Raw genomic sequence first — 99309 nt, forward strand, 5'->3', positions numbered from 1 at the left:
GTTGCCGTCGTGGGTTGCGCCGATGCGGTACTGTCCGTATCGGTCGCCGGTAATACCTCATTGCGTCCTCTCAACCTTGCTTCGGCAAGGGCTTTCTCCAGTTCCGCGAGAGCTTCTTGCTCGCGTGTCTTGGCATCGGCAATTTGCGCTGCCGCAGCCTTTTCCTGCTGTTGCTCATCGAGCAAGGCGATGTCGTCCACCGTGTATTGCGATTCATATTCTTCCTTGTTGTCATCGGGTTCATCTCGTTCTATGTTATCCACTGCGGAATAATCCTGTATCTTACCCCATGATTTGGCCATGTTCTCGTACTTGCTGCCTATGCCGTCACCGCCTTTAAGCCGGGCATCCGGCAAATCGGGGTTCAAAAACTCCGTTGTCTGCAGCGTCTTGTCCGGAATCTCCGCCGTTTCGGTATGAAACAGGTCGAAGATGAAGTACGATGCAACCAGAAGCGGGATATACAGGACAGCCGGAAGCATATACTTCGGCTCCCTGAAATTGATTTTATCAAATATCTTCATCATACATCTTTTAATTGAGTTGTACATACTTGCCTTCAATGCTGCAGTTTTTCAGCACTTCTGCGTTTTCCACTCCGAATGCGATCAGGATGCTGCCGCAACCGGGAGAATCGCCGCGTGTTCCGTCCGGGCGGTAAAACCGGATGCGGTGGCGCAGGAATTTCATGCCCGTCGCTTTCTCGAAAATGACGTCCTGAAACATTTTGGAATCGCAACGGTTGAACAACAGCGCGATTCCGTTGCCGTGTTCCGCCAGCTTTCGGACAAACTGTTCGATAAGGGGACGCGAGTACGGAGGATTGAGCCATACACGCCCTTCCCATTTCAGGGACAATCCGTTCATGTTCCGGTCATACATGACTTCGGCGGTCGGCCACAACGGACGGACAGGGGCGCAAGGGTCAAGGTCGAACCTGCCTAACGCTTTCAACACTTCCTTCGGGGTGTACCATTCGTCCGACGAGCGGACTGATTTTTCAAATCGTGTATTCATAAGCACTCCTTTATTGCGGTTCATATTTCTTGTTCTCGTTCCGATTTTCCCTTATTTCACCCCCTTGCAGCCTCTTGTGTCTTTCCCGTAGCACCGAATCCTGCATTTCCGTCGCCGTGCGTGTCGGCCGGCTGTTGCGGTATGCCATTGTAATGCGATAGATGTTCCAAGTGAACCCTCCGATAGCGAAACCAAAGACGATGACCAGAAAAAGTATCCGGTGTGCGTTGGCGAATCCCTGCACCTTGGCGGCAGCCTTGTCAATGCGTGTCGCTTGGGCGAACTTTCGTCCAGCGGACACCTCCCGCTCGTAACGGTCTTTGTATTTCGGATCGTTCTTGTCCGGCATCTTTTCACCGAAGAGCATCCGCCTGAATCCCTTGATATTCATAAACTCCGTTGTTTAGTAGTTGATCTTCGTTTTCTGTTCGATGTCCTTGTTCAGCAGGGTTCGCCAGTTCACGATAAGCAATCCGTGCGGGTTGTTTTCTGTTCGGGGCACACGCTTAAGTTGCCCCGCCGTGACCAGTTCCCGCATGAGGATGTTGCTCCGCCGCTCAATGCGTTGCCGTCCGTAGTAAGTGAACTCCATCTTCTCCTTGTTGAAAGCCACGCTGTCACAATAGATGGAGAACACCGAACTCGTACCCAAAATGTTGGAGTAGAAACCCTTTTCCTTGAGCGTGTTGTATTGTGCCAACCCCGTCTCATCCACCAGATACATCGCTTTTTCCATCGTATAGCGGATGTATTTGTCATCTGGCGGTAACGTGAAAAAATAATGGTGGAACATTTCCACATGGCTTTTAGCTTCCATGTCAAGCGTTTCGTCCATTGTCGTGCGGTTCACGAGGATAGGCACGTTGCCGTCCAGCACATACACCTTCTTCTGCGCATCCGAGACCATCGTCCGGGCTGTCCAGATACTTGACAAGCTGATGATGACACATCCCACGAGAAAAGCGGTACAGATGATGCCCACCAGTCTTATTTTGTTTTCCAAATTCTTGATGACCATCGGTTATTCCCTTTTACCGTTCAACATCTGTACATATTCCGTGTGCAGCATGGGTATGACCGCATCCCGAAGTTCCGTCAAAAGATTCTCGAACTCCGCCGAGAATATCTCCACGTAATAGCCCTGCATCTCCACGTGGACAAGCACCCACCAGATTCCTCTTTTGCGCTTACCTGCGTTCCGCTGCAGCAGGGCAAGACGCAGCTTGTACGTCAGGTACGTCACCAAGGGGGCGATGTACCGGTCGTCGTACTCGAAGGCTTCGTCCAGTTCTTCATACTGCGGGTCGATGCGGTGGTTTTCCGTCACCTCGCAAACCTCTTTTCTCGCTCGTTCCTGTGCAAAGGACATGAATTTCTCATCCTTGCACCAACTTTTGATTTTCTCTTGCAATTTCATGTTGTTATGATTTTTATTGGGTTTATATTATCTTTTGCGGATTATCTCATGATGCCGCCCAACCCTCCGGTTGCCGTCATCTTCGCCTGCTGTGCCACGCCCTCGCCGAAGTTTCGGGTAGAGAATGCCGTGTCGCCCTCCGGTATCATCCATGCCGCCAAGTCCGGAACAAGGTTCAGGCACTTGAGGGCTACAATCGAAGCCGCCATCAGGTAGCCTGCCGAGAAGAACGAGTTTTGCAGGTAGGCAGCCATCGTCTGCTCGCTGGCGGTTATCGCCGTCAGGTTCTCGATTTGGATGCACAATACAATGTCAAAGAGCAGCAGCACATAGAAGCCCACGAAGTAGAGCATCGCCCCGTAGAAATGCACCGTCAGATAGCGTGTCAGCCACTTCGCCCAAGCACCTTCCCATTTCGGCAGGATGCTGAACGCCCACTGTATCGGTCCGAAAATCGTCAGCATTCCCAACAGGATTTGTTGGCAGTAAATCGTTGCCCACCAACCGATTCGGAACACCACGAGAGCAATCAACATGATGATTTTGTCTATCCCCACGATGACTCCTGCCGTCAAAGACGTGAACCACAACTTCGCCGCATCCTTTTCCATGCTCGTCACTTCGTCCACGCCGGTCTGCTCCATTGTCGCCTCTATCAGGTTGGGATCGGATGTGCCCGTGTGGGCGACATCCGCCTGCGCCTGCAGGTTCGTGTACATCGTGTCACGCACATGGATGAGCTGTTGAACTTCCTCGAACCTGTCCGATATCTGTGAAGCTTCAGCTTCGTACAGGTCATGGGTGTACGACCCGATGCAATTCGGGATGTAGGACAGAAAGTCCAGAAAACACCAGTTGTTCCGGCTCCCCGCCATACCCGTGTCCGCAGGCGGATACCACCAGCAGATGATAATCGACACGGCAAGCGGCCTAAACAGCTTCATAACGTCCAACGGCTCGTGCTTTACCATCATCTTGTAGGCGATACCTGCCGCCATGACGATGGAGAACAGTGCCGCGAGTGCCATGCACATCTGCAATATCCACCAAAAAGGACCCTGCGCACCGGTAAAAGTCGCGTCCGTCAGAAACTCGTTGGTCTGAAAGATGACATCATCTATTTCCTCCTCCAACAGGTTGATGCCGAAATCCGAAAGTATATCTCCGTTTGCCATAGCCCTGTCTTTTTATTTCCCTCTGTTTACACTCTCGTTGTCATCTTCGCCGTTTCCGTTGCCGCCCGATTGCGAGCCACGCACCGCAAGGCGTGATTCCTGCCACCGGCTCATGGCATTGCGGACAATGCCGCCCTTATGCAGGGTACGGTTGTCCGTTGCGTTCAGCAGTGTGCTTGTTGCCGTTGCGTTCTGACGCTTGGCGAGGTAGCTCACTAAAATCTCGTTCTGCCGTGCCACATCCTCGTAGATGCGCAGATACTCCTTCTTTCGCTGGGCGTTTGGCATATAGGCGTCTTTCGTGGCGTTGATGGCGCACTGATAGACGTGGTAGTATTCCGTCCACCGTTCCTTGTCGGCCGGAGTACCGCCGGACAGGAGAATACGGTCGATGTTGCGCCGGAACCGGTCCATCTGTCTGCTGACCTTATCGCCCTCGGCAAGCCACGCGATGTCCGCCTGCCGGTCGGCAACGTTCAACGCCTCGACCTTCGCCCGCTTGACCAAAGCCGAATCAATGGCTTCCGCTTCGTCCACCTGGTTGTAGAGATTGATACCGGCAAGTGTGCGGAACGAGAGCTTGTTTTTGGCCGCCGCCGACTTCTTGTATTTGTTGTGCAGCACGGAATAATAGAGGTCGGGCGAGAGTGCGCCCGTACCGGTTTCCATGACCGTTACCTGATTCTGCTTCGGCGAATCATGGTTGTACGTTACATACTGTGCGTGTACGGCTGTCGTTACGGTGACCGCCACTGCCATGAGTAATAGTTTTCTGTTCATATTCTTCTCTTTTTGTCGTTAATAATCCAGTCTTCCGGCTCCGCGCCAACGCCCGAAGGCGTCATCGAGAATCTCCCGCATGGTGCGGGAGCGATATACCTTTGCTTTCCAATAGCCGATGCGCACTTGAATGTACCGCCATGTCTCGAAATAGGCCCGGTTCAGATGCCGCTCGATGTTGTCCAATGAGCGGTTGATGGCCTCCAACACCATCAGCAGGTCGGAGGTCGAGCAGGCTGCCGCTCCGGTGGCATACAGCACGAGGTCGCTCACGGACTTGTAGAGCTGTTCCCCCTCACGGGCAATCGCCCTCAGCCCCCTCGCATTGATGGAGATAATCAGGGTATCTGCGGATTCGATGCGTCCACGTTTCAAGATCTTCGCATTGAAATCCTCCAACAACGATTTATAGTCGCCGATACGGTCGCTGACCGATGTATAGGTATTCTTGACGTTCAACACCGTGCGCAACGACTGGTACATGACGTCGATGGCATCGAACGCACGGGTGTATTTGTCAAGGTCAATATTCAACTCTTTATAGTCCCCAATTTCTTTACAGCTGTACTCGTGCAACAGCTTGTTGCTGTACTCCAAGGTGCTACGAGCCAACAGCAGGCTGCGCTGCTTCTTGTGGTCGTTGATGTAGGCTTCGACGGAGACTATATCGAAAGTCCACTGCGCCTTGGCGATACCGGGCAGCAGGGCGAACAGCACGACGGCAATCTGTATGGTACGTTTCATGGCCGTACCTCCTTTCTGCTATTCCTGCTGTTGCCGCTCCGAAGCGTCCGTGCATTCTCCACCCAGCGGTCATGGCATTCCTCCACGAGTGTCAGCCTACGGCCTTCGTCCGTGTCCAGTCCGAGCTGCACATCCTTCATCACGTCAAGGATGCTCCGCTTGTAGTGCATCATCTTTTCCAGCGATACCAAGTCGGCATATATCTTGGTGATTCTGCTGTCCACCTCTCGCGCTATCTCAAGGCGGTCGCTTGACCACAGCAGATGGTACACGTCGCCTGATGGCGTTTCTTCCGTCGGTGCGCTGCGGGCGTATTCCGTCGTGATTTTACAGGACGGATGTTCACGGGCGATTTCGGCTATCCGGTCGTTTACCAGTTTAGCCTTTTCCGCATCCGAAAGTCCCGGATCAAGGGTCAGCACGTCAGCGACGTGTGTGTCCGTATATTCCGAAGTGAGTTCCCACTTGATTTGGATAATGGTACGGTGTATTTTTATGCCGAGAAAATATTTCGGCTTGCGGGCAATGGAGACCGTAGCCCTGAATGTGATGATACCGTTGATATTCGGCATGGTCGCCTTGCGTACATACGAGTAGCCGTTCCATGCTCCGCCGTCCTGCCAAGTAAGACCGTATGCCGCCTTGCAGTCCTGCATGATGGCAGGGATGCGGTAATAGTCATCCGTCGCCACGCTGTTGTCGTCTGCGGCATCCGACTTTGCTTGGGCATAGTCGGACTGTTTCTTCTTCCATTCCGCGAGTTCTCCTTTCAGACGGTCTATCCGTGTCTTGTTCGCGTTGTACTGCTGCCGGTAATTCGCCGCATCCTCAATGCTCGCCGTACTGATTTTCTTCAGCAGGACAGCGTTCTCGTTTTCCAATGCCCCGATTTGCGCTTCAATATTGGCCGCTTGGCTGTTCGCCTCGTTCAATAGCGCGTCCAGTTCCGAAAGGTCGAGGTCGTTTTCCGTCACCGAGGTCTGCATGGCGCACTCCTTGGTGTGGGCATTCAACGAGCTGCCGCACTTGCGGCACTTGTACTGTGTCGAGCCTTGTCCGAGCGTAACCCCGTCGGAACAGGTCACGCTGATGGTCACGCTCTCGCATCCCTTCAATTTGGCTGCGTCCGTTGCTTGGTAATAGTTCCGCGCACCGGAAGATATATAATAGGTGTAGCCGTCCTCGTTCTCGTTGAACTCCGCAAGCCGGACATTCAGTTGCGCCCGAAACGTGTTCAAGTCCATCGAGTAGGAATCGAAGACTTCCTCATAGACGACCTCTTCTTTGTTCCAGTTTTTGCTCACATGGATTTCGTATGCGTATGCCTTTTTGGTCTGCTTGTTTTTCTTGCTGATGATATAGGCACTCATCCAATAGTTGATGCTGTAGCTGAACCCGTCGTTCTGGTTGTTCAACTGCTGCACGCGGTTTCTTGACCAACCGGCATATCCTTCCGAGTTGGCAAGTACCTGTTCCCGTTGCGAGGCATCAGGATAGAAATTCGGGTCGCTCGTGTTGAACCGCACCCATGCGCCCCCGTTCAGGATGCTGTTGTCGTCCGTCGGAGGATAGTAGTCGCACAGCGATACGCTCCCTTGGTCACGCCGGGCAATGTACCACCGCTGCGTGTAATAGTTCCCCATCGCTTCGTCCAGGTAGTCGGTCATCCATGCCGTGAGGTTGTAGTTGCTGAAGTTGAACAGACCGGCCACGTTGTCCGGACCACCCACCATGTCAATCAGCAAGCCGCTGATGTCATGTTCCGCCTGCTCGAATAGACTCCCGTAGTGTTCATACAGGTTGCCGATTTCTTCAACCTTTCCACCCAGCAGGTCATGGAACGAGCTGCTTTGCAACAGGGCGTCACCAAGATTGGCAATGCCTGCCGTTGCAAGGCCGACCCCCGTGTTATAAAGGTTGTCGAGGTCGCTTTTCAGGTTCTCGTGGGTGAAGTTGCCCGGTATGCGGGCGAAGTTGTCCATCATCCGCTGCCAGTCGATGTTTCCCGTTTCGGAGAGTTTCAGCAAGGGGGCAATTTCCGGATTGATTTCGAGAAAGGCGATGTCCGAAAAGGTCAGCGTGCTGTTGGTCACCACGCTCTCGAACTGCATACACAGACTTTTGGTATCATCGCAGACTTTCATCAGGTAACTGCCCCAATAGATAGCCGTTTGCGGCGAATGGAGCATCTGCTTCGCCACCACCCATATCTTGGGCATGATTTTCTCCGCCACCATCCGGTAGATGCGCCGGTAGTAGTAGTTTTCCGTACGGCTGTTCCAGATGCCGAGGTCGCTCAGGGCTTTATGCTCCAAGAACTTGGCCGCGAATATCCCGGCGGTAGCGACCTCCGCTGCCGTGTAGTGCTTGAGGACGTCATCGACCTGCTCCCGGTAGTACCCTTCGGCGACCGCTTCCGTACCGAAGGCAGCCACCATCGCCGCAACGGTACGGGTGTCGTAGTTCACGCTGTAATACTGGGCGTGAACCGTCTGGCAGAGTGTGACCGAGGCGATGGTCAGGATAAGGAGTAGTCGTTTCATGGCTGCAATGTTTATTTGGATTCATGCACGGGACGGAGGTTGAGCACACGCCCCGTCTCGTTTACTTTTTGTGCAAAAGGCAGGGCCTTCCCGATACCGCTGGCATCCCAGTCCCGGCAATATGCCTCGATAGCTTCCTGATGGCTGCACCGAAGTTCCTTCTTGTAAAGCTTCAGTGCCTCCTTTTCCGCCCGTTCGGTCGTGTAGGTCATGTAGCACTCGTGCGGCTCTTCCACGCCGTACACGCCGCTGGTCGTCCCCCGACGGATAAACACTTCGCGGAAGAAGCTGCGCCCATCCTTGTTCTCCAAGCGGTTGATGGTAAATATCTTCTTGCAATCCACCTCGGTCAGACCAAGAATCTTTCGGATTTCGTCAAAGCGTTCCTTGAACTTGCTCTGGTCAAGCAGCATCACCACGTCCGAGTTGTTGATGATGGCCTCCTTCACGATTTCGCTGCCGATGATGTCCTGTATCTCCTGCGTCACCACGCCGACAGAAGCCCAAAACTTACGGGCGGTCTTGTACATGAACTTGATGTATTCCGCCATGAGCGGGCTGGCAATGGCCTTCCACGCCTCTTCGATGACAAGGACTTTACGGGTCTTCTTGATGCGCATTTTCTGCAGGAACACGTCCATGATAATCAGTGTGACAATGGGAAACAGTTTCTTGTTTTCCTTGATTGCATCCACTTCAAAGACGATGAATGTCTCGTCAAACAGTGCCGAATCCACATTCTCATTGAGAATCTTCTCATATGCGCCTCCCTTGTAGAACGGCTGCAGCATGGTCGAATAGGTCGAGTAGCTGATTGTCGTGATGTCATTTTCGGTGCAGATCTGCTCCAGACGGTCGAATGAGTAGTCAAAGAATGAGTTGAAGTTCAGTTCCGACACTTTGAGAGCCGCCCGCCGTGCCTCAAGCACCTCTATCTGTTTGCGCACCATCTCATCCACCTCTCTGGGTGGTTTGTTTGGGTTCTTTCGGCTGGCCGCCGCAAACAGGTTTTTCAGCAGTACCTCCCGTTGCTCGTCGGTGTATCTTGTAAATCCGTTGAAATAGGCATCATAGTAGTCTATGATTATCTGCTCGACAATGCGGAACTCGATTTCGGGAATCTGGCTGTCCGCCCCTTTCCAAATCATCAGGATAAGGTTCTTGAGGAAGTCTATCTTCTCGATGTTGTATTCCTCCCGGTTGATGCGAAACGGATTCATCGTGATAGGCCGTTCCTCGGTATAGGAGATATACTTGCCGCCCAGATACTCGCACAGTCCCTCGTATGAGTTTCCCGTATCGACCATGACCACATCCGTTCCCTGCTCATGGAGCTGGCGCACGACCGAGTTGATATGAAAGCTCTTGCCACTACCCGATGGCCCCAAACAGAAAAAATTGGAATTATCAGTCAGTTTATTCTTTCCCTCTTTTCCCGTGATGTCGATAGCCACCGGCACGCCCTGACGGTCGGTGTAGTAAATCTTCAGCGGTGTTTCCTCACTGTGCAGCACACGCTCCTTGTACATCAGGCACATCGCCGCATCGGAAAGGGTCAGGAAACGGTCGTATTCCTCATTGAGCGTGTAGCAGTTGCCCGGAAACGAACCGACGAACAGCTCCAGTTGGTTGTACGCCCGCTTGCTGATATGGATGCCCATGCGTCCGAATGCGTTTTCCAGATGGTTCGTACACTTTTGCAGGTCTGCACCGGCAGACACGGCCACCACCATGTTGAAGTGTGTATATACCAGTTGCTTGCTCTCACGGGCGATGACTTCTTGTACACGCTTGATGTCCTCGACAGCCATCTGGTTGTTCGGATTGGGAATGCTCGCGTGGCGGTTCTTCTTTTTGTCGAGCAGCGACAACTCACGCTTCTGGTTGGGCAGGAAGATGATTTGGTTATAGACTACCGTCTCGGCGTTCGGGATGCTGTCCACCACCGACACCAAATCGACAGGCATTTCCGTGTTGTTGACCTCGATATTCGTGTACGGACGTACCAGTGAGGGCAGTGCTGCACAGTCCACGTCCACGAGGCTATACACCTTGCAGCGTTTGTCGCCCATCGACACGGTTTCATCGTCCGCCTTGAAGTTCGTCATCGACACGGTGCGGTCTTTGAAGTTCATGGCGAAGTAACGATCGACGTACTCGCTCGCTTCGGCTTTGTTCAGGAATCTGGCCTGTACGCCGCCGTCACGCAACTGGTCGTGTACTTTGCGGATTTTCACAAGGAAGTCGCGCCACTTTTTGCTATCGAACGAGAACAGACGGCTTTTCTTCGCCTCTTGCGTGATGGTCAGGTAGCAAAGGCTGTCCGTGTAGGGACGTCCCTTGAAATAACGGAAATAGGATGAAGACAGGAACTCCTGTCCGTCAGCCGGTTCGCTTGCAAACTGTTTCCGGACGAAGATGTCTTGCTTGTGGATGGCGTACCCTTCGCCCAACGTCTGCGCAAGGGCGGTGAACAGGTGCGTGAAGTCGTAGTAACTGTCAATGTCCGCCGAATATTTCTGTACCGGATTCTCTATCTTAAGTACGGCGGAGTATTCGCCGGTCTTGGTATACAGCACACCCACACCGTCCGTTTCCTCCGCCGAGAAATAGATGTCCTGAAAGATTCTCTTGCGCTTGCCGCCCGTACCGAACGCATAAACCGACAAGGCCATACCAGCGCACAAAGCGACAAAACATAAAATGATGTATAGGGTCATTTCGATATACGTGTAATTAAATAGGGGCAGGTTCGCCTTGCTTCAAGACAAACCCGCCCGCGTTCAACAATCAATAAAGCCATGCACATTGCCGTGATGGTTTTTCTTTCGTCAGATCTTGCGCGAGTGGGCATACACATACACACCCGGAGCGACCTTCTTGCTATGCAGTCCTTTCCGCTGTTTGAGGAGGATGAGCACGATACCAACTGCTACGGTGGCTGCCAGCACGACAAGCCCGGCAATGAAACCGAGTAGGCAGTAGGCGGCGACAAAGCCGACAATGGCTCCGCACGTCGTCACCGCCGCCCAATATATATACCGGCCTTGGATGCCCAAAAACTCAAGAGGCCGTTGCAGTCCCTTGAACAGCGGGTAGTCCGGATAGCGTTCGTCCTTGCCTTTCATACTTATCCTTGATGTTTAAGCGGCAATACCGAAGAACAGAGGCAACGCCTTGGCCGCCGCAATGAGGAAGATACAGGCTCCCACGACCATCATGATCTTCTTCTTGACGTCCTGCTCCTCGTTGTTCATGGCGATATATACCGAGATTGCACCCACGATGGCCACAACGCCGGCAATGGCGTAGCACAATTTCACCATAATAGGCACATACTTGGCAATCTCCTCCGCGACAGTGGATAATGCGCTCGTACCGGCGGAATAGTCGCCTGCGGAGTTCTGCGCTTTCGCCACCATGCCGGACAGCAGCATGAAGGAGAACATCATTACTTTGGTAGGGATTCCGTTGACGAATCCGAATGCCTTGCGGCACAGTTGTTTGGTTTTCTGAAACATACGTTTACTTTTTTAGTGAATACTTTATTTGTCTGCGACCTGATACAAGTAAGGTTATATGCGGTAGCCGAAGAAAACCGGGAAAACATAGAATGCCCCGATCAGGAACAGGCACGCACCTACAAGCGTCATTATCGACTTGGTGATGCCGTCCTCGCCCGTGTTCATCTTGATGTATATCTGACAGACGGACACGATGACGTAAACTCCGGCGATAGCGCAACAGATATACTGGACATAGAGCATCATCGTCACCACGAAGTCGTGCATCGTGGCCAACGCATCCGCTCCCCAGCTATAGTTCACGCTGCCGCTTTTGGCAAAAGTCGTGTAGGGGAACGGGAGGCACAGCGCACATAGAATCTTTTTAGCTTTCGACATCTCACAACCGGTCTTGAATTGGGTTCCACTTTATTTCCGGTCGGTTGTCTAACCGTCCCTTGGAAATCATAGCCTTGTACATCTCCTCCGACGTGCGTGCGTCCGACAGGTAAGGCGTGGTCTCTTCCATCTGTTCCTCCGCCTCGGCCTTCAGCCGTTCCAGTTTCTCCTGCGCCGTTCCCGGTTTGTCCTTGACATCCTCAAGGGATGTTTCGGAAGAGGTAGCCGTACTTTCCGTCTCGTAGTTCTCGCTACCGATACTGAAGCCGGTCTCGCTTTCCGTGACAGCCACACTCTCTTCCTCTTCCGGTGCGCCGAGGTCGAAAACTTCCTCGTTCGGTTTGTCCGTCCCCTTTTTCCCGTAGATGTCATGCGCTATGATGACGGCGTAGTAAATGATGTAGGCAACCGTCAGGACGATGGCAAAAATGAAATATGAGTTCATGTATTTAGTATGAATATTAAAATTTGTATTAGTATGATTTTGCAAAGAAACGCACGAAATATAAAACCATAAAATAATTGAGCATTAAACATCTATTTCGTTAATGAGATTTATGTAATTTCCAAAAATCGAACTATTAAATCGTACTATATTGCAGTCTCTATGGAGGGAAATGGAGAAATCGGGGCATAAAAAAAGCTCTCGTGGTGGAGAGCTTTAGGTGGCAAAGGAGAACACAGAATATCAGCGTTTCTTTCCGCGCAGGTAATCGTTCAGGTCTTTGTATTCCGCATAGTGGCAGGATTCATCGCTGACACGTCCATCATACATCCCGGCAATGGTCTCTGTGGTTCTCTGCCCGGCAAGGTCATTGTCGAGATAACAGTGGATGACCGAATATTCCTGTAAACGTGCCAGCGTCTTTTTCAAGTTGTTTACCGAGTTCATCACGAGGTAGTCGCATGGTATGGCAAGACAGACCGTCCGGTCGCCTGCCAGTTTCAGTGTCATATAGGAAAGGAAATCCATGAAGCCCTCGAAAACACAGACATTTTCCTGTGTCTCTTCTGTCAGATGTCTTATCAATGAGATGTCCTTGTTGTTCAGGCATCCCTTGTAATAGGCGTTGCGCACCTCGTAACCACCGGATATATTGCCGAATGCGAGAGCGAAGTAATGACGGCCTCGCAGCTCATAATGCACCTCCTTGCAATACATACGGCCGATGTCCGCGTCGATAAGCCGGGATTGGAGGTAAGAGAACAGGGCGTGATGGCGGAGTGGAATCACGATCACGTCTTTCATTTCAGCCTCCACCGGTCGGGGTGGAGCGGTCGGCATACGGGTTCTCGGTAGAGATGCGCCATTCACAAGCCTCTCGATATACGCCAATGCCTCGCTCACGCTGTCCGTCCGGCAAATGTTTTTTGTCAGTTCCACCAAGTCGCCACCGGTCGCCTCGCCGAAATCGTACCATTCATTGATTCGGTCATTTACCTTGAACGACGGGGTACGCTCGTTCCGTAACGGTGAGAAGTACCAGTATTGTTCCGATTTTATATGCTGTGCATGGTGGCCGAGCTGTGCCAGAAAATCCACGATGCGTACTTGTTTTGCTTCTGCTATGGTCATCTATTTTTCTTTCTCTTGATTTCAAAAAAAGGTTTAGTTTAGTTTTTCCCCTATATATATAAATACTAAAGTAAACTAAATGATATAAGCCCGCGCACGACTTCATTCTTCATTAAAAAGCATGGCCTCGGTAGGCGTCATGTCGTAATAGAACAACTTGTCCCGTTTGATGATGAGCTTGAGGTTGTCTATCAGGTATTGCATCAGTTTTATCATGACACTCCGGCCGCGTTTGAACCCGATTGCCTCGTAGGAGACCATCAGGCTCTGCAGCAGGTTGTCGAATCCCCGGATGGGCTTTTCCCCGAATGCGGCGGAGAGAGCTTCGCGGTGCTGTTCGATGCTCAGCTCCGTAAACCCCGTTCTTGCTTTGGGCTTCGGGGGCTCGCCAAACGAGTGTACTTCCGCAATGACGGGCAGTCCTGTTTCATTGATGGTAAATGCAAACGGCTTGAACTCTTTTTCCCGGATATGGAGCGCATGGACTTCGCTGATGCCGGGATTCTCGTTGCTCTTGCTGATGACCAGCACGGTCTCCGCCTTGTTGCTCATTTCCGTTCCGATATGTCCGCGCACGTTGTTGTCCCCTTTGTTCAAATGAAGCACACAGTGGATGTGCAGGTCGTATTTCGAAGACCATTCCATCATCCGGTTGATGACTTCCACCGATTCACCGGCATTATTGATGTCGAGCATCAGGTCGCGAATGCCGTCGATGATGACCAGTCCGTAGCCTTTCTGTTGGCGCAGCGCATAGTCGATGACCTCGATACGCACTGACGGCGAATATTCACGCAGGCAGAAAAAATCGAGATTCTCCGGATCGGTCGTCGTGGGCAACCCGGCCAGCCGCAATATACGCTCCAATACCGAGCGGCAATGGAAACGGCTCTGTTCCGTATCGACGTACAGAATACGCTGTTTGCCTTCGGGCAGATGTGCACGGTAATTCAATACTTGTTTCCCCGCCAATGATGCGGCGACAAGCGCAGAGACGTTGAACGTCTTTTTCGATTTCGCCTTGCCGGTCGATGCACTGAAATTGCCGAGCGTGGCAATCGTTGAGTTATCTATCCAGATGATTTGCGGAGGGGTCTCATAAATGTCCGTCGCCTTGATTTGCGAGGCATGGAGGATGTCCGACAGGCGGTGTTCATCCATCCCCATGCTGGTTGTGCGGTCAATCCTTCTTTCGTTTTCCATAGCGTCTCTTGTTAAGGAACGGTTCTGTGGCAGCGGCTTCCGTCACCCTGCGCACAGCCTCGTTCATGGTAGGTTCATAATTCTGCAACAGCCATTCGTCCAATTCCTCCTTGGCGAAATAGACCATTTTACCGCGCGGTTTGTAGTGCGGTATCTCCTTGCTCGATGTGAGCTTGTACAGCATACTTTCAGAAACCCCGATATACATGCAGGCTTCCTGAAATGTGAAAACTCTCTTGGTCGTGAAGATGGTATTTTCCAGCAGCGTAATACGCTCCAAGAGACTTTCGACCGGTTCCAATTTCTTCAGTACCGATTCAATGGCGGCGAGCCGTCCGCTCATCCGCTCCATGAATGTCATTCTATTCGGCATAATAACACAGTTTGATTTTTGACAATGGAGATGAAACCTCCGTTATGCAGCGCGCTAACGGAGGTCAAAGGTATGTCCTGTAAACGAAGATGTCGTGATTTGGGGAATGATACTATGCACGTGTCATTGTAACTCTCATGCTTTTACCTTTCACATACTTCGCTTCTTGTCACTTTCTGTCATTCTTTCAGCCGATCAATGACCTTTCGGATGCTGTATGCGACCGATGTCATGTTGTTCTTGATGGATGACAGCGCGGAAGACAGGGTTGACACCGAAACGGAGCGTGTCCCGTCCTTGGACTGCAGGAATGCACCCTTGCCGAGAACATTCTGCCACCGAGATTGGATGAACGAGTTTTCAAGAAGCGCATCGAACAGGATTACCACACGGCGGATATTGTTCACGCGGATGGAAAAACCCTTCTTGCAGGCGAAGAGAGCCTCCATGTCTTCAATGCGTACAGAAACACAGAACAGATGATAAGTATTGGCGCAAGCCACTATACCTTCCATCTGTTCCGGGGTAAAATCACAACCAAAAGAAAGAGAGAGAGCCGCAGGTCGGTTGATACGGGGTGGACCAAGCGGAGACAACGATTCCGAGGTGTCATACATCCGTTTCAACTTCATGCACTCATTAAACGTGAAATCCGGTGCGGCAAAGCAGGGCTGGACGGAACTGGCGCACTCGGTCAGCAGCCCCTTGACAATGTGGATGTTCATTTCGTGGCAGTTCCGGCAGGCCGCATGGTCACAGTCTATGTACCGGTGTCCGTTTACGAAATCGTCCACATAGCGGTGGTACTGTTTACCACCCAACACAACATCGTGGAGATAAACTGTTTTTGCTTCGGTAAGCAGGGCGAAAAGTTCATTCGCCACATCCTTGTCCGCAGCGAAGTGCTGCAGGTGTTGGCTTCCTCCAAAAAGAGAGAAGGCCGTCTTCAGGTCTTTTCATGTCGATTTACCTTTTTGAGTTTATAATATGTGATGAAAGCATTAACTTCGGTTGCATTTACAACCGAAGAAATGCCGTAAATAGATGTTTGTAAATTAGACATGGACCACATAATGCCTTCAATTAGTGAAACAAACCGTTTACAAGATTCACAGCCTCGTCCTTTTTCTTATTGATAATCTTGGCATACACCTGTGTCATTTTCACATCGGCATGACCGAGCAGCTTCGAGACGGTATATAAGTCCGCTCCGAGCGTCAGCATCATGGTGGCAAACGTATGCCGGCTGGTGTGATAGGAGAACCGCTTAGAGATTCCGGCTGCTTTCGCCCAAGGTTTGAGCTGCATCCTGATTGTATTGGCGGACGGCAGGTCGAACACATTATCTTCTGATGATTTGCCCCCACGTTCCGGCATCCACTTCAATGCTTCAGGAGAGAGGGGCAGGTAAATAGGCTCTTTGGTCTTTTTCATGGACACGGCCAAACGGTACTGTCCCCGGTCAACGAACACGTCACTCCATTTCAGCTTGATTATATCGCTGATGCGTAATCCGCAGAAGCAGGAGAACAGATATGCGCATTTTACGATCTCGTATTCCTCGTGGGGCATAGGAGTATCAATTAACGCCTGTACCTCTTCGATGGTCATGTACGACCGCATACTCTCCGGCTTGCGGATTTTCTCCGACTTCTCAAGTTCGTTGAAAGGGTTGGCCTTCATCTTTTTCTTCCTGACGGCAGAGTTCAACGCACCGTTCAACGCACGGTAATAATTGTGAAGCGTGTAGTTCGATATGTCCTTGCCTTTCGGATGATATTCCGTCAGCAGATAAGTGATGTAGCCACGACAGAAGTCCCCGTCAATCTGATCCAGTGTGACCATTTCTCCGGCATAGTCTTTCAGTATGCGCATGGCAATCTTGATCTGACTGCCATCTTTCTTACCGGCACTCTCTTGAGCCTCCATATAAACCTGCATCCAATCCAGCAGGAAAGTCTTGTCCTTACGGAACACAATCCCAGCCTCATTACTGGTCAGTTCGATAATACGCTTCGACTTGATGGCATTGGCGGCGTCCATTGTCGCCTGATTCTGCCTGCGGGAGTTGCTATCCGTTTCCGGGATAATATACATCTTGAGGTATTCATATGTCCGCTTTCCGTCGCGGTATATATCCAGATACAGGCTCTTGCTGCCATTGCTCAGCGACTTCATCCGAAGACGAATCGGCTCTTTGACTTTTGTATGATTCTTAACTCGTGCCATAGGGATTCCTTTCTCATTTTTTCTACTGCAAATATACGGATAAGTATCGAATTTGAGAAACAAATGAGAAACAAAATTGCACCAAATAAGAACCAATCTACTGAAAGTTCTGAAAACAACCGAAAATAAAAAGACGTTTATAAAATACTGATTTACAACATATATATTATCACTTTATTGGATGTTATTTTCATTCTGTGCATATGATGTGTAAATCTGGTAAATTTCAATTGACATAAGGATAGCAATAACACTCATTACTTGTATAGTCGTGTGTAATTTTATATTGCATATATACGAGTGTGGGGTATTGTTTATTTATGTCAAGGTTTTACCAGAACCTCCTAACAGATAAACTAACGACTCCACACTTTTTTATAGACTTACCACTGCTAAGGAGTTGAGGTGGCGACAAAAACACTAATAATTATGATGAAAAAGGCAGTATTCTTTTTCTTAATGATTGCAGCTTTAAGTACTTCATTCTATAGTTGCAAAACAAACACTGATGATTTATGGGATAGTATTCATCAATTGGATGGTAGGGTAACTTCACTTGAAGAACTCTGTAAACAGATGAATGGAAACATTGGGGCATTGCAAACGTTACTACAAGCTTTGCAAAGTAATGTAAGTATCACAAAAGTAAATCCTGTTACAGAAGGTGGCAAGACGGTTGGTTACACTATTACTTTCTCAAAGGGAGATCCTATCACCATTTATCATGGGGAAAAAGGAGATAAGGGTGACGCCGGTATTGCCGGTGAAGACGGCTCTACTCCTGTGGTCGGCGTAAAAATGGATACTGATGGTATTTACTATTGGACATTGAACGGAGAATGGTTAACTGATGAGACGGGAAATAAAGTAAAGGCAGTAGGTACTGATGGTAAAGATGGAGATGATGGTAGTTCTGGTACGGATGGGAAAGATGGTATAGCTCCTCAATTGAAAATAGAGAAGGGACGTTGGTGGTTGTCAACTGATGGTGGTGGCACATGGTCTGATATAGGACAGGCGACAGGAGATGCGGGAAAAGACGGTCAAGACGGAACAAATGGTAAGGACGGAGTGGATGGTGACGGTATGTTTAGTGATATAGATTACACTTCCAGTCAGGACTTTGTTACTTTTACTCTGTCGGATGGAACTGTTATAAAACTGCCGACTTGGTATGCTTTTGGCGAACTGCAAAGCTTGTGTGAACAGATGAATACTGATATTTCGTCTATGCAATCAATCATTGAAGTGCTACAACAGAAAGATGGTATAACCAATGTAGTACCTTTGAATGAAAATGGTAAGGTGATTGGTTATAAACTTTATTTTGAAAAACGTGAACCGATAACTATATATCATGGTAAAGATGGGGCAGACGGTAATGATGGTCAAGACGGTTTGGATGGCAAGGATGGGGTGACACCTGTTGTCGGAGTGAAGCAAGATACCGACGGTATCTATTATTGGACGTTGAATGGGGATTGGATGAAAGATGATAATAGTAATAAGATAAAGGCACAAGGTGTTGACGGATCGAATGGAAATGATGGACAAGATGGTACAGACGGTGTTACTCCGCAATTGAAGATAGAAGAAGACGGCTATTGGTATATATCTTATGACAATGGTTCGAACTGGACAAAACTTGGAAAAGCAACCGGTGCGGATGGAACAAGTGGAGACGCTTTCTTCAAGAATGTGACGGAAGATGATGATTATGTTTATTTGGAGATGCAAGCCGGAAACATTATCTCCGTACTCAAACACAAAAAGCTGTCTATCACTTTCAATGAAACGGAGGATATACGGGTATTAGCCAATCAGACTTATCCTATCCAATATACCATTACGGGTGTTACTGATAAGACTGTAGTGAAAGCCTTGGCGCAAGATGGTTTCCGTGCTGTGGTAAAATCTTCGGGTAATGCTTCCGGAGTAATTGAAGTGACTACACCGGGAACGATACTTAGCAGTGAGGTATTGGTTTTCGTTTCCGATGGCGAGGAGCGTACTATCATGCGTTCCATCAATTTTGTGGAGGGAGTGATTAATATCACCGACCGTTCTTATACGGTTCCTTATACTGGTGGTGCAGTGAATGTACAACTTTCCACTAATATCGATTATACCATAGAAATTCCAGAAGCAAATAAAACATGGATTTCTATTGCTCCGACATCGCGTGCAGTAATGCGGGATGAAACGATAATATTCAATGTACAGCAAAATAATAACACTCAATTGCGTTACTCGATTATTAAATTGGTTGATAAATTGGGAGTTACATCTGAAACAATACAGATTACTCAACGTGGGGGAAGTTCCCAAGATATCTACGTGGCTACGGCAGGTACTTTGGAACAACAGATTGATAGTGAAGACGCTAAAATTATAGAAGAATTGAAAATTACAGGGCATTTGAATACTTTTGACTACGAGTTTTTAAAGACCATGTCTAACTTGAAAACAGTAGATCTTTCAGAATTGAGTGATACTGTCATACCGGCTAGTGCTTTTAGTGGCTCTAAAGTTTCTACAGTGATGTTACCTTTGAACTTGAAAACAATTTCAGATAGAGCGTTTTATAATAGTTCTATAACTTCTCTTTATATTCCTCAAACAGTAGAAAGTATTGGACAATATGCTTTTGCAAATACTTCTAAATTAACAGGGAATATTGTAATTCCTCAAAAAACTGTAACAATTGGAGTACGCGCTTTTGAATATTCTGCTTTTGACGGGACTTTGACGTTAGAAGAGGGAGTGCAGAGTATTGGAACAGCTGCTTTTGCTGGTTGTAGCAAAGCAACAGGAGATTTAGTAATACCGAATAGTGTAACAAGTATGAAAGGGTCTGCATTTCAATCTTCTACTTTTACAGGTTCATTGAGTATAGGAAATGGGTTAACAGATATTCCGACTTACGCTTTTCATGGTTGTAGCTCTTTTAAAGGGAAAATTACTATTGGAGAAAATGTTAAGAGTATTGGCGATCATGCTTTTGAAGGATGTACGGGATTTACTGGTAATTTAATTATTCCTGACAAGGTAGAGACTATTGGCAATTGGGCTTTTAATGGATGTATCGGATTTACCGGATATTTAACAATTGGAACAGATGTGAAAGAATTAGGTTATTTTGCATTTACGGATTATATGACATCTGACAATTTTCCACGAGACATATTAAGATTTTCGAAAGTCTTTTGTAAAGCTTTGACCTGTCCATTGTTGAGAGGATATGAGATTAAGAATCATTATTTTGCGACGGCTTTTGGTAGGTACTCTGATTATTACTCAGGTGAGACACGGTATCCTCGTTATTTAGGAGTTTCGATAGGCTTGAAAGCCAAGTACTCAACTAATCCACAATGGAAATATTTTACTTTAATTGAAGAAATCGAATTTTAAACTATATAATTATGTGTAACTCAAATTTAAGTTCAAATCCTTGCGACCAAATCTGTAAAAAACAAGTCGCATACGGCAAGGTCGTTGAAGCCTATCAGTTCCATGTACAGCGTTATCATACATGGGTTAACTATTACGCCATTTTTGTTGGCGCTTTGTTTGTGGCATTTTATACCATTATACCGCAATCAGAAAATGTTCAATGCAGTCCTTGCAGTGGAACTATTTTTTCATTTTTAGATAGTATATGGCTACCACTTTTGATTATTACTTTAGGATGGTTTGCTTCTATGTGTTGGCTGGCTAGTATTATCGGACATTATGAATGGATGAAGAGTTGGATACGAATCGTGAAAATGAGAGAGGTCGATTTCTTTGAAACAACTTCAAGTCAATCATCCAATATCTCACCGGTTTCATCTGAAATATTTGTATATGGAAAAGTAATGAGAGAACCGGATAGAAGTGTACCTAATAATATGCTGCCTAAGTTTATCTCAACTCAAAAAGTAACTCAATGGTTTGTATGGAGTGTTATTTTAATGTGGATAGCAAGCTCTGTTTTTCTTTGGAGATTTGTAGACTATTATTGGTGGATTCCCTCTTTTGGTTATTCACTTCTTACGGCTATAATTGGATATTGTCTTTATGGGAAAGCTCATAAATTGTATTCTTCGGAACATCTGGATATAGCTTGAACATAAAACAATGAAAAAAGGATAGGAATATTTTCAATATATAGATTCCTATCCTTTTTTATTTCTGTTCATATTAGTAATGCTATTTAATATGAACTAGAATTGTGCTTCCTACGGATCGAATGATTCAAAAACAATAAAAAGAAGATTAAACTTTATCTGTTTCCAGATATATTCATTAACTTTGTAATTAGCTCAAATTAGCTTTATACAGAATTTAATATGGAAAATCTGATTGAATTATCATATACTGAAGTGACATTAGCATTTGTAGCGTCCTGCATTGAAAGTACGGCACGCCGATTAGGTAAATCATATCAAGAAGTTTTTACCCGCATGAAGCGTGTAGGTATGATTGAGAATTACATCTTGCCTTGCTATGATGTATTACATACTGAGAGTCGCGAGCATGTGACTGATAATATGATAGAATGTCTGACAACTTGGGAGGCAAAACGATGAAAATAACAGTATATCATGGAGGAACGGAACGAGTTGATGTTCCTATTTGTCGTTTAGGAAGGGAGAATCTTGATTTTGGTCGTGGATTTTATGTTACAGATATCAAAGAGCAGGCTTGTCGTTGGGCTATTGCAACGGCTAAGCGACGCAATACCCAAGCCATTATTAATATTTATCAACTTGATAGAGAACTTGTTTTGGAAAAGGCTCGTTGTAAGGTGTTCAAAGCTTACGATTCGGAATGGTTGGAATTTATTGTAGCCAGTCGTCGTGGACTGAATCCAGCGGCAAATTATGATTATATAGAGGGAGGTGTCGCGAATGACCGGGTAATTGATACGGTAAATTTATATATGTCTGGTTTGATGAGTGCTGATGTGGCATTACAGCGTCTTGCTCAACACCAACCAAATAATCAGATTTGTTTGTTAAACCAAAATATTACGGATAAATACCTTATTTATGATGGAACAGAACTGGCAGAATGATCCTGTAAAGTCTCCTGAAATTCAAGAGATAATATTAAGTAATCGTATCGGTGTCATTGCTGCCGAACTTTCAAAACGCTTGGAAATTGCTCCAGTCAGAGCATTGCAATTGTTTTATGAAAGCAAGACTTGCGCTGACTTGCATGACAAGGAAACAGGGCTTTATCTCTATGGTAATCTCTATATCGCTGATGAATTCATGCGAGAGTATCAAAATAAGTTATAAGTTCATTCAGCCGTATGCAAAATAAATGTAGTAGCTCCAATTGTCACAATAGCGCCATCTTCAATGCGTACACGGTCTTTATCTCCCAGAATTTCATTCATAAGGAAAGTACCTGTGAGACTAGGAGCATCTCGTAATGTGTAGACTAGCTTTCCTTGCTTATTACGCTTTATATTGATGATGCAATGGCGTCGATCCATACTCATATCACCGCTTTCAATGGGAGTATTAATGTTTGTTCCTACACAACGGCGGCCTATGACATTGTCACCTTCCTGCAAGGGAAGTAACTGTTTAAAACCAAATACATTTTCGATTACAGTGATATATCCGAATTCTTCTTTATGAGATTCAGCTTCTTCTTCCAGATTTTCCTCCTTTCTAAGAGCCTTAACTTTACTTTTTCCTAACCGGATACTGAATTGTTTGCCACAATGTTCGCAAACAAATACCAGCGATTGACCTTCTTCATACTTGGTTTCATCAAAATAAAGGTAATTCTCACATTTGGGACAAAGAACTCGTTTCATGCTTTTAAAAAGGGATTTTATTTAGCCAGTAACCAGGCATTCTTGTAGTTTTCATTTTTTCTGAGCTCCAATAATTGTTTGGTAGCTTCTTCGCGATTGTCGAATGAACGGATGCTGACACGTATTTTGCCATCAGTATTCAGGGCTTTCGCTTCTGCAAATCCTTTTGCATTCAATTGATTTGCCATGGCTTCCGCATCTTTAAAACTGATTCCGCCTGCTACTATAATATGGTAAGGATGATTATTCACGTTTGCTTGCGGTTTAACAGATGTACGGGTAGGAGTCGCTTCCTGTTTGGTAACTTTTACCTCTTTTACAGCAATAGGTCTTGATGTTTGTACTTTATTAGCTGTTGGCTTTGGAGTAGACGAAGCCTTGCCTGAAGCAGAAGACTTTTTAGTTTTTTGTGCAATAGCAATATCATTTTTTACAAGAACGGGAGTTACTGCAACCGATTGCTTCTCGATCTGCTCAAAAAGCTCACCAGGCAATAACTGTGCATAATTGTTCTTCTGAACATCGGTATTCTCTACCGGAGTTGAAAAAGCAAAGAACAATACGATAGCGGCAATCATAGCGGCTGCATTACGAAGGAATGCACGATTGATGCTAATTTCATAAGTTTTCTTCTCTTTTTCCAGATTGGCAGGCACTAATACCTTTTCTCTTTGTTGCAACGTGGATAGTTCGTGCATTTCAAAAGAGTCCAGTCCATAGAGTGAAGGAGTCGTTATCTTATAATCATAAGGGATAAATTCATAATTTCCATAAATGTTATAATGAATTTCACCTATATTCTCCAAATGCGCTTTACCTTCCTCATGAAGAAGCCCGATAAACTCGCTTACTTCCTTTTCTACGATGCGGTTGGCATCAGCAAAACTCGTGTCGTATGCTGACATATAAGATTGTACTAATACTCCGTCGTTCAGCTTTAATTGAGGATTAAAGCCGATAGTGCGGGTAGGGGGCAAAAAAAGATTCTCTTCTTTTACATGAGTTGCAGGAGCGTAATGTGCTACGAATCCACCAAATCCCGGAACGATAACGCAGTCGTTTTCCAGTAGTAAAACCTCTATATGTTGTGCCAATTCAATCATGTCTGCAAAATTAAGAGATAAATTGAATATATCCCAGAAAACTGCGAAAAATTCACTACTTTTGCATCGTTTTATTTATTACTATAACGATGAACTATATACAGACGGAAATAGACGGAGTGTGGCTGATAGAGCCGAAAGTGTTCTCCGACGAACGTGGCTATTTTATGGAAGCCTTTAAGCAAGAAGAGTTTGAAGCCAATATCGGGCCTGTAAATTTTATACAGGATAATGAGTCGAAATCTTCTTTTGGCGTATTGCGCGGATTACATTATCAGAAAGGTGAATATAGTCAGGCTAAATTGGTTCGCGTCATTAAAGGAGAAGTGCTGGACGTTGCCGTTGATTTGCGTAAATCATCACCCACATTCGGAAAACATGTGTCCGTATTACTTAGTGAGGAGAATAAAAGACAGTTTTTTATTCCACGCGGTTTTGCGCATGGTTTTGCTGTATTAAGTGAAGAAGCCGTTTTTACGTATAAGGTAGACAACAAGTATACTCCACAGGCAGAAGCCTCTATTTTATATAATGATGAAACATTGGGAATAGATTGGCCGCTGACTGATTCGCAGATGTTATTGTCTTCCAAGGACAGAGAGGCCACGGCTTTCAAGAATGCTGCATATTTTGAATAACTTCTAAACAAACAATAAAATATAAAGTATGAAAATTGCGATTGTAGGAACCGGATATGTAGGTCTGGTGTCAGGTACATGTTTCGCTGAAATCGGCGTGAATGTAACTTGTGTGGATACTAACAGTGAGAAAATAGAATCTTTGCAGAAGGGAATCATTCCGATTTATGAGAATGGATTGGAAGAGATGGTGCTCCGTAATATGAAAGCAAAGAGATTGAAGTTTACCACGTCATTAGAGAGTTGTCTGGATGATGTGGAAGTGATATTTAGTGCTGTGGGTACACCGCCGGACGAAGATGGCAGTGCTGACTTGAAATATGTGTTGGAGGTAGCCCGTACTATCGGTCGCAATATGAAGCAGTATAAACTGGTGGTTACCAAGAGTACGGTTCCCGTAGGTACTGCCGGCAAAGTTCGTGCAGCCATTCAGGAAGAATTGGATAAAAGAGGAGTGAAGGTAGACTTCGATGTTGCTTCTAACCCGGAATTTCTGAAAGAAGGAAATGCAATCAGTGACTTTATGAGTCCGGATCGCGTGGTAGTAGGAGTAGAGTCGGCACGTGCAGAGAAACTGATGTCCAAGTTGTATAAGCCATTCTTATTAAATAACTTCCGTGTGATTTTCATGGATATTCCGTCTGCTGAAATGACCAAATATGCGGCAAATTCAATGTTGGCAACCCGTATCAGCTTTATGAATGACATTGCAAACCTTTGCGAGATAGTCGGCGCGGATGTAAATATGGTACGTAGCGGAATTGGTTCGGATACGCGTATCGGACGTAAATTCTTATATCCGGGCATTGGATATGGCGGTTCATGTTTTCCTAAAGATGTGAAAGCCCTTATTAAAACCGCAGAGCAGAATGGGTATACAATGCGGGTACTTAGCGCTGTGGAAGAGGTGAACGAACAGCAGAAAAGTGTTTTGTTCGAAAAGCTAGTGAAGCATTTTAATGGTGATTTGAAAGGTAAGACCATCGCTCTTTGGGGCTTGGCATTCAAACCGGAAACAGATGATATGCGCGAAGCTCCGGCACTGGTCCTGATTGATAAGCTGCTGAAAGCCGGCTGTCAGGTACGTGCGTATGATCCGGCTGCTGTACAAGAATGCAGACGTCGTATTGGAGATACAATCTATTATGCTTGCGATATGTATGATGCGGTACTTGATGCTGATGCATTGATGTTGGTTACCGAATGGAAGGAATTCCGTTTGCCTTCATGGGCTGTCATCAAAAAAACAATGGCACGGCAGATTGTGTTGGACGGACGTAATATATACGACAAAAAAGAGATGGAAGAACTCGGATTCGTTTATCATTGTATTGGTAAATGAAAAAATAAGAGTATCTTTAGGCAAAACTAAGACAGATGATGAAATATGTGGCTATATCGTTAATGGTGTTTTTTTCTGCGGCATGTAGCGGCAATAAGAATCCGGATTCTCCCGAACAGAGGAAAGAGGATACGAATGCCAAGGAGCTGTTGCAGGGAATTTGGCTGGACGATGAGACTGAAAGCCCGTTGATGCGCGTGGAAGGGGATACCATCTACTATGCCGATGCGCAAAGTGCTCCGATTGCATTTAAAATCATGCGGGATACTCTTTATACTTATGGCAATGACACGACTTATTACAAGATTGACAAGCAGGCGGAACATATATTCTGGTTTCATGCCATAACAGACAACATCATCAAGCTGCATAAATCAGAGGATCCTAATGATTCATTGTCATTTGCCCGTCAGGAATTGGTGATTCCGACTTATAATGAAGTAACTCAACGCGATAGCGTGGTGACCTATAATGGCACCCGCTATCGTGCTTATGTCTATATCAACCCTTCTAAAATGAGGGTTATAAAAACTACCTATTCCGAAGACGGGATTAGTATGGATAATGTATATTACGATAATGTGATGCACATCTGCGTTTATGAGGGCAAAAAGAGTCTGTTTGCCAGTGATATTACTAAACAGATGTTTGACCAGGTGGTTCCCGGAGATTTTTTGATGCAAGCTATTTTATCTGATACGAAGTTTGTAAAAGTAGACCGGAATGGTTTTCATTATCAAGCTGTTTTAGCCATTCCGGAAAGTTCTATATATAGCATTGCAGATATGGAAGTAAGTTTTGAAGGAAACTTGACCATTACTTCAACGAAATAACGGATTTCGTATTAATTCTGTCTGGGAGAGGGGCGGTTGTTGCCTTTTCCACCATTGTTTTTTCCACGGAAGTTCCTTCTTTTAGGGTTGTTGCCATACTTGCCTTTATTGAAAGAACGCGGCTTGTATTCCGGTGCTTCCCCCAACTCTGCGGGAATAGGTATCTTATAGATTTCTTTTTCCAGAAAATTCTCAATACTTTTAAAGTTGCTCTGTTCCTTTTCGTTGACAAACGTAAGCGCTACTCCGTCATTATTGGCACGTGCCGTACGTCCGATACGATGTACATAGTCTTCGCTGTCATGGGGAACATCAAAGTTGATTACCAAACGGATATCATCAATGTCAATACCACGGGCAACGATATCTGTGGCTACTAATATATTGATCCGGCCGGCTTTGAATTCGTGCATCACTGCTTCCCGTTGAGCTTGTTCGAGATCCGAATGCATTTCTCCTACATTCAATTTCATTGATTTCAAAGCTTTAGCCACCTCTTTTACTTTGATCTTGGAAGATGCAAAGACGATGACACGTTCGGGAACTTCGTCCACAAAGAGGCTGCGAATAATTCCCAACTTTTGATTTTCATAACAAACGTATGCAGCCTGTATAATCTTATCAGCAGGTTTTGAAACGGCCAGTTTTATTTCTGCCGGATTATTCAGGATCGTATTTGCCAGTTGTTGTATTTTGGCAGGCATGGTTGCAGAGAACATGATAGTCTGCCGTTCTTTCGGCAAATACTTCACGATCTGCATGATATCCTCGTAGAATCCCATGTCCAACATCCGGTCTGCTTCGTCCAGAATAAAATAAGAAACCTTGGAAAGGTCTACATATCCAAGGCTTAGATGGGCGAGCAGACGTCCGGGAGTGGCAATAACAACATCTGCTCCTAATGTGAGCCCTTTTTTCTGTTGCTCAAACAAGATGCCATCATTTCCGCCATATACGGCAACACTCGATGCCGGCATAAAATAGGAAAATCCTTCCATTTGCTGGTCTATCTGTTGGGCCAATTCCCGGGTAGGAGACATAATGACACAATTGATTGCATCTTCAGGATGTTTTCCTTCAGATAATTTATTCAATACAGGAAGCAGGAATGCTGCTGTTTTGCCTGTACCGGTCTGTGCTACGGCTATCAAATCTTTCCCTTCAAGTATGAGCGGGATTGCCTGCTCCTGAATAGGCGTGCATTCGTCAAATCGCATGGCATCGAGCGCCTCAAGCACATTTTCGTTTAATTGTAGTTCGGAAAACTTCATTCTTTTATTAATTTGTCAGCAAAGATAATTTATTTTTCGGTCTAATTACATATTCAAATAAGAATCTTTGAATCCGAGGAAATAGAGCACTCCGTCAAGCCCGATGGTATTGATGGATTGTTTGGCATTTGCCACTACTTTAGGCTTGGCATGAAATGCGATTCCCAATCCGGCAACTCCCAGCATGGGGAGGTCATTAGCGCCATCTCCTACGGCAATGGTCTGTGCGATATCGACTTTTTCCACTTGGGCGATCAGGCGTAGTAGTTCAGCCTTTCGTTTGCCGTCTACGACATCTCCCAGGTAGCGTCCGGTCAGCTTTCCATCTATAATTTCCAGTTCGTTCGCATATACGTAGTCTATGCCATATTTCTTTTGCAGATACTGGCCGAAGTAAGTAAATCCGCCGGAAAGGATCGCTATCTTATAACCATACTTTTTCAATACATACATCAATCTGTCAACTCCTTCTGTGATAGGCAGGCTTTCAGCGATTTCCTGCATGACAGATTCGTCCAGACCTTTCAGTAAGGCTACGCGGCGGGTAAAACTTTCTGTGAAGTCTATTTCACCGCGCATGGCACTTTCCGTGATCGCTTTCACTTCATCACCCACACCGGCACGGATGGCCAGTTCGTCAATAACCTCAGTCTCGATCAATGTAGAGTCCATATCGAAACAGATCAGACGGCGCATGCGACGGTACATATTATCCAGTTGGAAAGAGAAATCCATATCCAGTTCGCTGGCCAGCTTCATCAGGCTTTCCTGCATGGCAATGCGGTCTTTGGGAGTACCTCTCACTGAAAATTCGATGCAGGCACGTGTACGTGCGTCTGTATTGCATTCATCCAATGGAATACGGCCTGTCAGACGTTTGATTGCGTCGATATTCATGCCTTGTTCTGCCAATACCCTTGTTGCTGCTGATATCTGGCGTGCGGAAAGTTTACGGCCAAGTACCGTCAGGATATAGCGGTTTTTTCCTTGCATACCCACCCAATTCTCGTATTGTTCTGTTGTAATCGGCTCAAAGCGGATGGTAACTCCCAACGAAGATGCTTTGAACAACAACTCCTTCATTATAAAACCGGAATGTCTTTCTTCACTCTTGAATAGGATACCTAATGACAATGTATTATGAATATCCGCCTGACCGATATCAAGGATGGTAGCATCGTATTTGGCGAGTATTTCAGTCACGGATGAGGTAAGTCCCGGACGATCTTCGCCGGTAACTCGAATCAGAATCAATTCAGTATTTGATGGTTGCATAAGAAATAGACTTTTATCCTGCAAAAGTAGAGAAAAAAGTTCGTTTTTATGCTAAATAACATAAAAAGTTATACCCGAAAAGTGAGATTTTTGCTTATTTGCTTGGAAGTTATTTTAATAATTACTTACCTTTGCACCCGGTTTCAAAAATAAAGGCTCTGATAATCAGCGGATTCCTCTTCGCCTGATGCCTGAAAAGACAACGTTTCGGGAAGAAACCACTGTTTAAGGACAGTCCCGGATAGTATTAACTAAAACCGAATTACATGAAGCATGTAAAGTGGATTTTTGTTGTATTACTGATTTGTTCCTTGACCGCTTTCGTTGAGAAAGACAAACCTACCGGAGGTTTGAGTGAGGGTGATGTAGCCCCGGATTTTAAAATCGAATCTACATCAGACGGGCAACCCGCCTTTAAATTGGGAAATTTGAAAGGGCGATATGTGTTGCTGAGTTTTTGGGCAAGTTATGACGCGCAGTCCCGGATGCAAAACGTAAGTTTGAGCAATGCGCTTCGTTCTTCTCATAATGTGGAAATGGTTTCCATTTCATTTGACGAATATCAGTCAATTTTTAAGGAAACCGTTCGTAAGGACCAAATAGTTACGCCCACTTGTTTCGTGGAAACAGAAGGCGAGGGCTCCGGATTATTTAAGAAATACCGTTTGAACCGGGGATTCACTAACTATTTATTGGATGGAAATGGTGTAATTATAGCCAAAAACATCTCTGCTGCAGATCTTTCTGCTTATATGGAAAAGATTGGTTGACAATCTTGAGAATGTAAGGAGAAAGAGGTATTTTCCGAATAAAGTACCATTTGGTGAATGACGGAGAATAGACAAAAGAGGAAATGGATACAACAAAAAAGTTCCGCCTATACTTGCTTTGGGCAAGAATAGACGGAATTTCTATTTTATCTATATCCTTATTTTTATTTAGGCGCTTTTTGATATAAGAAGAAAGCAATGCCTGCATAGAGGATATTCGGAATCCAGACCGCGATGGCGGGTGGCACGTTTCCGTTGACGGCAAAGGTTGAAGTAATCGTTTGGAACAGGATATACGAGAAACTTAATCCAAGGCCTATACCCAGATGAAGTCCCATGCCACCTTTTGTTTTTCGTGATGAAAGAGATACGCCGATAATTGTCAGGATGAAAGAGGCGAATGACATGGCGATCCGCTTGTGATATTCAATTTCAAACTCTTTGATGTTAGCGAATCCTCTTCGTTTCTGTTTTGCAATATAATCACTTAATTCGGGGCTGGTCAACATTTCCTGCTGGTTCTTCATAATAAGGAAGTCGGAAGGTTCCATATTGATGATAGAGTCAATCCGGTCACCTTTGGTGATCTTTTCTTTCAGTCCATCCAGTTCACGCACCATATAGTCGTGGATAGTCCATTTATGAACGGTAGTCGTATCGTAAGTAATACGGCGTGCGGTTAGATGCGAAACCAGTTTCTTATCGACAAATTTATCCAGTGAAAAGCGGTTTCCGGTTTTCATGGCATTATTATAATTGTCAATGTACGCAATGACACCGCTATCAACCTCTAACTGGACATTGCGTGCAGTATTCTGCTTTTTGGGCTTGATATACCGGTCTTCAAAGTTCAAACGTGTCACACTTCCTTTCGGGATTACGTATGAGCTAAGCATAAAGGTAGTCAATGCAATGATGGCGGCAGAAATCATATAAGGGCGCATCATTCTCTTGAAGCTCATACCGGTAGAGAACATGGCAATGATTTCAGAGTTCTCTGCAAGTTTGGAAGTGAAGAAAATAACAGCAATGAATACAAACAACGGACTGAACAGGTTGGAGAAATAGGGAATAAAGTTCATGTAGTATTCAAGAATGATTTTACTCCATGGGGCTTCATGCTCCATCAGCTTGTCCATCTTCTCATTGAAGTCGAATACCACTGCGATAGAAATGATTAGTGCAATAGCAAATACGTATGTCCCCAAGAATTTCTTGATGATATACCAATCCAGGCGTTTTATAAATCGATTGCTTTTCATTCTTTATAATCTAGTTGATACTCTTTTGACCATCATCGGCTTCCAGGTTGAGAAATCTCCTGCAATGATATGTTTTCGTGCTTCACCTGCCAGCCATAGATAAAAGGCAAGATTATGTATAGAAGCGATTTGCATTGCCAATAATTCTTGTGCATGGAAAAGATGGCGCAAATAGGCTTTGCTGTATAATGTGTCTACGCAGGAAGCTCCATCTGCTTCGATGGGAGAGAAGTCCATTTCCCATTTCTTGTTTCGCATGTTGATGATACCGTCTTTGGTGAACAACATGCCATTTCGTCCGTTTCGTGTAGGCATTACGCAGTCGAACATATCCACTCCACGCTCGATTCCTTCAAGAATATTGACGGGAGTGCCTACTCCCATTAGATAGCGAGGCTTGTCTTTGGGAAGAATCTCATTGACAATCTCGATCATTTCATACATTTTGTCTACCGGTTCACCTACCGCCAAACCGCCGATAGCATTGCCATCTGCTCCTTTGGAAGCGACAAACTCAGCCGATTGCTTGCGTAAATCGGGATATACGCATCCTTGAACGATGGGGAAAAGCGACTGATTGTAGCCATATTTAGGTTCCGTTTCATTAAAACGTTTTATACAACGGTCGAGCCACCTGTGTGTCAATCCCAATGACTTTTTGGCATATGCATAGTCCGAGTCTCCCGGAGGACACTCGTCGAAAGCCATCATGATGTCGGCGCCAATCGTACGTTCGATGTCCATCACTTTTTCCGGAGTAAAGATGTGTTTACTGCCATCAATGTGTGAACGGAACTCGGCACCTTCTTCACGGAGCTTTCGGATTCCGGCTAATGAGAATACCTGGAACCCGCCACTGTCGGTCAGCATAGGACGGTCGAAACCGTTGAAGCGATGCAGTCCGCCTGCCTTCTCAATCACTTCCAGTCCCGGGCGCAAATAAAGATGATAGGTATTGCCCAGAATAATCTGTGCCTGAATATCTTCTTTCAGCTCTGTCATATGTACTCCCTTGACAGTGCCCAGTGTGCCTACCGGCATGAATATAGGTGTCTGTATCTGCCCGTGGTCAGTGGTTATCAGACCGGCACGGGCATTACTTTTGGTGTCTGTATATTGTAAGTCAAATGTCATTCCCGGCTAGCTTTCTTTACAGATAAATCAATGGCATCCGCAACCTTTTCATTTGTCAGTGCGATGGCGAATACTTCTTTAATGTCGTTTACATAGTGGAAAGTCAGTCCTTTCAAATAGAGAACCTGAATTTCGTCTATGTTCTTTTTATTCTCGGCACTCATGATGATTTCCTTGATTCCGGCACGTTTGGCAGCCAGAATCTTCTCCTTGATACCCCCGACCGGAAGCACTTTGCCACGAAGCGTGATTTCTCCTGTCATGGCAAGATTAGCTTTCACTTTCCGTTGTGTCAGGGCAGAAGCCAAAGAAGTAGCCATAGTGATACCTGCGGATGGGCCGTCCTTAGGAATTGCTCCTTCGGGTACGTGAATATGGATATTCCAGTTGTCAAAGATTTCTTCATCCAGGTTCAGGATAGAAGCATGCGCCTTGATATACTCAAGTGCCAGCATGGCAGATTCTTTCATGACATCTCCCAGATTACCGGTCAATGTAAGGCGTCCGCCTTTGCCACGGCTCAAACTCGTTTCTACGAAAAGAATTTCACCACCTACGGCTGTCCATGCCAATCCGGTAACTACACCGGCATATTCATTTCCCTGATACTTGTCACGTGTATATTCCGGTGCTCCCAAGAAATCGTACAAGTCGGCAGGTTTGATTTCCGTCTTGGCGAAATAGCCGTCGGTTGCGTATTGACGAGCCGATTTACGGAGAATCTTACCGATTTTCTTTTCCAGTTCACGGACGCCGCTTTCGCGGGTATATGATTCAATGATAGCTTCCAGCGTGTCTTTAGGAAGTTTGATGTCTGTCTTTTTGAGTCCGTTGGCTTCCAGTTCTTTGGGTACCAGATGCTTGCGGGCAATCTCGATCTTTTCTTCCGTGATATAACCGCTTACTTCAATCAATTCCATACGGTCGAGCAACGGGCCGGGGATTGTATTCAGATTGTTGGCTGTTGCAATAAATAGTACTTTTGAAAGATCATAGTCTACATCCAGAAAATTATCATGGAAAGATGTATTCTGTTCCGGATCAAGAACTTCCAATAATGCAGAAGAAGGATCTCCTTGACGGTCGGCGCTGACTTTGTCTATCTCATCCAGAATAAATACCGGATTGGAAGCGCCTGCTTTTATCAGGCTCTTGATAATTCGTCCCGGCATAGCACCTATATATGTTTTGCGGTGACCACGGATCTCAGCTTCATCATGTACGCCACCTAAAGACATACGTACATATTTACGTTTGAGTGCGGACGCGATAGACTTTCCGAGAGATGTTTTACCGACTCCGGGAGGGCCGTACAAGCAGATAATAGGTGATTTCATATCATCCTTCAATTTCAGTACAGCCAAATGTTCCAGAATGCGTTCTTTCACCTTTTCCAGTCCATAGTGGTCTTTATTCAACGTCTTTTCTGCATTTTTGAGGTTCAGATTGTCGGTTGTGTAAACGCCCCACGGAAGGTTGAGCATTGTTTGCAGATAATTAAGCTGTACGCTGTAATCCGGCGATTGCGGATGGGTGCGTTCCAGTTTCGCCAGTTCCTTCATGAAAGTTTCTCTGACTTCCGCATTCCAGCGCATTCTTTCTGCTTTTTGGCGCATTTCTTCTATTTCCTGCTCCTGGCCGCCACCACCCAATTCATCCTGGATAGTTTTTATTTGCTGTTGCAGGAAATATTCACGTTGTTGCTGGTCAATGTCTTCACGGGCACGCATCTGGATGGATGCCTTGATTTCAGCCAACTGTACTTCACGATTCAGGATTTCCAATAAGTGATAAGTACGTTCGCGTAATGAATTGATGCTTAATAAATCAATCTTCTCATCTTTCTTGAATGGTAGATTCGAGCAGATGAAGTTAATCAGAAACATCGAGCTATTAATATTTTTAATAGCAAATGCCGAATCCTGATGCATTGCATCCGATGATTTGATATAACGCATCGTCAAGTCCTTGCATGTTTCTACCAGTGCCTGGAATTCTTTATCAGTGTTATTCGGAATTTCTTCTTCCAGAAGTTCTATTTCGCCTTTCAAATATGGATGCGTATCGGTAATACTTTTCAGTCTCAAACGCTTCATTCCCTGAAGAATGACAGTGGTTGTCTGATCCGGCATTTCCAATACCCGCACAATACGCCCTACAGTACCGATATTATGTAAATCTTCCAGTTTAGGATCTTCCGTATGCGCTGATCTCTGGCATACTACTGCAATATCTTTATGTTTTTTCTCGGCGTCACGTATGAGCTTCAGAGAGGACTTGCGCCCCACTGTGACAGGCAGGAATACTCCGGGAAACAACACCATATTACGAAGGGGAAGAACCGGAAGAATTTCACCAGATTTAATATTTACATCGAATGCATTCTCATCGTTACCATCATAGTCAGTAATTAACGAGAAACCGTTGTTATCACCTACATCTTCCAATAAGTATCTTTCTTTCATCTTTTCGTTTTAATTTAGTTTATGTCATACAAATATGCATAAATCGTTTGCAAAGTTAATTGATTCTCTCTAATAATAAAGCACAGCTTGGAATAAAAACACAAAAACAATGCCAAAATATGGGACGATTGAAGAAGTATTCCATAATAATTATTTATTTTTGGCGGTTTCCAATAAAATAGTAGAATAAAACAGGTTTAAAAATAAGCGGATAAAATGTCGAATCCTTATTTTCAATTTAAGCAGTTTACAGTGTGGCATGATAAGTGTGCTATGAAGGTGGGCACGGATGGGGTGCTTTTGGGGGCATGGACTTCTGTGCGGAACGCACATAAGATTCTGGATGTCGGGACAGGGACGGGATTGGTTGCATTGATGTTGGCTCAACGTAGTCTGCCGGATGCGGATATTATAGCATTGGAAATAGATAAAGCCGCTGCCGGACAGGCCGGGGAGAATGTAGCCCGCTCTCCTTGGAAGGAGCGGATAGAGGTAGTGCAGGCTGATTTCAGGAACTATCAATCTTCGGACAAGTTTGACGTGATTGTTTCTAATCCCCCGTATTTCGTTGATTCATTGGAGTGTCTGGATCAGCAGAGGAATGCAGCCCGGCATAATGATTCTCTGACCTATGAAGAATTATTGGAAGGGGTGGCCGGATTATTGGCGGAAGATGGGGCTTTTACGATTGTAATTCCGACAGATGTAGCTGATAGGGTGAAGATGATAGCTACAGCGAAGAATTTATATGCAGTCCGGCAGCTAAATGTGATAACTAAGCCTGGCGGCATTCCTAAACGTACCCTGATTACTTTTACTTTTTCTAATCAGGAATGTGTTGTCGAAGAATTGTTGACGGAATTAGCCCGCCATCAATATAGTGAGGAATATATAGCATTGACGCGGGAGTATTATTTGAATATGTAAATATAAAGGAGTAGAGGATGAATTCATCCTCTACTATCCAAGCTGTTTATATCAGGGTTTAATTCCCTTACAGCCTCTTTTACTTCTTTATTAGTTGGATTACGATTAGTTTCTACCTGTTGTACTGGTACAATCTCATTCACCATTCTTTCATATCCTTTTTGTTCTAACAAATGAACTTCTTTTTCATTGGTTTCTTTTTGTTTTTTTGTTTTCATATGACTTTTCTTTTTTAGTTTCTACTTTGAAAACAGAAAACAGTGAAAGTTGGTTCATTCTACCAAAATATATTTTCAGTTAATTCATCTCAATAAACGCCATAGTATCTATACTTTGACTGGTAGACCAGTACTTTGCAGAAGGACTTCTGGTTTCTGTCAGGAAAAAAGTTGAAATGCAAACAGATGAAATTCAGACTATTGGGAAATAATAAATAAAAAACATTCGTTTAGCTATTGTTAATTAAAAAATACTCCCTATCTTTGCACCGCTTTTGAAAAGAACAACCCTTCAAAAAGTAGCGGGGTGTAGCGCAGTCCGGTTAGCGCACCTGCTTTGGGAGCAGGGGGTCGTGGGTTCGAATCCCGCTACCCCGACTACAAAGAAAGAAGGAGTTCAGTTAAAAGTTTTTCGGGGTGTAGCGCAGTCCGGTTAGCGCACCTGCTTTGGGAGCAGGGGGTCGTGGGTTCGAATCCCGCTACCCCGACGAAAAAGATAAAGTAAGTAATTTTGAGCTGATACAGTTTGTACCAGCTTTTTTTATTTGTATATTTTAAGAGAGCTAGCCCCCTGCTCCCAAGGCAGGTGCGTTAACTCTCTCTATCTTAATGAAGAATCGCAATTTATACAAAACAGTTGCAAAATTGCAATAACCCATTATTTAGGAAAGGTGAGAATGAATCTACTCCCTTTGCCTGATTCTGATTTTACATTGATGCTTCCTTCATGCAAAGTCATAATTTGCTTGCATAAGCTGAGTCCGATACCCGAACCGGTTGTTTTGGTACTAAAGAAAGGTACAAATATCTTGTCCAGAACATCCGGTAAAATGCCTTCTCCATTGTCGGATACTGTCATAATCTTATTGTTGGCAGGTGAAGTGATTATTGTTATCCGAATGTTTTTATCTGCTTGCTTTCCACACGCCTCGCGGGCATTTTTCAATAAATTAATGAGGACTTGTTCTATTTGTGCCCGGTCTATATACAAGTTTAGTTCTGATAAAGGAGTTTCAAAATGAATGTATTCTTCCGGGAATAACTTCTTTAAATCCATGAATAGTTCTGCAATAGAAACTTTGGTGCGGACAGGAGCGGGGATTCGTGTCAGGCGACGGTAGTTTTCTACAAATTCTAATAACCCTTTGCTTCTTCTGTGAATAGTTTGCATGGCTTGCAGGATAATGGAGTATTCTTTTTCTCCAAGCTGTTCGGGTATTCCTCTTTCACTTAGTGTTTCGGAAAGAGAAATAATCGGTGTGATGGAATTCATGATTTCATGAGTCAGTACACGTATCAGCTTTTGCCAGGCTTCCATTTCATTTCGTTCCAGTACGGAATGGATATTTTTCAGGCTGATTATTTGTTGCTCTTTTCCTTGTGTCGCAAACTTGGTGCAAGAAATGGCCATTTCCAGGACAGTGCTGTTTTGTTCGATACGGATAATTGGAATATTATTAGTCGCAGAAGCGATTAGTAATGCTTCCGGTAATTGTGAGATTTGTCCTAAATGGGTGACGGCCGCCTGATTCATCCATTCTACATGTCCGGATCTGTCGGCAACAAGTACGGCTGTGTCTACCTTGTTCAATAAGTTTTCGTAATATTGGTGCTTTATTTCCTCAGCCAACAGTTTTCCCCGAAAGTCTTTCAGGCTTTCCGAAAGTTCTTCTGTCCACTCATTCATTATTTTATTCTTGAAAGGCGGGTGGAAGGCTTGCGTCATGTCATTATACCGGAGTCCGTCTGTCAGCCGTCGCAACAAATTAATTTGTTTAAACTGCATACGATAGAGGTGTACACCGGTAGTTATCAACAGTAGGATGCAGATAGTGGTGCTGAACCATAACTGTTTTTGAAACAGCAGGCAGCTTCCGATAGAAAGCAGCATTATAAATAAGATGTGTAAGAACACTCTGATTGCATATCGTTTCATAAGCCTAGTTTTTCAAGTTTACGATATAAGGCAAAGCGGGTTATGCCCAAATATTCGGCGGCACGGGAAATATTTCCCTCGCTAAGTTTCATTGCTTTTTCAATGGTCTGGCGTTCCAGTTGTTCCAAATTTAATATCGTTTCTTCTTCCTTCCTTTGTTTAGGAGCGGCATGGAACAGAAAGTTTTCAGGTTTTAATAAAGAGCCGTCTCCTAATATGACAGCGCGTTCTATCGTATGCTGCAATTCCCGCACATTTCCGGGCCAGGCATACTTTAATAGTTTGTTTTTGGCTTCCCGGGTCAGGCCGCGCATATCCTTTTTGTATTTACGTGCATACCGTTGCAGGAAGTGTTCGGCCAGTAGAATAATATCATTACCACGTTCGCGGAGCGGCGGGATATGTATTTCAATGGTATTGATACGATAGAGCAAGTCCTGCCGGAAGTTTCCTTCATCCACTAATTGGCGAATATCCGCATTTGTGGCACAAATCAGGCGGACGTCAATAGGAACGGCTTGTGTACTGCCTAAACGGTTGATTTGTCGCTTTTCGATAGCAGTCAATAGTTTCGATTGCATGGGAAGTGAAAGATTGCCGATTTCATCCAAAAACAGAGTTCCGTTGGTGGCAACTTCCATTCGCCCGGCTTTTGATTTTTTAGCGTCGGTGAAAGCCCCTTTTTCAAATCCGAATAGTTCGCTTTCGAACAATTGTTCGGGGATACTTCCCAAGTCAATGGTGACAAAAGGCTTGCCGTATCGGGGGGAACAGCGATATAAGAAATGAGCAATCACGTCTTTTCCTGTTCCGTTTTCTCCTAGAATCAGGATATTGGCATCTGTACAACTTAGTTTGTTTATTGTAGTGAAAACTTCCTGCATGGCAGGAGATTCTCCGATAATGTCTCCTTCCGATGTGTTTTGACCGCTAAGTACTTCTATCTGCTCTTTTAAGATATTCACTTCTCGTTGTGACTGGCGCAACCGCATTCCGGAAGTGAGTGTGGCCAGTAGTTTTTCTTTTTTCCACGGTTTGGGAATAAAATCTGTTGCGCCGGCTTTGATAGCCCGCACTGCTTTGTCTGTATCTGCATAGGCGGTCATAAAGATAACAATAGCCTGCGGGTCAATTTGCAGTATTTGCTCCAAGCTCTCAAATCCTTCCTGACCACTAATAGCGTCACGGCTGAAATTCATATCCAATAAGATAAGATCGGGTTGAAAAGTAGTCATGAAATGTTCGATTCGGTCAGGAGTGGTGGCTACCTTTATTTTCTCCGCATAAGGTTCCAATAACAGGTTGAGGGCGAAAAGGACATCTTCGTTATCGTCTACTATAAGTATTTTCCCCAGTTTACTTGCTTCTTTCATTTCTTTTGCTGAATAGATTTATTGCTTTTCTTTATTACATCGGCAAAGATATGGATAATAATCATGTGTTGTATGTGCGATTGCGCACTAGTTTTGTGCGTATTTGCACGCTGATAATAGAAGAGGGATAAACGTATCTGTTTGAAGTATAGTAATTTATATAAATGGCACAGGTTTTGAATAATAAATTAATAAATATAACGAAGGATGAACCTGAAATTAATCTGCATAAGCATTGGAATCCTGTCAACGGAATTATCGTCTGCCCAAAATCAGACAATGGAGCTGTCACTGGAGCAGACCGTAAGAATAGCGCGCTTGGAATCTCCCGACGCGCAAACGGCACGCCATAGTTTTCGTTCTGCTTATTGGAATTATAAATATTATCGTGCCAATTATTTACCGACTTTGAGTTTGACATCCGATCCTAATTTGAACCGTGCCATTAATAAGATAACAATGGGTGACGGTTCGGTTAAGTTTGTCGAGCAGAACTTATTGAATACTGACCTGACTTTGAATCTTTCACAAAACGTATCCTGGACAGGAGGTTCCTTGTTTCTCGAAACATCTGCCCAACGTATGGACTTGTTCAGCGAGCATAAATATTCATGGCAGACTTCACCTGTTATGATAGGCTATCGGCAGTCACTTTTTGGCTATAATAGTCTGAAATGGGATAAACGTATAGAACCCGTACGTTATCAGGAGGCTAAGAAAAGTTATGTGGAGACGTTGGAACTTGTTTCAGCCAGTGCGATTAATAAATTCTTTGCTTTAGCTACCGCCCAAAGCAATTACGACATAGCGTCGTTCAATTATGCGAATGCAGATACACTTTACCACTATGCCCAAGGGCGCTATAATATAGGTACGATAACAGAAAATGAGATGCTGCAACTGGAACTTAATCGTCTGACAGAAGAAACGAACCGTATGAATGCCCGCATTGAAATGGATAACTGTATGCAGGAGCTTCGTTCATATCTGGGTATTCAGGAAGACAAGGAAATTCGTGTACGTGTCAGTTCCCGGGTGCCGGATTTCAGCATCAATCTGAATGAGGCGCTGGCACTGGCGTATGAAAATAGTCCTGACATACAGACGATGAAGCGACGAAAGCTGGAAAGTGAAAGCGCTGTTGCGAGAGCCCGTGCCAATGCCGGTTTGAAGGCGGATATTTATCTCCGTTTCGGACTGACACAGACGGCGGACAAATTACCGGAAGCCTATCGGAACCTTTTAGACCAGCAATATGTAAGTTTAAGTATCTCCCTGCCGATTTTAGACTGGGGACGGGGAAAAGGTCAGGTACGGGTAGCCCGTTCTAACCGTGATCTGGTTTATACGCAGGTGGAACAAAGCAGGACGGATTTTGAACTGAATGTCCGCAAACTGGTGAAGCAGTTTAATCTGCAAACGCAACGTGTCCGTATCGCTGCCCGCACAGATGAAACTGCCCGACGGAGGAATGAAGTTGCCCGTAAACTTTATATATTGGGAAAATCGACCATTCTTGATTTGAACGCTTCTATTTCAGAAAAAGATAGCGCACGCCGTAATTACGTATCGGCTTTATATAACTATTGGAGTTTATATTATACACTTCGTAGTATGACGCTATATGATTTTGAGAGAAACAGGTTGCTGACGGAGGATTATAATCTTCTCGTCGAATAGGGTTGAATGATTTTCTTGTAATTGATATGAATATAAAAAACTATATGACCTCATGGATATAAAATTAGAAAAGAAGCCGTGGTACATTCGTTATAGATATTATCTGATAGGGGGACTTTTGTTTCTCTCCTTTCTGATTTATGTAATCATCCTTTCATCAGGTCCCAGAAAACTACGTGTTGATGTCGGGAATATCCAGATAGCGGAAGTGGTAGATGCTGACTTCATGGAATATGTAGATGTGGAAGGATTGGTTCAACCCATATTGACTATCAAGGTCAATACCCGCGAAGCGGGAAGTGTAGAAAAGATAGTGGGGGAAGAAGGCAGTTTGCTTCAGCAAGGTGATACGATTCTTGTTCTTTCCAATCCGGACTTGCTTCGTAACATCGAAGACCAGCGTGACGAATGGGAAAAGCAAATGATTACCTATCAGGAGCAGGAGATTGAAATGGAGCAAAAGAGTCTGAATCTGAAACAGCAGGCTCTGACAAATAATTATGAGCTTGAACGTCTGAAAAAAAGCATTGCCCTTGACCGTGAAGAGTATCAGATGGGGGTAAAGAGCAAGGCTCAACTGCAAGTGGCTGAAGATGAGTATAATTACAAACAGAAAAATGCTGCTTTGCAACAAGAGAGCCTGCGGCATGATTCTGCTGTAACAATGATTCGTAAAGAGTTGATTCGTAACGACCGGGAAAGGGAACGGAAGAAATATGAACGCGCTCATGAACGCTTGAATAATTTGGTGGTAACAGCTCCGATAAAAGGACAGCTTAGCTTTGTAAAGGTTACTCCCGGGCAACAAGTCTCTTCCGGTGAAAGCATAGCTGAAATAAAGGTGCTTGACCAATATAAGATCCATACTTCGCTCAGTGAATATTATATTGACCGGATTACCACCGGATTGCCTGCCACTATCAATTATCAGGGAAAGAAATACCCGTTGAAAATAACGAAAGTAGTCCCCGAAGTGAATGACCGTATGTTTGATGTCGATCTTGTTTTTACAGGTGATATGCCTGATAACGTAAGAGTGGGCAAGAGTTTTCGTGTGCAGATAGAATTGGGGCAACCGGAACAGGCGCTTGTTATCCCACGCGGTAATTTCTATCAGGCTACGGGAGGACAATGGATTTATAAGGTGAATGCTTCAAAAACAAAAGCTGTCCGCATTCCTTTATCTATCGGCCGCCAAAATCCGCAGCAGTATGAAATTACAGAAGGTTTGCAGCCCGGAGATTGGGTAATTACGACGGGATATGATACCTTTGGCGATGCGGAAGAATTGATATTGGATTAAAGAGTTAACAGTAAAAACATTATGATAAAACATTATTTGAAAGTTGCATTCAGAAACCTGTTGAAATACAAGACACAAAATATAATCTCTATCATCGGTCTTGCGGTAGGATTGCTATGTTTCTGCATATGTATGTATTGCAGCCGTTTTGTTGAAACGACCAACCATTGTTTCAGTAATTACACCCGCATTGCGGAACTGAGTCTTTATGATTACCAGACCGATACTTATTTTTCCGGTACACAGGTAGCCTTGTCCGAAGAACTCCGTACATGGGGAATGGGAGAGGTAGAAGCAATCTCCTGTATGGCATATTCCCGTGAACGTTCTTTTCTTGCCGGGATTTCAGAAGAGAAATCACTGCCTTATGAACTTGAGACGATAGAGATAGATACGTTATATAATAAGGTATTCACTCCCCGGATACTGGCGGGAAATTGGGAGACGGCCAGCCGGACGCCTAATGCTGTTATTTTGAGTGAGTCTACCGCCATAAAGATATTCGGTAAGATTGAAACTGCTATCGGCAAACATCTGACGTTGATGAGACGGCTCCACACTTCGCCTGAAAGTACTCCGAAAACAGGAGGTATTGTGTACACTGTCCAGGCAGTAATGGAGGATATTCCGTTGAACAATGGTTTCAGCTTTATGACACATACTGATGCTATGGTGTTAAATGATAGCGAAGGACTTTTTCAAAGCCCGAAGCGTCATGACATGACAGGAGCCTTAACGTATGTCCTGCTTTCTCCTCATGCGGATATAGCCGCACTGGAACAACAATTTTCGAAGCGCAATTATAGTTATACCATGTATAATCAGGCATATTCGGTTGTAGCGAATTACATTGGCGACCGGAGTCAAAAAAAAGGCGCTTTTGTCCTGGGGTGGGCGACCGGAATAGTCGGTACATTAATACTGCTGGTCGGACTTGTCAATTTCTTCCATTTTCTTATCGGTTCTTTTCTCAATCGCACTAAGGAATACAGTATTATGAAAATGGCCGGATGTAATTGGAGTCAACAATTCTGTCTGCTGTTTGTACAGTCACTGATTGTCATAGTTGCTTCTTCCTTTCTGGTTGTATGGGGAATAGAGTTGATTGGCGACAGGATGGATTTTTCCCTGTCGGGTATTACGATGACTTTTCCTCCTGCTGTCCTTTTGAAACACGCTTTGCAATATATCATTTTTCTCATTCTGCTTTGTGCTGTCATCTGTATGTTTGTATCTGTCCGTATCCGCAGGATTTCAATACAGGACGGAATGCATGGGGGCAACAAGCGTTGCGGAAAACAATGGGGACGTAACTTTATGTTAGGTATTCAGTTCTTTATCTGCTGGATATTTGTATCATTCACCGTTGCGTTATTCTTGCAATCGGAAACAACAACCAAAACACTGTTCCATACATTAAGCCAGAAAGAGAAAGAGGCAATTCTGAGTATCCCGCTAGATTATCCGTTCATGAAAAACGAAGAAAAGCTGGACATGGTAGAACGTTTCAAACAACATGCAGGGGTGAAGGATATTCTGTTGTCAGATATTGCTTATACGCAGGGAGTGTCCGGCAATCTGCTGATGACCGAAAAAGGGAATGATAACTCCTGGACTGATATTGATATTATGTGTGTGCCGCTGAACTTCTTTACTTTTATGAATATTCCGGTAAAGGAAGGTAGGACTATCCTGACAAAACAGGATCTTGTCATGGATGAGGTATGGCAGAACAAGCAAAAGAAGAATGTGATCGGGATGAATTTCTATGACCAGAACAATGATTATACTGTATGCGGAGTTTGTGCCCCTTTTCAGACCGATATTCATAATCATAGCGGCGGTTACGCTTTTATACTCTATGATCCATCCGTATATGTAGGACATTGTTATGTGAAATGCTATCCTCAGCAACAAAAGGAAGTAGTGAAGTGGATTGAAAGGATCCGTCAGGAGATGTTGCCGGAAAATATTCCTTGTCAGGTACGCACATTTCAGGATGACCTTTATGAGATGCAGGCTATGGAATATATCCTGAAAGATATTATTTTGTTTTTCGCAATGGTCAGTATCATTATTACATTATTGGGCGTATATTCCAGCGTTACTCTCGACACCGAACGCAGGCAGAAAGAAGTTGCTGTCCGTAAGGTAAATGGAGCCGGAATCAGGCATATAATCTGGTTATTTGCCCGTTTGTATATAGCTTTGTTGGTGGTTACTGCCATTATATCCTTTCCGTTGGTGTACATGGTGTTACAGTGGTGGAAACAAATATATACAGTATTCTTTAACTGCGGATGCTGGTTTTGGACAGGAATTTTTCTGTCTGTTGCCATGGTAACGGCATTGACTATCTGGTTTCGTATCATGAGGATTGCAAGAATCAATCCGGTGGAGTCTATCAAGAATGAATAAAAGAATGATATAATTTACGAACAATATAAATTTACGATCATGATTAAGACAGTAAACTTACAGAAGATTTTCAAGACAGAAGAAGTGGAAACTTGGGCGCTGAATAATGTCAGCATCGAGGTGAAGCAAGGTGAGTTTGTAGCCATTATGGGGCCTTCCGGTTGTGGAAAATCCACATTGCTTAATATTTTAGGGCTTTTGGATAACCCGACGGGAGGGGAGTATTATCTGAATGGTACGGAAGTTTCGAAATATACGGAATCGCAGCGTACAAATCTCCGTAAAGGAGTCATTGGTTTTGTATTTCAGAGTTTCAATCTGATAGATGAACTGAACGTGTATGAAAACATTGAACTGCCTTTACTTTATATGGGAATCTCGGCATCCGAACGGAAAAAAAGGGTTGAGACAGCTATGGAGAGAATGGCTATTACTCATCGTAGTAAGCATTTTCCTCAACAACTTTCCGGAGGTCAGCAACAACGTGTTGCTATTGCCCGTGCAGTAGTCGCCAATCCTAAACTGATTCTTGCCGATGAACCGACTGGTAATTTGGACTCCAAAAATGGTAAGGAAGTCATGGGGTTGTTGAGTGAACTGAATAGAGAGGGGACAACAATTGTCATGGTAACCCATTCGCAACATGACGCCGGCTATGCCAATCGCATCATCAACTTGTTTGACGGTCAGGTGGTAACGGAAGTAAGCATGTAAGTACGTTGCATCAAGCAACTATAAATGAGGTATCATGATAAAACACTATCTTAAAGTAGCCTTTCGCAATCTGATGAAGTATAAGACACAAAGCCTTGTCAGTATCATCGGATTGGCAGTCGGATTTACTTGTTTTGCGCTGTCTGCTTTGTGGATTCGTTATGAAATGACTTATGACGATTTTCATGAGGGGGCCGATCGTATTTATTTGGCAGGCAGTAGCTTTCGTCTTTATGGAGACGGATTTAACTATAATTCATCTAGCTTTTTAGCTGATTATTTGGCAAAGAACTGTCCTGAGGTGGAGAAAGTATGTTGTATCTATTACGATTGGGATGAAAAAAAGATTAAGAATGAGGATACCGAGTTTTCGGTACGGCGGATAGAAGTAGATTCAAGTTTCATTTCAATGTTCAATATTAAGGTATTGGACGGAGATAATCATTTACAGCTAAAAAAGGATGAAATTGCTATAACTGAAAATGCGGCAGAACGAATATTTGGAAAAGAATCTCCGATAGGTAAACACTTGATTTTCGAAGAAAATAATGAAGAAAAAACAATTGTCGCAATTGTAAAGTCATGGGAAGGGCATTCTTTGTTTTCTTTTGATATATTGTTACCATTTTATGATGCAAGCCCTAATTGGGGACGCCAACGATGTCAAACGCTTTTTCGCACTTATCCCAACTGTGATATGAAAGCATTACAACAAAGATTATCAGAACATGAAGTGCAACAAGAAGGCCATAAATATCCAATCTCTACGCCTATTGCCCTATTATCGACACTGCGGAGTACTCATCCAAGAGAAGATGTAAATGTGAAGTTGGATCATATTCGTCTTTTTGCTTGTATTAGTGGTTTGGTCATCATTTGTGGAATATGCAATTATTTAACAATGCTGGTGACTCGTATCCGGATGCGTAGACGTGAGTTGGCGTTGAGAAAGGTTAATGGTTCATCAAATAGAGGTTTACTTACCCTACTTCTCATAGAACTAGTCTTATTACTGCTTCTATCTTCAGGAGTAGGTTTGGTGTTGATAGAGTTAATTTTGCCCACTTTCAAACGTTTGTCACAAATTGATGAAAGCACTTCATTCTTTTATATTGAAGTATTTGTTTATATCTTATCATTGGTTGCCGTGACAGTTGGTTTTGCATCTCTGCTTATACAATATATCAGTAGACGAACTCTACTTAATAATATAAGCAAGAAGTCAAATACACATCTCTCAGGATGGTTTTATAAAATCAGTATTTTTTTTCAGCTATTTATCAGCTTGGGCTTTGTGTTTTGTACTTTGGTAATGATGATGCAACTTCATTTTCTATTGAATACTAGGGAGCTTGGAATAGAGCGGCATAATGTGGGGGCAGTAGTTTATTGCTCTGAAAATATCCCTTTCAAAGAAGTAGTGAATCAGATACCTGAAATAGCAGAATGTTTGAATGGTTTTCATACACCTATTCCCAAGATGTACTATTCAACATATAGATTAAAAGAATGGGACGGAAAAAATACTGATAGTGAACAATATATTGAACTGGAAGATGAAACGATTAATCAGGAGTATGCCGATTTCTTTGGAGTTGAGGTATTGGACGGAAATATGTTGGATGAAAAGGATGGAAAAGATATGGTTGTTATAAATGAGGCTGCTGTGAAAGCTTTAGGATGGACACAACCGATAGGAAAGAAAATAGGTAAATTAGGAAAGCAATATATAGTGAAAGGTGTCATTAAAAATATTTCATATAACGCTCCAATACATCCGGTAGCTCCTGCCATGTTTCATTTACCGGATAGTAGAGACAGAGGAGGTATTATTTTCAAAGTGAAGGAAGGAACTTGGGACATTGTTTCTGAAAAGATAAAAGCAGAAGTGAATAAAGTTAATCCGAATGCAGAATTGATGTTGTCTAATATGGAAGAAGTTTATGACGCTTATATGAAATCAGAGAGAACATTGTGTAAGCTGTTAAGTGTAGTTTCCGCTATTTGTATAATAATTGCAGTATTCGGTATATTTTCGTTAGTAACTTTATCCTGTCAGCAACGTCGTAAAGAAATAGCCATCCGTAAAGTAAATGGTGCCAGCGCAAGGCTGATTCTGAACTTATTCTTTAAAGAATACTTGCTATTACTTGTTATGGCATCATGCATTGCTTTTCCATTAGGATATGTCATTATGAAACGTTGGCTTGAAAACTATGTAAAACAGACTCCGGTAAACTTGTGGATATATATAGGAATATTTGCAGGAATGCTTCTTGTTATTTTCTCAAGCATTGTATGGAGAGTATGGAAAGCTGCCATTCAAAATCCGGCAGAAGTGATTAAGAGTGAGTAATAGAATCGTATAACATATAAGATGGATATGAAAAATCAACTATCATCAATAAAAGCATTATTTCGTTTCAGGATTTATACGATAATCAATATTATTGGATTGGCGGTGAGTGTAGCGGCAACGTTAATCATAGTGCGCTATATTCATCAGGAATTAACAGTTGACCATTTCTGTAAGAACTTGGATCAATTATATATATTGACGGCTCAAAGAAGTAATGGTAGCATTTCCATTATTGACAATACAGACAGGAATAATGATCCCAATTTTATTGATCCGATGAAGAATCCCGAAGTAGAGGGGTATTCGTATGGTATTTCTTATAAAGATGATTATATCATATACGACGAACATCGCTATCGAGTCAATGTCCTAGTGACAGACAGTTTGTTTCTGCAATTAATGGACTATCCGGTCATATCGGGCATTAAGACTATTCAACGTCCGGATGATGCAATCATTACCCGACAGTATGCCAAACATCTTTGGGGAGATGAGGAGCCACTCGGAAGGCAGTTTGTCTCTTCGGCAGGTTATACGCTTACCATACGGGGAGTTGTAGATGAACCAGATACCAAGTCTTCATTGCAATTTGACTTGATAACTCCTGTGAATCAGGGAAAGTACATGGATTGGAGCCGGATGGGATTCTGTATAGCACGCTTGGCTAAAGGGACGGAACTAAAGAGTTTTAATGAGAAAATATCAAAACCGCAGTCATTGATTTGTTTTGGTCATTCACCTATACAATTCAGGCTCTTGCCTTTGAAAGAGTTATACTTTGATAAAGTGGTAAGTTCGGAATCCAGTTTTTTCTTGAGGGGAAATAAAGAGCATATCACAGTCTTATCTATCGTGGCATGTATGTTATTGTTGGTAGGAATCTTCAATTTTATCAATATCTATACGGTTATTATCTTGAAACGGGCGCGTGAGTTTGGAGTTAAAAAAGTGTATGGTGCTAGTGGTATTCAGATATTCTCACAGATATACATGGAAAATGTGTGTATGGTTGCTGTTTCGATGTTGCTTATTTGGACGCTAATTGAAGTTACGGCAGGCGTGTTTGCGTCTGTATATTCCATTCCAGTGAAACCGGATCTGAAATTCGACATCTCATTATCTTTCATTCTATTGTTCGGATTGCCGTTTATTACTTCTGTATATCCTTTTTTGAGATATAACTATTCTTCTCCGATTACCTCTTTACGCTCGGTTAGTGTCGGAGGATATTCGATTGTATCCCGTGCTGTTTTTCTATTTGTTCAATATATCATCACTTTCTGTTTGATAGTGGTTTCATTGTTTTTTGTACGTCAGTTATATACTATGCTTCATGCAGATCTTGGTTATCAGGTGAAGAATATTATATCCTGCCAGTTTTTATCGCATGATACACAAAATAGGAGGTACTTTAGCGATGAAGAGTGGCAGAAGGAATGTGATTCAAAACGTTATAAAGAACAAGTTATCAGACAGAAAATGGATGCCTGTCCTTTGTTCGTTTCATGGAATTATGGTAAAATGCCGATTCATTTGGAACCCCAAGTAGATGTGGAAGCGGACAATGGAGAAAAGCATAAAATGGCTCTTATGTTTGCCGATAAGAAATACATGGATATGTTCGGGTTGAAGCTTAAGGAAGGAAGAGAGTGGAATGATAAGGATCAGTTTGCTCAGTATAAAATGATTATTAATGAAACTGCCAAAAAACTTTTCCGAATAAAAAATATAGATGAGGTTTTGTTACAAACGAACTCGCGTTTATGGTGGAGCATGGGAGTGGATGAGGGGAAGAACCCTCCCTTTCAGGTGGTAGGAGTGATAGAGGATTTTCGTACCGGACATTTGTCCAAGGGAGATGCACCGCTGGCAATTTTATATAATGAGAGTGATAATCCGACAGACCCTCTGTTGGCAACGATTGCGGAGGGAAAGCGTAAAGAAGCTGTTGATTTCCTGAAAGATTTGCACGATGAAGTGTTGGGACAAGGAGAGTTTGATTACCAGTTTGTAGAAGATGAGGTTAAAGAGTTATATAATGATGATAAGAGGACGACTCGCATTTATGTCACTTTTGCCGGATTGGCTATTTGTGTATCTTGTCTTGGCTTGTTGGGGCTGTCCCTGTATGACATTCGTCAGCGATACCGGGAGATCGCATTACGTAAGGTAAACGGCGCTACTGGCAAACAGATAGCTTTATTGTTAGTACGCAAGTATCTTTATATTTTAGGAGCGGCATTTGCGGTTGCTATTCCTTTAGCCTACTATATCATTCAGGATTATACGAAGGATTTTGCAGTGAAAGCTCCGATAGGAATAGAGCTTTTTATAGCAGGCTTTATTCTTACCTTAGTAATTTCTTTAGGGACATTGTTATGGCAGGTTTGTAAGGCTGTCCGAATTAACCCTGCACTGATAATGAAGAATGAATGAGCCTTGCATAAGGTGGAGTGGCTATTGGAATAAATGGAATGATTTCACAGATTTTACATCAAAAGACATTTGAAAAAACAGTATCTTTGCATAATTCCAAGTTTATTTCAAATAAGAGAATGTATATGAATAGAATAAAGGTGTTTTTATTGTTTGCAGTTTGGATTGGTCTTAATGCGTGTCAATCGAAAGGAAAACAGGCTATCGAGAAGGAAGTGGGAGAGGATACTTTAATAATAGCTCCAACAGAAGAAGAGAAAACAATAACCGGAGTTGTAGGAGATGCTTCAACGAATCACTTCGCGTTAATTACCTCAAAAGGAGATACGCTTTTTATCAGTACAATGGATCAGGAACCGAACGATGTCACAGGTTTTGAGTTGGGGGATACGGTGAGAGTGAATTATATAGAAGAAGAGGAAGAACCCGGTTCGAGTACTATACCGACCGCCCAAAAGGTAGTTGTGATAGGAAAGAAAATCCGGAATAAATAATTAATCTAATAAATAAAAAAGCTACTTTCCCAATTCAATATAGGAAAGTAGCTTTTTTATAGGGTTATCAATACTGATTATAAAATATCCAAAGTCTTGAATGCCTTCACCAACTTTTCTACAGCACGGTCAATCTGTTCTTTTGTATGAGTAGCCATCAATGCCACACGTACCAACGTATCTTGTGGAGCACATGCCGGCGGAATAACCGGATTGATGAATACACCTTCGTCGAAAGCCAGTTTCGTAACCATGAAAGTCTTTTCCGTATCACGCACATAAAGAGGAATGATAGGTGACTCTGTTGCACCAATCTCAAAACCTGCTTCGCGGAAACGTTTCAATGCATAGTTGGTAGCTTCCCACAGAGCTTCAAGTCTTTCCGGTTCGTTCTGGATAATATGGAGAGCTTCCAAAGCAGATGCAGTAGCAGCCGGAGTATTGGATGCGCTGAATATATAAGTACGTGCATTGTGACGCAGCCAGTTGATGATTGAAGAATCAGCAGCAATAAAACCGCCGATAGAAGCCAGTGATTTGCTGAAAGTACCCATAATCAAGTCAACTTCGTGAGTCAGACCGAAATGGTCGCAAACTCCACGTCCTTGCTTTCCGAATACGCCCAAACCATGAGCTTCATCTACCATGATAGTAGCATTGTATTTATGTTTCAAGCGTACGATTTCAGGCAGATTTGCCAAGTCACCTTCCATAGAGAACACACCGTCTACTATGATTAGTTTTACTGAACTCGGATTGCACTTTTGAAGTTGCTTCTCCAAATCAGCCATATCGTTGTGCTTGTATTTCAATTGCTGGGAGAAAGAAAGACGACGGCCGTCTACGATAGATGCATGGTCACGGTCATCACAGATGATATAATCATTGCGGTCTGTCAAAGCAGGAATAACACCGGAATTCACAGTAAAACCGGTAGAAAAACAGAGAGCTTCATCTTTACCGACGAAAGCTGCCAGTTCTTTTTCCAGTTGGACATGCAGGTCAAGCGTACCATTCAAGAAACGCGACCCTGCGCATCCGGAACCATATTTATGCATGGCTTGAATGCCAGCTTCAATAACTCTTTCATCTCCTGTAAGGCCAGTGTATGCATTGGAACCGAACATCAACACTTCGTGTCCGCCCATCTCTACCTCTGTACCCTGTTTTCCTTCTATCTCACGGAAATATGGGTAAACGCCCTGTGCCATAAACTTTTGTGGCAGGTCGTACTTTGCTAACTTCTCTTGTAATAATCCCATGAATTATAATTTATAATACTCATACTCAGACCGTTCGCTGACGGTCTAATATCCTTTTATCTTAACAAGTGTTTAAAACAGGGGGCAAAGATAACAAATTTTGCTTTCATATGTTCTTTTTAAGAGAAAAAAGTTGCTCGCTTGAGATTAGAAACCTCTAATAGATTAAAATTTAAGATATTTATATTACTTTTGTCGTCTACAATCGACAAGAATAGCATGAACGAAAGTATGAGAAAAATAAAATTCGTCGTCAATCCTATTTCAGGAACACAAAGTAAGGAATTGATTCTTAGCTTGCTGGATGAGAAAATAGACAAGACGAAAAACTCTTGGGAAGTAGTATATACGGAGAGAGCCGGTCATGCAGTAGAGATAGCTGCCAAAGCTGCGGAAGAAAAAACGGACGTGGTGGTAGCTATCGGTGGAGACGGGACAATCAACGAAATAGCTCGTTCGCTGGTACATACTGATACCGCTTTGGGGATTATCCCTTGCGGGTCGGGCAATGGGCTGGCGCGGCATCTGCATATACCTATGGAACCGAAAAAAGCATTGGAAGTGCTTAATGAGGGTTGCACGGATATAATAGATTATGGTAAGATTAACGGAACAGACTTCTTCTGCACCTGCGGAGTGGGATTTGACGCTTTTGTTAGTCTGAAGTTTGCGCATGCCGGCAAGCGCGGCTTGCTGACCTATTTGGAAAAGACGCTTCAGGAAAGTCTTAAATATCAGCCGGAAACCTACGAACTGGAGACTGAAAACGGAGTGTCCAAGTATAAGGCTTTTCTTATTGCCTGCGGAAATGCGTCACAATATGGGAATAATGCCTATATCGCCCCGCAAGCCACATTAACGGACGGTTTGCTGGACGTCACCATATTAGAACCGTTCACCGTCCTGGACGTACCTTCCCTTGCTTTCCAGTTATTTAATAAGACGATTGACCAGAATAGCCGTATCAAGACTTTCCGGTGCAAGCAGTTGTGTATTCGACGGACTACTCCGGGAGTGGTTCATTTTGATGGCGACCCCATGGAGACAGACGCTGATGTAAATATTGAATTAATTCAGCAGGGATTGCGTGTAGTCGTTCCGCGTGCAGCTGAAAAAGATGCCGCCAACGTGCTTCAAAGAGCACAGGAATATATGAACGGCATCAAATTGATGAATGAAGCCATCGTTGACAATATTACAGACAAAAACAAGAAAATATTGAAAAAGCTGACAAAGAAAGTCTGATAAAATTACGGATAACTAATCACGAATTACAAATTATTGCGTATTTTTGCGGAGTTTTGGTTCAGCCAAAATGAAAACGCGAGTGATAATCGTTTAAATAAGAAAATATATGTTCAGAACACACACATGTGGAGAACTGAGAATCTCTGATGCAAATAAGCAAGTAACGCTGTCCGGTTGGGTACAGCGCAGTCGTAAAATGGGAGGGATGACCTTCATCGACCTTCGCGACCGTTACGGAATTACTCAATTAGTCTTTAACGAAGAAATCAATGCAGAACTTTGTGAACGTGCCAATAAATTGGGACGTGAGTTTGTCATTCAAATCACAGGAACAGTGAGCGAACGTTTCAGTAAGAACGCTAACATTCCTACCGGAGACATTGAAATCATTGTTTCCGAACTGAATGTACTGAACACTGCCATGACTCCGCCGTTCACCATTGAAGACAATACAGATGGTGGTGACGATATTCGTATGAAATACCGCTACTTGGACTTGCGTCGCAACGCTGTTCGTTCTAATCTGGAACTACGTCACAAAATGACAATCGAAGTGCGCAAATATCTCGATAGCCTTGGTTTTATCGAAGTCGAAACACCTGTTTTGATCGGCTCTACTCCGGAAGGTGCACGTGATTTTGTCGTTCCGTCACGTATGAATCCGGGACAGTTCTATGCACTCCCGCAATCCCCGCAGACTTTAAAGCAATTGTTGATGGTTTCCGGCTTCGACCGCTACTTCCAGATTGCTAAATGTTTCCGTGACGAGGACTTGCGTGCTGACCGCCAGCCTGAATTTACACAGATTGACTGTGAGATGAGTTTCGTAGAACAGGAAGATATTATCACTACCTTCGAAGGGATGGCTAAACATCTGTTCAAGACTCTTCGCGGTGTAGAACTGACCGAACCGTTCCAGCGGATGGCTTGGGCTGACGCTATGAAATATTATGGTAGCGACAAACCGGACTTGCGTTTCGATATGAAGTTTGTGGAATTGATGGATATTATGAAAGGACACGGATTCTCTGTATTTGATAATGCTGCTTATATCGGTGGTATCTGCGCAGAAGGTGCTGCAACTTATACCCGTAAGCAACTAGATGCATTGACCGAGTTCGTGAAGAAACCTCAGATTGGCGCCAAAGGCATGGTCTATGCCCGTGTAGAAGCAGACGGTACAGTAAAATCAAGTGTAGATAAATTCTATACACAGGAAGTTCTTCAGCAAATGAAGGAAGCATTTGGTGCTAAACCGGGTGACTTGATTCTTATTTTGTCTGGTGATGATGTGATGAAAACACGTAAGCAGCTTTGTGAACTCCGTTTGGAAATGGGTTCTCAACTAGGTTTGCGTGACAAGAATAAGTTCGTTTGCCTTTGGGTTATCGACTTCCCGATGTTTGAATGGAGCGAAGAAGAAGGTCGTCTGATGGCTATGCACCATCCGTTTACCCATCCGAAAGATGAAGATATTCCATTGTTGGATACCAATCCCGCAGCGGTACGTGCCGACGCTTATGATATGGTAGTCAACGGTGTCGAAGTAGGTGGCGGTTCTATCCGTATCCACGATGCACAGTTGCAGGCGAAGATGTTCGAGATTTTAGGATTTACTCCTGAAAAGGCAGAGGCACAGTTCGGCTTCCTGATGAATGCATTTAAGTATGGTGCGCCGCCTCACGGTGGGTTGGCATACGGGCTTGACCGTTGGGTATCTTTGTTCGCCGGTTTGGATTCTATCCGTGACTGTATCGCATTCCCGAAGAACAACTCCGGTCGTGACGTGATGCTGGATGCGCCATCTACAATTGATCAGACTCAGCTTGATGAATTGAATTTGATTGTTGATATCAAAGAAGGCGAGTGAAAGAATCTGTACGCATATTCCGTTTTATAGTAATCGGTACGATGAATGCCATCATCATGGCATTGGTTGTATGGTTGATGATGAGAGAAATATCATTCGACGGTGACTATATGGTGGCTAATATAACAGCGTACCTGATAGCTCAGATTCATAACTTTATCTGGTGCAAATATTGGATATTCCCTGTAGAAAATAGAAAGAACAGTCTCTGGAAACAGATACTGCTCTTTTGTTCTGCTTTCGGATTGGCATATACAGCACAATTCTTATTTCTTATTTTATTAGTGGAAGGATTGGATGTCAATGAATATTTGGCGCAATTCCTGGGTCTATTTATCTATGGAGGTGCCAATTTCCTGGCTAATAAGAAACTGACATTTCAATAAGAAAGAATATATAAAGTATATAGAAAGGGTACAGAGTTTAAATTTATAGTTTACTCTGTGCCCTTTCTGTTGTTTATATCCGCGTGCTTTCTTGTCTAATCTAAAAAGCGTTTAGTCAGTCCTTCGTATTCGTCAATGCGACGGTCGCGCAGGAACGGCCACCAACGGCGTACGTTTTCCGAGCGTTCCATATCAATCTCCACTACTATATTTTCCGGTCGGTGGTTTCCGGCCTGTGCCAGGAATTCTCCTTGTGGCCCTGCTACGAAACTATTTCCCCAGAATAAAATACCGTTGGTTTGTCCTGACGGGTCAGGTTCGTGTCCTACACGGTTGACTGAGATAACTGGAAGTCCGTTCGCAACAGCATGGGCACGTTGTGAAATAATCCAGGCATTGAGCTGACGTGCTTTCTCATCGTCCGTGTCGCTGCTTTCCCAACCAATGGCAGTGGGGTAGATTAATAGTTCCGCACCTTTTAATGCCATTAAGCGGGCAGCTTCCGGATACCATTGATCCCAGCATACCAATACGCCCAGTTTTCCTAAAGAGGTCTGAATAGGCTCGAAGCCTATATCTCCGGGAGTAAAATAGAACTTCTCATAATAAGCGGGATCATCAGGAATATGCATCTTCCGGTATTTACCGGCAATACTCCCGTCACGGTCGAAGACAACAGCAGTATTATGATAAAGCCCCGGTGCGCGTTTCTCAAAAAGAGAAGTCACGAGAACTACTTTATTGGCTGCCGCCAGTTCAGAATAGAATCCGGTGGAAGGGCCGGGGATAGGTTCGGCAAGATCGAAGAGGTTTGTATTTTCTGTCTGGCAGAAATAAAGCGAGTTGTGCAACTCTTGAAGCACAATCAGTTGTGCGCCATGTGCGGCACATGCTTCAATGCTTTTGGCCAGGTTCATCAGGTTTACCCGAATATCAGAAGTGTTGGATTGCTGGATAAGTCCGACTTTTATCTTTCTCATGATGAATTTTTATTTTAATCTACTTGTATATTCTATTTTAATCTACCAAATTATTTTAGAACTCCCATCGGATATTGCATGGTAACGCAGTGCAGAGAACCATGCTGTTTGATTAAGGCACGACAATCTATTCCGATGATTTGATGCTTTGGAAAAGCTTGTTGCAATACTTCTCCGGCTTTCCTGTCATTCTCCGGCTGGTTATAAGTCGGGTAAAGGACTGCTTCATTCAGAATCAGGAAATTGGCGTATGTGGCAGGCAGTCGTTCGCCATCTTCTTCTATCTTATCTGCCATGGGTAAAGCCAAAAGCCGGTAAGGCTCTCCTGCCAATGTGCGGAATGTTTTCAGTTGTTCTTCCATAGCAAGCAGTGCTTCGTAATGTTCGTCTGCTTCGTCCGTACACTTCACATATGCAATGGTGTCAGTAGAGCAAAAACGTGCTAAAGTGTCAATATGGCTATCTGTATCATCCCCTGCTAGATAACCATGATCCAACCAAAGCACCTTTTGCAGATGGAAGGTTGATTTCAGATATTCTTCTATCTCTACTTGGTTCAGTTTTCCGTTCCGTTGGGGAGAAAGCAGGCATTCGGAAGTGGTAAGCAAGGTGCCCATTCCGTCACTTTCTATGGAGCCGCCTTCAAGAACAAAGTCCAGGCAGTCTATGTACTGTCCTTTCAAGGCTCCGGCTTCTACGGCTTGTTTAGTGATTTGGTTATCAAGTTCGGCGGCAAATTTCAATCCCCAGCCGTTGAAGGTAAAATCAAGTAGCGAAGGATTACCGGTATCTATCATGGTGATAGCCCCGTGGTCGCGTGCCCATGTATCATTGGTCGCGCATTTCAGAAAGCGGACATTATCCATGTTGACAACAGTGCCTATCTGCTTCTTTACTTCTTCAGGCTCGGGAGTGACAATTAATAGTAACTCGCGTTCCGCTATCTCTTTGGCTATCTTGACAAAACATTCTTGTACCTCTTCCAGCATATATGCCCAGTCTGTGCCGACATGCGGCCACGTCAGTTGTATACCGCTTTGCATATGCCACTCGGCAGGTAAATGAGGGGCTCTCATTTCTACTTGTACGGTCATATTCTTACCGAAGTTCAATTGCAAATCTTTCTCCGAGCCACTAGGACTAGGCAGTCCAACCATAATTCCCATCAGACTTATGTTATTTAGTTATTTATATAATCGGTTTATTCATCTACCGGCAACCGGTATTAATCTTTATTTTCCTGCTTCGGCTTCCGGTCGAAGAACGGATTTTTGGAAGATGCGCTGACTGGAATCGCCATTACCATTTTGCAGTCTTTCAGCCAGTTCAGGCGTTGGGCCGCCAATCCGGCAGAGAACATCACGCGTGTGTCTACACGCAAATCGGCTGCCGTGGCACAGGCTGAACCTATTGCGATGCCAACGTCGATACTGTTCAGTGCACAAGGAACACCTTCTGTGCGTTCTGCACAAGTCGCAAATCCGCAATGACCGCAATTCAATCCTTGCGCCTGTTCGCGCGTTCCTATTAATATAACACATTCGGCGTTTAGTATGTTGTCGGCATCACGCAGAAAAAACTTCATTCCATGCTCTTCCACCATCGCTATCATAGTGTCCGACAATTGCTTGATTTCTTCATTAGTAATCAAAGCAACTTCAATAATGTCTATCCCTTTTCCCTTGGGAGCAGTGCGTGCGGCAGTCATCATTTGACGTGCTACCTGCAATATATGCTCATGACGAGCGTCTCTTTCGTTCAGTATCATAACTTTTCTTGAATTAATTAGTCAGGCAAAGATAACGTTTTTCAAGAAAATAGTACCTTTGCCGGAAAGAAAGAATTCAAAACGTCATGTTACATATCAATAATGCCTGTATTGCTTTTGGAACAGAAGTGCTTTTCTCCGGTTTTAACCTGAAACTGGAACGGGGAGAAACAGCCTGTATCGTAGGGCAGTCCGGCTGTGGAAAGACTTCGTTGCTGAATGCGGTAATGGGCTTTGTTCCGCTGAAAGAAGGCTCCATTCAAGTAGGAGAGACACTGCTCGACATATCGACCATTGATAGTGTCCGCCGGCAGATAGCATGGATTCCGCAGGAACTGGCCTTGCCGTTTGAATGGGTGAGAGAAATGGTTGCCCTTCCTTTTGAACTGAAAGTGAATCGTTCTATTCCATTCTCGGAGGAAAGGCTTTATGCTTGCTTTGACGAATTGGGGCTGGAGCATGAATTATATGCAAAGAGAGTGAACGAAGTATCGGGCGGCCAACGTCAACGAATAACACTGGCCGTAGCTGCCATGCTCAACAAACCTCTGATTATCATAGATGAACCGACTTCTGCCTTGGATGCCGGATCAACTGACAAAGTACTGTCCTTTTTCCGGAGACAGGCAGAAAAAGGGGCGGCTGTGCTGGCAGTGTCTCATGACAAGGACTTTGCACAGGGATGTCATTATGTAATAGAATTATAACACGAATCAGATAGAATTATAAGAATATACACTGTGGGAACGATTGACATTTCATATTATAATCTTTTTATAGGCTTGCTTCTGCTTGCCATTCCGTTCTTTTATCTATGGAAATTTAAGACGGGACTGCTGAAACCTGCCGTGATTGGTACGTTACGAATGATAATCCAATTATTTTTCATCGGTATGTACCTGAAATATCTGTTTCTGTGGAATAATCCCTGGATTAATTTTCTTTGGGTGATTATCATGATATTCGTAGCCGGACAGACCGCATTGGTACGTACCCAACTGAAACGTAGCATTCTCCTGATTCCGATTACTGTGGGATTTCTTTGCAGCGTTGTATTGGTAGGTTTATATTTTATCGGAGTCGTTCTTCAACTGGATAATATTTTCAGTGCTCAATATTTTATTCCTATATTCGGGATTCTGATGGGTAATATGCTTTCCAGCAATGTGATCGCCTTGAATACCTATTATAGCGGATTGAAACGTGAACAGCAATTATACAGATATTTATTAGGCAATGGAGCTACAAGGCAGGAAGCACAGGCGCCATTTATCCGGCAAGCCATTATTAAGTCTTTCAGTCCTTTGATTGCAAATATCGCGGTCATGGGCTTGGTTGCCCTTCCAGGCACGATGATCGGGCAGATTTTGGGTGGGAGTAGTCCGAACGTTGCCATCAAGTATCAGATGATGATAATGGTAATCACATTCACGGCATCCATGTTATCGCTGATGATTACTATCTCGCTGGCATCACGACGTTCTTTTGATGCATACGGAAAACTGTTGGAAGTAACCAAAGAACCGAAGAAATGACTGTTGTTGACCGGATATTCCATCAGGTAGCTGAAATTTCTATTCCCTGTTTCTTTATTACGGTGGAATTTGCGGTTATGGGCAGCGAAGTGCCCAAGCATATTGAAACTTTCTTGCAGGAAAAGTATAACGCAATTCTTCACGGTGCAAATGGTCGAAAATTCATCTATCGGGAAGAAGAATGGAGATTGATTTTTACTTTTTTTCCTACAGACAAAGTAGTCGATGAAAGGTATGCTTTGAAGAATAAAACCTCTCTCTATATAAAAAAGAAATAAAACTTGCTGTCATCTGTCACATCTTTATGCTTAAATGATTGATTGATGAGTGATTAGAGCGTGACAGCATGCTGTGACAGCAATGTGATGGCAGATGTTGCTGTCACAAGAAGGGATGGGGTAGCTTTGTTTTTCCGGTGAAGCATGTCTTGTTCTGTAGGGATAGCGACAGTTTCAACGGTCTGAAACTTTGGTTTCAACAGTCTGAAACTATAGTTTCCAACCGATGAAACTCTAGTTTCAAGCCTTGGAAACTTTTGTTTCACACGGGCGAAACTTCAGTTTCAAGGCGTGAAACCAATAGTTTCATGTGTTGAAACAAATGGTTGTACTGCTTGAAACAAATTATTTCCCCTTGAGCTTCTCATATAAGCAGCGAAGTTGGACGAATTGTTCTCCCGGTTGCACATATCCGCCTTCAAGCATTTTTTCCGATACTTGGAATTTAGAGAGATGATGCCGTATATACTTCTCCAGATCCGGCGATTGCTTTTTGACAAAAGCTTGTAAATCAACCTTTCCGTTTTCATAGATAAAAACTTTTGCTTTAATAGTACGGAAACCCCATTCTTTGCAGTGCTTCGTTTCCGCTTTATCTATCCAGAAGATGGCGGTGGCTTTTACTGTATCTGCAATACATTCTTCCGTATCATCAGCACTTATGTCTTTGGCAGTTTGCTTTTCAGCATTTTCGTTCTGCCTTAATTGGCAGGAAACAAGCAGGGCAACTAATAGAAAATAGGACAGGATAGCTTTCATCGTATTCAATTGTTATAGGATATGCGCCAAATTTACTAAAAAAATGAGAACAAAGGGCGGTTGTTCCTTTTATTTTCTTATCTTTGCAACCAAATTTTCTACCAAATAATGAAAATTAAGGAAATAGTAAGCGCCCTTGAACGATTCGCGCCTCTGCCATTGCAAGACGGATTTGATAATGCCGGCCTGCAAATAGGATTGACAGAAGCGGAAGCAACAGGGGCTTTGTTGTGTCTTGACGTTACCGAAGCTGTGTTGGATGAAGCTGTCGCGTTAGGGTATAATCTCGTTATATCGCATCATCCGCTCATCTTTAAAGGTTATAAATCCATTACAGGCAAGGATTATGTGGAACGTTGCATATTGAAAGCAATAAAGAATGATATTGTAATCTATTCGGCACACACCAATCTTGATAATGCCCAAGGTGGAGTCAATTATAAGATAGCCGAGAAGATAGGACTGAAGAATCTGAAAGTGCTTGAGCCGAAAGAGAATAGCTTGGTTAAGCTGGTGACTTTCGTACCTTACGCACAAGCCGATGGTGTACGCGAAGCACTGTTTGCTGCCGGATGCGGAAATATAGGTAACTATGATTCATGCAGTTATAATCTGAAAGGAGAGGGAACCTTCCGGGCAAACGAGGGAACACACCCTTTTTGCGGAACCATCGGAGAACTACACCGTGAGGATGAAGTGAGAATTGAAACCATTCTTCCTATATATAAGAAAGCGGAAGTCGTTAAGGCATTATTGTCTGCCCACCCTTATGAGGAACCGGCTTTTGACTTATATCCGTTGCAGAATAACTGGCAGCAGGCAGGTTCGGGAATTGTAGGTGAATTGGATGAGCCGGAAACGGAACTCGAATTCCTGAAACGCATCAAGAAAACCTTTGAAGTGGGTTGTGTCCGTCATAACAAATTGACAGGCAGAGAAATACAGAAAGTGGCATTATGTGGTGGTGCCGGAGCTTTCCTGCTTCCGCAGGCAATCCGGACGGGTGCGGATGTCTTTATTACAGGAGAAATCAAGTATCATGATTATTTCGGCCATGAAGGTGATATTCTGATGGCGGAAATCGGTCATTACGAAAGCGAACAATATACAAAAGAGATTTTTTATTCTATAATCCGGGATTTATTTCCTAATTTTGCGCTCCAATTGAGTAAAATAAATACGAATCCCATAAAATATTTATAAGTAAAATGGCTAGAGAAGCAAAAAAAGATCCGAATGAGTTGACGGTGGAACAGAAAGTGAAGACCCTGTACCAACTGCAAACTATGTTGTCTAAGATTGACGAGATCAAGACATTGAGAGGTGAACTTCCATTGGAAGTACAAGACCTTGAAGATGAGATTGCCGGTTTGAGTACCCGTATCGACAAGATTAAAGCTGAAGTAGACGAACTGAGAACTGCTATTTCCGGTAAGAAGGTAGAGATTGAAACGGCTAAAGCTTCGGTTGAAAAATATAAGTCACAACAAGACAACGTCCGTAACAACCGTGAATATGACTTCCTGACAAAAGAAATTGAGTTCCAGACACTGGAAATCGAACTTTGCGAGAAGAGAATCAGGGAATATTCTGCAGACAGGGAAGAAAAAGAGATTGAAGTAGAGAAGAACGAACAGATTCTGAACGAAAGAAAAAAAGACCTCGAACAGAAGAAGAGCGAACTGGACGAAATTATCTCTGAAACCAAGCAGGAAGAAGAGAAACTGAGAGACAAAGCCAAAGATTTGGAAACTAAAATCGAGCCGCGTCTGTTGCAATCATTCAAACGTATCCGTAAGAACTCCCGCAACGGACTGGGTATCGTGTACGTACAGCGTGATGCATGTGGTGGTTGCTTTAACAAGATTCCGCCTCAGAGACAGTTGGATATCCGTTCCCGTAAGAAAGTGATCGTTTGCGAATACTGCGGACGTATCATGATTGACCCGGAATTGGCTGGTGTACAGCTCGAACACAAGGTAGAGGAAGCTCCGGCACCGACTACAAAAAGAGCAATCAGAAGAAAAACAGCAGAATAAGAGTTGGCTGTTTCACTATATTTTTCAAAGCTCCGCCTGATGGCGGGGCTTTTTTTATACTTCTTTCTTAACGTTTCCGAAATAAACAAACCAAACCTTTAGTTGTTATCTTATCATTTCATAAAAACCTGAACTGATATGAATATACGAATGTGGGGCACATCGCTCCTTATGTTTCTTTCGACTGTATCTGCGGTTGGACAAACTGCAAACCGCTATCTGAAAGCGCCTCTCCCCGGCGAATGGGAAGAGAGTGGAGAGGTATTTCAACAAACGCTTCCGGTGGACGATCATTGGTGGAAATCTTTCCGGGACACCAAGTTGGATTCTTTGATTGCTTTGGCCGTAGACCGCAATTTCTCTGTCGCAATGGCCATCAACCGTATATCTGCCGCCCGTGCCAATCTTTGGATGGAGCGTAGCAATTTCTTTCCTTCCATCGGGCTGAATGCCGGATGGACTCGCCAGGAAACAAGCGGAAATACAAGTGCCTTGCCCCAATCTACGGAACATTATTACGACGCTTCGCTCAGCATGAGCTGGGAAATTGACATCTTCGGAAGTATCCGCAAACGGGTGAAAGCGCAAAAGGAGAATTTTGCCGCAAGCAAGGAGGAATATACAGGAGTGATGATTTCTATGGCAGCGGAAGTAGCCTCAGCCTATATCAACCTGCGGGAATTGCAGCAGCAACTTGAAGTGGTGAAAAAGAATGCCGCTTCGCAGGAAGAGGTGCTGAAAATCACGGAAGTACGCTATAATACCGGACTTGTTGCCAAATTGGATGTCGCACAGGCCAAGTCTGTTTTGTATAGTACAAGAGCTTCCATTCCGCAACTGGAAGCCGGCGTCAACCAGTATATTACAACATTGGCTGTTCTACTAGGCATGTATCCCCAGGAAATCCGTCCTGTCTTGGAAACGGTAGGAACACTGCCCGATTATATGGAACCCATCGGAGTGGGGATGCCTGTCGATTTATTATTGAGAAGACCCGATGTGCGGAGCGCGGAACGGAACGTAAACGCACAGGCGGCATTGCTCGGAGCTTCTAAAGCCGATTGGTTGCCGAAAGTTTTTCTGAAAGGTTCGTTTGGTTATGCTGCACGTGATTTGAAAGACTTGGTGAAAAGTAAAAGTATGACTTATGAGATTGCTCCGGCATTGAGTTGGACGATTTTCAGTGGCGGACAGTTAGTCAATGCCACAAGACTGGCGAAAGCCCAACTGGACGAAACGATTAACCAGTTTAATCAAACGGTGCTGACTGCCGTACAGGAAACTGATAATGCCATGAATTCCTATCGAAATTCTATCAAGCAGATTGTGGCACTGAGAGAGGTGCGCAATCAAGGCATTGAGACATTGAAACTTTCCTTAGAACTTTATAAACAGGGACTTTCACCTTTCCAGAATGTGCTTGACGCACAGCGTTCGCTATTATCTTATGAGAATCAGTTGGTACAGGCGGAAGGAAGTTCGTTGTTACAACTCATTGCCCTTTACAAAGCCTTGGGCGGTGGATGGCGAGAATAAATAGAATCTATAAATAAAATATAACCTAACGGATATGAAAAAACTAATGTATATCTTTCTTGCGCTGCCGATATTGACAGGCTGCAAGGAGAAGAAGAGCGCAGGAGCGATGGGAGGGATGCCTACTCCTGAAATTAGAGTGACCAAACCCATAGTGGAGGATATTACCCTGACGAAAGATTACCCGGGTTATCTGACAACGGAGCAAACGGTCAACTTGGTGGCAAGGGTAAATGGTACATTGCAGTCCACTTCCTACACTCCGGGAGGAAGGGTGAAGAAAGGGCAGTTATTGTTCGTTATCGAACCTACCTTATATAAGGATAAAGTGGAACAGGCGAAAGCGGATTTGCAAACTGCCCGGGCGCAACTGGAATATGCACGGAGTAATTATAGCCGTATGAAGGAAGCCATCAAGAGTGATGCGGTAAGTCAGATACAGTTACTTCAGTCGGAAGCGAATGTGACAGAAGGCATTGCAGCCGTGAATAATGCGGAAGCGGCTTTGAGTACGGCACATACGAATCTGGGATATTGCTATGTCCGGGCTCCTTTTGACGGGACTATCACGAAGTCGACAGTGGATATAGGAAGCTATGTAGGCGGAGCATTGCAGCCCGTGACACTGGCTACTATTTATAAGGACGACCAAATGTATGCGTATTTTAATGTAGCGGATAACCAATGGCTGGGAATGGCGATGAACAACAGTGAGCAATCGGCAAAGAATCTGCCACAGAAGATTATGGTACAACTGGGCAAAGACGGAACGGAATCTTATCCTGCCGTATTGGATTATCTGTCTCCGAATGTGGATATGAGTACGGGAACATTGATGGTGCGTGCCAATTTTGATAATCCGAAAGGAGTTCTGAAGAGTGGGTTGTACGTGAGTATTACTCTTCCTTATCGGGAAGCCAAAAATGCGGTATTAGTGAAAGAAGCTTCTATCGGAACCGATCAGTTGGGTAAATATCTGTATGTTGTAAATGACTCGGATATAGTTCATTACCGCCATATTGAGATCGGCCAACTGATGGGTGATACCTTGCGCCAGGTGATGAGCGGGATTTCTCCGCAAGAGCGGTATGTCACGGAAGCTCTGATGAAAGTCCGGGACGGAATGAAGGTGAAGCCCATACCATAAAGGGAAGTTCTTTCATTTTAAGTATTAATCCTAAACTCATAGATCTATGTTTTCTAAATTTTTTATAAACCGACCGATCTTTGCTACGGTGCTTGCCCTGCTCATCGTGGTAGCCGGTTTGGTGACACTAAATATATTGCCTGTTGCGCAGTTCCCGGAGATTACACCGCCAACGGTACAGGTATCCGCCGTTTATCCGGGAGCAAATGCCGAGACGGTGGCTCAAACGGTAGGTATTCCTATTGAGCAGCAAGTGAATGGTGTGGATGGTATGCTCTATATGTCTTCCAATTCCTCTTCTTCGGGAGCGTACTCGCTGACTATCACTTTTGCTGTCGGTACGGATATTGATATGGCAACCGTGCAAGTACAAAACAGGGTAAGTATTGCACAATCTTCGCTTCCCGAACCGGTAGTGGTGCAGGGAGTGACAGTACAGAAACAATCTTCGAATATTGTTATGTTCCTGACGATGATTTCACAGGATTCTGTCTACAATAGCTTGTATCTGACCAACTACGCTAAATTAAATCTTGTCGACCAACTGACACGTGTGCCGGGAGTCGGTGCGGTGAACGTTATGGGAGCGGGAGATTATTCCATGCGTGTCTGGCTGGATCCCGAAGCCATGCGGATTCGTAATATTTCACCGCAACAGGTCTATCAGGCCATACAGTCACAGAATGTGGAAGTTTCTGCCGGATATATAGGTCAGCCCATCGGACAGGATAACAAGAATGCGTTTCAATACACTCTCAATGTGCAGGGAAGGCTTAATTCGCCGGAGCAATTCGGTGATATCATCATCCGGACAGAGAAAGATGGAGCGATGCTTCGCCTGAAAGATATTGCCCGGATTGATTTGGGTTCCGCTTCTTACAGTGTAGTGTCCCGGCTGAATGGAAGACCTACGGCCGCCATCGCTATTTATCAGCAACCGGGTTCAAATTCATTGGATGTTTCGAAGGGGGTGAAAGCCAAAATGGAGGAATTGGCTGCCAATTTTCCGTCAGGAGTCTCTTATAATGTCACGTTGGACACGACGGATGTGATTCATGCTTCTATTGACGAAGTAATGGTGACGTTCTTTGAGACAACCTTGCTGGTGGTACTTGTTATTTTCCTGTTCCTTCAGAATTGGAGGGCGGTTATTATTCCTTGTCTCACTATTCCCGTTTCTTTGATTGGTACGCTTGCTGTGATGGCGGCATTTGGTTTCTCTATCAATACGCTGACTTTGTTCGGATTGATTTTGGCCGTTGCCATTGTGGTGGATGATGCGATAGTGGTGGTGGAAAATGCTTCGAGGTTGTTGGAAACCGGGCAATATTCACCTCGTGAGGCTGTGACGAGGGCAATGGGAGAGATTACGGGCCCGATTGTAGGTGTGGTTCTTGTGCTACTCGCCGTGTTTATTCCTACAATGCTGATTAGCGGTATTTCCGGCCAGTTGTATAAACAGTTTGCTTTGACTATCGCTGCTTCAACGGTGTTGAGCGGTTTTAATTCATTGACATTGACTCCTGCGCTTTGTGCGTTGTTCCTTGAAAAGAGTAAACCATCCAAGTTCTTCATTTACAGAGGATTCAATAAAGCTTATGATAAAACGCAAGGTGTGTATGACGGAATAGTGAAATGGTTGCTCAAACGTCCGGGATTCAGTTTTATATCTTATGCCATTCTGACGGTGATTGCTGTTTTGCTCTTTATGCATTGGCCTTCTACGTTTGTTCCCGATGAAGATGACGGGTATTTTATAGCTGTGGTTCAGTTGCCGCCGGCTGCCAGTTTGGAACGCACGCAAGCGGTTGGAGATAAGATAAATGCCATACTTGATTCGTACCCTGAAGTACAGAATTATATCGGTATCTCGGGTTTCTCCGTTATGGGTGGTGGAGAGCAGAGCAATTCGGCCACTTACTTTGTCGTATTGAAAAACTGGAGTCAGAGGAAAGGGAAGGAGCATACGGCTGCTGCCGTTGTCAATCGTTTCAACGGTGAAGCGTATATGACGATTCAAGCCGGACAAGTGTTTGCGATGGTGCCGCCGGCTATTCCCGGATTGGGAGCTTCGGGCGGTTTGCAACTTCAAATAGAAGACCGGAAAAATCTGGGACCGACAGAGATGCAGCAGGCTATCAATGCACTGTTGGCTTCTTATCACACCAAACCTGCTTTGGCTTCCATATCCAGTCAGTATCAGGCAAATGTACCACAATATTTTCTTAATATAGACCGTGATAAAGTGCAGTTTATGGGAATTGCCTTGAATGATGTATTTTCTACATTGGGATATTATATGGGAGCGGCCTATGTGAATGATTTTGTAGAATTCGGACGTATTTATCAAGTGAAAATTGAAGCACGCGATCAGGCTCAACGGGTCATTGATGATGTGTTGAAGTTGAGTGTGCCGAATTCGGCAGGAGAGATGGTTCCTTTCTCTTCCTTTACGAAAGTGGAAGAGCAGTTGGGACAGGATCAAATCAATCGGTATAATATGTATTCTACTGCGGCTTTGACTTGCAATGTAGCTCCCGGAAGTAGTAGCGGACAGGCTATTCAGGAAGTGGAAGCGCTGTTCAAGGAACAGTTGGGAGATGAGTTCGGTTACGAATGGACGTCTGTTGCCTATCAGGAAACGCAAGCGGGCAGTACGACGACTGTCGTTCTGATTATGGCTCTGATTGTTGCCTTTCTGGTGTTGGCTGCCCAATATGAGAGTTGGACGAGCCCGGTAGCGGCTGTCATCGGATTGCCGGTAGCACTGTTGGGAGCAATGATTGGCTGTTTGGTTATGGGTACTCCGGTGAGTATTTATACACAGATTGGTATTATTCTGTTGATTGCTCTTTCGGCAAAGAACGGAATCCTGATTGTGGAATTTGCCCGTGATTTTCGTGCCGAAGGAAACTCTATCCGCGAAGCGGCATTTGAAGCAGGACACGTTCGTCTGCGTCCGATTTTAATGACGTCTTTTGCTTTTGTCTTAGGGGTGATGCCATTATTATTCGCTACTGGAGCAGGTGCGGAGAGCCGTATAGCATTGGGTGCAGCAGTGGTATTCGGTATGGCTATGAATACGCTGTTGGCAACGGTTTATGTTCCTAACTTCTATGAATTGATGCAAAAATTGCAGGAGAGATTCAGCAAGAAGAAAGTGGATGATAATGGGAAGAAAGACATCGTAACGTAATAGTAAAAGTGCCTTGGGGGCTATCCGGAGCGGTGGCTATTATAGTGACGCTATCCGTTCGGGATGGCGTCACTATAACAGGCAAATAGCGTCACTATCTTGTGCGGATAGTGACGCTATTTTTATGCTATGGATAAAGTGTGTTTTTGAGGATTGAATGAACGGATGATTATAGGGAGTTGTAATCAGGAATATCTTTCAGAAAGGCATAGCTCTGATTTTCATAATCCATCCGGCAGCAGTAATGTTGCATCCCGTTGCTGACAATCAGATAATCTACTTTCAGTACCATATTGTATCGGGTAATTTGATCAAATACTGTCTGCGTGATTTCGATATGCGGAGCTTTATATTCTACAATCATCCGGGCGGATAAATCTCTCCGGTAGAGCACCGTATCACATCTTTTTGTGGTACCGTTCAACTTAACCATCACTTCATTGGCCAGAAGTGCGGACGGGTATCCTTTGTGTGCAATAAGAAAGTGAACGAAGTGTTGCCGTACCCATTCTTCAGGGGTAAGGGCGACATATCGTTTACGAATCACGTCGAAAATTACATTTTTTCCGTTTCGTACGTTTATTTTAGTGTCGAATACTGGTAGGTTTAACGATAACATTTATTATTTTTGTAAGTTAAATAACGGGTTCCTTTATTTGGAGCCACAAATTTAATGAAATTATGAAAACAAAAGAAGAAATCGTCGCTAATTGGCTACCGCGTTACACAAAACGTAACCTGGAAGATTTTGGGGAGTATATTCTGTTGACTAACTTCAACAAGTACGTAGAGATTTTCGCCAATCAATTTGATGTTCCGATATTAGGCAGGGATGCTAACATGATCTCTGCTACTGCTGAAGGCATAACAATGATTAATTTCGGTATGGGAAGCCCTAATGCCGCCATTATCATGGATTTATTGGGTGCCATTCGTCCGAAGGCTTGTCTGTTCCTTGGTAAATGCGGAGGTATCGACAAAAAGAATCAGCTAGGTGATTTGATTCTTCCTATTGCCGCTATCCGTGGTGAGGGAACTTCCAACGACTATTTTCCGCCTGAAGTTCCGGCGTTACCCGCATTTATGTTGCAACGTGCCGTTTCTTCATCTATCCGTGACAAAGGGCGTGACTACTGGACAGGTACTGTATATACCACCAACCGCCGCATTTGGGAGCATGACGAAACATTCAAGGAATATCTGAAAAAGACCCGTGCAATGGCGGTTGATATGGAAACAGCCACTTTGTTCAGTTGTGGTTTTGCCAATCATATTCCCACAGGTGCATTACTTTTAGTTTCTGACCAGCCGATGACTCCCGACGGAGTGAAAACGGATAAAAGTGACAACCTTGTCACCAGAAACTACGTAGAGGAACATGTGGAGATTGGCATCGCTTCTTTGCGTATGATTATTGATGAAAAGAAAACTGTAAAACACTTGAAATTTGACTGGTAACTCCCAGTCTTGAAAGATATATATGGCAAAACAAGAATTGACGTGCGATGATATTCTCAAGGAATTGAGGGCGAAGCAGTATCGTCCTATCTATTATCTGATGGGGGAAGAATCGTACTATATCGATCTGATCGCAGATTATATAACGGATAATGTGTTGAATGAGACGGAAAAGGAGTTCAACCTGACGGTTGTGTATGGTGCCGACGTAGATATAGCTACTGTTATAAATGCCGCGAAACGTTATCCGATGATGTCTGAACATCAGGTGGTAGTGGTGAAGGAAGCACAGGCAATCCGTAACATGGAAGAGTTGTCTTACTATCTCCAAAAACCGCTGCTCTCTACTATTTTAGTGATATGCCACAAGCACGGCACATTAGACCGAAGAAAAAAGTTGGCTGCCGAAATAGATAAAGTGGGCGTACTATTCGAATCGAAAAAGATAAAGGATGCACAACTACCGGCCTTTATATCTTCTTATATGAAGCGTAAAGGTGTGGATATGGAGCCTAAAGCGACGGCCATGTTGGCTGATTTTGTTGGCTCTGATTTAAGCCGCTTGACGGGTGAATTGGAAAAGTTGATTATTACTTTGCCCACTGGTCAGAGACGTGTGACCCCTGAACAAATAGAAAAGAATATTGGTATAAGCAAGGATTATAATAACTTCGAATTGAGGAGTGCGCTTGTGGAAAAGGATATTCTCAAGGCAAATAAGATAATAAAATATTTTGAGGAGAATCCGAAAACTAATCCGATACAGATGACGTTGTCTCTGCTTTTTAGCTTTTACTCCAACCTTATGCTGGCATATTACGCACCTGATAAATCGGAGCAGGGAATTGCCGGTATGTTGGGGCTAAAGACGCCTTGGCAAGCTAAAGATTATCTGGCTGCCATGCGAAAATACAGTGGAGTAAAGACGATGCAAATCGTTGGTGAAATACGATATGCTGATGCAAAATCAAAAGGAGTAAAGAACAGCTCAATGACAGACGGGGATATTCTCCGCGAATTAGTGTTTAATATTTTGCATTAGGAAGAACGGGATTTTGATATAAAAGGAAGGCATATACTTTTACTATATATAGAATAGAGTATATGCCTTTTTTATATTCGCGAAATTACGTTTTTATTCTGATAGTATAACTTCTATATTTTGAGTAAAAAATTGAACAATAAATTCACTCTATTTTCCTGTCTTCTCTTGATTGCTAATCTGTCTTTAGCGAACTTTTAATTTCTTCATTTTAATTCCGTTTAGTCGTTCCCGATATTATCCTTTAGTTGGATAATGAGATTTCTCCCATTGAAAAATTTGGATCCCTATTGAAATATAGTAGAAGCAAAAATAGGATCAGTCTAAAACTGTTATAGTCCATGACAAGATGGAAAATCCTTTTTAGATAATGATTTCAAAATATCATTTTGATAGTTCGATAGTTTTTAGTCGATAATTGCTGCTATTTTTCTATTTCAATTAAATAGAGAGCTTGAGTAATGTGTCTTAAATATCTATATTACAGTATGTTATGCGCAATTTCACCTTTCTAGAATTGAAAAAATACAATGAATTGGGAGATGGGACGGAAATATCGCAAGGATTTGACATTTAAGAGTGGAATGTAAAAGATGATTTGATGAAATCATAAAATACATTCGTAAATAATGGTGTTTATCCTTTATTTTATTGCAACTGCAACTTCTTGTATTTACGTTTGTGTATTTCTGCTTGTATATTTGTAATTAGTATATTTGTGAATGATATACATATGTGTTTAATTAGGTGTTGTCACAAATGTATATTTCTTGATTTACAAAACTAAATTGCATTATATAAATGTAGTAGGAGAGTGTTTAACACTCATATTTGCACATATTATATACTTGAATATCATGTATATATAGTGATTATATGATTCGTTGCTGTAAATCAATGGTTTATCGGCGATATATTTTTGTGAATATCGTAATTATGTTTATATTGTATATGCATAAAGTATTTATTATCAAATGATAATGACTGTTGGTTAAACAAGAAGTGTGATAGTAAAATATAGCTTATTATCTATTGTACAAACGTGATATTCTAAGTGTGAATAATTAAATACGTTTGTAATATTGATATTTTTATATTTGTAATTTGCTTTTGTGAAATGTAATATTTACCTTTGTATAGTGATTGATTTTATATGTATTTTTGTGAAACCAACATTTAGTACTACAATTGTAATTCAATAAAGGCCCAGTATGGAAATAAAAGACAGAATTAGAATGATTATGGAAAGGGAAAAAGTTCCCCCCAGAGTTTTTGCTGAAACAATCGGAGTTCAACAGTCTACTCTTTCTCATATTCTAAATGATAGAAACAAGCCGAGTCTGGAAGTAGTGATGAAAGTTCACCAAACCTATAGTTATGTAAATCTTGAATGGTTGCTATATGGGAAAGGCGAAATGCTGGCTTCTGCAGAAGGCTCTTCACTAGTTTCTCCTAATGGCGATTATCAGCCTTCTTTATTCGACGAGAATCCTGTAAATCCGTCCAAAGAGACGATTGCTCCGGAAAATCGCAGGGAAATGGCGTTAAGAAGCACCGAAAATACACCTAAAGAGATTGTAAAACAAGAGATTAGGTATATAGAAAAGCCTGCCAGGAAAATCACTGAAATAAGAATTTTCTTTGATGATAATACCTATGAAACGTTTAGACCTGAAAAATAAGAGGTAAAATCGCTGGTTTGAGCAAATTCCTGTATCTTTGCACCCGGAATACGAATTTATACTTTTTATATCCATACATGAAGAAATTTATTTTAGATCTGACGGTTACGGAGAATATCAAACTGCATGCTAATTATGTATTGCTAAAACTGACTTCTTCGTCGTTACTGCCCGAAATGTTGCCCGGGCAGTTTGCTGAACTCCGGGTGGACGGTTCGCTTACTACTTTCCTGCGTCGCCCTATTTCTATTAATTTTGTAGATAAACAACGAAATGAAGTATGGTTTCTGATCCAAATGGTTGGAGACGGAACAAAGCGCCTGGCAGAGATAAATCCGGGCGATGTAATCAACACGATACTTCCGCTGGGAAATGGCTACACAATGCCGCAAAAGCCTTCAGATAAGCTCCTGTTAGTTGGTGGTGGTGTCGGAACAGCTCCTATGTTATATTTAGGTGAACAATTGGCTAAAAACGGGCATAAACCTACCTTCCTTTTGGGTGCCCGTAGCGATAAAGACTTGTTGCAACTGGATGAATTTGCTAAATATGGTGAAGTGTATACTACTACGGAAGATGGCAGCCATGGAGAAAAAGGATATGTCACCCAACATTCTATATTAAATAAGGTACGGTTTGAGCAGATTTACACTTGTGGCCCTAAGCCCATGATGGTGGCCGTGGCGAAATATGCCAAAAGTAATCAGATAGAATGTGAAGTATCTTTGGAAAATACAATGGCTTGTGGTATCGGAGCATGCTTATGCTGTGTGGAAAATACGACAGAAGGTCACTTGTGTGTATGTAAAGAAGGTCCTGTTTTTAATATAAATAAACTACTATGGCAGATTTGAGTGTAAACATTGGTGAATTACAAATGAAGAATCCGGTGATGACAGCATCCGGTACATTTGGATATGGTGAAGAGTTCTCAGATTTCATTGATATAGCGCGAATAGGCGGTATTATTGTAAAGGGCACTACTCTTCACAAACGTGAAGGAAATCCTTATCCGCGTATGGCCGAAACTCCTTCGGGCATGTTAAACGCTGTAGGACTGCAAAATAAGGGTGTCGACTACTTCGTAGAATATATATATCCCCGCATAAAGGACATCCAGACGAATATGATTGTAAACGTTTCGGGTTCTGCTATCGAAGATTATGTAAAAACAGCCGAAATCATTAATGAACTTGACAAAATTCCTGCCATAGAATTAAACATCTCTTGCCCTAATGTGAAGCAAGGTGGTATGGCTTTTGGTGTGTCAGCAAAAGGTGCGTCAGAAGTAGTGAAAGCTGTGCGTTCTGCTTACAAAAAGACACTTATCGTAAAACTCTCTCCAAACGTCACTGACATCACCGAAATAGCCCGTGCAGCAGAAGAAAGTGGTGCAGATAGTGTGTCATTAATCAATACATTACTGGGAATGGCGATTGATGCGGAGCGTAAACGGCCTATTTTATCGACTGTAACAGGCGGGATGTCCGGTGCTGCCGTAAAACCTATTGCATTGCGTATGGTATGGCAGGTCGCTAAAGCGGTAAATATTCCTGTCATTGGTTTGGGCGGTATTATGGACTGGAAAGATGCGGTTGAGTTTATGCTTGCAGGTGCATCTGCCATCCAGATTGGTACGGCAAATTTCATAGATCCGGCTGTTACTATCAAAGTGGAAGATGGTATAAATAATTACTTGGAAAGACACGGATGTAAGTCCGTAAAGGAAATTATTGGTGCGCTTGAGGTATAATTGCAAACATACAATAACCATTCGCACTGGGTGCACAAGAAAAATGCTATTTCCCTTCCAAGTTTTGGAGTGTAGGACTGAGCGTGAAATGATGAGTGAATAAGGTGCTTGTGTTTAGAGGAAAAGGCAACCGGTAAACCCTTCGGATGGTGGACATAATAAAAACGACGGTGAGAATCAAATGAATTCTCACCGTCGTTTTTATTTACATTATAGTTTTAGTCTTCCAATAAGTCGGGACGAAGCTTTTTGGTGCGTTCCAAGGATTGTTGCAACTCCCATTCTTTAATCTTCGCTTCATGGCCTGATAATAGAATAGCGGGAACTTTCCAACCTTTATAATCGGCAGGACGAGTATATACAGGAGCTGCCAATAAATTGTCCTGGAAAGAATCGGAAAGCGCGGATTGTTCATCGGAGATAACTCCGGGAATGATACGTACGATAGCATCGGCCATAACTGCTGCGGCCAGTTCGCCACCTGTCAGGACATAATCTCCGATACTGATTTCTTTAGTAATCAGATGCTCGCGAATACGATAATCAATACCTTTGAAATGACCGCAAAGAATGATCAGGTTCTGCGCTAAAGAAAGGCTATTGGCCATCGGTTGGTCGAATTGTTCTCCGTCAGGGGTTGTGAAGATCACCTCGTCGTACTCCCGTTCCGCTTTAAGGGCATTGATGCAACGTTCGATTGGCTCTATTTTCATGACCATTCCGGCGAAACCGCCAAAAGGGTAATCATCGACACGACGATATTTATCTTCAGTATAGTCACGCAGATTGTGGATATGTATTTCTGCAAGTCCCTTGTTTTGAGCCCGTTTCATAATGGAACAATTGAAGAAGCCTTCAATCATTTCGGGTAAAACTGTTATAATATCAATACGCATAATCTTTAATTTTTCGCAAAAGTACAAATATTCAAAGATAAACCTGTATTTTTGCCTTAAACAATCGAAGAAATATGGATATAAAGGAAAAAATAGAGGAATTGCGTGCTGAACTTCATCGGCATAATTATAATTATTATGTGTTGAACGCTCCCGAAATCTCGGATAAGGAGTTTGATGACAAGATGCGTGAACTCCAGGATTTGGAACAGGCGCATCCGGAGTATAAAGACGAAAACTCGCCTACTATGCGTGTAGGTAGCGATCTGAACAAGAACTTTACGCAGGTGGCACACAAATATCCTATGTTGTCATTGGCAAATACGTATTCGGAAGCCGAGGTGACAGATTTTTATGAACGTGTTCGCAAGGCGCTCAATGAGGATTTTGAGATCTGCTGTGAAATGAAATATGATGGTACATCGATCTCATTGACTTATGAAAATGGGAAATTGATTCGTGCCGTCACCCGTGGTGACGGTGAAAAAGGGGATGATGTGACGGATAATGTGAAGACGATCCGTTCCATTCCGCTTGTGCTTCATGGTGATAATTATCCTGCCACTTTTGAAATTCGTGGGGAGATTCTGATGCCGTGGGAAGTGTTTGAGGAATTGAACCGTGAGAAGGAAGCGCGTGAGGAGCCACTTTTTGCTAATCCGAGAAACGCGGCTTCCGGTACATTGAAGTTGCAGAATTCTTCTATTGTTGCTTCTCGCAAGCTGGACGCGTATTTGTATTATCTGCTGGGAGATAATCTTCCTTGTGACGGACACTATGAAAATCTTCAGGAAGCTGCAAAATGGGGCTTTAAAATATCTGATTTGACACGTAAATGCCAGACATTGGACGAGGTTTTTGAATTTATCAACTATTGGGATGTCGAACGCAAGAATCTGCCGGTTGCCACAGATGGAATTGTTTTAAAAGTTAATAGCTTGCGGCAACAGAAGAATTTGGGCTTTACGGCTAAATCTCCGCGTTGGGCTATTGCTTATAAGTTTCAGGCTGAACGTGCTTTGACACGCTTGAATAAGGTGACTTACCAGGTAGGCAGAACAGGCGCAGTCACTCCAGTGGCGAACTTGGATCCGGTACAGCTTTCGGGAACGGTTGTGAAACGTGCGTCTTTGCATAATGCGGATATTATTGAAGGACTCGATTTGCACATTGGAGATATGGTTTATGTCGAAAAAGGTGGTGAAATCATTCCTAAAATCACGGGTGTCGACAAGGATGCGCGTAGTTTTATGCTTGGTGAGAAGGTTAAGTTCATCACTACTTGCCCCGAATGTGGCAGCAAATTAGTCAGATATGAAGGAGAAGCTGCGCACTATTGCCCTAATGAAACGGCTTGTCCCCCGCAAATTAAAGGTAAAATAGAGCATTTCATTAGTCGGAAGGCTATGAATATAGATGGATTGGGCCCGGAAACGGTAGATATGTTCTATCGGTTAGGTTTAATTGAAAATACGGCCGATTTGTATAAGCTTACAACTGATGATATCAAGGGATTGGAGCGTATGGGTGAGAAATCAGCGGAGAATATTATAACAGGAATTGCGCAAAGTAAAACGGTTCCTTTTGAACGGGTAATCTTTGCTTTAGGAATACGCTTTGTCGGTGAAACTGTGGCGAAGAAGATAGCGAAGTCGTTTGAAAATATAGATGAACTGCAGCAGGCAGACCTTGAAAAACTGGTTAGTATTGATGAAATCGGAGAAAAAATAGCCCAAAGTATCTTGCTGTATTTTGCGAATGAGTCTAATCGTGAGTTGGTTAGCCGCTTGAAAGATGCCGGATTACAGCTTTATCGCACTGAAGAAGATTTAAGTGGATATACGGATAAGTTGGCAGGACAGTCTATTGTTATCAGTGGCGTATTTACTCATCATTCACGGGATGAATATAAAGAACTTATCGAGAAAAACGGTGGCAAAAATGTAGGAAGTATTTCTGCGAAAACAAGTTTCATCCTTGCCGGAGACAATATGGGGCCTGCGAAACTGGAAAAAGCGGAAAAACTTGGAATAACCATACTTAGCGAAGACGAATTTCTGAAACTTATATCGTAAGATAAGAAAAATATTCGTACTTTTGCGGCTAAATAAATTAGAGATTATAATTAAAACTCATGATACAGACTAAATTGAAAGGAATGGGGGTAGCACTGATTACTCCTTTCAAAGAGGATGAGAGCGTTGACTATGACGCATTGATGCGCATGGTGGACTATCTATTACAGAATAATGCGGATTTTTTGTGTGTGCTGGGAACTACAGCCGAAACCCCGACTCTTACAGAGGAAGAAAAGAAAACCATAAAAAAAATGGTGATTGACCGCGTTAATGGAAGGATTCCTATTCTGTTGGGTGTAGGTGGTAATAATACTCGTGCTATTGTCGAGACATTAAAAAATGATGATTTCACAGGAGTCGACGCTATATTGTCTGTTGTGCCATATTACAATAAACCTTCGCAAGAAGGCATTTACCAGCATTATAAGGCAATCGCCGAAGCTACGGAGCTTCCTATCGTGTTATATAATGTTCCGGGTCGTACGGGCGTAAATATGACTGCTGAAACGACTTTGCGTATTGCCCGTAACTTCAGCAATGTGGTTGCTATAAAAGAAGCATCCGGCAATATCACGCAAATGGATGATATTATCAAGAACAAGCCTGAAAACTTCAATGTGATTTCCGGTGATGACGGCATTACTTTCCCTCTCATCACTTTAGGGGCTGTGGGCGTTATTTCGGTTATCGGCAATGCTTTTCCTCGTGAATTCAGCCGTATGACACGCCTGGCGCTTCAGGGAGACTTTGCCAATGCACTGACTATCCATCACAGATTTACAGAATTATTTGATCTGCTATTCGTAGATGGGAATCCTGCCGGCGTGAAATCAATGCTGAATGCTATGGGAATGATTGAAAATAAACTTCGATTACCGCTAGTTCCTACCCGTATTACTACGTTTGAGGCAATACGGAAGGTTTTGAATGAATTGAATATAAAATGCTGATTTAAATATTAGTCCTTGGCGAATTAAACGTATTTTTTTATTTCTTTTAAATAAGGGAAGCTCAAAGGCTTCCCTTATTTTTTTGACATTTTGAAAGAAAAACGCTAATTCACCGTTGGGCAACGAGAAATTTGCCGTTGCCCAACGGTGAATTCATGGTTGCCCAACGGTGAATTAGGCGATGAGGTGCTTTAAATAATGATATTTTCTAACATGATTTATACGAAAAAGCATAAAATAAAGCTAGCATCTTTGGATTCCCCAAATTTTCAGACTGAGTCCTGAACCTTCCCTGAGCCGATTTCTTCGATGAAATGGGGATAAAAAAGAAATCCTCTACAAATAAATGCAGAGGATTTTGTGATCGCGACAGGATTCAAACCTGTAACCGGCTGATCCGTAGTCAGCTACTCTATTCAGTTGAGCTACGCGACCCAATATGTGATTTCTTTTTCAGTGACCGCGACAGGATTCAAACCTGTAACCGGCTGATCCGTAGTCAGCTACTCTATTCAGTTGAGCTACGCGGCCAATCTGTTAAATCAAATAAGTGATCGCGACAGGATTCAAACCTGTAACCGGCTGATCCGTAGTCAGCTACTCTATTCAGTTGAGCTACGCGACCGTTATTTTGTTTTAACGGGTGCAAAGATACGGACTTTTCCCGAACTAGCAAGCATTTCAACGTTTTTTTTGTAGAAAAATTATTCTATGAACCGATAATTGAATAGTTGCCAACCTATGCTCAATCCGACATTCCACTCCCTTTTCGGTGAGCTATAATGATTTACATATGCAGAGATGTCTCCGAACGGCAATTGGCATACAACAGAAATTTCTCCCAAATATTCGAATTTTGAGAAAGCTTTTCCGTAATATGCTTTATTCAACGAGTTTCTTTCGATCGGATAAATGGGCATAAAACCGTAAAATTCTCCTCGCAGGTGGAACATTTGATTCAAACGATATACAGGTCGAATACCGGCACTTACGAATTGATTGGCACGGAAAGCTTCGTTATAGGTCATTTTGCTGTGCAGTGTGGGAGAAAACTCTCCGGCTTGCATCATTGTTGCTGTATAGTTCTCCGAGAAGTTCTTAGAGGCGTATAATGCTTTCAAATACCATCCCAAAACCCAATGCTCACTCATATTATGATATTTTTCTTTCATATAGGATAATTGCAACCAGGAATGGTGGTCTTTATTGTTACTTCCTGTGGTAGTTCCTTCTCCTGGATAGAATCTCTCCCTACCAACGAAAATCTGCGCTACAAGAGCTTCCCTGTATCCACGTGTCGGATACTGCCGGGAGTTAAGTGTACTTCCGTTAAAACTAATCGAACCGCCAAATAAGTCATAGCGGCTTTTATCAAATTTGTCATTTCCAAAGTCAATGACACTTTTCTGAAAATATTTATCCTCAATTTTTGCAATTCCTATCCCGAATTCAGCACGTTTGCTCGAAAGAAAAGGTAAACCGACCTGTAATTTCAGGAATCGTTCGTCTTTTTGGTTAAAAGCAGGCTTGTCATTTCTTGAAAAGAGCTTGTCTTTTTTAAAATAATCGAAAGTACTGATTGAACCTATAAGGCGGTATGAGGTCGGAATGGCTGTGGCAAAGTCTATCTTGGCCATAAACTGGACGTTGTTATATACTTTTCCAAGTTGTCCGTCGAGAATAAATTCTTTGGCATAGTAATTCAAATCCTGATAACTCAATCCCAGATATATTTGATTGGAATTGGAAGTAGATATATTACCACCCAATCTGACAGCGAAATTATTCTCTAATTTGACTTTCAGGTGTAGATCATATGTGTCGTCTTCCGGGTTATAAATCGCATGAGGGATAATTTCAGAAATCATTTTATCTGAAAGCAACCGGAAATAGCCCTGTTTTAAATCCTCATAGGTGAATTCTTTATTGTCTGATTTATGAAATTCTTTTTTAATATAAACCTGTTGTTGGGGATTGGCTCCGTCAATAATGATGTTTTTGAAGCGTAGCTCCGGGAGATTACTCCGGTAGACCATTCTTCGTAAACGTATGTTATCATAGTTGACACGGCGATGAATACGGCTTTTAATGGAATCCATCATGCTGATGGTTCGATTATATCCGATATCATGTAATTCATCGATGCGTTGAAAATCCATAAGATTGACATTGTCATATTTGAAGGTCATTGAAATTCCCACTGAATCAGGAATAGAATAATCGGTTTTTTGCATCACCATATTTTCTATCTGGCTCATAAGGTCGTCTTCCTTGGGTTTGGTGGGATTGGTTGATACTACACTTCCTATGATAATATCTGGATGAAAATCATCCCGCATGACATCTGTGGGGAAATTATTATAAATTCCACCGTCATAGGCTAATACGTTGTCTATTTCAATAGGTTTGAACATGAATGGAAAACTCATTGAAGCTCTGACAGCATCTCCCAAGTCTCCGTTTTGCATTACTAACTGCTTCTTGTTATATACATCGGATGCAATGCAACGGAAAGGGACGAAAAGTTTATCAAAATCCCCTTTGCAAGCGGCTGTTGCACGTGCATACAAGTCTACAAAAACGAGATTCATCTGAATTGGATTCACTACACTGGTAGGCAGAAACTGAGGTTTCAGGCTCTTTAGTGAATCTTTGAATGAGAAACGTATATTGAAAAACTCAGGAGTGGGAAGATTCTTCTTGAAGTGATATACGTATTTTTCTTCCACTTCTCCGGAATACCATCGTTTGAAATCTTCGGATTTCAGCAGTTCCACCATGTCGTCAGGAGAGTATCCCATGGCGTACAAAGAGCCGACGATAGCTCCCATGGAGGTGCCTGCAATATAATCAATGGGAATGTTGTTTTCTTCCAAAGCGCGAATAATACCGATGTGTGTTAATCCTTTTGCGCCGCCGCCACTTAGTACAAGTCCTACCTTTTGGGCGTGGATAGCCGGAATGGTCAGCCATAAAGTAATTAACACTAAAAGAATTTTTCTCATAACCCGAATCAAGCAATTGGTATTTCTGTCTATTAAGTGTTCAAATATATGCAATACTTTTCAATTTATCGATATTTTGCAGGCCGTTTTAAAATGAAAAAGAGCATTGCAATGTGTATTTTAACGTTGAATGCTCTTTTTGTAGTTATATAATGTTTAAAAGGGCGATATTTAAATCAGCTCGATGCTACGTTTTACGAAGTTGTTCAATGCTTCACCTCTCAACATATTATTTTGCAATAAAGCTAAGTCAATAAGCTGACGGATTACTTTATTATTGCTGGCGTAACCAATGAAGATAGCTTCTTTCTTGCTCTTCAAGTCATTCCATTTCTTATCCAAATCATTCAGCTCGTCCTTTTCTGCTGTTGGGATATCTTCGTCTTTTTTATCCTTCTGCTTGTCTTTCAATTCATTACGCAGTTTGTTGACGTTATCCATTTCAGACTGTATCGGAGCGACTTCAGCATGACAAGCACCTTCTTCTTCGTTTAATACCTGCTTAATCAGCTTGTGGTCAGAATTCAAGATTAAGTTGAACATATCAGGCATTTCACCATAGAAGCTCATTCCGGCCTGAATATTTGCCATTTCTTTCATACGGCGCATATATTCGCTTTGGGTAATCATCACTGGAGCAGAGTTTTCTCCTAATGCCTGTGTCATTACATTGAATTCAACTTTATCCATTTTGGGTAGTTGGCTCTTGAAGGCTGTTGTGATAGCATCTTGCTTATCGGCTTCCAAGACTTCACCTTTCTTGTCTTCTTTAACGATAAGGTTGTCTACCACATCACTATCGACACGGGTAAAACGGGATTTTTCCAATTTTTGTTCCAGCATGCTTACCATCGCTACATCCAGTTGACCATCCATGAGCAATACATTGTATCCTTTGTTGGTAGCAGCTTCAATGTAACTATATTGTTCATCCTTATTATTGGCATACAGATAGATTAGATTTCCATCTTTGTCTGTCTGATTATCTTTAATAAGAGTCTGATACTCTTCGAATGTGTAATGTTTGTCATTTGTATCGGTGAAAAGGGCGAATTTCTGCGCTTTATCATAGAAATCCTCTTGTGTGAGCATTCCGTAATTGATAAATATTTTTAAATCATTCCACTTTTCTTCAAATTGCTTGCGGTCATTCTTGAAGATAGATTGCAGACGGTCTGAAACCTTCTTGGTGATGTATGTTGAAATCTTCTTCACGTTCGAATCACTTTGCAAGTATGAACGGGAAACATTCAACGGGATATCCGGTGAGTCTATTACTCCATGTAACAAAGTCAGGAAGTCCGGCACTATGCCTTCAACTGAGTCTGTAACATATACCTGATTGCAATATAACTGAATCTTATTTTTATTTAGTTCGATATTGCTCTTTACTTTCGGGAAGTAGAGGATACCAGTCAGATGGAATGGATAATCCACATTCAAATGAATCCAGAAGAGTGGCTCGTCAGACATTGGATACAACTTGCTATAGAATGATTTATAATCCTCATCCGATAGTTCACTCGGTTTACGAGTCCAAAGAGGAGTCGTATCATTAATGATGTTGTCTTCAGTTGTTTCTACCTGTTTACCATCTTTCCATTCTTTCTTTTTTCCAAATGCAATAGGAACAGGAAGGAAGCTGCAATATTTCTTCAAAAGTCCGGAAATACGTGCTTCTTCAAGGAATTCTTTGCAATCATCATCAATGTATAAGATGATGTCTGAACCACGATCGGCTTTTTCTATGTTTTCGATAGTGAATTCAGGGCTACCATCACAAGTCCATTTTACTGCTTGTGCGCCGTCTCTATATGATTTAGTGATTATTTCTACTTTCTTCGCAACCATAAAGGCGGAATAGAAACCGAGTCCGAAGTGGCCGATAATGGCATTTGCGTCATTTTTGTATTTCTCGAGGAAATCGTTAGCTCCTGAAAATGCAATCTGATTGATATACTTTTCAATTTCTTCTGCTGTCAGACCGATACCACGGTCGGAGATGGTAATAGTATCTTTACCTAATTCGACATGAACGGTCAGTTCGCCCAGTTCACCTTTGAATTCGCCAATAGAAGCCAATGTATTCAGCTTCTGGGTAGCGTCTACTGCATTGGATACTAACTCACGAAGAAAAATTTCATGGTCACTGTACAAAAACTTCTTGATGATAGGGAAAATGTTTTCTGTTGTAACCCCAATATTACCTTTTTGCATAATACGTATATTTTTTAGTTTATCTATTGATTAATTTTAATTGATGTTTGCTCAGATAGAGACAAAAAAAATGCCAGACCCGAAGGTCTGACATTATGGCATATTTAAGATTCGCTTATTCTGAAAATAATTCTACTCCGCAGCAATAACTTTCATTTCAAGTTCACCTTTTTCTTCATTGAGAGAGACTTGAATATTATCTCCTTCTTTCAAGGATGAAGAAATGATAAGCTCGGACAGGCCATCTTCCAAATAAGTCTGAATTGCTCGTTTTAAAGGACGGGCGCCATATTGCACATCATATCCTTTACTTGCGATGAATTCTTTTGCTTTATCTTCAATAACAAGCTTGTATCCAATGGATTCAATCCTGCTATACAGCCCTTTCAACTCTATGTCTATAATCTTTGTTATAGCATCCAAAGAGAGTTGGTCGAATGTGATAATTTCATCCACACGGTTAATGAATTCAGGCGCGAATGATTTATTCAAGGCCTTTTGTATTACACTTCGCGAGAACTCTTTATCATCCAGGCGGCTTTGTGTCGCAAATCCGACACCTCGTCCGAATTCTTTTAACTGACGGGTTCCAATATTGGAAGTCATGATAATAACGGTATTTTTGAAGTCTACCATTCTGCCATAACTGTCAGTCAAACGACCTTCATCCATCACCTGAAGCAGGATATTGAATACATCAGGATGTGCCTTTTCTATCTCATCAAGCAATACGATAGAGTATGGTTTGCGACGAACTTTCTCAGTCAACTGACCACCTTCTTCATATCCTACGTATCCCGGAGGCGCTCCGACCAATCGTGAAACTGTGAATTTCTCCATATATTCACTCATGTCTATGCGAATCAATGCATCGGCAGATCCGAACATATATTTGGCCAACTCTTTTGCTAAATGGGTTTTACCAACTCCTGTCGGGCCTAAGAACATAAATGTACCAATCGGCTTATTAGGATCTTTTAGTCCTACACGGCTTCGCAAAATCGCTTTCACCAACTTCTCTATGGCTGTATCCTGCGCAATGACTTTGGACTGCAAGTCTTCTTTCATACCTGCCAGTTTAATGCCTTCAGCTTGAGCCATGCGTTGCACGGGGATACCTGACATCATTGAGATGACATTAGCTATTTCTTCCGCATCCACAGTTTGTCTGTTCTCCTTGAGATTAGCTTCCCATTCTTTCTTCATCTCATCCAATTGGAGAGAGAGTTCTTTTTCCTTATCCCGGAAGCTGGCTGCAAGTTCGAAATTCTGTGATTTTACAGCTTCATTTTTCTTGTTTTTAGCTTCTTCGATCAGTTTTTCCTGTTCTTCTATCTCTTTAGGGACATTGACATTAGTAAGATGCACTCGTGAACCGGCTTCGTCCAAAGCGTCAATGGCTTTATCTGGGAAATTACGATCTGTGATATAGCGATCTGTCAGCTTGACACATGCTTCAAGGGCTTCATCTGTATAATATACATTGTGATGATCTTCGTACTTGTCTTTGATATTACGCAGAATCTGAAGCGTTTCTTCAGCAGTAGTAGGTTCTACTATTACTTTCTGGAAACGACGTTCCAAAGCGCCATCCTTTTCGATGTTCTTGCGATATTCATCCAGGGTGGTAGCACCAATACACTGTATTTCTCCTCTTGCCAATGCCGGTTTCAACATATTTGCGGCATCCATAGAGCCCGCTGCCGAACCTGCACCTACAATCGTGTGAATTTCGTCGATAAACAAAATCACATTCGGATTCTTCTGCAACTCATTGAGAATGGAACGGATACGTTCTTCAAACTGTCCACGGTATTTAGTTCCTGCCACGACAGCTGTCATATCAAGGGCTACCACTCGTTTGTCAAACAGAATTCGTGAAACCTTTTTCTGAATGATTCGCAAGGCAAGTCCTTCAACGATAGCAGACTTTCCGACACCCGGTTCGCCGATCAGAATCGGATTATTCTTTTTACGACGACTCAAAATTTGAGCCAGGCGTTCGATTTCTCTTTCTCTGCCGACTACAGGATCCAATCTTCCTTCTTCTGCCGCTTTTGTCATATCCGTGCCGAAATTATCGAGTACCGGTGTGTCATTGGACGGCTTTTTTGAAGCAGTTTGTGCCTGCTGACGTTCTTCAGAACCGCCTCTGCCACCTGAACGGGGAGAGGACATTTCTTCGTCATCATCATCGTCCTCTGTAAAACCCATGCCTGAGTTGATATCAGGCTGCAACGTAGCTTGTTCCAATACTTTTGCGTAATTTATATGATTTGCTTCAAGTACGGAAGCCGCCATATTATTTTTCTCTCTTAAAATTGCTAACAGAACATGTTCTGTATCAGCGATGTTACTTTTCATTCCACGTGCTTCTAAAATACACATTTTTAATATCTTTGCCGCATCATTGGACAACGGCACCTCTGCATCAGGCAGTAACATATCATCAGCTTCTGCCTTCAATTGAGCTTCAATCTGCTGCTTGATTATAGCCAGATTGGTGTTGAGTTTAGACAATATCTCGATAGCTTTTCCTTCACCGTCACGGAGCATTCCCAGAAGCAGGTGTTCAGGGCCTATGTACCTACTTCTCAACCGATTCGCTTCTTCCTTGCTATAGACGATAATGTCGGAAACTCTTTGTGAGAATTGATTATTCATACTTATTCCTTTTCTTCTAAGGGTTATTCACTGGCAAATATACGCATTAAATCAGGTTTGTATTGCAATATTTGCTTTATTTCTTATATCTACAAATGGCGTGCCATAAAAACAGTGTATTTGCATTATATATATAAGGTATAACAAACATTCAGGCATTTTTTCCTGATATTATACTGTCTTTATACCATATATTTATTGTTTTTCTCCTTTTGTTTTCGTATTTTAAAGCTTTGCCGGACATCGTTCCGGCCATAATAAAAGTTTCTTCCCAAAAACTTTCGTATATCCGGGAAAAGTAGTACTTTAGCGTGGTTTTTCACAAACCGTAGAATGTATAATTAATAATCATTTTAAATGCTTGAACAAGACAGAATTATAAAGATTAACATCGAGGAGGAAATGAAGTCATCGTACATTGACTACTCCATGTCGGTCATAGTTTCACGTGCCCTTCCGGATGTTAGAGATGGATTTAAACCCGTTCACCGTAGAATTTTATACGGAATGATGGAATTGGGTAATACTTCAGACAAACCTTATAAGAAATCAGCGAGAATCGTCGGTGAAGTACTTGGTAAGTATCACCCTCACGGAGATTCTTCTGTTTATCTTGCAATGGTGCGTATGGCACAGGAATGGGCAATGCGTTATCCATTGGTAGACGGACAGGGTAACTTTGGTTCGGTGGACGGTGATAGTCCTGCGGCTATGCGTTATACCGAGGCCCGTCTTAATAAGTTGGGTGAAGCAATGATGGATGACCTGTATAAGGAAACTGTCGATTTCGAACCTAACTTTGACAATACGTTGGTTGAACCGAAAGTAATGCCGACCCGTATTCCTAATCTTTTAGTAAATGGTGCATCCGGTATTGCTGTAGGTATGGCTACCAACATGCCGCCTCATAATCTTTCGGAAGTAATCGATGCTTGTGATGCATATATCGATAATCCGGAAATTACGGTAGAAGAGTTGATGGAATTTGTTAAAGCTCCGGACTTTCCTACAGGCGGATATATATATGGTGTAAGCGGTGTACGTGAAGCATATCTGACAGGTCGTGGACGTGTAGTTATGCGTGCAAAAGCTGAAATAGAAACCGGACAGACGCATGATAAGATCGTAGTAACCGAGATACCGTATAATGTAAACAAGGCAGAATTGATTAAATACATCGCTGACCTTGTGAACGATAAGAAAATAGAGGGTATCTCGAATGCGAATGATGAGTCGGACCGTGACGGTATGCGTATTGTTATTGACGTGAAACGTGATGCAAACGCAAGTGTAGTGCTGAATAAGCTCTATAAGATGACAGCTTTGCAGACATCTTTCGGTGTGAATAACGTTGCTCTGATTCACGGACGTCCGAAGACTCTGAATCTGAGAGATTTAATTAAATACTTCATTGAGCATAGACATGAGGTTGTTATCCGTCGTACACAGTTTGAACTCCGCAAGGCAAAAGAGCGTGCACACATTCTCGAAGGTTTAATCATAGCTTCGGACAATATTGATGAAGTAATCCGTATTATTCGTGCAGCTAAAACCCCCAATGATGCTATTGCAGGCTTGATAGAGCGTTTCAACCTGACAGAAATTCAGTCTCGCGCCATTGTAGAAATGCGTTTGCGTCAGTTGACTGGTCTGATGCAGGATCAGCTTCATGCAGAATACGAAGAAATAATGAAGCAAATTGCTTATTTGGAAAGTATCTTGGCTGATGATGAAGTATGCCGCAAGGTAATGAAAGAGGAATTGTTAGAAGTAAAAGCGAAATATGGCGATGAACGTCGTTCTGAAATTGTTTATTCTTCAGAAGAGTTTAATCCGGAAGACTTCTATGCGGATGACCAGATGATTATCACAATCTCTCATATGGGATATCTCAAACGTACACCGTTGACTGAATTCCGCGCACAGAACCGTGGTGGAGTAGGTTCCAAGGGTACAGAAACCCGTGACGAAGACTTTGTTGAGCATATTTATCCGGCTACCATGCACAATACTATGATGTTCTTTACACAAAAAGGTAAGTGCTATTGGTTGAAGGTATATGAAATACCTGAAGGAACGAAGAATTCTAAGGGACGTGCTATCCAAAACTTGCTGAATATTGATTCTGACGATAATGTAACAGCATACTTGCGTGTCAAGAGCCTGGAGGATTCTGAATTTATTAATAGCCATTATGTATTGTTCTGTACTAAGAAAGGTGTAATAAAGAAAACACTGCTTGAACAATACTCCCGTCCTCGTCAGAACGGTGTAAATGCAATTACTATTCGTGAAGATGACAGTGTTATTGAAGTTCGTATGACGAATGGAAACAATGAGATTATCATTGCTAATCGTAATGGACGTGCAATTCGTTTCCATGAAGCAGCAGTCCGCGTAATGGGACGTACTGCGACGGGTGTACGTGGTATTACATTGGATAATGATGGCCAGGACGAAGTTGTTGGAATGATTTGTATCAAGGATTTGGAAACAGAATCTGTAATGGTTGTTTCTGAACAGGGATATGGAAAACGTTCTGAAATCGAAGATTACCGTAAGACTAACCGTGGCGGTAAGGGTGTCAAAACCATGAATATTACGGAGAAAACAGGTAAATTGGTAACAATCAAGTCTGTTACAGATGAAAATGACTTGATGATTATTAATAAGTCTGGTATCACTATCCGTTTGAAAGTGGAAGATGTTCGCATCATGGGACGTGCTACGCAAGGTGTTCGTCTTATTAATCTTGAAAAACGTAACGATCAGATCGGTTCGGTATGTAAGGTTATGACTGAAAGTCTTGAAGATGAAATACCGGCAGAAGAAACAGAGGGAACTATTGTGAGTGATCCAAACGCAGATGCTCCCGATGTTGAAGATGTAGCTGACGTTAATGAAAACGAAAGCAACAATGAAATTGAGGAATAGACATAATATTAATAATTAATCAAACAACAATCATGAAAAGAGTATTATTTTCGATGGTTTTATTGATGGCTGTTAGCTTCTCATTCGCTCAGATGAAGAATGTGAAAGAAGCAAAGAGTATTGCCAATGATGTAAAACCTAATTTTAAGCAGGCTGAACAGCTCATTAAAGAAGCTATGAAGAATCCTGAAACAAAGGATCTTGCTGACACATGGGACGTTGCTGGATTTATTCAGAGACGTATCAACGAAGAGCAAATGAAAAATGCTTTTTTGAAAAAACCGTATGATACATTGAAAGTATACAATAGTATTTTGAAAATGTATGAGTACTATACAAAATGCGATGATTTGGCACAAGTTCCTAATGAAAAAGGTAAAATTAAAAACAAATATCGCAAGGCAAATGCTTCCAGCATGTTGGCTGAACGTCCAAACTTGATTAATGGTGGTATCCAGTATTTCAATTTGGATAAGAATAAAGAAGCTCTGAAATTCTTCGCAACATACGTAGAATCAGCTTCTTATCCGATGTTAGCTGACAAAGAAATTGCTAAAACTGATACTCTGCTTCCACAAATTGCCTATTATGCAACATTGGCTGCTGATAGAGTAGGTGATAAAGACGCAATCATCAAATATGCACCTGCGGCTTTGGCTGATAAAGACGGTGGTAAATTTGCAATGCAGTTGATGGCTGATGCTTATAAAGCTAAAGGTGATACTGCAGCATGGATCAAGGCTTTGGAAGAAGGTATCCTAAAATTCCCGGGAAATGACTATTTCTTTGCAAACTTAGTTGATTATTATAATAGTTCTAATCAAGCTTCTAAAGCAATGGAATTTGCTGATAGAATGTTGTCTAATGATCCTAACAACAAACTGTATTTGTATGTAAAAGCATATCTGTATCATAACATGAAGGAGTATGATAATGCAATCGAATACTATAAGAAGGCTATTGCTGCTGATCCGGAATATGCAGAAGCATACTCTAACGTTGGTTTGGTATATTTGATGAAGGCACAGGATTATGCTGACAAAGCTACAACAGATATTAATGATCCTAAGTATGCTGAAGCACAGGCTGTAGTGAAAAAATTCTATGAAGAAGCTAAACCCTTCTATGAAAAAGCCAGAGCTTTGAAACCTGATCAACAAGATTTGTGGTTGCAAGGTCTTTACCGAGTTTATTATAACTTGAATATGGGTCCTGAATTTGAAGAAATTGATAAGTTGATGAAATAATCATCTTTCTGAATAAATCTGAATAAAAAAGATAAAGAAGGTTACTTGTAAAATAGTAACCTTCTTTATCTTTTTTATTTTTTGAGAAGGATCGTTTTGTAGTTTCGGCTTTCCAACAATTGATGGATAATATTTTTTGGATGACACAAAAACAGAAAAGGAGCAAAGTATGAATTTGCTCCTTTTTTCTATTAAACATAATAATGATTATTCCCTTATCGTGAATCTCTTTTTATATCCGTTTTGATCATCCATTAATAACTAGTAACGGTGTATCAGAGTGAAATATCATCTTTCTGGCAATACTTGGATTAAATAAACGCGCGAATATATTTCTTTTATATGAAGTTAGTGTGATTATATCTATTTGATTCTCTTTGATATATTGATCAAGTCCTTTTAATAAATTATCACTCATTACAACATCATAATGAATTTCAAGCCCCGGATATTGTTTATGGAAATATTCTTTTATTCCTGCAAGTTTTATTTCATTCCAGGTATCTTTGGATTCGGTAAGATGTATCAAAGATACTGAGAAATGGAATGATTTCCAAGTATTGAAGAATGCTTCAAATGCAATTAAATCTCTTTGGTCGAAATTAGTTATGAAAGCAATATGTTTGACTTCACTGAATTGTTTGAATGGTGTATTTTCAGGAATGGCCAACACTGCAGTACGACTTCTCTCAATAACTTCAGCGGTTACACTACCAATCAAATCAATATCTTTTTGATTCTTGCCCCGAGTTCCCATGATAATCACAATGGGACGTTGCTCTTTGGCATATCTAAGTATTTCTTCTTCAGGAATACCTTCCCGAAGAATACAACTATATTTGATATCAGGAAATTCTCCTGAGGCAATTTTTTCTTTTATTTTTGTAGATAAAGCATTGAGATCTGAATGTACCTTGTGAATAATAGTTTTCACAGTTTCTTCATCTCCAACCTGATAATTGAAAACATCCCCATATGGCAATGATGATGCATATATAGGCGTAAAATAAACATGTAATAAGATGACTTCTGCATTTTCTGTTTTCGCCAAATTAAAAGCAAATTCACACGCTTTCATCGAGTAATTAGAGAAGTCAACAGGGATTAAAATCTTATTCGATTTGTTTTCAACCTTAGGCTCCTTCTCTCCCACTATACTTTCGGATAGCCAGGTCGAACTTTCTGTTATTTTTAGTGCACGTGGTAAATCACTTTCCTTAATTCGTAAGCGAACACCCGAAGAAACGACCGGTTGTATTTGGTTTACGTTATGAATGTATGTTTCAATACCTTCATTTTCAAGGACATTCTTTAATATCTGAGCTTTGGTATACGTCAGAATGGCTAGGGTTACTAATTTGTCTTCCATAAATGTACATTTTTGAAGGGTGAACAAATAAGAAATCCCAATTGTTTGCTCAATTGGGATTCAGAGTTTGTTATATTTTAAACTTGCACAGATTCGGTAGCCTGTTCTTTTTGCATTCTCATATTCAATTCATCCAATATCTTTAAAGCCCGATCAAGAACTGTCGTATCATCCAGCATTACAAGCCCACCATCCGGACCGGGCTCAAGATGTATTCCGACGCTTTTTCCTTCCTTGAAATTGTGGCCGCCGAAGAAGTTTCGCACAGTATCTACGTGCAAACCAAGTTCGTCTGCTATTCTATGCATGCTACCGCTAGGCAATGAATCTTTAATCTTACGAAGTTCATTAAATGTTATTGTTCTCATGTCTCGTAAATTTAATGGTTAATACTATGTGATTTTTTTATCACGCTATAAACTTAAGCAAAAAAAAAGATAAAACAAATTATTTGCTTATCTTTTTTCTGAATTTATTAAATCTTTTATTTAGCTCTATATCACCTCAATAGCGGAAGCCGGCACCCAGCCTACTTTTCCGTCCTCCAAGCGAATTTCTTTCCATTCTTTCATCGAATTGTCCTTGATGCTTACCTTTCTTCCTTCATGGAGAATAAATAAGCTAGTGCCACTTTCACTGGGAGTACTTCGAACTGTGACACTTGGATTCATAACAATTGCTTCATTCCGGTTTACTAAATGTTCTTTTTGCTCTGAAGCAAAAAGATTAGTACATATAGTAATAATCAAAAAGATGATTCCTGATATAAAACCGGCTTTCTTCCACATAATCTGTTTAGAGAATATGAAGAAATAGAGTGCAACAATGAATAAAATAAAAGAGATGATTCCCCATGTTGCCCATGCATCTACACTCATACTATTTATCAAAGACTTAGTCCATGAGACAAAGAATACTTCGGGAACTGGTTCTACTTTATCTATTGTTTTGGCACGTGCTACTTCAAGATTAGCACGAATGTCATTATTACCGGGTTGTAATAGTAAAGCACGTTCATAGTTGAGGACTGCTTCTGCTATTTCTCCTATTTTATAATAACTATTTCCCAGGTTATAATAAACGTCAGCAGCTTCTCCATTCTTTAACAGCGTTTCGTATACTTGAATAGCTGTGGCATAATCTTCCTTTATGTATGCGGAGTCCCCTTCAGCTTTTGTAATATCACCGGGTGTATCATTAGAGAATATAGTAGAACCCGCATGGATAGAATCGTTAACTTGTATAGAATCAATGTTTTGTGAATTCTGTCCAAAACAAGTCACCGACATTAATATTAATATAAAAAATAATATTTTTTTCATAACACAATCTCTTCTTGGTTAATGTTTTATTGAATTCTCCATTTTGCTTATTACTTCTATTGAAGATGAATAAACTTTATCCATAGCCTGATTTTCATCTCCTGGAGCGAAACGGGCAAATTCACAGTCATTCAGTGCATTCAGGAATCCTTTAATTAGTTCCTCATTCACTCCATGGTTTCTCAGTTTTTCTTCGATATTATCTTTGGATAAACGGGATACCGGAATATTTAATTTATCACTAATATATCCCCATAATGCTTTCAGAACCTCATCATAAAAAGCATCCTTCTTGTTTTCAGAAAGTAGCTTACCTGCTAATTTCATACGTTTTGTAGCGACTTTATTAGCTTTCTTTGTCCGCACCTTAGCAACATTGGCATTCTCTGCTGCTTGTTTACGATAAATAATAAAGAAAATAATAAAGGCAAGAGCCGGAATAATATAGAATAACCAATAGGTCATTGAACCGTAGAAGAAACTACCTTTAGGTTGAAGAGTTACCTCGTTTTGCTTGATATAACGTATATCTTCTCCTAATACTTTCAAGTCCTCTTTATTAGTAAAGTTTGCAATCACTTGATCTGCATTTCCTGCACCCTTTTCAATATTCACTACATACTCTTCCGTTTTTAGAGTTTTGTATGATTTGGAACGAATATCGAAATAACTGAAAGATACTCCCGGAATCTTATAAGTCCCGGCATGTCTGGGAATTGCCAGATACTCAATTACTTTATTACCAGTAAGTCCTTCACGGGTCAATCTAACCTGATTGTCTACTTTGGGGTCATATACTTCGAAATCATCCGGGAATTTTATTTCCGGATTAGAAATCAACTTCAAGTTTCCTGTGCCGGAAATAACCAGTTTGATAGTAATAGCATCATTGGTTTTCAACTCTTTGCTATTAATAGATGAAGAAATGGTAAACTCTCCTACACCACCAGAGAAGTCTGACGGCTTACCGGCTGGAAGTGGATTGACATTTATTGCTATCTTAGGAGTGGCGATATTTTTCTTTATTTCCACCACACTACTTCCACCATTAAAAAATGCATCGAAAGGATCGGCTGATTGTACAGGTTTTCCTACTGTCATCTGAAATTGAGCCGGATCTATATATAGTTTGCCTGATTGCTGTGGAAAGAGTACAAACTGACGATAAACTGTTGTATAGTAATTACGTCCCTGATAATGTTCAGGAGTCCATTTAGCATTTGTTGTCATTTCGATTTCCTGTGAATGGAAACCTTTAAAATCAGGGAGCTTGGCATTATTTAACTGCAAATTTGACTCTCTGGTATAGATCTTATATGTCAGAACAAATGCTTCCTGTTCGAATACATTGGTTTTGCTGGCAGTTGCAGTGATAAATAAGTCCTGATTAGATACAGTCGTACCGGACGAAGAATGTATGGAAGAGTTGTTATTACTACTACCGTTTTGACCTCCATTACTGCTTTGATCTTGTGGCAGTACTTTAATTTTTACCGAGTTCGATACCATTTGATTACCATCGGCTACAATCGAAGCACCACTAATCGTGTATTCACCGGCAGTATTAGCCATTAATATATATGTAAATGTAATACTACTGGTAGATGTAACATTACCATTTATAATTTGGGTACTACTTTGCTGTGAACGGCTCGGTCCCATCAATACATCGAATCCCTTAATTGAGGGAGCCTGAAAATCTTTAATTTTCTGTGTAGTTACAGTGTAAGACAGCCTGAATTGATCGCCTACTACCACTGCGTCAGGAGCAGAAGCAGTAAAAGACACTTTATCAGCCAATGCCTGAGTGCCATATGCTATCAATGCCATCAATATAATAATCAGTTTTTTCATTGCTTATGAAATTTATATCGTCAACTTTATATTACCAATCTTTTTCTAAACGACCACCCTGCAATACTTTCTGTTGTTTCTTTACTTTATCCTGCACGTCTTTTTCATCCTGCATCACAGAATTCAGCAATTGTTCAGCGTTCTCCTTTGACATCTGATTATTTTGTTTTTCAGATTTAGGCGGTTGTTGCTGATCTTTCTTTTCATCTTGCTTCTGGTCGTTTTGCTGATCTTTATTTTGGTCTTGTTTTTGATCTTGCTTTTGTTGATCTTTGTTTTGATCCTGATTCTGGTCTTGGTTCTGCTGGTTCTGTTGTTGATCTTTCAACATTTTTTGTGCAAGAGCCAGATTATATCGCGTTTCATCATCTGTAGGATTATTGCGCAATGACATCTTGTAGGCATCCACAGCTTTTGCATAATCCTTGCCAGCCTGGAAAAGTACTCCCATGTTATGGTAAATGTGCGCCAGTTTCATTTTGTCTTTTTCTATATTGCCAGCAGCCACATATTGCTCCATAGCATCCTGAAACTTTTGCTGTTGTGAAAGCGTATTACCCAAATTATACATGGATACTGAAGATTTAGGATTTACTTCCAGAGCTTTCCGGTAGTTTACTTCTGCATCCACAAATACACTATCATTAAACAGGCGGTTTCCTTTACGGATATAGTCACGTTCTGCTTTCTGCGCTGAAACAGCAGCAGCCGATAGCAGAAGCATAACGAATAGAATATATTTACTTTTTAACATGCGCATAACTATTTCTTATTAGAAAACAGATGAATGTTCTTAAATAAAGGATTTTTGCGATCCAAAATTAATATTTCTGCCAATAGCAATAGTAGAATAATCCATGCAATTGCCTGGAATTGTTCGTTGAACTCTGTGTAGACTTTAGATTCTACATCAGATTTTGCCATTTTGTTCACTTCTTGATTAATAGCTTTCTGTGCCGAATTAGAGTTGTCTACCCGTACATATATACCTTTTCCTTCTTTGGCAATTTCCTGACACATAGCTTCATTCAGGCGGGTAACAATTACATTACCATCCCGGTCGCGACGATAATCATTTGTACCCTCAGCCGGTATAGGAGCTCCATCAGGCATACCTACTCCCAATACATTCACTTGGATACCTTTTTCTGCTGCAGCTTTAGCTGCTTCCACTGCGCCGCCTTCATGGTTCTCACCATCCGTAATAACAATGATGGCACGCCCTACTCCTTCTTGAGGAGTGAAACTACGGGCGGCCAAATTGATTGCCTCTCCGATAGCTGTACCTTGTTTGGATATTAATGAAGGATTTATAGACTCCAAGAACATCTTTGCGGAAATATAGTCACTGGTAATCGGTAATTGGGTGAATGCGTCACCGGCAAAAACAATCATGCCGACTTTATCATTATCAAGTTCATCTACCAATCTGGATATTAGTCTTTTTGCTTTCTCCAAACGACTAGGTTGTACATCCTGAGCAAGCATAGAGTTTGAAATATCCAATGCGATAATCACTTCCACTCCTTTACGCTTTACCGTTTCCAATTTAGAACCAAATTGAGGGCGTGCTAATAGTACTGAAAATAAGCCGATAGCAGCAAATAAGATCCAGAATTTTACATCCCGACGATATTTAGAGACGTCAGGCATTAATTGAGCCAACAAAGCAGGATCACCAAAACGGCGAATATTCTTCCTTCTTTTGTAATTGGAATACAAGTAGAAAGCTGCTAAGAAAGGTAATAGCAGCAATAAATATAAATATGTAGGTTCTCCAAATCGAAACATCTTCTTTACTATTTTATGATTGACAAATTACAATTGACAAACCACCTTATGGAATTTTCTTGAGTATTGAATTACGTAGCAATACTTCCAATAGCACGCAGAGGAAAGCAGCCAATGCAAACCAATGATACTCTTCATCGCGTTTGCTGTACTCTTTTACATTCAGTTTGGTTTTCTCCAGTTTATCAATTTCTTCATACACTTCTTTTAGTTTCGAATTGCTTGTAGCCCGGAAATAGTTACCATCTGTTGTTCCGGCAATCTGCGTCAATGTCTTTTCGTCGATTTCCACCGGCATATTGACATATTGCACAGTATTTCCGACCGGATAAGGGTAAGGCGCCATTCCATTTGTTCCCACACCGATAGTGTATACACGAATTCCAAAACTCTTGGCTATTTCGGCAGCTGTCATCGGAGAAATATCTCCTTTGTTATTAGTACCATCCGTCAACAAGATGATAACTTTCGATTTAGCTTTACTATCTTTCAGGCGGGTTACAGCATTAGCTATCCCCATACCTACCGCAGTACCATCTTCGATAAGGCCACATTTGATATTATGAATCATATCCAGTAATACAGCATGGTCTACAGTTAATGGGCATTGAGTGAAAGTCTCACCGGCAAATAATGTAATACCGATATTATCATTGGGGCGTCCATTAATAAACTCTGCTGCAACATCCTTCGCAGCTTCCAGCCTATTAGGTTTCAAATCTTCAGCCAGCATACTGGTGGAAACGTCGATAGCCAGCATAATATCAATTCCTTCTATCTCGCTGTTTTGCCACTTATTAGTCGTTTGTGGGCGTGCAAGAACCAAAATAACCAATACTAACGCTATGATACGTAGTAGAAATGGAGCATGCAACAAATAATTCTTATAACTTTTGGGTGTATGCGCATATACCCTGGCATCAGAAATTTGAAGAGTAGCTTCACTTTTTCTTTGCTTCAGAATATACCATACAATATAAGGTATAAGTAATAATAGCAAAAACAGATATTCAATATTGGCAAAAACCATTTTATTTATGATTTAACAGTTTACTATTTAGTATTCAAGCTACACATTCTTTATACAAAAAGATTGTATATCTGCATACCTATATATATAAAGGTACCAATCAATGCTACTGATAAAAGCGTAATTCCGCAAATCAGCATCGCTTTCACCCGCAAGGAGCGTTTCTCAATGATGGTAATTTCTGTTGGTTGCGGTTTCTGATTTTCCTCTTCCGGTTGTTTCGTCTCATTGATAAAGTCAATAGCGTTAATCAAGTTTGCGTCATTTTCATTCATTTGAGGATCGTGTTTGGCAAACTTCACTAAATCGGCAGTCTGGAAAAGATATTTCAAATCAGATATAGCTTCCTTGTCCTTCATTTCCAATAATTTATCAATGATTTCAGAAGAAGTCATTTCTAATGCATTAAATCCGAAACGGTCTTTTATATAAGTACGAAGAGTGTCTGTCAATTCCGTATAATACTCCTTCGACTGCCCTTTTTGCCATACTTTCTCAGTTTTGATACGTTCTATCTCTTGCATGGCGGCCTGATGTGGCGGCAGTTTAGGTTCTACCTTTATCTTACGAATTATCGGTTTATTATCACGAATACGTATGATAAGATAGATCAGCAAACCGAGCAGAGGTAAAGCCAGGAATGAACAAGCAATCAAGCCGTACCAGTCTTCCCATGCAAAAGGTGCTTTCATCACAGGTTTCTGCCCGAAGAATTGGTCAGGGTGCAATGTATCTACCGGCATGGAATACACTTTCAGCGCCAAAGCTTTTGATTTATACTCTTTGCCATCTACAGTAACAGGCATTGGGGGCAGATAATATAAAGCCGAATCAAAAGAAGTGATAACATATTCCTGAGTAATCAACATTCTCTGGCGATCGTTCAGAAATTGAGTATCCGGTTTGATGGTTTCTATAATTTCTACACCTTTTATTAAAGTATCGGCATAAGCAGGAAAAATAGCACGCTGCCTGGCATCCATGGCAACTTGCAATTGCAATTTCGCCTGTTCACCAATCAGTATCTGCAATGAATCTATCTTTGCTTCCACCGTAACAGATTGTGCTGTTACTTTGCCGATAGATAGTAGACCTAATAATGCTATCAGAATAATATTTCTATTCATATTTGATTTCATTAATTTCGTTTGGCAAATAAGTTCAATAATGCCTTTACGTAATCCTGATCAGTTCTAACTGACACAGAGTCTACATTACTTTTAGTAAATGTATCGCTCAGTTCAGCTTGCTTCTGTATCCACCAGTCACGATGTGCACGACGTACAGC

The 99309-nt window shown here is 42.4% G+C and carries 84 protein-coding genes, 5 tRNA genes and 1 pseudogene (1 of these 90 cut by a window edge); 39 read left to right on the forward strand and 51 right to left on the reverse strand.

The window, feature by feature from the left end:
* The 19 genes from traM to AB5443_RS05885 all read right to left on the reverse strand — a co-directional run.
* Positions 1–527: the 5' portion of a conjugative transposon protein TraM gene (gene traM, locus AB5443_RS05795; protein ID WP_016278607.1), read on the reverse strand. 625 nt of this gene lie to the left of the window's left edge; only the first 527 of its 1152 coding nucleotides appear in the window; the start codon lies at positions 525–527; the stop codon falls past the left edge of the window.
* 7 nt (positions 528–534) lie between these two features.
* On the reverse strand, positions 535–1017 hold the full coding sequence (locus AB5443_RS05800) for a DNA N-6-adenine-methyltransferase (RefSeq protein WP_016278606.1): 483 nt from the start codon (positions 1015–1017) through the stop codon (positions 535–537).
* A gap of 10 nt (positions 1018–1027) precedes the next feature.
* The gene (locus tag AB5443_RS05805) at positions 1028–1408 is read right to left on the reverse strand and encodes a hypothetical protein (RefSeq protein ID WP_004301338.1); all 381 of its coding nucleotides are present in this window, start codon (positions 1406–1408) and stop codon (positions 1028–1030) included.
* A 12-nt stretch (positions 1409–1420) separates the two neighbouring features.
* Entirely contained in the window at positions 1421–2035 is a 615-nt protein-coding gene (traK, locus tag AB5443_RS05810; RefSeq protein WP_004320476.1) for a conjugative transposon protein TraK, read from the reverse strand.
* A gap of 3 nt (positions 2036–2038) precedes the next feature.
* On the reverse strand, positions 2039–2434 hold the full coding sequence (locus AB5443_RS05815; protein WP_004320474.1) for a hypothetical protein: 396 nt from the start codon (positions 2432–2434) through the stop codon (positions 2039–2041).
* A 41-nt stretch (positions 2435–2475) separates the two neighbouring features.
* Entirely contained in the window at positions 2476–3609 is a 1134-nt protein-coding gene (locus tag AB5443_RS05820; RefSeq protein ID WP_008645383.1) for a membrane protein, read from the reverse strand.
* A gap of 12 nt (positions 3610–3621) precedes the next feature.
* On the reverse strand, positions 3622–4389 hold the full coding sequence (locus AB5443_RS05825; RefSeq protein WP_004320453.1) for a DUF5045 domain-containing protein: 768 nt from the start codon (positions 4387–4389) through the stop codon (positions 3622–3624).
* Between the two features lie 18 nt (positions 4390–4407).
* A complete protein-coding gene (locus AB5443_RS05830) occupies positions 4408–5133 on the reverse strand; it encodes a hypothetical protein (RefSeq protein ID WP_004320452.1) in 726 nt (241 codons plus the stop codon).
* Complete coding sequence (locus tag AB5443_RS05835) at positions 5130–7676, reverse strand: hypothetical protein (RefSeq protein WP_234440117.1); 2547 nt, start codon at positions 7674–7676, stop codon at positions 5130–5132. Before AB5443_RS05835 ends, AB5443_RS05830 begins: the two co-directional genes overlap by 4 nt.
* Positions 7677–7687: 11 nt before the next feature.
* The gene (locus AB5443_RS05840) at positions 7688–10396 is read right to left on the reverse strand and encodes a conjugal transfer protein TraG (protein WP_008782499.1); all 2709 of its coding nucleotides are present in this window, start codon (positions 10394–10396) and stop codon (positions 7688–7690) included.
* Positions 10397–10507: 111 nt separating this feature from the next.
* Complete coding sequence (locus AB5443_RS05845) at positions 10508–10804, reverse strand: hypothetical protein (RefSeq protein WP_008782500.1); 297 nt, start codon at positions 10802–10804, stop codon at positions 10508–10510.
* A gap of 15 nt (positions 10805–10819) precedes the next feature.
* Positions 10820–11197, reverse strand: a complete 378-nt coding sequence (locus AB5443_RS05850; RefSeq protein ID WP_004320444.1) for a DUF4134 domain-containing protein — start codon at positions 11195–11197, stop codon at positions 10820–10822.
* A 54-nt stretch (positions 11198–11251) separates the two neighbouring features.
* The gene (locus AB5443_RS05855) at positions 11252–11578 is read right to left on the reverse strand and encodes a DUF4134 domain-containing protein (RefSeq protein ID WP_005679963.1); all 327 of its coding nucleotides are present in this window, start codon (positions 11576–11578) and stop codon (positions 11252–11254) included.
* A gap of 1 nt (position 11579) precedes the next feature.
* Entirely contained in the window at positions 11580–12023 is a 444-nt protein-coding gene (locus tag AB5443_RS05860) for a hypothetical protein (protein WP_004320438.1), read from the reverse strand.
* A gap of 243 nt (positions 12024–12266) precedes the next feature.
* The gene (locus AB5443_RS05865) at positions 12267–13154 is read right to left on the reverse strand and encodes a toprim domain-containing protein (protein WP_008782503.1); all 888 of its coding nucleotides are present in this window, start codon (positions 13152–13154) and stop codon (positions 12267–12269) included.
* A 102-nt stretch (positions 13155–13256) separates the two neighbouring features.
* Positions 13257–14357 (reverse strand): AAA family ATPase, encoded by a 1101-nt coding sequence (locus AB5443_RS05870; RefSeq protein WP_008782504.1) that lies wholly within the window; start codon positions 14355–14357, stop codon positions 13257–13259.
* Positions 14335–14730 (reverse strand): helix-turn-helix domain-containing protein, encoded by a 396-nt coding sequence (locus tag AB5443_RS05875; RefSeq protein WP_004320431.1) that lies wholly within the window; start codon positions 14728–14730, stop codon positions 14335–14337. Before AB5443_RS05875 ends, AB5443_RS05870 begins: the two co-directional genes overlap by 23 nt.
* A gap of 179 nt (positions 14731–14909) precedes the next feature.
* Positions 14910–15614 carry a hypothetical protein gene (locus tag AB5443_RS05880; protein ID WP_008782505.1) on the reverse strand — a complete coding sequence of 235 codons (705 nt, stop codon included), beginning with the start codon at positions 15612–15614 and terminating at the stop codon, positions 14910–14912.
* Between the two features lie 199 nt (positions 15615–15813).
* Positions 15814–16959 (reverse strand): site-specific integrase, encoded by a 1146-nt coding sequence (locus AB5443_RS05885; protein ID WP_008782506.1) that lies wholly within the window; start codon positions 16957–16959, stop codon positions 15814–15816.
* A gap of 459 nt (positions 16960–17418) precedes the next feature.
* Here AB5443_RS05885 and AB5443_RS05890 point away from each other — a divergent pair, with 459 nt between their 5' ends.
* The 5 genes from AB5443_RS05890 to AB5443_RS05910 all read left to right on the forward strand — a co-directional run bounded on the left by AB5443_RS05890 (position 17419) and on the right by AB5443_RS05910 (position 22244).
* The gene (locus AB5443_RS05890) at positions 17419–20370 is read left to right on the forward strand and encodes a leucine-rich repeat protein (RefSeq protein WP_368114374.1); all 2952 of its coding nucleotides are present in this window, start codon (positions 17419–17421) and stop codon (positions 20368–20370) included.
* Positions 20371–20381: 11 nt separating this feature from the next.
* The gene (locus AB5443_RS05895; protein ID WP_277135727.1) at positions 20382–21068 is read left to right on the forward strand and encodes a hypothetical protein; all 687 of its coding nucleotides are present in this window, start codon (positions 20382–20384) and stop codon (positions 21066–21068) included.
* A gap of 222 nt (positions 21069–21290) precedes the next feature.
* Positions 21291–21530, forward strand: a complete 240-nt coding sequence (locus AB5443_RS05900) for a DUF3791 domain-containing protein (RefSeq protein ID WP_277135728.1) — start codon at positions 21291–21293, stop codon at positions 21528–21530.
* On the forward strand, positions 21500–22018 hold the full coding sequence (locus AB5443_RS05905; RefSeq protein ID WP_004315339.1) for a DUF3990 domain-containing protein: 519 nt from the start codon (positions 21500–21502) through the stop codon (positions 22016–22018). Before AB5443_RS05900 ends, AB5443_RS05905 begins: the two co-directional genes overlap by 31 nt.
* The gene (locus AB5443_RS05910; RefSeq protein ID WP_044656573.1) at positions 21993–22244 is read left to right on the forward strand and encodes a hypothetical protein; all 252 of its coding nucleotides are present in this window, start codon (positions 21993–21995) and stop codon (positions 22242–22244) included. Before AB5443_RS05905 ends, AB5443_RS05910 begins: the two co-directional genes overlap by 26 nt.
* Before the next feature lie 2 nt (positions 22245–22246).
* Here the strand turns inward: AB5443_RS05910 and AB5443_RS05915 are convergent, their stop codons facing one another.
* Both AB5443_RS05915 and AB5443_RS05920 read right to left on the reverse strand, forming a co-directional pair.
* Positions 22247–22774, reverse strand: a complete 528-nt coding sequence (locus tag AB5443_RS05915; RefSeq protein WP_277135729.1) for an FHA domain-containing protein — start codon at positions 22772–22774, stop codon at positions 22247–22249.
* Positions 22775–22791: 17 nt separating this feature from the next.
* Positions 22792–23877, reverse strand: a complete 1086-nt coding sequence (locus tag AB5443_RS05920) for an SPOR domain-containing protein (RefSeq protein ID WP_368114375.1) — start codon at positions 23875–23877, stop codon at positions 22792–22794.
* Positions 23878–23966: 89 nt separating this feature from the next.
* On the opposite strand from AB5443_RS05920, the gene rfbC reads away from it, so the two are divergent.
* Genes rfbC through AB5443_RS05935 form a run of 3 tightly spaced genes read left to right on the forward strand, consistent with a single transcriptional unit; the run spans position 23967 to position 26690 of the window.
* Positions 23967–24515 carry a dTDP-4-dehydrorhamnose 3,5-epimerase gene (gene rfbC, locus AB5443_RS05925; RefSeq protein WP_044656570.1) on the forward strand — a complete coding sequence of 183 codons (549 nt, stop codon included), beginning with the start codon at positions 23967–23969 and terminating at the stop codon, positions 24513–24515.
* A gap of 28 nt (positions 24516–24543) precedes the next feature.
* Positions 24544–25857, forward strand: coding sequence for a UDP-glucose/GDP-mannose dehydrogenase family protein (locus AB5443_RS05930; RefSeq protein WP_195408541.1), 1314 nt, complete (start codon positions 24544–24546; stop codon positions 25855–25857).
* 35 nt (positions 25858–25892) lie between these two features.
* Entirely contained in the window at positions 25893–26690 is a 798-nt protein-coding gene (locus tag AB5443_RS05935; protein ID WP_277135731.1) for a DUF4738 domain-containing protein, read from the forward strand.
* Between the two features lie 11 nt (positions 26691–26701).
* Here the strand turns inward: AB5443_RS05935 and AB5443_RS05940 are convergent, their stop codons facing one another.
* Together AB5443_RS05940 and serB are read right to left on the reverse strand one after the other, a co-directional pair.
* Entirely contained in the window at positions 26702–27961 is a 1260-nt protein-coding gene (locus AB5443_RS05940) for a DEAD/DEAH box helicase (protein ID WP_277135732.1), read from the reverse strand.
* A 45-nt stretch (positions 27962–28006) separates the two neighbouring features.
* Positions 28007–29236, reverse strand: a complete 1230-nt coding sequence (gene serB / locus AB5443_RS05945; RefSeq protein ID WP_022136474.1) for a phosphoserine phosphatase SerB — start codon at positions 29234–29236, stop codon at positions 28007–28009.
* A 266-nt stretch (positions 29237–29502) separates the two neighbouring features.
* Here serB and AB5443_RS05950 point away from each other — a divergent pair, with 266 nt between their 5' ends.
* Positions 29503–30006: a thioredoxin family protein gene (locus AB5443_RS05950; protein WP_044655521.1), complete on the forward strand. Its 504-nt coding sequence runs from the start codon at positions 29503–29505 to the stop codon at positions 30004–30006.
* Between the two features lie 164 nt (positions 30007–30170).
* On the opposite strand, the gene AB5443_RS05955 is transcribed toward AB5443_RS05950, so the two are convergent.
* Genes AB5443_RS05955 through lon form a run of 3 tightly spaced genes read right to left on the reverse strand, consistent with a single transcriptional unit; the run spans position 30171 to position 34867 of the window.
* Positions 30171–31268: an LptF/LptG family permease gene (locus AB5443_RS05955; RefSeq protein WP_022137496.1), complete on the reverse strand. Its 1098-nt coding sequence runs from the start codon at positions 31266–31268 to the stop codon at positions 30171–30173.
* A 3-nt stretch (positions 31269–31271) separates the two neighbouring features.
* The gene (gene tgt / locus AB5443_RS05960) at positions 31272–32402 is read right to left on the reverse strand and encodes a tRNA guanosine(34) transglycosylase Tgt (RefSeq protein WP_044655520.1); all 1131 of its coding nucleotides are present in this window, start codon (positions 32400–32402) and stop codon (positions 31272–31274) included.
* The gene (lon, locus tag AB5443_RS05965) at positions 32399–34867 is read right to left on the reverse strand and encodes an endopeptidase La (RefSeq protein ID WP_368113467.1); all 2469 of its coding nucleotides are present in this window, start codon (positions 34865–34867) and stop codon (positions 32399–32401) included. The genes tgt and lon overlap by 4 nt, the downstream gene beginning before the upstream one ends.
* 216 nt (positions 34868–35083) lie before the next feature.
* Between lon and AB5443_RS05970 the strand changes: the two genes are divergently transcribed.
* Positions 35084–35794 carry a tRNA1(Val) (adenine(37)-N6)-methyltransferase gene (locus AB5443_RS05970; protein WP_277135734.1) on the forward strand — a complete coding sequence of 237 codons (711 nt, stop codon included), beginning with the start codon at positions 35084–35086 and terminating at the stop codon, positions 35792–35794.
* Between the two features lie 23 nt (positions 35795–35817).
* On the opposite strand, the gene AB5443_RS05975 is transcribed toward AB5443_RS05970, so the two are convergent.
* Positions 35818–36012 carry a hypothetical protein gene (locus tag AB5443_RS05975; protein WP_022137493.1) on the reverse strand — a complete coding sequence of 65 codons (195 nt, stop codon included), beginning with the start codon at positions 36010–36012 and terminating at the stop codon, positions 35818–35820.
* Positions 36013–36315: 303 nt separating this feature from the next.
* Here AB5443_RS05975 and AB5443_RS05980 point away from each other — a divergent pair.
* Positions 36316–36390, forward strand: a tRNA-Pro gene (locus tag AB5443_RS05980).
* 35 nt (positions 36391–36425) lie between these two features.
* A tRNA-Pro gene (locus AB5443_RS05985) sits at positions 36426–36500 on the forward strand.
* 170 nt (positions 36501–36670) lie between these two features.
* On the opposite strand, the gene AB5443_RS05990 is transcribed toward AB5443_RS05985, so the two are convergent.
* Both AB5443_RS05990 and AB5443_RS05995 read right to left on the reverse strand, forming a co-directional pair.
* Positions 36671–37948 carry a PAS domain-containing sensor histidine kinase gene (locus AB5443_RS05990; RefSeq protein WP_277135588.1) on the reverse strand — a complete coding sequence of 426 codons (1278 nt, stop codon included), beginning with the start codon at positions 37946–37948 and terminating at the stop codon, positions 36671–36673.
* Positions 37945–39321 (reverse strand): sigma-54 dependent transcriptional regulator, encoded by a 1377-nt coding sequence (locus AB5443_RS05995; protein WP_024987026.1) that lies wholly within the window; start codon positions 39319–39321, stop codon positions 37945–37947. The genes AB5443_RS05990 and AB5443_RS05995 overlap by 4 nt, the downstream gene beginning before the upstream one ends.
* 207 nt (positions 39322–39528) lie before the next feature.
* Here AB5443_RS05995 and AB5443_RS06000 point away from each other — a divergent pair, with 207 nt between their 5' ends.
* The 7 genes from AB5443_RS06000 (at position 39529) to AB5443_RS06030 (ending at position 50725) form a co-directional block, all read left to right on the forward strand.
* Positions 39529–41001 (forward strand): TolC family protein, encoded by a 1473-nt coding sequence (locus AB5443_RS06000; protein WP_073345421.1) that lies wholly within the window; start codon positions 39529–39531, stop codon positions 40999–41001.
* 52 nt (positions 41002–41053) lie between these two features.
* Positions 41054–42304, forward strand: coding sequence for an efflux RND transporter periplasmic adaptor subunit (locus tag AB5443_RS06005; protein WP_368113468.1), 1251 nt, complete (start codon positions 41054–41056; stop codon positions 42302–42304).
* Positions 42305–42325: 21 nt separating this feature from the next.
* Positions 42326–44722: an ABC transporter permease gene (locus AB5443_RS06010; RefSeq protein ID WP_277135586.1), complete on the forward strand. Its 2397-nt coding sequence runs from the start codon at positions 42326–42328 to the stop codon at positions 44720–44722.
* 12 nt (positions 44723–44734) lie between these two features.
* Positions 44735–45436: an ABC transporter ATP-binding protein gene (locus AB5443_RS06015; protein ID WP_285819499.1), complete on the forward strand. Its 702-nt coding sequence runs from the start codon at positions 44735–44737 to the stop codon at positions 45434–45436.
* A gap of 34 nt (positions 45437–45470) precedes the next feature.
* Complete coding sequence (locus AB5443_RS06020) at positions 45471–47792, forward strand: ABC transporter permease (protein ID WP_277135585.1); 2322 nt, start codon at positions 45471–45473, stop codon at positions 47790–47792.
* Between the two features lie 27 nt (positions 47793–47819).
* Entirely contained in the window at positions 47820–50231 is a 2412-nt protein-coding gene (locus AB5443_RS06025; RefSeq protein ID WP_277135584.1) for an ABC transporter permease, read from the forward strand.
* Positions 50232–50356: 125 nt separating this feature from the next.
* Positions 50357–50725, forward strand: a complete 369-nt coding sequence (locus tag AB5443_RS06030; protein WP_073346468.1) for a hypothetical protein — start codon at positions 50357–50359, stop codon at positions 50723–50725.
* A 77-nt stretch (positions 50726–50802) separates the two neighbouring features.
* Here the strand turns inward: AB5443_RS06030 and AB5443_RS06035 are convergent, their stop codons facing one another.
* Positions 50803–51987, reverse strand: coding sequence for an aminotransferase class I/II-fold pyridoxal phosphate-dependent enzyme (locus AB5443_RS06035; protein ID WP_022137481.1), 1185 nt, complete (start codon positions 51985–51987; stop codon positions 50803–50805).
* Between the two features lie 219 nt (positions 51988–52206).
* On the opposite strand from AB5443_RS06035, the gene AB5443_RS06040 reads away from it, so the two are divergent.
* The 3 genes from AB5443_RS06040 to AB5443_RS06050 all read left to right on the forward strand — a co-directional run bounded on the left by AB5443_RS06040 (position 52207) and on the right by AB5443_RS06050 (position 55491).
* Positions 52207–53232 (forward strand): diacylglycerol kinase family protein, encoded by a 1026-nt coding sequence (locus tag AB5443_RS06040; RefSeq protein WP_073345410.1) that lies wholly within the window; start codon positions 52207–52209, stop codon positions 53230–53232.
* 109 nt (positions 53233–53341) lie between these two features.
* The gene (gene aspS / locus AB5443_RS06045) at positions 53342–55105 is read left to right on the forward strand and encodes an aspartate--tRNA ligase (protein WP_022137479.1); all 1764 of its coding nucleotides are present in this window, start codon (positions 53342–53344) and stop codon (positions 55103–55105) included.
* A complete protein-coding gene (locus AB5443_RS06050; RefSeq protein WP_073345405.1) occupies positions 55102–55491 on the forward strand; it encodes a GtrA family protein in 390 nt (129 codons plus the stop codon). Before aspS ends, AB5443_RS06050 begins: the two co-directional genes overlap by 4 nt.
* 95 nt (positions 55492–55586) lie before the next feature.
* Here AB5443_RS06050 and AB5443_RS06055 read toward each other — a convergent pair whose 3' ends face one another.
* From AB5443_RS06055 to AB5443_RS06065, 3 genes are read right to left on the reverse strand one after another with little or no spacing between them, the layout of a single operon-like run.
* Positions 55587–56471, reverse strand: coding sequence for a carbon-nitrogen hydrolase (locus AB5443_RS06055; RefSeq protein ID WP_073345403.1), 885 nt, complete (start codon positions 56469–56471; stop codon positions 55587–55589).
* Between the two features lie 50 nt (positions 56472–56521).
* On the reverse strand, positions 56522–57637 hold the full coding sequence (locus tag AB5443_RS06060) for an agmatine deiminase family protein (protein ID WP_277135582.1): 1116 nt from the start codon (positions 57635–57637) through the stop codon (positions 56522–56524).
* Between the two features lie 59 nt (positions 57638–57696).
* Entirely contained in the window at positions 57697–58239 is a 543-nt protein-coding gene (locus AB5443_RS06065) for a ferredoxin domain-containing protein (RefSeq protein ID WP_195663783.1), read from the reverse strand.
* Between the two features lie 86 nt (positions 58240–58325).
* Between AB5443_RS06065 and AB5443_RS06070 the strand changes: the two genes are divergently transcribed.
* The 3 genes from AB5443_RS06070 to AB5443_RS06080 are packed head-to-tail and all read left to right on the forward strand — an operon-like array spanning position 58326 to position 60052.
* Positions 58326–58946, forward strand: coding sequence for an ATP-binding cassette domain-containing protein (locus AB5443_RS06070; protein ID WP_022137474.1), 621 nt, complete (start codon positions 58326–58328; stop codon positions 58944–58946).
* Between the two features lie 33 nt (positions 58947–58979).
* A complete protein-coding gene (locus AB5443_RS06075) occupies positions 58980–59774 on the forward strand; it encodes an ABC transporter permease (RefSeq protein WP_022137473.1) in 795 nt (264 codons plus the stop codon).
* Positions 59771–60052 (forward strand): hypothetical protein, encoded by a 282-nt coding sequence (locus AB5443_RS06080; protein ID WP_277135581.1) that lies wholly within the window; start codon positions 59771–59773, stop codon positions 60050–60052. Before AB5443_RS06075 ends, AB5443_RS06080 begins: the two co-directional genes overlap by 4 nt.
* 345 nt (positions 60053–60397) lie before the next feature.
* Here AB5443_RS06080 and AB5443_RS06085 read toward each other — a convergent pair whose 3' ends face one another.
* On the reverse strand, positions 60398–60811 hold the full coding sequence (locus AB5443_RS06085; RefSeq protein ID WP_044653872.1) for a DUF4891 domain-containing protein: 414 nt from the start codon (positions 60809–60811) through the stop codon (positions 60398–60400).
* A 108-nt stretch (positions 60812–60919) separates the two neighbouring features.
* Here AB5443_RS06085 and AB5443_RS06090 point away from each other — a divergent pair, with 108 nt between their 5' ends.
* The 5 genes from AB5443_RS06090 (at position 60920) to AB5443_RS06110 (ending at position 68729) form a co-directional block, all read left to right on the forward strand.
* Positions 60920–62014, forward strand: coding sequence for a Nif3-like dinuclear metal center hexameric protein (locus AB5443_RS06090; protein ID WP_277135579.1), 1095 nt, complete (start codon positions 60920–60922; stop codon positions 62012–62014).
* 5 nt (positions 62015–62019) lie between these two features.
* Positions 62020–62850: a zinc ribbon domain-containing protein gene (locus AB5443_RS06095; protein ID WP_022137469.1), complete on the forward strand. Its 831-nt coding sequence runs from the start codon at positions 62020–62022 to the stop codon at positions 62848–62850.
* A 138-nt stretch (positions 62851–62988) separates the two neighbouring features.
* Positions 62989–64386, forward strand: a complete 1398-nt coding sequence (locus AB5443_RS06100; protein ID WP_044653873.1) for an efflux transporter outer membrane subunit — start codon at positions 62989–62991, stop codon at positions 64384–64386.
* Between the two features lie 34 nt (positions 64387–64420).
* Positions 64421–65533: an efflux RND transporter periplasmic adaptor subunit gene (locus AB5443_RS06105; protein WP_277135577.1), complete on the forward strand. Its 1113-nt coding sequence runs from the start codon at positions 64421–64423 to the stop codon at positions 65531–65533.
* A 46-nt stretch (positions 65534–65579) separates the two neighbouring features.
* Positions 65580–68729, forward strand: coding sequence for an efflux RND transporter permease subunit (locus AB5443_RS06110; protein WP_283140068.1), 3150 nt, complete (start codon positions 65580–65582; stop codon positions 68727–68729).
* Positions 68730–68898: 169 nt separating this feature from the next.
* Here the strand turns inward: AB5443_RS06110 and AB5443_RS06115 are convergent, their stop codons facing one another.
* On the reverse strand, positions 68899–69348 hold the full coding sequence (locus AB5443_RS06115) for a type I restriction enzyme HsdR N-terminal domain-containing protein (RefSeq protein ID WP_044653192.1): 450 nt from the start codon (positions 69346–69348) through the stop codon (positions 68899–68901).
* Between the two features lie 62 nt (positions 69349–69410).
* Here AB5443_RS06115 and AB5443_RS06120 point away from each other — a divergent pair, with 62 nt between their 5' ends.
* From AB5443_RS06120 to AB5443_RS06140, 5 genes are all read left to right on the forward strand, one after another.
* The gene (locus AB5443_RS06120) at positions 69411–70187 is read left to right on the forward strand and encodes an AMP nucleosidase (protein ID WP_022137464.1); all 777 of its coding nucleotides are present in this window, start codon (positions 69411–69413) and stop codon (positions 70185–70187) included.
* Between the two features lie 22 nt (positions 70188–70209).
* Entirely contained in the window at positions 70210–71229 is a 1020-nt protein-coding gene (holA, locus tag AB5443_RS06125) for a DNA polymerase III subunit delta (protein WP_277135572.1), read from the forward strand.
* A 1211-nt stretch (positions 71230–72440) separates the two neighbouring features.
* Positions 72441–72911 carry a helix-turn-helix domain-containing protein gene (locus tag AB5443_RS06130; RefSeq protein ID WP_277135571.1) on the forward strand — a complete coding sequence of 157 codons (471 nt, stop codon included), beginning with the start codon at positions 72441–72443 and terminating at the stop codon, positions 72909–72911.
* 77 nt (positions 72912–72988) lie between these two features.
* On the forward strand, positions 72989–73765 hold the full coding sequence (locus AB5443_RS06135) for a dihydroorotate dehydrogenase electron transfer subunit (RefSeq protein WP_044655173.1): 777 nt from the start codon (positions 72989–72991) through the stop codon (positions 73763–73765).
* Complete coding sequence (locus tag AB5443_RS06140) at positions 73753–74664, forward strand: dihydroorotate dehydrogenase (RefSeq protein WP_277135570.1); 912 nt, start codon at positions 73753–73755, stop codon at positions 74662–74664. The genes AB5443_RS06135 and AB5443_RS06140 overlap by 13 nt, the downstream gene beginning before the upstream one ends.
* Positions 74665–74882: 218 nt before the next feature.
* Here AB5443_RS06140 and trmD read toward each other — a convergent pair whose 3' ends face one another.
* The gene (trmD, locus tag AB5443_RS06145) at positions 74883–75560 is read right to left on the reverse strand and encodes a tRNA (guanosine(37)-N1)-methyltransferase TrmD (protein ID WP_277135569.1); all 678 of its coding nucleotides are present in this window, start codon (positions 75558–75560) and stop codon (positions 74883–74885) included.
* Positions 75561–75634: 74 nt separating this feature from the next.
* Between trmD and ligA the strand changes: the two genes are divergently transcribed.
* Both ligA and dapA read left to right on the forward strand, forming a co-directional pair.
* A complete protein-coding gene (ligA, locus tag AB5443_RS06150) occupies positions 75635–77635 on the forward strand; it encodes an NAD-dependent DNA ligase LigA (protein ID WP_277135568.1) in 2001 nt (666 codons plus the stop codon).
* Between the two features lie 59 nt (positions 77636–77694).
* Positions 77695–78588 carry a 4-hydroxy-tetrahydrodipicolinate synthase gene (gene dapA, locus AB5443_RS06155; protein ID WP_073345374.1) on the forward strand — a complete coding sequence of 298 codons (894 nt, stop codon included), beginning with the start codon at positions 77695–77697 and terminating at the stop codon, positions 78586–78588.
* A gap of 361 nt (positions 78589–78949) precedes the next feature.
* Here dapA and AB5443_RS06160 read toward each other — a convergent pair.
* The 6 genes from AB5443_RS06160 to AB5443_RS06185 all read right to left on the reverse strand — a co-directional run bounded on the left by AB5443_RS06160 (position 78950) and on the right by AB5443_RS06185 (position 86474).
* Positions 78950–79023 (reverse strand) — tRNA-Arg (locus AB5443_RS06160).
* Between the two features lie 22 nt (positions 79024–79045).
* Positions 79046–79119 (reverse strand) — tRNA-Arg (locus tag AB5443_RS06165).
* 20 nt (positions 79120–79139) lie between these two features.
* Positions 79140–79213, reverse strand: a tRNA-Arg gene (locus AB5443_RS06170).
* A gap of 79 nt (positions 79214–79292) precedes the next feature.
* Positions 79293–81593 carry a patatin-like phospholipase family protein gene (locus AB5443_RS06175; RefSeq protein WP_277133071.1) on the reverse strand — a complete coding sequence of 767 codons (2301 nt, stop codon included), beginning with the start codon at positions 81591–81593 and terminating at the stop codon, positions 79293–79295.
* A gap of 171 nt (positions 81594–81764) precedes the next feature.
* On the reverse strand, positions 81765–83810 hold the full coding sequence (htpG, locus tag AB5443_RS06180) for a molecular chaperone HtpG (RefSeq protein ID WP_277133073.1): 2046 nt from the start codon (positions 83808–83810) through the stop codon (positions 81765–81767).
* 132 nt (positions 83811–83942) lie between these two features.
* Entirely contained in the window at positions 83943–86474 is a 2532-nt protein-coding gene (locus AB5443_RS06185) for an ATP-dependent Clp protease ATP-binding subunit (RefSeq protein WP_277133075.1), read from the reverse strand.
* A gap of 357 nt (positions 86475–86831) precedes the next feature.
* Between AB5443_RS06185 and gyrA the strand changes: the two genes are divergently transcribed.
* On the forward strand, positions 86832–89408 hold the full coding sequence (gene gyrA, locus AB5443_RS06190; RefSeq protein WP_195407296.1) for a DNA gyrase subunit A: 2577 nt from the start codon (positions 86832–86834) through the stop codon (positions 89406–89408).
* 32 nt (positions 89409–89440) lie between these two features.
* Positions 89441–90655: a lipopolysaccharide assembly protein LapB gene (locus AB5443_RS06195; protein ID WP_073345355.1), complete on the forward strand. Its 1215-nt coding sequence runs from the start codon at positions 89441–89443 to the stop codon at positions 90653–90655.
* 247 nt (positions 90656–90902) lie between these two features.
* On the opposite strand, the gene AB5443_RS06200 is transcribed toward AB5443_RS06195, so the two are convergent.
* The 9 genes and pseudogenes from AB5443_RS06200 to AB5443_RS06240 all read right to left on the reverse strand — a co-directional run.
* Complete coding sequence (locus AB5443_RS06200) at positions 90903–92024, reverse strand: universal stress protein (protein ID WP_073345353.1); 1122 nt, start codon at positions 92022–92024, stop codon at positions 90903–90905.
* 77 nt (positions 92025–92101) lie between these two features.
* Positions 92102–92392 (reverse strand): hypothetical protein, encoded by a 291-nt coding sequence (locus AB5443_RS06205; RefSeq protein ID WP_022138231.1) that lies wholly within the window; start codon positions 92390–92392, stop codon positions 92102–92104.
* 126 nt (positions 92393–92518) lie between these two features.
* Positions 92519–93346, reverse strand: a complete 828-nt coding sequence (locus AB5443_RS06210) for a tetratricopeptide repeat protein (RefSeq protein WP_368113469.1) — start codon at positions 93344–93346, stop codon at positions 92519–92521.
* 18 nt (positions 93347–93364) lie between these two features.
* Positions 93365–95200 (reverse strand): BatD family protein, encoded by a 1836-nt coding sequence (locus tag AB5443_RS06215; protein WP_195407293.1) that lies wholly within the window; start codon positions 95198–95200, stop codon positions 93365–93367.
* 31 nt (positions 95201–95231) lie between these two features.
* Positions 95232–95954 (reverse strand): tetratricopeptide repeat protein, encoded by a 723-nt coding sequence (locus AB5443_RS06220; protein WP_277133079.1) that lies wholly within the window; start codon positions 95952–95954, stop codon positions 95232–95234.
* A gap of 8 nt (positions 95955–95962) precedes the next feature.
* Positions 95963–96991, reverse strand: coding sequence for a VWA domain-containing protein (locus AB5443_RS06225; protein WP_277133080.1), 1029 nt, complete (start codon positions 96989–96991; stop codon positions 95963–95965).
* A gap of 46 nt (positions 96992–97037) precedes the next feature.
* Positions 97038–98021 carry a VWA domain-containing protein gene (locus tag AB5443_RS06230; RefSeq protein WP_022138236.1) on the reverse strand — a complete coding sequence of 328 codons (984 nt, stop codon included), beginning with the start codon at positions 98019–98021 and terminating at the stop codon, positions 97038–97040.
* A gap of 50 nt (positions 98022–98071) precedes the next feature.
* Positions 98072–99148 (reverse strand): BatD family protein, encoded by a 1077-nt coding sequence (locus tag AB5443_RS06235; protein ID WP_022138237.1) that lies wholly within the window; start codon positions 99146–99148, stop codon positions 98072–98074.
* A gap of 11 nt (positions 99149–99159) precedes the next feature.
* Positions 99160–99309 (reverse strand): annotated as a pseudogene (locus AB5443_RS06240) (DUF58 domain-containing protein); the annotation flags it as partial.

The sequence above is a fragment of the Bacteroides sp. RTP21281st1_H5_RTP21281_210402 genome (assembly GCF_040918965.1).
Lineage (GTDB): Bacteria > Bacteroidota > Bacteroidia > Bacteroidales > Bacteroidaceae > Bacteroides > Bacteroides congonensis.

Bases quoted from the DNA above. Each gene is read 5' to 3' on its own strand.
- AB5443_RS05800 (WP_016278606.1), bottom strand. From the start codon at position 1,017: ATGAATACACGATTTGAAAAATCAGTCCGCTCGTCGGACGAATGGTAC.
- AB5443_RS05805 (WP_004301338.1), bottom strand. From the start codon at position 1,408: ATGAATATCAAGGGATTCAGGCGGATGCTCTTCGGTGAAAAGATGCCG.
- traK (WP_004320476.1), bottom strand. From the start codon at position 2,035: ATGGTCATCAAGAATTTGGAAAACAAAATAAGACTGGTGGGCATCATC.
- AB5443_RS05815 (WP_004320474.1), bottom strand. From the start codon at position 2,434: ATGAAATTGCAAGAGAAAATCAAAAGTTGGTGCAAGGATGAGAAATTC.
- AB5443_RS05820 (WP_008645383.1), bottom strand. From the start codon at position 3,609: ATGGCAAACGGAGATATACTTTCGGATTTCGGCATCAACCTGTTGGAG.
- AB5443_RS05825 (WP_004320453.1), bottom strand. From the start codon at position 4,389: ATGAACAGAAAACTATTACTCATGGCAGTGGCGGTCACCGTAACGACA.
- AB5443_RS05830 (WP_004320452.1), bottom strand. From the start codon at position 5,133: ATGAAACGTACCATACAGATTGCCGTCGTGCTGTTCGCCCTGCTGCCC.
- AB5443_RS05835 (WP_234440117.1), bottom strand. From the start codon at position 7,676: ATGAAACGACTACTCCTTATCCTGACCATCGCCTCGGTCACACTCTGC.
- AB5443_RS05840 (WP_008782499.1), bottom strand. From the start codon at position 10,396: ATGACCCTATACATCATTTTATGTTTTGTCGCTTTGTGCGCTGGTATG.
- AB5443_RS05845 (WP_008782500.1), bottom strand. From the start codon at position 10,804: ATGAAAGGCAAGGACGAACGCTATCCGGACTACCCGCTGTTCAAGGGA.
- AB5443_RS05850 (WP_004320444.1), bottom strand. From the start codon at position 11,197: ATGTTTCAGAAAACCAAACAACTGTGCCGCAAGGCATTCGGATTCGTC.
- AB5443_RS05855 (WP_005679963.1), bottom strand. From the start codon at position 11,578: ATGTCGAAAGCTAAAAAGATTCTATGTGCGCTGTGCCTCCCGTTCCCC.
- AB5443_RS05860 (WP_004320438.1), bottom strand. From the start codon at position 12,023: ATGAACTCATATTTCATTTTTGCCATCGTCCTGACGGTTGCCTACATC.
- AB5443_RS05865 (WP_008782503.1), bottom strand. From the start codon at position 13,154: ATGACCATAGCAGAAGCAAAACAAGTACGCATCGTGGATTTTCTGGCA.
- AB5443_RS05870 (WP_008782504.1), bottom strand. From the start codon at position 14,357: ATGGAAAACGAAAGAAGGATTGACCGCACAACCAGCATGGGGATGGAT.
- AB5443_RS05875 (WP_004320431.1), bottom strand. From the start codon at position 14,730: ATGCCGAATAGAATGACATTCATGGAGCGGATGAGCGGACGGCTCGCC.
- AB5443_RS05885 (WP_008782506.1), bottom strand. From the start codon at position 16,959: ATGGCACGAGTTAAGAATCATACAAAAGTCAAAGAGCCGATTCGTCTT.
- AB5443_RS05890 (WP_368114374.1), top strand. From the start codon at position 17,419: ATGATTGCAGCTTTAAGTACTTCATTCTATAGTTGCAAAACAAACACT.
- AB5443_RS05895 (WP_277135727.1), top strand. From the start codon at position 20,382: ATGTGTAACTCAAATTTAAGTTCAAATCCTTGCGACCAAATCTGTAAA.
- AB5443_RS05900 (WP_277135728.1), top strand. From the start codon at position 21,291: ATGGAAAATCTGATTGAATTATCATATACTGAAGTGACATTAGCATTT.
- AB5443_RS05905 (WP_004315339.1), top strand. From the start codon at position 21,500: ATGTCTGACAACTTGGGAGGCAAAACGATGAAAATAACAGTATATCAT.
- AB5443_RS05910 (WP_044656573.1), top strand. From the start codon at position 21,993: ATGATGGAACAGAACTGGCAGAATGATCCTGTAAAGTCTCCTGAAATT.
- AB5443_RS05915 (WP_277135729.1), bottom strand. From the start codon at position 22,774: ATGAAACGAGTTCTTTGTCCCAAATGTGAGAATTACCTTTATTTTGAT.
- AB5443_RS05920 (WP_368114375.1), bottom strand. From the start codon at position 23,877: ATGATTGAATTGGCACAACATATAGAGGTTTTACTACTGGAAAACGAC.
- rfbC (WP_044656570.1), top strand. From the start codon at position 23,967: ATGAACTATATACAGACGGAAATAGACGGAGTGTGGCTGATAGAGCCG.
- AB5443_RS05930 (WP_195408541.1), top strand. From the start codon at position 24,544: ATGAAAATTGCGATTGTAGGAACCGGATATGTAGGTCTGGTGTCAGGT.
- AB5443_RS05935 (WP_277135731.1), top strand. From the start codon at position 25,893: ATGATGAAATATGTGGCTATATCGTTAATGGTGTTTTTTTCTGCGGCA.
- AB5443_RS05940 (WP_277135732.1), bottom strand. From the start codon at position 27,961: ATGAAGTTTTCCGAACTACAATTAAACGAAAATGTGCTTGAGGCGCTC.
- serB (WP_022136474.1), bottom strand. From the start codon at position 29,236: ATGCAACCATCAAATACTGAATTGATTCTGATTCGAGTTACCGGCGAA.
- AB5443_RS05950 (WP_044655521.1), top strand. From the start codon at position 29,503: ATGAAGCATGTAAAGTGGATTTTTGTTGTATTACTGATTTGTTCCTTG.
- AB5443_RS05955 (WP_022137496.1), bottom strand. From the start codon at position 31,268: ATGAAAAGCAATCGATTTATAAAACGCCTGGATTGGTATATCATCAAG.
- tgt (WP_044655520.1), bottom strand. From the start codon at position 32,402: ATGACATTTGACTTACAATATACAGACACCAAAAGTAATGCCCGTGCC.
- lon (WP_368113467.1), bottom strand. From the start codon at position 34,867: ATGAAAGAAAGATACTTATTGGAAGATGTAGGTGATAACAACGGTTTC.
- AB5443_RS05970 (WP_277135734.1), top strand. From the start codon at position 35,084: ATGTCGAATCCTTATTTTCAATTTAAGCAGTTTACAGTGTGGCATGAT.
- AB5443_RS05975 (WP_022137493.1), bottom strand. From the start codon at position 36,012: ATGAAAACAAAAAAACAAAAAGAAACCAATGAAAAAGAAGTTCATTTG.
- AB5443_RS05990 (WP_277135588.1), bottom strand. From the start codon at position 37,948: ATGAAACGATATGCAATCAGAGTGTTCTTACACATCTTATTTATAATG.
- AB5443_RS05995 (WP_024987026.1), bottom strand. From the start codon at position 39,321: ATGAAAGAAGCAAGTAAACTGGGGAAAATACTTATAGTAGACGATAAC.
- AB5443_RS06000 (WP_073345421.1), top strand. From the start codon at position 39,529: ATGAACCTGAAATTAATCTGCATAAGCATTGGAATCCTGTCAACGGAA.
- AB5443_RS06005 (WP_368113468.1), top strand. From the start codon at position 41,054: ATGGATATAAAATTAGAAAAGAAGCCGTGGTACATTCGTTATAGATAT.
- AB5443_RS06010 (WP_277135586.1), top strand. From the start codon at position 42,326: ATGATAAAACATTATTTGAAAGTTGCATTCAGAAACCTGTTGAAATAC.
- AB5443_RS06020 (WP_277135585.1), top strand. From the start codon at position 45,471: ATGATAAAACACTATCTTAAAGTAGCCTTTCGCAATCTGATGAAGTAT.
- AB5443_RS06025 (WP_277135584.1), top strand. From the start codon at position 47,820: ATGAAAAATCAACTATCATCAATAAAAGCATTATTTCGTTTCAGGATT.
- AB5443_RS06030 (WP_073346468.1), top strand. From the start codon at position 50,357: ATGAATAGAATAAAGGTGTTTTTATTGTTTGCAGTTTGGATTGGTCTT.
- AB5443_RS06035 (WP_022137481.1), bottom strand. From the start codon at position 51,987: ATGGGATTATTACAAGAGAAGTTAGCAAAGTACGACCTGCCACAAAAG.
- AB5443_RS06040 (WP_073345410.1), top strand. From the start codon at position 52,207: ATGAACGAAAGTATGAGAAAAATAAAATTCGTCGTCAATCCTATTTCA.
- aspS (WP_022137479.1), top strand. From the start codon at position 53,342: ATGTTCAGAACACACACATGTGGAGAACTGAGAATCTCTGATGCAAAT.
- AB5443_RS06055 (WP_073345403.1), bottom strand. From the start codon at position 56,471: ATGAGAAAGATAAAAGTCGGACTTATCCAGCAATCCAACACTTCTGAT.
- AB5443_RS06060 (WP_277135582.1), bottom strand. From the start codon at position 57,637: ATGGGAATTATGGTTGGACTGCCTAGTCCTAGTGGCTCGGAGAAAGAT.
- AB5443_RS06065 (WP_195663783.1), bottom strand. From the start codon at position 58,239: ATGATACTGAACGAAAGAGACGCTCGTCATGAGCATATATTGCAGGTA.
- AB5443_RS06070 (WP_022137474.1), top strand. From the start codon at position 58,326: ATGTTACATATCAATAATGCCTGTATTGCTTTTGGAACAGAAGTGCTT.
- AB5443_RS06080 (WP_277135581.1), top strand. From the start codon at position 59,771: ATGACTGTTGTTGACCGGATATTCCATCAGGTAGCTGAAATTTCTATT.
- AB5443_RS06085 (WP_044653872.1), bottom strand. From the start codon at position 60,811: ATGAAAGCTATCCTGTCCTATTTTCTATTAGTTGCCCTGCTTGTTTCC.
- AB5443_RS06090 (WP_277135579.1), top strand. From the start codon at position 60,920: ATGAAAATTAAGGAAATAGTAAGCGCCCTTGAACGATTCGCGCCTCTG.
- AB5443_RS06095 (WP_022137469.1), top strand. From the start codon at position 62,020: ATGGCTAGAGAAGCAAAAAAAGATCCGAATGAGTTGACGGTGGAACAG.
- AB5443_RS06100 (WP_044653873.1), top strand. From the start codon at position 62,989: ATGAATATACGAATGTGGGGCACATCGCTCCTTATGTTTCTTTCGACT.
- AB5443_RS06105 (WP_277135577.1), top strand. From the start codon at position 64,421: ATGAAAAAACTAATGTATATCTTTCTTGCGCTGCCGATATTGACAGGC.
- AB5443_RS06110 (WP_283140068.1), top strand. From the start codon at position 65,580: ATGTTTTCTAAATTTTTTATAAACCGACCGATCTTTGCTACGGTGCTT.
- AB5443_RS06115 (WP_044653192.1), bottom strand. From the start codon at position 69,348: ATGTTATCGTTAAACCTACCAGTATTCGACACTAAAATAAACGTACGA.
- AB5443_RS06120 (WP_022137464.1), top strand. From the start codon at position 69,411: ATGAAAACAAAAGAAGAAATCGTCGCTAATTGGCTACCGCGTTACACA.
- holA (WP_277135572.1), top strand. From the start codon at position 70,210: ATGGCAAAACAAGAATTGACGTGCGATGATATTCTCAAGGAATTGAGG.
- AB5443_RS06130 (WP_277135571.1), top strand. From the start codon at position 72,441: ATGGAAATAAAAGACAGAATTAGAATGATTATGGAAAGGGAAAAAGTT.
- AB5443_RS06135 (WP_044655173.1), top strand. From the start codon at position 72,989: ATGAAGAAATTTATTTTAGATCTGACGGTTACGGAGAATATCAAACTG.
- AB5443_RS06140 (WP_277135570.1), top strand. From the start codon at position 73,753: ATGGCAGATTTGAGTGTAAACATTGGTGAATTACAAATGAAGAATCCG.
- trmD (WP_277135569.1), bottom strand. From the start codon at position 75,560: ATGCGTATTGATATTATAACAGTTTTACCCGAAATGATTGAAGGCTTC.
- ligA (WP_277135568.1), top strand. From the start codon at position 75,635: ATGGATATAAAGGAAAAAATAGAGGAATTGCGTGCTGAACTTCATCGG.
- dapA (WP_073345374.1), top strand. From the start codon at position 77,695: ATGATACAGACTAAATTGAAAGGAATGGGGGTAGCACTGATTACTCCT.
- AB5443_RS06175 (WP_277133071.1), bottom strand. From the start codon at position 81,593: ATGAGAAAAATTCTTTTAGTGTTAATTACTTTATGGCTGACCATTCCG.
- htpG (WP_277133073.1), bottom strand. From the start codon at position 83,810: ATGCAAAAAGGTAATATTGGGGTTACAACAGAAAACATTTTCCCTATC.
- AB5443_RS06185 (WP_277133075.1), bottom strand. From the start codon at position 86,474: ATGAATAATCAATTCTCACAAAGAGTTTCCGACATTATCGTCTATAGC.
- gyrA (WP_195407296.1), top strand. From the start codon at position 86,832: ATGCTTGAACAAGACAGAATTATAAAGATTAACATCGAGGAGGAAATG.
- AB5443_RS06195 (WP_073345355.1), top strand. From the start codon at position 89,441: ATGAAAAGAGTATTATTTTCGATGGTTTTATTGATGGCTGTTAGCTTC.
- AB5443_RS06200 (WP_073345353.1), bottom strand. From the start codon at position 92,024: ATGGAAGACAAATTAGTAACCCTAGCCATTCTGACGTATACCAAAGCT.
- AB5443_RS06205 (WP_022138231.1), bottom strand. From the start codon at position 92,392: ATGAGAACAATAACATTTAATGAACTTCGTAAGATTAAAGATTCATTG.
- AB5443_RS06210 (WP_368113469.1), bottom strand. From the start codon at position 93,346: ATGAAAAAAATATTATTTTTTATATTAATATTAATGTCGGTGACTTGT.
- AB5443_RS06215 (WP_195407293.1), bottom strand. From the start codon at position 95,200: ATGAAAAAACTGATTATTATATTGATGGCATTGATAGCATATGGCACT.
- AB5443_RS06220 (WP_277133079.1), bottom strand. From the start codon at position 95,954: ATGTTAAAAAGTAAATATATTCTATTCGTTATGCTTCTGCTATCGGCT.
- AB5443_RS06225 (WP_277133080.1), bottom strand. From the start codon at position 96,991: ATGTTTCGATTTGGAGAACCTACATATTTATATTTATTGCTGCTATTA.
- AB5443_RS06230 (WP_022138236.1), bottom strand. From the start codon at position 98,021: ATGGTTTTTGCCAATATTGAATATCTGTTTTTGCTATTATTACTTATA.
- AB5443_RS06235 (WP_022138237.1), bottom strand. From the start codon at position 99,148: ATGAATAGAAATATTATTCTGATAGCATTATTAGGTCTACTATCTATC.